Raw genomic sequence first — 110509 nt, forward strand, 5'->3', positions numbered from 1 at the left:
CGCGTCTGGACTGCACGCTCGGCAGTGCGACCAGCATGCGGACCGGGCTGATGCGCGCCACCCACCACGCCCAGCATCGAATGGCCTTCGGCGCCTACCTGATCGACCAGCCGTTGATGCGCAACGTGATCGCCGACCTCGCCGTCGAAGCGGAGGCCGCGACCATGCTGGCCCTGCGGATGGCCGGTGCCACCGATCACGCAGTCCGCGGGGACGAGCGCGAAACCCTGCTGCGCAGAATCGGTTTGGCGGCTGCCAAGTACTGGGTCTGCAAGCGGGCCACACCGCACGCCGCCGAGGCGATGGAATGCCTGGGCGGTAACGGATACGTCGAGGACTCCGGGATGCCACGGCTGTACCGCGAGGCCCCGCTGATGGGGATCTGGGAGGGCTCGGGCAACGTCAGCGCCCTGGACACGTTGCGCGCCATGGCCACACGCCCCGAATGCATCGACGTCCTGTTCGACGAGCTGAGTGTCACGCAGGGCCACGATCCCCGCCTGGACGCCCACGTGGACACGCTGCGTCCCCAGCTCGCGGATCTGGAGACGATCCAGTACCGGGCCCGCCAGGTCGCCGAGAACATCTCGCTCGCGCTGCAGGGTTCGCTGCTGGTGCGCCACGGCCACCCCGCGGTCGCCGAGGCGTTCCTGGCCAGCCGCCTCGGTGGGCAGTGGGGTGGCGCGTTCGGCACGCTGCCGACGGGCCTGGACCTCGCGCCGATCATCGAGCGTGCGATGGTCAAGGCATGACTTTCCAGCCAGAAGCGAAGCGGGATCGCGCATGACTTTCCAGCGAGAAGCGAAGCGGGATCGCGCATGACACACGCGATCAGGCCCGTCGACTTCGACGACCTCAAGACGATGACCTACGAGGTGACCGACCGCGTCGCCCGGATCACGTTCAACCGCCCCGAGAAGGGCAACGCGATCGTCGCCGACACTCCGCTGGAGCTCTCGGCGCTCGTCGAACGCGCCGACCTCGACCCGAACGTCCACGTGATTCTGGTGTCCGGCCGGGGCCAGGGCTTCTGCGCGGGATTCGACCTGTCGGCCTACGCCGAGGGTTCGTCGTCGGCGGGCGGCGGGAATCCCTACCGCGACACGGTGCTGTCCGGGAAAACCCAGGCGGTCAACCATCTTCCGGATCAGCCGTGGGATCCGATGATCGACTACCAGATGATGAGTCGCTTCGTGCGGGGGTTCTCCAGCCTGATGCGGTGCGACAAGCCGACCGTGGTGAAGATCCACGGCTACTGCGTGGCCGGCGGAACCGACATCGCGCTGCACGCCGACCAGGTCATCGCGGCGTCGGACGCCAAGATCGGCTATCCGCCGACCCGGGTGTGGGGTGTGCCCGCGGCGGGCATGTGGGCGCACCGTCTCGGCGATCAGCGCGCCAAACGCCTTCTGCTGACCGGTGATTGCCTCACCGGGGCGCAGGCCGCCGAATGGGGTCTGGCCGTCGAGGCGCCCGACCCCGAGGATCTCGACGAGCGCACCGAGCGACTCGTCGAACGCATCGCCGCGGTCCCGGTCAACCAGCTGATCATGGTGAAGCTCGCGATGAACAGTGCGCTCTACAACCAGGGTGTCGCCAACAGCGCGATGATCTCGACGGTCTTCGACGGCATCGCCCGGCACACCCCCGAGGGGCACGACTTCGTGGCGCAGTCCAGGGAACACGGCTTCCGGGACGCGGTGCGCCGGCGCGACGAACCGTTCGGCGACCACGGGCGCAGGGCCTCCGGGGTCTGACGGTGTCACCGACGGTGTCGCGGATGACCGCCCGCTCGGTCGTGCTGAGCGTGCTGCTCGGAGCGCACCCGGCCTGGGCCACCGCCGCCGACCTGATCCGTCTGACGAGCGACTTCGGCATCCGGGAGTCGACGATCCGGGTTGCACTGACCCGCATGGTCGGGGCCGGCGACCTCGTGCGCTCCGAGGACGGCTATCGGCTCTCCGACCGGCTGCTGGCCCGCCAGCGGCGTCAGGACGAGGCGATCGGCACCGAACCCCGGCCCTGGGGCGGCGGCTGGACCATGCTGGTCGTCACCAGCGTCGGCACCGACGCCAGGACGCGTGCCGCGCTCCGAACGGCGTTGCAGCAGATGCGTTTCGCCGAACTGCGCGAAGGCGTGTGGATGCGCCCGGACAACGTGGCGGTCGACGTCGACGACGACATCGCGGCCCGGGTGCGAATCCTCTCGGCACGTGATGACGAGCCGGGGGAGCTGGCGGCGCGGCTGTGGGACCTGGTGGGCTGGGCGGAGACCGGCCGGCGACTGCTGGCCGAGATGGCGCACGCGTGCGAGATGCCCGAGCGGTTCGTCGTCGCGGCCGCCATCGTGCGCCACCTGCTGACCGATCCGGTGCTGCCCGACGAGCTGCTGCCCCCACATTGGCCGGGCGCGGCGTTGCGCGCGGCCTATAAGGATTTCGCCGCCGAACTCGTCGCGCGGCGCGACAACGTCGAATTGATGGAGGCCACATGACCGCCGGAGGCGTCAGAGTCGAGAAGAACGGCCCGGTGACGACCGTCGTCATGGACCGGCCGCACGCCCGCAACGCCGTGAACGGTCCTGCGGCCCATGAGCTCCACGCCGCGTTCGACGAATTCGACAAAGACGACTCCGCCGCGGTGGCGGTGCTGTGGGGCGACAACGGAACGTTCTGCGCGGGAGCCGACCTCAAGGCGATGGGCACAGCGGAGTCGAACCCGGTGCACCGCACCGGACCGGGCCCGATGGGTCCGAGCCGGATGGTGCTGTCCAAACCGGTCATCGCCGCGATCAGCGGATTCGCCGTCGCCGGGGGACTGGAGCTCGCGCTGTGGTGCGACCTGCGCGTCGTCGAGCAGGACGCGGTGCTGGGCGTCTTCTGCCGACGCTGGGGCGTGCCGTTGATCGACGGCGGCACGGTGCGGTTGCCGCGGCTGATCGGGCACAGCCGCGCCATGGATCTGATCCTCACCGGCCGCGCCGTCGACGCCGACGAGGCGCTGGCGATCGGACTCGCCAACCGCGTCGTCCCGACCGGAGAGGCCCGCCGCAGAGCCGAGGAGCTGGCTGCCGAGCTGGCCGCGCTGCCGCAACAGTGTCTGCGCTCGGACCGGATGTCGGCGCTGAACCAGTGGGGCATGTCGGAGGCCGAGGCGATGGACGTCGAGTTCGGCAGCCTGTCGCGGGTGGCTTCGGAATCGCTGGAGGGGGCGGCGCGCTTCAGCGCCGGAGCAGGCCGGCACGGCACCAAGGCCTAGCCGCACCGACTGGCCGGCCGGGTGGGCACCCAGCCCCTGATCAGCCCTTGCTGACGGTGTTGTTCGAACCGGTGTCGTTGATCGTGGGTTCGCCGTCGCGGTAGGTCACGGTGTTGTTCAGCCCGACCACCGACAGTTCGGCGTCGACCCGCTCGACGTTGATCTTGTTGTCGGCGCCGCCGATGTTCACGTTGGCGCAGGTGCCCGTCACGGTCAGCGTGTTGTTCGAGCCGCCGACGTTGAGCGACTTGCCGTCGGCGCAGTCGATCTCGGCCGTCGTACCGAACGAGCCGTAGTTGATGGTGTTGCCGATCTCGACCTGCGCTCCCGAGGTGCCGGCGGTCCCCGTCGGATCGTTGGTGTCGCTGCTGGTGGACCCGCAGGCGGACAGACCGAGGGCCACCACCGCGGCACCGAGACCACCGACGACACGGAGACCACCGACGACACGGGGGCGAACCAGATGCATGCCTAGGCGGGTACCCGATTGATCTGGTTGGTCATCCCCAATTCGCGGCCCCGATCCCACACGAACGGCGAACCGTTCTTGTAGAACACCTTCTGGTCGAAGCCGTAGACGGTGATGTCGTTGACCACGTTGTCGGCGATGACCACGTTCGACGAGCCCTGCACCGTCACCGCCCAGCAGTTGCCGAGGGCGAAGACCTGGTTGCCGGTGCCCATGACGAACAGCGTCGAATCATTGCAATCCAAAGTCCGCACGACGCCCTGGCCGGTGATGTGGGTGTCACCGTTTTTCGCCTGCGCCACCGGAGACATCGACGTCAGCGTGGCCGACACCGCCAGCACACCCACAGCCAGCACTCGCCCAACAGCCGTTGCAGTCACCCCGGAAGCGTACGACGTCCTCCGCTCGCGCTGTCGGGGTTCGCCGAGACGAGTAGCGTGAGCAGCGATGTTCCAGGGTGCGGGCCGCGTGGCACTTTTCTTCATGGTGGCAGTCACAACGACGGCGACCGCTGCGGGCTGCGCGCAGACCGTCACCGGGACGGCGCAGCGCGCCGATGCCGGAGTGCCCGATCCGGACCGCAGCTACGGCTACGTCGACAACCGGTGCGGGCTGCTCGACGACGACTCCGTCAAGGAGACGCTCGCCGGGAACGGGGTCACGCGCCCGTTCAGCGGAGCCGTCTGCCAGTACATCGTGACCCAGCCCGCCGGCACCGGTTCGGCCACCGTCGACGTCGTGTTCTCGTGGTTCGACACCGGGACCCTGCAGCGCGAGCGTGACCTGGCGACGGCGCGCGGCGCTGCCGTGACCGACGTCGTCGTGGAGCGGCACAAGGCGTTCCTCGCCCGCCGAGACACCACCGGCGCGGCGTGCTCGGCCACCGCGGCGGCGGGGACCGGGGTGCTGAGCTGGTGGGTCCAGCACCGCGGACAGGCCACCGGGGACCCCTGCCCCGAGGCCGAGAAGCTGCTCACGGCGACACTGCGCTCGGACCTGTGACATGGGCGCGAAGACCACTGCCCGCCTCGGCGCGGCGCTGATCCTGGGCACGGTGCTCGCGGGCTGCGGCGGCTCGGAGCGGGCCGAGGAACCCGCTGCGGCTCCGGTCGCGCCGCCGTCCGGGGAAGGTTTCCAGAGCGAGGACTGCAACGGCATCACCGACGCCGACGTCGCCGCCGCGGCCGGCTCCGAACTGTTCTCGCCCGCCGTCGTGAGCGACGCCGGCTGCTTCTGGCAGGAGAACTCGATGATCGACAACTTCGGCGCAGGCATGGGCATCTCGACGTGGTGGTACCGCGGCAGCGACATGGCCACCGAGCGCGAGCTCGAACAACTCGCCGGCCGCACGCTCACCGAGCTGTCGATGGACGACAACACCGGATTCAAGGCCTACGACGACAGCGCCTGCAGCATCTACGTCGCCAAGGGCGGCGACGTGATCACGTGGTCGATCCAGACCATGAACTCCCAGACCATGCCCGATCTGTGCTCGATCATCGAACAACTGGCGGAGCTGAGCCAACAGCGGGTGAACTAGAGTGCTCGCTGATCCCGCGCGCCGCTGACCGGCGGGGCCGAGGGTGACCCGATCGATCGAGGGGGATGGCGACATGGCAGCTCGGCCGCCGCGCACGGCGAAGCTGAGCCGCGACTCCATCGTCAACGCCGCCCTGACGTTCCTCGACCGTGAGGGCTGGGACGCGTTGACGATCAACGCCCTGGCCAACCAGCTCGGCACCAAGGGACCGTCGCTGTACAACCACGTGCACAGCCTCGACGATCTGCGCCGCACGGTGCGGATGCGGGTCGTCGGCGACATCATCGACATGCTGAACACCGTCGGCCAGGGCCGCACCCCCGACGACGCGATCATGGTGATGGCCGCCGCGTACCGCAGTTATGCCCACCACCATCCCGGTCGCTACTCGGCGTTCACCCGGATGCCCCTGGGCGGCGACGACCCCGAGTTCACCGCGGCCACCCACGCCGCGGCCGCGCCGGTCATCTCGGTGCTGGCCTCCTACGGCCTGGACGACGAGGCGGGGTTCTTCGCCGCCCTGGAGTTCTGGTCGGCGATGCACGGCTTCGTCCTGCTCGAGATGACCGGGGTGATGGCCGGCATCGATACCGACGCGGTCTTCACCGACATGGTCATGCGGCTGGCCGCCGGAATGCAGTACCGCTGAGCTCTTCGCAGCGGATCTGCAGGTCAGCGGGTTTTGTCGAGGTATGGACCCCTGGTATTGTGGACGTTCGTGCCTGGCAGATAAGGCGCTTGCCGTCCTCTGAGGGCTCAAGCATGCCTGCACGCCGGGCCAATTTGCATGTCCAGCCCTCGTAGGGTGCCTTGGAAATTATCCGAGAATCCGCGGCGGCAGTGTGCGACACGCCCGGACGCGGGGGAACCAGCGCGGGCATAACAGCAGTACAGAGAACTTAAGAAGTCAAGACGTCACCAGACAGCTAGAAGCACAAACGAGCATCACAGAAAGCCGGTACATGCCAACCATCAACCAGCTGGTCCGTAAGGGTCGCCGCGACAAGATCGCCAAGGTGAAGACCGCGGCCCTCAAAGGCAGCCCGCAGCGCCGCGGCGTGTGCACTCGCGTGTACACCACGACCCCGAAGAAGCCGAACTCGGCGCTTCGCAAGGTCGCGCGCGTGCGCCTGACCAGCGCGGTCGAGGTCACCGCCTACATCCCGGGCGAGGGGCACAACCTGCAGGAGCACTCGATGGTGCTGGTGCGCGGCGGTCGTGTGAAGGACCTCCCCGGTGTGCGCTACAAGATCATCCGCGGATCGCTGGACACCCAGGGCGTCAAGAACCGCAAGCAAGCCCGCAGCCGCTACGGCGCGAAGAAGGAGAAGAGCTGATGCCGCGCAAGGGCCCCGCACCCAAGCGTCCGCTGGTCAACGATCCGGTGTACGGATCCCAGCTGGTTACCCAGCTGGTCAACAAAGTCCTGCTGGACGGGAAGAAATCGCTGGCCGAACGCATTGTTTATGGTGCGCTCGAGCAGGCTCGCGACAAGACCGGCACCGATCCGGTCGTCACCCTCAAGCGCGCTCTCGACAACGTCAAGCCGGCCCTCGAAGTCCGCAGCCGCCGCGTCGGTGGCGCGACCTACCAGGTGCCCGTCGAGGTTCGTCCGGACCGTTCCGTCACGCTGGCCCTGCGCTGGCTGGTGAGCTTCTCGAAGGCCCGCCGCGAAAAGACCATGGTCGAGCGCCTGGCCAACGAGATCCTCGATGCCAGCAATGGTCTGGGTGCGGCCGTCAAGCGACGCGAAGACACCCACAAGATGGCTGAGGCGAACCGCGCCTTCGCGCACTACCGCTGGTGATCGCACGCCGCCGCGGACACGCGAAGAGGCGGTGCGCGGCGGCCAATAGAAACACCCGACAAGCAAGCGAAAGAGTGGGAATTTAGCCGTGGCACAGGACGTGCTGACCGACCTCACGAAGGTCCGCAACATCGGCATCATGGCGCACATCGATGCCGGCAAGACGACAACGACCGAGCGCATCCTCTTCTACACCGGTATCAGCTACAAGATCGGTGAGGTGCACGACGGCGCCGCCACGATGGACTGGATGGAGCAGGAGCAGGAGCGGGGTATCACGATCACCTCGGCTGCCACCACCTGCTTCTGGAACGACAACCAGATCAACATCATCGACACCCCGGGCCACGTCGACTTCACCGTCGAGGTGGAACGCTCGCTGCGCGTGCTCGACGGTGCCGTGGCCGTGTTCGACGGCAAAGAGGGTGTCGAGCCCCAGTCCGAGCAGGTGTGGCGCCAGGCCGACAAGTACGACGTCCCGCGCATCTGCTTCGTCAACAAGATGGACAAGCTGGGCGCCGACTTCTACTTCTCGGTGCAGACGATGAAGGACCGCCTCGGCGCCAACGTCGTCCCGATTCAGCTGCCGATCGGCTCCGAAGGTGACTTCGAAGGCGTCGTCGACCTGGTCGAGATGAAGGCCAAGGTGTGGCGCGGCGAGACCAAGCTCGGCGAAAAGTACGACGTCGTCGACATCCCGGCCGACCTTCAGGAGAAGGCCGAGGAGTACCGCACCGCCATGATCGAGGCCATCGCCGAGACCGACGACGACCTCATGGAGAAGTACCTGGGCGGCGAAGAGCTGACGATCGACGAGATCAAGGCCGGTCTGCGCAAGCTGACGATCTCCAGCCAGGGCTACCCGGTGCTGTGCGGATCCGCGTTCAAGAACAAGGGCGTGCAGCCCATGCTCGACGCGGTCATCGACTACCTGCCGAACCCGCTGGACGTCCCGGCCGCCGAAGGCCACGTCCCGGGCAAGGAGGACGAGGTCATCTCGCGCAAGCCGTCGGCCGACGAGCCGTTCTCGGGTCTCGCGTTCAAGGTGGCGACGCACCCCTTCTTCGGCAAGCTGACCTACGTCCGGGTCTACTCCGGCAAGGTCGACTCCGGCTCGCAGGTCGTCAACTCGACCAAGGGCAAGAAGGAGCGGCTGGGCAAGCTGTTCCAGATGCACTCCAACAAGGAGAATCCGGTCGAGACGGCGTCCGCCGGTCACATCTACGCGGTGATCGGGCTCAAGGACACCACCACCGGTGACACGCTGAGCGACCCGAGCAACCAGATCGTCTTGGAGTCCATGACGTTCCCGGACCCGGTCATCGAGGTCGCCATCGAGCCGAAGACCAAGTCCGACCAGGAGAAGCTGGGCACCGCGATCCAGAAGCTCGCCGAAGAGGACCCGACCTTCAAGGTGCACCTGGACCAGGAGACCGGCCAGACCGTCATCGGCGGCATGGGCGAGCTACACCTGGACATCCTCGTGGACCGCATGCGTCGCGAGTTCAAGGTGGAGGCGAACGTCGGCAAGCCGCAGGTGGCTTACCGCGAGACGATCCGCCGCAAGGTCGAGAAGGTCGAGTTCACCCACAAGAAGCAGACGGGTGGCTCCGGCCAGTTCGCGAAGGTCCTCATCGACCTCGAGCCGTTCATCGGCGAGGACGGTGCGACCTACGAGTTCGAGAACAAGGTCACCGGTGGCCGCATCCCGCGCGAGTACATCCCGTCGGTGGATGCCGGTGCGCAGGACGCGATGCAGTACGGCGTGCTCGCCGGCTACCCGCTGGTGAACGTCAAGGTCACCCTGCTCGACGGCGCATTCCACGAGGTCGACTCGTCGGAAATGGCGTTCAAGGTGGCCGGCTCCCAGGTGCTGAAGAAGGCCGCGCAGTCCGCGCAGCCGGTCATCCTGGAGCCCATCATGGCCGTCGAGGTCACCACACCCGAGGACTACATGGGTGACGTGATCGGCGACCTGAACTCCCGCCGTGGTCAGATCCAGGCCATGGAAGAGCGCAGTGGTGCCCGTGTCGTCAAGGCGCAGGTGCCGCTGTCGGAGATGTTCGGCTACGTCGGAGACCTTCGGTCGAAGACCCAGGGCCGGGCCAACTACTCCATGGTGTTCGACTCGTACGCCGAAGTTCCGGCGAACGTGTCGAAGGAGATCATCGCGAAGGCCACGGGTCAGTAATCTGGCCCGGGTCTTCGGACCACAACTGAAGAAACCAATCACTGCTCTACAGACCTGCTGTACCAGAGCACCAACAAGTCCAGGAGGACACAGAAGTGGCGAAGGCGAAGTTCGAGCGGACGAAGCCGCACGTCAACATCGGGACCATCGGTCACGTTGACCACGGCAAGACCACGCTGACTGCAGCAATCACCAAGGTTCTGCACGACAAGTACCCCGATTTGAACGAGTCGCGCGCATTCGACCAGATCGACAATGCGCCCGAGGAGCGTCAGCGCGGTATCACGATCAACATCTCCCACGTGGAGTACCAGACCGACAAGCGTCACTACGCACACGTCGACGCCCCCGGTCACGCTGACTACATCAAGAACATGATCACCGGTGCCGCCCAGATGGACGGCGCGATCCTGGTGGTTGCCGCCACTGACGGTCCGATGCCGCAGACGCGTGAGCACGTGCTGCTGGCCCGCCAGGTCGGCGTGCCCTACATCCTGGTCGCGCTGAACAAGGCCGACATGGTCGACGACGAAGAGCTCATCGAGCTCGTCGAGATGGAGGTCCGCGAACTGCTGGCCGCCCAGGACTTCGACGAGGAAGCGCCGGTCATCAAGGTGTCCGCGCTGAAGGCCCTCGAGGGTGACCCGGAGTGGGTCAAGTCCGTCGAGGAGCTCATGGAGGCCGTGGACGCGTCCATCCCGGACCCGGTTCGCGAGACCGACAAGCCGTTCCTGATGCCCGTCGAGGACGTCTTCACGATCACCGGCCGCGGCACCGTGGTCACCGGTCGTGTCGAGCGTGGCGTGATCAACGTGAACGAGGAAGTCGAGATCGTCGGCATCCGCCCGACCGTCACCAAGACCACCGTGACCGGTGTCGAGATGTTCCGCAAGCTGCTCGATCAGGGCATGGCGGGCGACAACGTCGGTCTGCTGGTCCGTGGCATCAAGCGCGAGGACGTCGAGCGTGGCCAGGTCGTGGTCAAGCCCGGCACCACCACCCCGCACACCGAGTTCGACGGCAGCGTCTACATCCTGTCGAAGGACGAGGGCGGCCGCCACACGCCGTTCTTCAACAACTACCGTCCGCAGTTCTACTTCCGTACCACGGACGTGACCGGCGTGGTGACCCTGCCCGAGGGCACCGAGATGGTGATGCCCGGTGACAACACCGACATCTCCGTCAAGCTGATCCAGCCCGTCGCCATGGACGAGGGCCTGCGCTTCGCGATCCGCGAGGGCGGCCGTACCGTTGGCGCCGGCCGCGTGACCAAGATCCACAAGTAGGCTCCGCCTACGTGATCCACAAGTGATCTGAGTTTCGGCCAACGAGAGTGGCGCTCGCCCGAAAGGGTGGGCGCCACTTTTGTTTTCCGTCGGCAGCACCGCGAGCGCGCGTGTCTGCACAGGGGCGCGCCGCGCACGTTGGCATTTCGCGCGCGCTCACCGGGCCACCAGCGCGCCCGCCAGCCCGGCATCACGAAGATCTCGCCACCGCCTCCGCGCTGGGATACGATCTCGCCCCGCTTGTCACCTGTAACGCCCGCACCGAAGCCGCCGATGTATGTGTCGACGGCTGTCGAGGGGTCGGCCGGGGTGAGGTAAGGATTCCGTTGTTCAAGAGCATTTCTTCGTTCGTGGGCGCCGCCGTGATCGGCGGCGCTGCCATGGTCGGGCTGTCGGCCGGGGTTGCGTCCGCGCAACCCGCGTGCCCGGACGTCCACTGGATCGGTGCGGCCGGATCGGGTGAGCGCACCCCCGCCGACATCGCCGCTGACGGCGGCATGGGCCGCGTGGTCTCCAAGTCCTACCGCGACTTCTCCGCCATGGTCGAGCAGAGCGGCCGCACCATCACCGCCGAAGCCGTCAACTACCCGGCGACCGCAGTGCCCGAAGATGGCGGCGCGCTCGACTGGCTCGGCTTCATCGGCAGCGTCGACACCGGTGCGGCGGCTCTCGGTCAGCAGTACCAGGCCTTCGTCGCCCAGTGCCCGACATCCCAGGTGGTGCTCGCCGGCTACTCCCAGGGCGCGATGGTCGTCCACCGCAATCTGCACGCGCTCGACGCGAGCCCGAACCTGGCCGCCGCGTTGCTCATCGCCGACGGGGACCGCCTGCCCGAGGATCCGACGATCAACATCGGCTCGGTCGTGTCCGTGCCCGGCGCCGGCAAGGGCGTCGCTCAGGACTGGCCGATCCTGGCCCACGCCCCGGCGCTGCTGCCGCCGACCGTCGGTGCCCGGACCATCAGCGTCTGCAACATCGGCGACGCGGTGTGCGACTACGACCCCGACGCCGAGGACGAGATGAACCCGGCCGCGGTGGCGGTGCACACCAGCTACGCGCGCAGTTCTGCCTCGATGGACGCGTGGACCATGCCGCTGTACCAGCTCGTCGCGCAGCGCCCCGCACCTCTGCCGAATCCCGCCGCGCTGCCTCTGCAGGTAACAGCAGGATCCTGAGCCGTTTTCCGGCCATAATCTTCGCATGTCGACTTTCTGGCGATATGTGAAGATCCAGCTCTTCGTGCTGCTCTGCGGCATCGTCGGCCCCATTTTCCTCGTCATCTACTTCGCGACGGGGGCCGATCCGATGCTGAAGTGGATGTTCTGGACAGGCCTGCTGATCACTGCCGCCGACGTGCTCATCGCGTTGGTGGTCACCAATGTCGGGGCACGGTCGGCGGCCAAGACGAAGGCGCTCGAAGCAACCGGAGTCCTGGCGCTGGCCCAGATCACCGGTATCCACGAGACGAACACCCGCATCAACGAGCAGCCGCTGGTGAAGCTCGACCTGCAGGTTTCCGGGCCGGGGCTCACACCGTTCTCGACGCAGGATCAGGTCGTGGCCTCGGTGAGCCGGCTGCCGATGATCACCAGCCGCAAGCTCGTGGCGCTGGTCGACCCGACGACGAACGACTACCAGATCGACTGGGAGCGTAGCGCTTTGGTCGGCGGCCTGATGCCCGCCACGTTCAGCGTGGCCGAGGACAACAGGACCTACGACCTGACGGGCCAGACGGAGCCGCTGATGGAGATCCTGCAGGTGCTCAAGTCCCACGGGATCAGCATGAACAACATGATCGACCTTCGCTCCAACCCGTCCGCGCGCCAGCAGGTGCAGGCCATCGTCCGGCAGGCCGCGGCACGCCAGGCCGTTCCGCCACCGGTGCCCGCCGCACCGTCCTATGCCGCACCTGCTCCCGAACCCACCACGGCGCAACGTCTTCAGCAGCTCGAGACGTTGCGCGCCACCGGGTCGATCACCGACGCCGAGTACACGGCTAAGCGCCAGGAGATCATCGCCGACCTGTGACCGCCAGACTCTAGAACGCGTTCTAGTTCTGCTGTTAGCCTGATGCCCATGTCTGCAGGTGCACCACTCGAAGGCCGCGTCGCGTTGATCACCGGGGCCGCCCGGGGGCAGGGGCGCGCGCACGCGATCAGGCTGGCCAACGACGGCGCCGACATCGTGGCGATCGACGTCTGCAAACCCGTCTCCGAGTCGGTCACGTACCCGATGCCGACCTCCGAGGATCTGGCCGAGACGGTGCGATTGGTCGAGGAGACGGGCCGCAAGGTGCTCTCCCGGGAGGTCGACATCCGCGACCTCGCCGCGCAGCAGCAGCTGGTGGCCGACGCCGTCGAGCAATTCGGCCGGCTCGACATCGTCGTCGCCAACGCCGGTGTGCTGAGCTGGGGCCGCATCTGGGAGATGTCCGAGGAGCAGTGGGACACGGTCATCGACGTGAACCTCAACGGCACGTGGCGCACGATCCGGGCGGCAGTCCCGGCGATGATCGAGGCGGGCAACGGCGGCTCGATCATCATCGTCAGTTCGTCGGCCGGAACCAAGGCGACCCCCGGCAATGCCCACTATGCGGCGTCGAAGCACGGCCTCGTCGCGCTGACGAACGCACTCGCCATCGAGGCGGGGGAGTTCGGCATCAGGGTCAACTCGATCCACCCGTACTCCATCGACACCCCGATGGTGGAGCCCGAGGCCATGATGGAGATCTTCTCCAAGTACCCGGCGTTCCTGCACAGTTTCTCGCCGATGCCGTACAAACCCGTTGCGCACGACGGGAAGCCGGGCCTCAAGGAGTTCATGACGCCCGAGGAGGTCTCGGACGTGGTGGCGTGGCTGGCCTGCGACGGGTCGGCGACGATCTCCGGGTCGCAGATCGCGGTCGACCGCGGCACCGCAAAGTACTAGGCGGTTTCGGACAGTACGTCGGTGAATCGAGCGATCGCCCAGTCGATTTCGTCGGCGGTGATGACCAGCGGAGGCGCGAACCGCAGGGTCGAACCGTGGGTGTCCTTGACCAGCACGCCCCGCTGGGCGAGCCGCAGGGACACCTGCTTGCCGGTCCCGTGCACCGGGTCGATGTCGACCCCGGCCCAGAGCCCCTTACCGCGGACTGCGATCACCCCGCGCCCGATCAGACTGCGCAGCCGCGCGTGCAGGTGGTCGCCCAGATCCGTGGCACGCCTCTGATAGTCGCCGCGCCGCAGGATGTCGACGACCGTGCTGCCGACCGCCGCCGCCAACGGGTTTCCGCCGAAGGTCGAGCCGTGCTCGCCGGGGTGCAGCACGTCGAGGACGTCGCGGTCGGCGACCACCGCGGACAGCGGTACGACTCCGCCGCCGAGAGCCTTGCCGAGCAGGTAGATGTCGGGGACGACGTCCCAGTGGTCGCAGGCGAATGTCGCACCGGTCCGCGCGAGCCCCGACTGGATCTCGTCGGCAATCATCAGGATTCCGCGCGCGGTGCACAGCGCGCGGACCCGCGGCAGGTAGTCGTCGGGCGGGACGATGATCCCGGCCTCACCCTGGATCGGTTCGAGCAACACGGCGACGGTCCGGTCGTCCACGGCCCGCGCGAGCGCGTCGGCGTCACCGAACGGGACAGACCGGAAACCCGGTGTGTACGGACCGAAACCGCGGCGGGCCGTCTCGTCGTCGGAGAAGCTGATGATCGTCGTCGTTCGTCCGTGGAAGTTGTTCTGTGCGACAACGATGTTCGAGTCCTCGATGCCCCTGACGTCGAGGCCCCATTTCCGTGCCACCTTGATGCCACTCTCGACGGCTTCGGCGCCGCTGTTCATCGGCAGCACCATGTCCTTGCCGCAGAGGTCGGCCAGGGCCGCGCAGAACGGGGCGAGTCGGTCCGAGTGGAACGCGCGGCTCACCAGCGTCACGGCATCCAACTGCGCATGCGCCGCGGCGATGATCTCGGGATGGCGGTGGCCGAAGTTCACCGCGGAGTACGCGGCGAGGCAGTCGAGGTAGCGCCGACTCTCGACGTCGGTGATCCACGCGCCGTCGGCACTGGCGGCCACCACGGGCAGCGGCGAGTAGTTGTGCGCGACGTGCCGGCTGTCGAGGTCGATCAGCGACTCGGACCGGGAGACCATGGTCGTCACGAAAACACCTCCAGCGTGCAGCATTTGACCGATCCGCCTCCTTTGAGCAGCTCGGACAGGTCGACGCCGACCGGCCGGAACCCGGCATGCCGTAGCTGGTCGGCGAAGCCGGTGGCCGCTTCGGGAAGGACCACGTTGAGCCCGTCGGAGACGACGTTCAAGCCCAGGACGTAGGCATCGGCACTCGCGACCTCGATGGCGCCGGGGAACATCTGCGTCAACGTCGCGCGGGAGTGCGCGTCGAACGCGGGCGGGTAGTAGGCGATCGTGCGGTCGTCGAGCACCGCGAGCGCCGTGTCGAGGTGGTAGAAGCGGGGATCGACGAGCGCCAGGCTGACGACCGGTACCCCGAGGTGTTCGGCGACCTCGTCGTGGGCGCGACGGTCGGTGCGGAAACCATGGCCCGCGAGTACGACGGAACCCACCGTGAGGAAGTCGCCCTGTCCCTCGTTGGCGTGCCGGGTCTCGAACGCGTCGTACCCGTTGCGGGACATCCAGTCCGCGTACGCGGCGGCCTCGCCCGCGCGCTCGGGGTACGCGAAGCGGGCCACCACGGCTCTGTTGCCGATGACGGTGCCGCCGTTGGCGGCGTAGACCATGTCCGGCAGGCCGGCCAACGGTTCGACCAGCTCGACGCGGTGCCCCAGGTCCAGGTAGGTCCGGCGCAGGCCCTCCCACTGGGCCAGGGCGCGTGCGGGGTCGACGGCAGAGGACGTGTCCATCCACGGGTTGATGACGTACTCGACGGCGAAGTGGGTCGGCGCGGTCATGAGGTAGTGGCGCGGGCGGGCCGTGCGCTCGGCCGCGCTCTCGGCGACCGGAGCAACGGCGATGTCCATCGTCATAGCCCAACGATAGGAACGCCACCGGGTGCAATCAATCGTCGAATCTTGCGTGTCTACAATCGATCTGTTGCGCTAGAAGCGCGAAATCGGTGATTTGTTGCGCGAGAAGTCGGAGGAGGGGCAGTGGAACGACTGGACGAGTGCGACGAGCAGATCCTGGCCGAGCTCGCCGACAATGCGCGTGCCACGTTCGCCGAGATCGGAGCCCGCGTGAACCTGTCGGCGCCCGCTGTGAAGAGGCGGGTGGACAGGATGGTCGACAGCGGCGTGATCAGGGGTTTCACCACCGTCATCGACCGCAACGCGCTCGGCTGGACCACCGAGGCGTTCGTCCAGGTCTTCTGCCACGGCACCATTGCGCCGGCGGAACTGCGCGCGGCGTGGAAGGACATCCCCGAGGTGGTCAGCGCCGCCACCGTCACCGGGACGGCCGACGCGATGCTGCGGGTGTTGGCCCGGGACATGCAGCACCTGGAGGAGGCGCTGGAGCGCATCCGGGCCAGTGCGGACATCGAGCGCAGCGAGAGCATCGTCGTGCTGTCGAACCTCATCGAGCGGACGCCCGGGTAGGTCGGTGCTGAGCGCGCGGCTGTGGGGTGGCGCACAACGAGGCCGGGGTCATCATGTAAAAAACCCAAGTGAGCACATCTGAGGTTTCCGGCGGAGTCGTGATCGTCGGTGGCGGACTCGCCGCCGCGCGCACCGCAGAGCAGTTGCGCCGTTCCGAGTACGCCGGCGCCATCACCATCGTCAGCGACGAGGACCACCTTCCCTACGACCGGCCGCCGCTGTCGAAGGAAGTGCTGCGCGCCGAGACCGACGACGTCACGCTGAAGCCGGCGGAGTTCTACGCCGAGAACAACATCACCGTCCTGTTGGGCAACGGCGCGAAGACCCTCGACACCGCGGCCCAGACGGTGACGCTGACCGATGGTTCCGAGGTCCGCTACGACGAGCTGATCATCGCGACGGGTCTGGTTCCGAAGCGGATTCCGTCGTTCCCCGACCTGCCGGGCATTCACGTTCTGCGCAACTTCGACGAGAGCATGGCGCTGCGCCGGGAGGCGGGTTCGGCCGGCCGCGCGGTGGTCATCGGCGCCGGCTTCATCGGGTGCGAGGTCGCCGCGAGCCTGCGCAAGATGGGCGTCGAGGTCACCCTCGTCGAGCCGCAGCCCGCGCCGCTGGCGTCGATCCTCGGTCAGCAGATCGGCGATCTGGTGACACGGCTGCATCGCGCCGAAGGAGTCGACGTCCGTTGTGGCGTCGGCGTTTCCGATGTCAGCGGCGACGACCGGGTCCGCACGGTGACGCTGAGTGACGGCAGCGAGCTCGACGCCGACGTCGTGATCGTCGGCATCGGATCGCACCCGGCCACCGGCTGGCTGGAAGGCAGCGGTCTGGAGATCGACAACGGCGTGGTATGCGACGAGGCGGGCCGCACGAGCGCGCCTCACGTGTGGGCGATCGGCGATGTGGCGTCCTGGCGCGACACCGTCGGAGGTCAGGTACGCGTCGAGCACTGGAGCAACGTCGCCGACCAGGCCCGGGTACTCGTTCCGTCCATGCTCGGACACGAGCCGCCGGCGGCGGTCTCCGTGCCGTATTTCTGGAGCGACCAGTACGACGTGAAGATCCAGGCGCTCGGTGAGCCGGAGGCGACCGACACCGTGCACATCGTCGAGGACGACGGCCGGAAGTTCCTGGCGTACTACGAGCGCGACGGCGCGGTGGTCGCCGTCGTCGGTGGCGGGTTCCCGGGCAAGGTGATGAAGACCCGCGCGAAAATCGCTGCCGGAGCACCCATCTCAGAACTCCTCAGCTGAGAGTCGGTACGTGACAGGGCCACCTCCGCGGAGGTGGCCCTGTTGTCGTCGAGGGTCGTGAACCCCGCGAGATCTACGCAATACATCCCTATCATTACCTTGATATAGCGCTTTAGGGTAATTTGCGGTAGTTTAGGACCGTGAGTGGGGCGATGTACTCGGCCGAACAGGTGGCGGACATTCTCGGACTGCACGTGCGCACCGTGCGCGGATATGTCCGCGACGGTCGCCTGCCGGCCGTGCGGGTGGGGAAGCAGTACCGGATCGCCGAACACGACCTGCGGGCCTTTACCGGCATGCCCGCAGAGCCGGCAGGCAGCCCGAGTGCACATGGGTCGACGGTCGTGCACATCGAGGACGTCGATCGTCTCACCATGGACCGCATCACCACCCACCTGACCGCGGCTGCGGTCGGCCACTCACGCCAGCCGGGACGGCTCGACGTGCACTCGACCTATGACGAATCTGCCCGGCGCCTCACCGTCTTCGTGGTCGGTGATCTGGAGTCCACGGTGGCCGCCCTCGGATTGATCGGCGCTCTGACACGACCGGACAAGAAGTGACAGCCGACGTCTACCGCTCCCCATCGGGCCGGCAGGCGATCGCGCGTGACTACTGCGAGCACCTCCGGCGCTGGACAGTACCGTTGCGGCAGCGCACGGTTGCCACGCGCGAGGGCCCGACGTTCGTCGTGGACTGCGGCCCTTCGGACGCGCCACCGGTGGTCCTGCTGCACGGCGCGGGGAGCAATGGCGCTGTCTGGCAGGCTGACGCGACGCGGTGGTCGGTCACCCACCGGCTGTACATGGTCGACCTTATCGGTGAGCCCGGGTTGAGCGCGCCGTATCGACCCCCGCTGATCTCCAACGCTCATGCGTTGTGGCTCAACGATGTCCTCGACGGGCTCGGTGTGCGCGCCGCGGCTTTCGTGGGAGTGTCGTTGGGTGGTTGGCTGGCCACCGATTACGCGATCCGTCGACCGGGTCGTGTCGAACGGCTCGCCCTGCGCGCCCCCGGAGGTATCGGCCGTCAGCGCTATGGCGCCATAGTGGCGGCCTCGGTTCTGATGCAGTTCGGAAGCCGCGGCACACGGGCGGGCCTGCGATGCGCACTCGGACCCGGCAGCATTCCCGACCCTGTGATCGACTACATGCTCCTGATCCAGCGCAATTACCGCCCGCGCCGTGATGCGCTGCCCGTGTTCTCCGACAGTCAGCTGAGGGCCATCGGCGCACCGCTTTTCGTCGTGCTGGGTGCACGCGACCGCATGCTCGACTCCCACGACACTGCCGAGCGTCTGGCACGTGTGCAGCCTTCGGCATCGGTCACGCTGCTGCCCGGCAGGGGGCACGGTAGCTTCGACGACGGCGCCGACCTGCATGCTTTTCTCTGCCGAGGTGCGAGAACGTGATTCACGCCGACGACCCGGACGCCTTCCGTGACGCAGTGCGCCGAGACCTTCGTGCCGCGGTGAAATCCCGTCAATCGGACGTGATCTCGACCCTGCGAACGGTGATCGCCGCGATCGACAACGCCGAAGCCGCCCCACCGAGCGCGCAGACACCGCGTTACGTCGGCGGCGCTGTTGCCCATTCCTCACCCGGCGTGGGATCCACCGAGGTGCCGCGGCGCACCCTGACGATGCCGGACGTCCACGCCATCGTCGGAGAGCTCATCCGCGAGTACGAGGCGCACCGCGATCACTACCGTTCGTTGGGCCGACACGATGCGGCTGAACGGCTGCAGCGCCACGTGGAGATCCTGCGCGCCTACGTCCCGCAATGGTGAGCGTGCACGGCTAGGACGTCATGTTCGCCAGCGCATGGAGGCGGCCGAGCGCCTCCTCGGCGAGCGCTGACACGTTGTAGCCGTTGCGATCTCCACACGCGGTGATCTCGATGGCAGCGTTGTACGCGGCGACATAGGCGTTGTCGCACGAGCGCTTCGTGCCGGTCAGCGACCACAGCACGATCTCAGCGCTGGGGGACTCGGCGGCGGGCAGTGAGCGGAAGGACAACTCGTTGTCCTCGGTGGTGATGACCGTGAGCTGCTTGTCCCGGCAGTCGTCGATCGTCCGCCTCGCATCACCGGCAGAACGCCGGGCATCGAAATTCGCCGGATAGACCGCGGCCATCTCCTGGATCGAGAAATTGTCCTCGGCGAACCACTGGCCACCTCCGCGGGCGGCGGGCGTGACGCCGACGCCGAACAGGAACGGTGGATCCACCTCCCGCGCCATCCCGGCGCATTCCTCCGGCTCGACGGTGAGGAACAGGTTCGATTCGGCCTCCGGTCGCGCCCTGGCGCTCAACACGTCCGTCACCTGCCCCGCAGTGATCGGCGCGACGGGCCATGCCCGTACCGGGCGGGGGTCGTCGACCACCCGCGTGCAGCCCGCAAGCACCACCATTGCCAGGACCCCGGCGGCCACGCGAGGCATGGAGTCAGGTCTCGATCTCGGCCAGGCCGGAAGCCAGCATGTCGAACGCGTCGCCCAGCGACACCGACAGCACCGCCGATTCGTCGGCCAGCCAGTGCTCGTACGCCGACAACGACACCGCCAGCATGGTCCACGCCACGGTCTGGGGAAGCAGCGCCGAGACCGGCACGCCGAGCCGTCCCGCCACGAACGTCGCGACCACTGCGCGCCATCCCGCGTACATCGTCATCGAATACGCTTGCAGTGCTTCGGTTTCCAGAATGACCCGCATCCGCTGCCGGTGCCGCTCCGCGTCATCGAAGTCGTTGAAGGCCAGGAGCGCCGTCCGCAGCGCGTCGCGGATCGGCACCTGGGGGTCCAGGTCGGCCAGCAGCGCCCGCATGTGGTCGAGGTGGGCGTCGAAATCTCCCCACGGCAGCGCGCTCTTGGACGGGTAGTAGCGGAACAGCGTCCTGCGGGCGATCCCGGCCGCAGCCGCGACGTCGTCCACGCTGACATCGTCGAAGCCCCGCGCCATGAACAGATCGATGGCGACGTCGCTGATGTGGTTCCAGCTCGTCGACCGGCGGCGGCCCACGCGCGCCTTGGCGGCGCTCATCGGATCCCCCCTTCCGTTTAGGCACTCGATGCCATATTGTGAGCGATCTACGTCACAAATGTCGAGACCCTATCCGGGGTCCACACAGCAGAAAGGCGAGATCATGGATCACAATCAGCAGGCCGAGACCGACGAGCTGGTGACCGAGAGCCTGGTCGAGGAAGTGTCCATCGACGGGATGTGCGGGGTCTACTGACCATGACTGCGCCGACGAGCGCTCGCGCGAGGAGCGTGACCCCGACGAGCGCTCGCGCGAGGAGCGTGACCCCGACGGACACGACCTTCGACGCCGACCGGCACTGGCGGTTACACCCGCAGGTGGCGGTGCGGCCCGAGCCCTTCGGCGCGCTGCTCTACCACTTCGGAACCCGCAAGCTGTCGTTCCTGAAGAACCGGACGATCGTCGAGGTGATCAACCTGCTCTCCGATCACCCCGACGCTCGATCCGCTTGTCGCGCCGCAGGAATCGACGATTCCGAGCAGGCGCCCTACCTCCACGCACTGGGCGTGCTCGTCCAGTCGAAGATGCTCGTCGCCGACTCGGGAGACAATTCATGACCCTCGCCGCACCGGTACCCCGGCTGGTCGACCAGTTCGAGCGCGGCCTGGACGCGCCGATCTGTCTGACCTGGGAGCTGACCTACGCCTGCAACCTGTCCTGTGTGCACTGCCTGTCGTCCTCGGGCAAGCGCGATCCGCGCGAGCTGTCGACCCAGCAGTGCAAGGACATCATCGACGAGCTGGAACGCATGCAGGTGTTCTACGTGAACATCGGCGGCGGCGAACCGACGGTGCGCAGCGACTTCTGGGAGCTCGTCGACTACGCGACCGAACACCACGTCGGGGTCAAGTTCTCCACCAACGGTGTGCGGATCACCAAAGAGGTCGCCGAGAAGCTCGCCGCCAGCGACTACGTCGACGTGCAGATCTCCCTCGACGGCGCGACCGCCGAGGTCAACGACGCCGTGCGTGGGCCCGGCTCGTTCGCGATGGCCGTGCGCGCCCTGGAGAACCTCCGGGACGCCGGCTTCTCCGACGCCAAGATCTCGGTCGTGGTGACGCGCCACAACATCGACCAGCTCGACGAGTTCAAGGCGCTGGCCGACACCTACGGCGCGACGCTGCGCATCACCCGCCTGCGTCCCTCCGGCCGCGGCGCCGACGTGTGGGACGAACTGCACCCCACCCCCGCCCAGCAGGTGCAGCTCTACGACTGGCTCGTCGCCCACGGAGAGCGGGTGCTCACCGGGGATTCGTTCTTCCACCTGTCCGGGCTCGGCGCCCCCGGCGCGCTCGCCGGCCTGAACCTCTGCGGGGCGGGCCGCGTGGTGTGCCTGATCGATCCGGTCGGCGACGTCTACGCCTGTCCGTTCGCCATCCACGACAAGTTCCTGGCGGGAAACATCCTGACGGGCACGGGTTCCGGCGCGCCGGGATTCCAGGACGTGTGGCAGAACTCCGAGCTGTTCCGCGAGCTGCGTGAACCGCAGTCGGCGGGCGCCTGCAGCGGATGCAACCACTACGACGCCTGCCGCGGGGGCTGCATGGCCGCCAAGTTCTTCACGGGCCTGCCGTTGGACGGCCCCGATCCCGAATGCGTGCAGGGGTACGGCGAGCCGGCCCTGGCCATGGAACGCGACAAACCCAAGTCGAGCGTGGACCACTCCCGTTCCGGCGGCCGCAACAAGCCCCAGGGGCCCATCCCGCTGACCCTGCTGACCACCCGTCCCCGGCCCCCGGTCGGCGCCGGAGCGCCTCCGAAGAAGTTCTGCAATGAAAGTCCCGTCTAGACATGGCACGTGATACCTGGTTCGAAACAGTCGCCATCGCCCAGCAGCGGGCGAAGAAGCGGCTCCCCAAGTCCGCCTACTCCTCGCTGATCTCGGCGAGCGAGAAGGGCGTCACCGTCTCCGACAACGTCGAGTCGTTCGCCGAACTCGGCTTCGCGCCGCACGTCATCGGCGCCACCGAGAAGCGCGATCAGGCGACAACCGTGATGGGACAGGACATTTCGCTTCCCGTCATCATCTCGCCGACGGGTGTGCAGGCCGTGCACCCGGAGGGTGAGGTGGCGGTGGCCCGCGCCGCCGCCGCGCGGGGCACCGCGATGGGTCTGTCGTCGTTCGCGAGCAAGCCGATGGAAGACGTCACCGCGGTCAACGACAAGATCTTCTTCCAGATCTACTGGCTCGGCAGCAGGGACGACATCCTGGCCCGCATGGAGCGCGCCAGGGCCGCCGGCGCCAAGGGCCTGATCCTGACCACCGACTGGAGCTTCTCCCACGGTCGCGACTGGGGCAGCCCGAAGATCCCCGAGCAGATGGACCTCAAGACGATCCTCAAGATGTCGCCCGAGGTCATCACCAAACCGCGCTGGTTCTTCAGCTTCGCCAAGCAATTGCGCCCGCCGGACCTGCGGGTTCCGAACCAGGGCCGGCGCGGCGAGGCCGGTCCGACGTTCTTCCAGGCCTACGGCGAATGGATGGGCACCCCGCCTCCCACCTGGGAAGACGTCGCGTGGTTGCGCGAACAGTGGGGTGGCCCGTTCCTGCTCAAGGGCACGGTCCGGGTCGACGACGCCAAACGTGCTGTGGATGCCGGTGTTTCGGCGATCACGGTGTCCAATCACGGTGGCAACAACATCGACGGCACCCCGGCGGCGATCCGCTGCCTGCCGGCCATCGCCGACGCCGTCGGTGATCAGGTCGAGGTTTTGCTGGACGGCGGGATCCGGCGCGGCAGCGACGTCGTGAAGGCCGTTGCTCTGGGGGCACGTGCGGTCATGATCGGACGCGCCTACCTGTGGGGTCTGGCCGCCGAGGGGCAGGCCGGCGTGGAGAACGTCCTGGACATTCTGCGCGGCGGTATCGACTCGGCACTGATGGGTCTCGGCAAATCGTCGATCCACGAGTTGACCCGCGACGACATCCTGGTCCCGGAGGGCTTCACCCGCACGCTCGGCGCCTGATACGGACGTGGCTGAGGGGGCGGACGGGAATCGCCGGTCCGCATCCCCCCAGCACACGGAAATCAATTGCCACGCATGCGCGAACAACTGGCGCACGCCAGGTGAATTGGGCCTACCATCGTCGCGTGGTCTTCCCCCGTGAGCTCGGGAACGCGACGTCGAGGCAGCTGCATGACGCATCTCCCACGCTGGTCGTCCCGGTCGGTTCTACCGAGCAGCACGGACCCCACCTGCCGCTGGACACCGACACCCGCATCGCGAGCGCCGTCGCCGACGCCCTCGTCGGGAGGCTGGGAGGCCGCCCCACCGACTCACCGTGGCTGCTCGCCCCGGCCATCGCCTACGGTGCGAGCGGCGAACACGAGGGTTTTGCCGGGACAATCTCAATCGGCACACCGGCACTGGCGAAACTTCTCGTCGAATTCGCCCGATCCGCGTGCCGATGGGCGCCCCGTGTGCTGTACGTGAACGGGCACGGGGGCAACGTCGCAGCACTGCGCGACGCGGTGGCGCTGCTGCGCCACGAGGGCCGCGACGCCGCGTGGTGTCCCTGCGTCTCCAGCAACGCCGACGCCCACGCCGGGCACACCGAAACATCTGTATTGCTACATCTTTCACCGGGTGTGGTCAGGCAGAATGAGACAGTAGCGGGAAATCGGGCTCCGCTGGCGGAGTTGATGCCGGACATGCTTCGCGGGGGAGTCGCGGCCGTGAGTTCGCTGGGGGTCTTGGGGGACCCCACCACAGCGACCGCGGACGAGGGGAGGAAGATCTTTGCCGAAATGGTCGACGCGTGTGCGCTCCGTGTCATCCGGTGGACGCCTGACCGCGAGGGGATGCTGAGATGACCGGGCCGCGGCTTCCGGACGGTTTCGCCGTCCAAGTGGACCGGCGTGTGCGCGTCCTCGGCGAGGGTGCCGCGCTGCTCGGCGGTTCACCCACCCGGCTGCTCCGGTTGGCTCCGGCCGCCCAGACCATGCTCAACGGGGGCAGGCTCGAGGTGCACGACGCGGTCAGCGCGCAACTCGCCCGCACCCTGCTCGACGCGACCGTCGCGCACCCGCGTCCGCTCAGCGGCCCGTCCCACCGGGATGTCACGGTGGTAATCCCCGTGCGCGACAATTCTTCTGGACTGGAGCGCCTGTTGACCGCGCTCCGCGGCCTGAAGGTGGTCATCGTCGACGACGGTTCGTCGAAGCCGGTCGACGAGTCCGATTTCTCCTCGGCGCGCTGTGATGTCCGCGTGCTGCGCAACCCGAGGAGCAAGGGGCCGGCGGCCGCGCGTAATGCCGGCCTGGCGGTGTGCAACACCGACTTCGTCGCGTTTCTCGACTCGGACGTGGTGCCGCGTAAAGGCTGGCTGGAAGCACTTCTCGGGCACTTCTGCGATCCGGCCGTCGCCCTGGTCGCACCCCGGATCGTGGCGCTGGAACAGTCGGCCGGCGTCGTGGCCCGCTACGAGGCGGTGCGCTCGTCACTGGACCTCGGCCTGCGGGAGGCGCCCGTGATCCCGTTCGGCACGGTGTCCTACGTGCCCAGCGCAGCGATCATCTGCCGGCGCAGCGCCCTGCTGGAGGTCGGTGGCTTCGACGAGTCCCTGGTCTCCGGGGAGGACGTCGACCTGTGCTGGCGCCTCAACGAGGCGGGGGCGCGGCTGCGCTACGAACCGATCGCCACGGTCGCCCACGACCACCGCACCGAACTGCGAAAGTGGTTCGCCCGCAAGTCCTTCTATGGTAGCTCTGCGGCACCGCTGACGATCCGGCATCCCGGCAAGACCGCGCCGCTGGTGATCTCGGGCTGGACGCTGGTGGTGTGGATGCTGGTCGCGATCGGCTCGGGCATCGGCTACGTCGCCTCGGTCGCGGTGGCGGCGCTGACCGGCCGGCGGATCGCGAAGTCGCTGTCGAGCGTGCAGACCGAACCGATGGAGGTCGCGGTCGTCGCCGCACACGGGCTCTGGTCGGCCGCGCTGCAACTGGCGTCGGCGATCTGCAGGCACTACTGGCCCATCGCGATGCTCGCGGCGCTGTGTTCGCGCCGGTGCCGGCGGGTGGTCGTGGTAGCGGCCGTGCTCGACGGGGTGTTCGATTGGGTGACCCGTAACGGCAACGCCGACGAGGACACCAAACGCGTCGGGCCGATCGCTTACATCCTGCTCAAGCGCCTCGACGACATCGCTTACGGCCTCGGTCTGTGGACCGGTGTGGTCCGCGAACGCCATGCCGGCGCCCTCAAGCCGCAGATCCGGACTTGACCGACGTCCTGATCGTCGGGGCCGGTAGCGCGGGTTCGGTGCTGGCAGAACGGCTTTCCGTCGACCCCGACTGCCGTGTGACGGTCGTGGAGGCCGGTCCGGGTCCGACGGACGCACGGGTGGGAACGCAGATCAGCGACGGGTTGCGTCTGCCGATCGGCGTCGCCAGCTCGGTGGTCCGGCGCTACCGGGCCGTGCTGACCGAGGAGCCCGTGCGCCATGCGGAGATCATGCGCGGGGCCGTGGTCGGCGGCTCGGGAGCGGTGAACGGCGGCTATTTCTGCCGGGCCCTGCCGTCGGACATCGCGGGCTGGGCGCTCGAGGGGTGGAGCTGGGAGGACGTGCTGCCCCACTTCACGGCCATCGAGAACGACCTCGACTTCGACGGCCCGCTGCACGGCTCCGACGGGCCGATCACCGTACGCCGGGTCACCGAATTCAACGGCTGTACCGCGTCATTCGTCGATGCGGCCCGCGACGCCGGTTTCGGCTGGATCGACGACCTCAACGGTGCGACGCCGCAGCGCCCGCTGGCCGACGGGGTCGGCGCGGTGCCGCTGAACATCGACGGCGGTACCCGGGTGGGTCCCGGCGGCGCGTTCCTGCAGCCCGCGCTGGGACGTCCCAACCTGGCGGTGCTGACCGACACCCGGGTGACCCGGATCCGGTTCGCCGGCGGCCGCGCCACCGGGGTGGACTGCGCTGATGCGAACGGACGCCGGACACTGACAGCCGATCGCGTGGTGCTGTGCGGCGGCGCGATCGCCACCGCCCAGCTGCTGATGCTGTCGGGCGTCGGGCCGCAGGCAGTCTTGCGCGCGGCCGGCGTCGAGGTCGGCGTCGATCTCCCGGTCGGCGTCGACACCGTGGACCATCCCGAATGGGTGCTGCCCGTGACGTGGCCGGCGACCCATGACATGCCGCCGCTGGAGGCCGTGCTGACCACCCCGGACGGCCTGGAGATCCGGCCCTACACCGCCGGGTTCGGCGCGATGACGAGCGGCCGCCGGGACGACCCCACCGACCGTCCGCACCTCGGAGTCACGCTCATGCGGCCGCAGTCACGCGGACGGGTCGTCATCACCTCGCCGGATCCCGACACCGACCCCGTGATCGAGCACCGCTACGACACCGCTCCCGCCGACGTAGACCTGCTCCGCGACGGCACCCGCCTCGCACGCGAAATCGCCGGGAACACCGCCGGATCCGAGGCGTACTGGTCGACCTCGCAGCACCTGTGCGGCACCGCGAAGATGGGTGCGGTCGTCGATGCGCGCTGCCGGGTCTTCGGGGTGGACAATCTCTGGGTGGTGGACGGCTCGATACTGCCCCACATCCCCGGCCGCGGCCCGCACGTGACCATCGTGATGGCCGGCCATCGCGCCGCCGAATTCATCTGCTGAGCCGAACGAGTGCCTCGGCCGGCACCGTCTGACCGCGATGTCACACGCATGGACATCGAAACACGCTCCCGGCGGCCAGGATTCGGCGACTGCGGGATGCACGAAACACGCGATCAGGTAGGCCGCAGTACCTCAGAAGAGCTGAGAGGCAACGACGTTCGTCCTCGTCATCGTCGATGGCGGCCGGGCCCGGGGGCGGGTTGATCGGGAGCAGGCGCACGGTCCGCGAGGTTGGGCTCACGGCGCAGGAATTCCCACTGGCGACCGTCGCGGCCGGGGGCCCATACGGCCAGCAGCACGGCACCGATGAGCATCGTGACCGACAGCACGCCGAGGGCCAGCCCGGCGGCATCCACGAACGCCGTCTGTGCGAGCCGGGCCAGGACGTCGCCGTCGGGGCCCATCTCGCGAGACGCGGTCAATGCGGCCGCGAGCGAATCGGTGGCGGCGTCACGGACCGGACCGGGGAAAGCGTCGAGTTTCGAGGCCAGCGCGCTGTGATACGTCCCGGCCAGGACGGATCCGGCCACGGCGATGCCGATGGCGGCACCGACTTCCCGGGTGGCGTCGTTCACCGCGGAGGCGACACCTTGCTTCTCCTCGGGGGCGGCCGTCATGATCGCCGCGGTGGCCGGCGAGGTCACGAAGCCGAGACCCAACGAACTGACGATCAAGGGGCCGACCAGATCCAGAAACCGCGCTTCGGGCCCTAAAGACCCCATCCACAGCAGCCCCGCGGCGAGCAGCAGGAGACCGAACGTCACGGCGAACCGCAGGCCGATCTTCGGCAAGAACAGGTGAATGGTGGTGCTGACGATCAGCATCGGCACTGCCAGCGGTGACAGGGCGAACGCGGTCTGCAGCGCCGAGTAGCCCATGACCAACTGGACGAATTGCATGACGATGTAGAAGAACCCGAACATCGCGAAGAACAGCAGGGTGATCGCGGCCGCCCCTGTGCCGAATTTCGGCACCGCGAACAGACGGACGTCGAGCAGGGGGTGGCGTGCGCGGAGCTGCGTCCAGGTGAACAGGCCGGCCAGGCCCACGCCGCAGACCAGAAGTCCGAGGACGACGACGTCGGTCCACCCTCGTGCGGGTGCCTCGACGATGCCCAGCACGAACACCCCGATGGCCGTCCCGATGAGCGCGGCCCCGGTCCAGTCGATCGGTGTGGCGGCCTCGTCACGAGAGGAGCCGACCGTGAACGTCAGCGCGAGCATCAGCAGGCCTGCGGTGGCGAATCCGTAGAAGATGGATTCCCAGGCGAAGAAATGCAGCAGCCCGCCGGCACCCAGGAACCCGACGATCGCCGCCGAGCCTGTGGCGCCGGCCCAGATGCCGACGGCCTTGTTCCGTTCGTCGTCCGGGAAGGCCGAGGTGAGCAGCGACAGTGTGGCCGGCATGATCAGCGCGGCGCCGATTCCGGCGGCTGCGCGGGCGACGATGATGTGCGCCGGGTCGTGCCAGAGGATCGGGGCAGCCGACGCCACGGTGAAGATGACCAGGCCGACGAGCAGGGCGCCGCGCCGTCCGTAGCGGTCGCCGAGTGCGCCGGCGGGCAGGAGGAGGCATGCCAGCGCGAGGGCGTAGCTGTCCACGATCCAGGTCAGCTGCGTCTGGGTGGCTGAGGTCTCCACGGCGATGTCGGGCAGTGCAGCATTCAGGGCGACCATCGAGCTGACCACGAGGAGAACGTCGATGCTGGCCACGGCGAGCAGCCAGCGCCGACGCCCCGGGGACACCTCGCTGGACACGGCGATCGCGTCCTGGGTGATCACGCGTCGACCGCCTCGGGCGCCGGCCGCCGGTCCCGTAGCCGGCGAACGAATCCCCATTGCCGTCCATCACGTCCGGGTGACCAGATCGCCACGAACACCGCAGAGACGGTGAGCACCGCAGACAGCACGAGCAGTGCCTGGTCAGCGGCATGCAGAAAGGCCGACTGCGCCAGCTCGGCAAGCCTGTCGCCCTGGGGCCCCATCTGCTCGGACAGCGACAGCGCGTGTGCCAGCGAGTCGGTGGCCGCATCGCGGATCTGTTCGGGAAACGCGGTCAGCTTCGGTCCGAGCGCACTGTGGTAGGCGGCGGCGAGAATCGAGCCGGCCACCGCGATGCCGATTGCGGCGCCGATCTCGCGGGTGGCGTCGTTGACGGCGGACGCGACGCCCTGCTTCTCGTCCGGGACCGCCCCCATGATCGCTGATGTCGTTGGCGCCGTACACAACCCGATCCCAGTCGCGGTGAGCAGCAGCGGCCACATCAAATCGAGGAAGGTGGCGTCCACGTCCAGGAACCGCATGGTGAACAGCCCGATCGCCATGAAGGCCAACCCGAGGCTGACGGCGACCCGCAGCCCGATGCGGGGCAGGTACAGGTGCATCGTGGCGCTGAAGGCCAGCACGGGAAGAGCCAACGGAGACAAGGCGAATGCGGTTTGCAGCGCGCTGTAGCCCATCACCAGTTGCATGAACTGCATCTCGATGAAGAAGAAGCCGAAGTTCGCGAGGAACAGGAACGTGATGCCGAGGGCGCCGGTGGCGAAATCCGCTCGGCGGAAAAGTCGCACATCGAGCAACGGGTGGCTGCGGCGCACCTCGACGACAGCGAACAGCACGGCCAGCACGACTCCGGCGAGCAGGCACCCCAGTACCCACACGTCAGTCCACCCGCGAGCCGGTGCCTCGACGATGCCGAGGACGAAGATCGCGATCGACAGGGCGATCAAGGCGCCGCCCACCCAGTCGATCGGCGTCCCCGATTCGTCGCGGGACGAACCGATGGTGCAGGTCAGCGCGAACATCACCAGCGCACCCGCGGCGAACCCGTAGAAGATCGACTGCCAGGAGAAGAAGTGCAGCAGGATGCCGGTGCCCAGGAACCCGAAGATCGCGCCCGAGCCGGCGACGCCCGCCCAGATCCCCACGGCCTTGTTGCGTTCGGACTTCGGGAAAGCCGACGTGAGCAACGACAGCGTCGCGGGCATGACGAATGCCGCGCCGACGCCGGCGACGGCCCGCGCGATGATGATCTGCAACGGGCTGTCCAGCCACACCGGTGCGAGCGAGGCCGCGGCGAAGATCGCGAGCCCCAGCAGCAGTGCGCCTCGTCTGCCGTACCGATCACCGAGGGCGCCGGCGGGAAGCAGCAGGCACGCCAGGGCCAGGGTGTACCCGTCGACGACCCACGTCAGCTGGGCCTGAGTCGCTGACGTCTGCACCGCGATGTCGGGCAACGCCGCGTTCAACGCCACCATCGACGCGATCACCATCAGGACGTCGACGCTGGCCACCGCGAGCAGCCAGACCCGGGCCCGGGGTGACAGGTCCGCCGCCTCGCCACGGATATCCTGGTCGGACTGCGCAGACGCGTCGACCATGTCGTCTCTCTCTGCCGCGGGAAGTTTTGAGACTAGCAGTCTCAAAACTGGATGCTCTCCTGTTCCCCAACCGGAAGTGAAAGAAACGCATGGCCGCCGCCAGTGGCGATCCGAGGCCGGCCCGATCCCGGGCCCGCCTTCTCGACGCCGCCACGGCACTGCTGCGCACCGGCGGGCCGGGTGCGGTCACCGTCGATGCCGTGACACGGCACGCCAATGTGGCGCGTGCGACGCTCTACCGCCATTTCCCCAGTGCGAACGACCTGCTGGCCGCCTCCTTCGCGACGCTCATCTCCCCGCCGCCGATGCCCCCGGACGAGGGCAGCCTGCGGGACCGCCTGCTCGCCGTTGTCGTCGGGTGGGCCGACGCGATCGCCGAGGCCTCGATCACCCTCACCGCGATGGCCTGGGTGTCGCTCGGGCCGGAGATGCCGCGGATCCCCGACTCGGGGGGCAGCCCGGGTGTGCAGACGTTGCGGCAGCGCATCGCCGAGGAATACTCGGCGCCGTTCACCCGGCTCCTTGAGAGTCCGCAGGCCGTCGCGGAGTTGGAGCCGGTGGATCTCAACACCGCGCTCGCGTTGCTGATCGGGCCGCTGGCGTTCGGGCGTGTCAGCACCTTGGCCGATTTCGACTACCAGGCAGTGGCCGTCGCCGCGGTCGATGCCTTCCTGACCACCTACACGCGGCGTCCGCCGCTCAGCGCAGGGAGTACCGAACCGGCAGGTGCTTGAGGCCGCCGACGAACGTCGTGGCCGCCAGCTCCGCCTCGCCCGCCAGCTCGATGGAGTCCAGCCGGGGGAGCAGCTCGCTGAACAGGCTGTTCATCTCCATACGGGCCAGCGCCGCGCCCAGGCAGAAGTGCACGCCGTAGCCGAACGACAGGTGCTTGTTGGGCTCGCGGCCGACGTCGAAGCGGAACGGCTCGTCGAAGATCTCCTCGTCGCGGTTGCCCGAGACATAGGCGAGGTAGACCGATTCGCCCTTGGCGATCCGCACTCCGCGCACCTCGGTGTCCTCGGCGGCGGTCCGCATGAACTCCTTGACCGGTGTCGTCCAGCGGATCATTTCCTCGACGGCCGTCGGCATCAGGCCCGGATTCTCCTTGAGGCGGGCCAGCTCGCCGGGATTCTCGATGAGGGCGTGCAGGCCACCGGAGATCGCGTCCTTGGTGGTGTCGTGGCCGGCGCTGGCGACGATCACGTAGTAGGACGCCGTGTCGACGTCGGACATCGGCTCGCCGTCGACCTTCCCGTTGGCGATCGCCGAGGCCAGGTCGCTCGTCGGGTTCTCCCGCCGCGATGCGGTGAGCTTCGAGAAGTAGGCGAAGAAGTCGAGCAGCACCGCCATCTGCTCCTCGGGGCTGACGCCCCGCTTGTACTCGTCGTCGTCGCCGCCGAACATCTCCTGGGTCAGCGAGTGCATCCGGCCGTAGTCCTCTTCGGGCAGGCCGAGCAGCGACATGATCACGTAGAGCGGGAACTGCACCGCGATGTCGGTGACGAAATCGCACTCGGGCCCGATGTCCCGCATTCGGTCCACGTAGCGCTTGGCGAGCTCGTCGACCCGGATCTTCAAGTCGCGCATGGCTTTCGGGCGGAACCAGTCGGCGCCGATGGCGCGCACCTTGCGGTGGTGCGGGTCGTCCATGTGGATCAGCGTGCGCAGGCCCGTGCCCGCTTCGAGCTGGGCGTTCATGTAGTCGTCGGCCTGGGCGGTGGCGAGCAGCGAGCGCGGCGCCGACAGGAAGAGGTCGTTGGCCCGCTCGATCGCCATGATGTCGGCATGCTTGGTGATCGCCCAGAACGGCCGGTACGGCTTGTAATCCACCCACGTCACGGGCTCGGTGGCCCGCAGATGAGTCAGCGCCGTATGCAACCGATCGTTGTCGGCATAGGCCGTCGGATCGGCCAGCACCTTGGCCGCGTCGTCGATGGTGGGTGTGCTCATGCGGTCTCCTCGCCGGGCTGACGAAACTTGACGGGTGTCAACTGGGCTAGTCTATGTGACCGCCGCCACTTCGCGAAAGGGGTGTGGCCCGCGACGCCTATAAGCTCGGTCCGTGGCCCGCAGATCGGTACTCCGCGGCATCGTGGGCGTGCTGACCGCGGTCGCCGCGATCGCTGCGTGCAGTACGGGGTCCGGAGAGTCGGCTGCGCCGGCCCCGGCAGACCCCGCCCTCGTCGAGACGGTGTCGGGCACCGTCCGTGGGATCGTCGCGCCTGACCACCGCCTGTTCGCCGGGATCCCTTATGCCGCACCACCTGTCGGGCCGCTGCGCTGGCAGAATCCGCAGCCCGCCGCACCGTGGGACGGCATCCGCAAGGCCACCGCGTCCGGACCGCGCTGCATGCAGGACCTCAACGGGGACATCGAGCTCGGCAGGCAGACCGACGAGGACTGTCTCAACCTGTCGGTGTGGACACCGGCCGGCGAATCACCGGACCCCCGCCCGGTCATGGTGTGGATCCACGGCGGGTCCTTTGCCGCGGGCAGCGGGGGCATGTACGACTCGCGCCGGCTCGCCTCGCGCGGGGACGTGATCGTGGTGAGCATCAACTACCGGCTCGGCGCCCTCGGCTTCCTGGCCCACCCGTCGTTCGGCCCCGCCGGTGCCGTCGGCAACTACGGCCTGGCCGACCAGCAGGCGGCGTTGCGGTGGGTCCGCGACAACATCGCGAACTTCGGGGGAGACCCCGCCCGGGTCACGATCGCCGGCGAGTCCGCCGGCGGCATGTCGGTGTGCGATCACCTGGTGGCCCCCGGCTCCCGAGGACTGTTCGCCGGCGCCATCATCCAGAGCGGGCCGTGCCAGGCCCAGGTCGGACTGCCCGTCGCCGAGCAGCGCAGCCTCGCCTACGCGGCCGATGCCGGCTGCCCGGATCCGAAGACCGCCGCCGAGTGCCTGCGCGCGTTGCCGGCCGACCGGCTGCGCACTCCCATCTGGTACTACGGCATCGGCGAAGACCAGCTCAGTGGACCGGTGACCGGCACGGCCGCGCTTCCCGACGATCCCGTCGCCGTGTTCGGGCAGGGCGGCGCCGCCGAGGTTCCGGTGATGATGGGGACCACCCGCGACGAGTGGACGCTGTTCGTCGCGTTGCAGCACATCCGCACCGGCCGGGACTTCGTCCCTGCGGAGTATCCACAGCTCCTGGCCGGAACCTTCGGTCCGAATGCGCACGCGGTCGCCGTGCGCTATCCGCTCGCCGCGTACCCCAATACCGCGCTGGCTTACGCCGCGACCGTCACCGACGGGTTCTTCGCGTGCGCAGGGCACCGGTGGGCCCGGGAGCTCGACGGCGCCGCAGAGACGCCGGACGTCTACTTCTACGAGTTCAACGACCGCAACGCCCCGGCGCCCGAACCGCTGCGCGAGCTGCCGTACCCGGTCGGGGCCAGCCACTCGCTGGAGCTGCGCTACCTGTTCGACGTCGGCGGGGCGTCCCCGCCGGATCCCGGACAGGTCGCCCTCGGCGAGCAGATGGTCGACTACTGGTCGGCCTTCGTGAAAAACGGCGATCCACAGGTCGACGGGCAGCCGGCGTGGGCCGCGGTCGCCGACGGTGTGATGTCGCTGCAGCCCGACGGCAGCCGCATGACCGGGGACTTCGCCCGCGAACACCAGTGCGGGTTCTGGGACGGTCTACGGTAGGTCCCGGGTGCCCGGGTTGTGCACGTCACGGCCTTGAACAGGGATTTGGACCAGGCCCGGATCTGAGGCATACTGTTCGGGTTGCCTTGAGCCGGGTTCGCCTGGCCGGGCATGACCAGCGGCCCTCGCGGGCCGCATCCGGTCTCCAACCTCGATCGCGACGAAAATTCGGTGCGGACGAGCGTGCGTACGGGCGACACACCCGACCGCGGGGACCGGTGAACCACAGACAGGTAAACAGCGGCGGCACAGCCAGGCCCGAGTGAATCGGGCCCGTTAGTAGTGAGGTAGGAGAAGCGTGGCGGGACAAAAGATCCGCATCAGGCTCAAGGCCTACGACCATGAGGCGATCGATGCCTCTGCGCGCAAGATCGTCGAGACGGTCACCCGGACGGGCGCGAGCGTGGTCGGCCCGGTGCCGCTGCCGACCGAGAAGAACGTGTATTGCGTCATCCGGTCCCCGCACAAGTACAAGGACTCGCGGGAACACTTCGAGATGCGTACGCACAAGCGGCTGATCGACATCCTCGACCCCACGCCGAAGACGGTGGACGCACTCATGCGCATCGATCTTCCGGCGAGCGTCGACGTCAACATCCAATAGCTCGGTAGGAGATCGGCGAAAGAAATGGCTAGAAAAGGCATTCTGGGCACCAAGCTGGGCATGACGCAGGTGTTCGACGAGAACAACAAGGTCGTGCCGGTGACGGTCGTCAAGGCCGGGCCCAATGTTGTGACGCGCATCCGGACCACGGAGCGCGACGGGTACAGCGCAGTGCAGCTCGCCTACGGCGAGATCAGCCCGCGCAAGGTGACCAAGCCGGTGACGGGGCAGTTCGCCGCCGCCGGTGTGAACCCGCGCCGCCACCTCGCCGAGTTGAGGCTCGCCGACAACGAGGATGCGGGCGCTCTCTACGAGGTCGGCCAGGAGCTGACGGCGGAGATCTTCGCCGACGGCGCCTACGTCGACGTGACCGGCACCAGCAAGGGCAAGGGCTTCGCGGGCACCATGAAGCGTCACGGCTTCCGCGGCCAGGGCGCCAGCCACGGTGCGCAGGCAGTGCACCGCCGGCCGGGCTCGATCGGCGGCTGCGCGACCCCGGGCCGTGTCTTCAAGGGCACGCGCATGTCGGGCCGCATGGGTAGCGACCGCGTCACGACCCAGAATCTGAAGGTGCACAAGGTCGACGCCGAGAACGGCGTGCTGTTGATCAAGGGCGCCATCCCCGGACGCAACGGTGGACTGGTGGTTGTCCGCAGCGCAGTTAAGCGAGGCGAGAAGTAATGGCTGACAAGACTATTGACGTATTGACGCCGGCAGGCGCGAAGGACGGCAGCGTCGAGCTGCCGGCCGCCCTGTTCGACGTCGAGCCCAACATCGCGCTGATGCACCAGGTGGTGACGGCCCAGCTGGCCGCCAAGCGCCAGGGCACCCACGCGACCAAGACCCGCGGCGAGGTCTCCGGCGGCGGCAAGAAGCCGTACCGGCAGAAGGGCACCGGCCGCGCGCGTCAGGGTTCGACCCGTGCGCCGCAGTTCACCGGTGGTGGCGTCGTCCACGGCCCGCAGCCGCGCGACTACAGCCAGCGCACCCCGAAGAAGATGATCGCCGCCGCCCTGCGCGGGGCGCTCTCGGACCGGGCCCGCAACGACCGGATCCACGCGGTCACCGAGCTCGTCGAAGGGCAGGCCCCGTCGACCAAGAGCGCGAAGTCGTTCCTGGCGACACTGCTGTCCGACCGGGCCGCCGTCGCGAGCACGAAGGTGCTGGTCGTCATCGGCCGCACCGACGAGACCAGCGCGCTGAGCGTGCGCAATCTCCCTGACGTGCATGTGATCTCGCCGGATCAGCTGAACACCTACGACGTGCTCAAGGCTGACGACGTGGTGTTCAGCGTCGAGGCACTCAACGCATACATCGCTGCCGCTACGAAGACCACCGAGGAGGTGTCGGCCTGATGGCAAACGTGGTTGATCCCCGCGACATCATCCTGTCCCCGGTGATCTCGGAGAAGTCCTACGGCCTGATCGAGGACAACGTCTACACGTTCATCGTCCACCCGGACTCGAACAAGACCCAGATCAAGATCGCCATCGAGAAGATCTTCAAGGTCAAGGTCGACTCGGTGAACACGGCCAACCGCCCGGGCAAGCGCAAGCGCACCCGCACCGGTTACGGCCAGCGCAAGGCCACGAAGCGCGCGATCGTGACGCTGGCCGCCGGAAGCAAGCCCATCGATCTGTTCGGAGCGCCGGCGTAGTCCGGCAGGGAGATTTAGAAGATGGCTATTCGCAAGTACAAGCCGACGACCCCGGGCCGTCGCGGTTCGAGCGTGTCCGACTTCGCCGAGATCACCCGTGATCACCCGGAGAAGTCGCTGGTTCGCCCGCTGCACGGCCGCGGTGGCCGTAACGCCCACGGCCGCATCACGACCCGTCACAAGGGTGGTGGCCACAAGCGCGCCTACCGGGTGATCGACTTCCGTCGCCACGACAAGGACGGCGTCGACGCCAAGGTCGCGCACATCGAGTACGACCCGAACCGCACCGCGAACATCGCGCTGCTGCACTACGTCGACGGCGAGAAGCGCTACATCATCGCGCCGCAGGGCCTCAAGCAGGGCGCGGTCGTGGAGTCGGGCGCCAACGCCGACATCAAGCCGGGCAACAACCTGCCGCTGCGCAACATCCCCGCCGGCACGCTGGTCCACGCTGTGGAGCTGCGCCCCGGTGGCGGTGCGAAGATGGCGCGCTCGGCCGGTGCCTCGATCCAGCTGCTCGGCAAGGAGGGCACCTACGCCTCCCTGCGTATGCCCAGCGGTGAGATCCGCCGCGTCGACGTGCGCTGCCGCGCCACCGTCGGCGAGGTCGGCAACGCCGAGCAGGCGAACATCAACTGGGGTAAGGCCGGACGTATGCGGTGGAAGGGCAAGCGCCCCACCGTCCGCGGTGTCGTGATGAACCCGGTCGATCACCCGCACGGCGGTGGTGAGGGTAAGACCTCCGGTGGCCGTCACCCGGTGAGCCCGTGGGGCAAGCCCGAGGGCCGCACCCGCAAGCCGAACAAGGCGAGCGACAAGCTCATCGTCCGTCGCCGGCGCACCGGCAAGAAGCGCTAGGGAGTAAAGCGATGCCACGCAGCCTGAAGAAGGGCCCGTTCGTCGACGATCACCTGCTCAAGAAGGTCGACGTCCAGAACGAGAAGAACACCAAGCAGGTCATCAAGACCTGGTCCCGTCGGTCCACCATCATCCCCGACTTCATCGGGCACACCTTCGCCGTCCACGACGGCCGCAAGCACGTGCCGGTGTTCGTCACCGAGGCGATGGTCGGTCACAAGCTCGGCGAGTTCGCCCCCACCCGCACCTTCAAGGGTCATATCAAGGATGACCGGAAGAGCAAGAGGCGCTGATGACTACAGCGATTGAATACCCGTCCGCGACCGCCAAGGCGCGCTTCGTGCGCATCTCGGCCACCAAGGCGCGCCGTGTGATCGATCTGGTCCGCGGAAAGAGCGTCGAGGAAGCCCTCGACATCCTCCGGTGGGCACCGCAGTCGGCCAGCGAGCCGGTTGCCAAGGTGATCGCCAGCGCTGCGGCCAACGCGCAGAACAACGGCGGCCTGGACCCGACCACCCTGGTGGTCGCCACCGTCTTCGCCGACGAGGGCCCCACCGCCAAGCGCATCCGTCCGCGCGCGCAGGGTCGCGCGTACCGGATCCGCAAGCGCACCAGCCACATCACGGTCATCGTCGAGAGCCGTCCTCCCAAAAAGGGTGGGCAGCAGGGCGCTTCGGCGTCCGCAGCCCGGGCGCGTCGTGCCCAGGGCAGCAAGGCATCCACCAAGAAGGCCGGAGCTGCGGAGTCGGCGACATCGAAGGCCGGAGCCGCGGAGTCGGCGACATCGAAGGGAGGCTCGGAGTAGTGGGCCAGAAGATCAACCCGCACGGCTTCCGCCTCGGCATCACCACCGACTGGAAGTCCCGCTGGTACGCCGACAAGCAGTACGCGGACTACATCAAGGAAGACGTGGCCATCCGCAAGCTGCTGGCCACCGGCCTTGAGCGCGCCGGCATCGCCGACGTCGAGATCGAGCGCACGCGTGACCGCGTCCGGGTGGACATCCACACCGCGCGTCCCGGCATCGTGATCGGTCGCCGCGGCACCGAGGCCGACCGCATCCGCGCCGACCTGGAGAAGCTGACCAAGAAGCAGGTGCAGCTCAACATTCTCGAGGTCAAGAACCCCGAGAGCCAGGCGCAGCTCGTGGCGCAGGGCGTCGCCGAGCAGCTGAGCAACCGTGTGGCGTTCCGCCGCGCGATGCGCAAGGCGATCCAGTCGGCCATGCGTCAGCCCAACGTCAAGGGGATCCGGGTGCAGTGCTCGGGCCGCCTCGGCGGAGCTGAGATGAGCCGCTCGGAGTTCTACCGCGAAGGTCGCGTCCCGCTGCACACGCTGCGCGCCGACATCGACTACGGCCTCTACGAGGCGAAGACCACCTTCGGCCGCATCGGTGTGAAGGTCTGGATCTACAAGGGCGACATCGTCGGTGGCAAGCGTGAGCTCGCCGCCGTCGCACCCGCAGGCGCCGACCGCCCGCGTCGTGAGCGTCCGTCGGGCACCCGGCCGCGCCGCAGCGGTGCCTCGGGCACCACGGCGACGAGCACCGACGCCGGCCGGGCCGCCACCGAAGGAAACGCGGAGGCCCCCGCTGCAGCTGAGGCCGCCGTCGGCACGGAAGCCGCAGCCGCGGCCGGCGCGCCGGAGAATACGGAGAACTAGTCATGTTGATTCCCCGCAAGGTCAAGCACCGCAAGCAGCACCACCCCAAGCAGCGTGGCATCGCCAGCGGCGGGACGTCGGTGAGCTTCGGCGACTATGGCATCCAGGCCCTGGGCCATGCCTACATCACCAACCGGCAGATCGAGTCCGCTCGTATCGCCATCAACCGGCACATCAAGCGTGGCGGCAAGGTGTGGATCAACATCTTCCCGGACCGCCCGCTGACCAAGAAGCCCGCCGAGACCCGCATGGGTTCCGGTAAGGGTTCGCCCGAGTGGTGGGTCGCCAACGTCAAGCCCGGCCGGGTTCTGTTCGAGCTCAGCTACCCCGACGAGAAGACCGCCAGGGAAGCCCTGACCCGCGCCATGCACAAGCTGCCGATCAAGGCACGCATCGTCACGAGAGAGGAGCAGTTCTGATGGCAGTCGGAACCACGACCGGTGAACTGCGCGAGCTCAGCGACGACGAACTGACCGACAAGCTCCGCGAGTCGAAGGAAGAGCTGTTCAACCTGCGCTTCCAGATGGCGACCGGCCAGCTTGCCAACAATCGCCGGCTCCGCGTGGTCCGGCAGGAGATCGCACGCGTCTACACCGTGCTGCGCGAACGTGAGTTGGGTCTGGCCGCCGGACCCGGAGGTGAGGATTCGTAATGGCTGACACGCAAGCTGGATCGAAGGGTGCGAAGCACACGCCCCGCACCGAGACGCCCCGCGGCCGTCGCAAGACCGCCATCGGGTACGTCGTGTCGGACAAGATGCAGAAGACGATCGTGGTCGAACTCGAATCGCGTAAGTCGCATCCGTTGTACGGCAAGATCATCCGGACCACGACCAAGGTCAAGGCCCACGACGAGAACGAGGATGCCGGTGTCGGCGACCGCGTGTCGTTGATGGAGACCCGCCCGACGTCGGCGACCAAGCGCTGGCGCCTCGTCGAGGTTCTCGAGAAGGCCAAGTAGGACACGCGTTCCGCACGCGACGAGTCGCCCCCGTATGCCTTTGCCGGCGGCGGGGGCTTTCTCGTCGGCGGGCACGAGTGCGCGGCGCTGCGCAATCGCCACGCCATCTGCACTTTCGCGGTGTAATCTCCGGGCGTGGCGACGGAGTTCAACGGCAAGATCGAGCTCGATGTCCGGGATTCCGAACCGGACTGGGGGCCGTTCGCGGCGCCGACCGCACAACCCGATGCGCCCAATGTGCTTTACCTCGTCTGGGATGACATCGGCATCGCCACCTGGGACTGCTTCGGCGGACTCGTCGACATGCCCGCGATGAGCCGCATCGCCGAACGGGGCGTGCGGCTTTCACAGTTCCACACCACCGCTCTCTGCTCGCCGACGCGGGCGTCGCTGCTCACCGGACGCAACCCGACGACGGTCGGTATGGCCACGATCGAAGAGTTCACCGACGGTTTCCCGAACAGCAACGGACGCATCCCGTTCGACACGGCGCTGCTGTCGGAGGTGCTCGCCGAGAACGGCTACAACACCTACTGCGTGGGCAAATGGCATCTCACGCCGCTGGAGGAGTCCAACCTCGCCTCGACGAAACGGCACTGGCCGTTGTCGCGCGGCTTCGAACGGTTCTACGGATTCCTGGGCGGTGAGACCGACCAGTGGTATCCCGATCTCGTCTACGACAACCACCCCGTCGTGCCGCCGGCCACGCCCGAAGAGGGCTATCACCTGTCGAAGGACCTCGCGGACAGGACAATTGAATTCATCCGCGACGCCAAGGTGATCGCCCCCGACAAGCCGTGGTTCTCGTATGTGTGCCCCGGTGCGGGGCACGCGCCGCACCACGTCTTCAAGGAATGGGCGGACCGGTATGCCGGGCGCTTCGACATGGGCTACGAGGTCTACCGGGAGATCGTGCTGGAGAACCAGAAACGCCTCGGCATCGTTCCCCCCGACACCGAGCTCTCACCGGTCAACCCGTATGCGGACGTTCAGGGCCCCAACGGTGAGGCCTGGCCGATGCAGGACACGGTGCGCCCGTGGGAGTCGCTGAGCGATCAGGAGAAGCGTCTCTTCTGTCGTATGGCCGAGGTCTTCGCCGGCTTCCTGTCCTACACCGACGCCCAGATCGGCAGGGTGCTCGATTATCTCGAGGAGTCCGGGCAGCTCGACAACACCCTCATCGTGGTCATCTCCGACAACGGCGCCAGCGGCGAGGGCGGACCCAACGGCTCGGTCAACGAGGTCAAGTTCTTCAACGGGTACATCGACGCCGTCGAGGAGAGCCTCAAGGCGTTCGACGAGCTCGGCGGCACGGAGACGTACAACCATTACCCGATCGGCTGGGCGATGGCCTTCAACACCCCGTACAAGCTGTTCAAGCGATACGCCTCCCACGAAGGTGGCATCGCCGACAACGCGATCATCTCCTGGCCCGCCGGGATCGCCGCCCACGGCGAGGTGCGCGACAACTACGTCAACGTCGCCGACATCACCCCCACGGTGTACGACCTGCTCGACATCACCCCGCCGGCGACGGTCCGCGGCGTCGCGCAGAAACCCCTCGACGGGGTGAGTTTCAAGGTAGCACTGGAGAATCCGACGGCGCCGACCGGTAAGGAGACCCAGTTCTACACGATGCTCGGCACCCGCGGGATCTGGCACAAGGGGTGGTTCGCCAACACCGTGCACGCGGCGTCTCCGGCAGGGTGGTCGCACTTCGAGGACGACCGGTGGGAACTGTTCCACATCGAGAGTGACCGCAGTCAATGCCACGACCTGGCCGCGGAGCACCCCGAGAAGCTGGACGAACTAAAGTCGCTGTGGTTCGCCGAAGCCGAGAAGTACCACGGACTTCCGTTGGCGGACTTGAACATTCTGGAAACCATGTCGCGGTGGCGGCCGTATCTGGCCGGCGAGCGCACGTCCTACGTCTACTATCCGGGGACCGCGGACGTCGGGATGGGCGCCGTCGTGGAACTGCGCGGCCGGTCGTTCGCCGTCCTGGCCGAAGTCACCGTGGGACCCGAGGGTGCCGACGGTGTGGTGGTCAAACACGGTGGCGCGCACGGTGGTTACGTCATGTACCTGCAGGGCGGCCGACTGCACTTCTGCTACAACTTCCTCGGCGAGTACGACCAGACGCTCTCCTCGCCGGATCCGCTGACCGCGGGGGCGCACACGTTGGGCTTCACGTTCACCCTGACCGGGACGGCCGAGGGCAGCCACACACCGATCGGGGACGCCGTCCTGTTCGTCGACACCAAGCAGGTGGCCTCGCTGGCGGAGATGCGGGTCCACCCCGGCACCTTCGGGCTCGCCGGCGCGACGCTGTCGGTCGGCCGCAACACGGGCTCGCCGGTATCCAGTGCCTTCCGCGCGCCCTTCCCCTTCACCGGCGGCACCATCGCGCGCGTGAACGTCGACGTGTCCGGCGCCCCGTACGCCGACCTGGAGCGGGACTTCGCGCTGGCCTTCGCGAAGGACTGACGGCCGGGCAGCGGGGATGTCGAGCGTGGATGCGGCGGCGCTGGGGGCCGAGGAGTTCGTGTCGTTGACGACGTTCAAGCGCAGCGGTGAGGCGGTCGCCACCCCGATGTGGGTCGTCGCGGACGGCGAGCGGTTGGCGTTCTGGACGCCGGCGGAGAGCTGGAAGGTCAAGCGCGCCCGGCGCGATCCGCGGGTCACGGTCGTGCCGTGCAGCCGCCTGGGCAAGGTCGCGCCGGGTGCCGAACCGGTTGGTGGTCGCGCGACGGTCGTCGAGGACGACGCCGAGGTGCGTCGCGTCCGCGCTGTGGTGAAGGCCAAATACGGCCTCGGGTTCACGGTGATCACGCTGGTCGAGCGGTTACTGCGTCGGGGCGCGGCGCAACGTACGGTGCTGCTGGTCGACCTGGACTGACGCCGCTGCGGCGGCCTGTCCGGCGATTTGGAGCATTCTGCGAGCTCACCTAGTATGTAGGGGTTGCCTAGGGCAGACCTCGGTTCTCTCGTGCGAAACGCAAGTTCGGTGAGAAAACCCCGCGTGCTCTTTAGGTGACAAAGACCGCGCACGTCAGGGTCGGTAATCCTGCGTGCACACAATAACCAGGTCGAGGAGATCGAGTGATTCAGCAGGAATCGCGGCTCAAGGTCGCCGACAACACGGGTGCCAAGGAGATCCTCTGCATCCGCGTGCTCGGCGGCTCGTCGCGGCGCTACGCCGGCATCGGTGATGTCATCGTGGCGACGGTCAAGGACGCCATCCCCGGCGGCAACGTCAAGCGCGGCGACGTCGTCAAGGCCGTCGTCGTGCGCACCGTCAAGGAGCGCCGCCGCGCCGACGGCAGCTACATCAAGTTCGACGAGAACGCCGCCGTCATCATCAAGAACGACAACGACCCGCGCGGTACCCGCATCTTCGGGCCGGTCGGTCGCGAACTGCGCGAGAAGCGCTTCATGAAGATCGTCTCGCTCGCCCCGGAGGTGTTGTAGATGAAGGTCCGTAAGGGCGACACCGTGCTCGTCATCTCGGGCAAGGACAAGGGCGCCAAGGGCAAGGTCCTGGTGGCCTACCCCGAGCGCAACAAGATCCTGGTCGAGGGCGTCAACCGGATCAAGAAGCACACCCCCGAGTCGCGCACCGAGCGTGGCGCGTCCTCGGGCGGCATCGTCACGCAGGAAGCGCCGATCCCGGTGTCCAACGTGATGCTGCTCGACTCCGACGGAAAGCCGACCCGCGTCAGCTTCCGCGTCGACGACGAGACCGGTAAGAGGGTCCGCATCGCCAAGACCAACGGCAAGGACGTCTGACTGAAATGACCACCGTGGAAAACACCGAGAAGACCCTTCCTCGCCTCAAGCAGCGCTACCGCGAAGAGATCCGCGACGCCCTGCTCAAAGAGTTCGGCTATGCGAACGTGATGCAGATCCCCGGCGTCACCAAGGTCGTCGTCAACATGGGCGTCGGTGACGCCGCCCGCGACGCCAAGCTGATCAACGGCGCGGTCAACGACCTCGCGCTGATCACCGGCCAGAAGCCCGAGATCCGCCGGGCCCGCAAGTCCATCGCCCAGTTCAAGCTGCGCGAAGGCATGCCGATCGGCGCGCGCGTCACGCTGCGCGGCGACCGCATGTGGGAGTTCCTGGATCGGCTGATCTCGATCTCCCTGCCCCGTATCCGCGACTTCCGTGGCCTGAGCCCCAAGCAGTTCGACGGCACGGGCAACTACACCTTCGGGCTGACCGAGCAGTCGGTGTTCCACGAGATCGACGTGGACAGCATCGACCGCCCGCGCGGCATGGACATCACCGTCGTCACCTCGGCGACGAACGACGACGAGGGGCGTGCGCTGCTGCGGGCGCTCGGCTTCCCGTTCAAGGAGAACTGAGCAGATGGCAAAGAAGGCTCTGGTCAACAAGGCCAACAAGAAGCCCAAGTTCAAGGTGCGGGGTTACACCCGCTGCAACAGGTGCGGCCGTCCGCACGCGGTGTTCCGCAAGTTCGGCCTGTGCCGCATCTGCCTTCGCGAGATGGCACACGCCGGCGAACTGCCCGGTGTGCAGAAGTCCAGCTGGTAAGCCAGCCAACCACTACTAAAACAGTTGCGGCAGGCCCTGGCCCGGAGTGTTCGGGAATGGGAACCGCCGCGAGAAAGGTGAACCGGCTGTCATGACCATGACGGATCCGATCGCAGACTTCTTGACACGTCTGCGCAACGCCAACTCGGCGTACCACGACGAAGTGACCTTGCCGCACAGCAAGATCAAGGCGAACATCGCCGAAATCCTGAAGTCCGAGGGTTACATCTCCGACTACCGCACCGAGGACGCCCGCGTGGGCAAGTCCCTGGTGGTGCAGCTCAAGTACGGCCCCAGCCGCGAGCGGAGCATCGCCGGCCTGCGCCGCGTGAGCAAGCCCGGTCTGCGGGTGTACGCCAAGTCCACCAACCTGCCCCGCGTTCTCGGTGGGCTCGGTGTGGCCATCATTTCCACGTCGTCCGGATTGCGGACCGACCGTCAGGCGTCCCGTGAGGGCGTCGGCGGCGAAGTCCTCGCATACGTGTGGTGAGGGAGGGCTAGACAAATGTCTCGTATTGGAAAGCAGCCGGTCCCGGTTCCCGCCGGGGTCGACGTGACGATCGACGGACAGAACGTGTCCGTCAAGGGGCCCAAGGGCACCCTGACCGTGGACGTGGCCGAGCCCATCGAGGTCTCGCGTGACGACGAGGGCGCCATCGTGGTGAGCCGCCCGAACGACGAGCGGCGCAACCGTTCGCTGCACGGGCTGTCCCGCACGCTGATCGCCAACCTGGTGGAAGGCGTGACGCAGGGCTACACCACCAAGATGGAGATCTTCGGCGTCGGTTACCGCGTCGTGGCCAAGGGCACGAACCTCGAGTTCGCGCTCGGATACAGCCACCCGGTGCTGATCACCGCTCCCGAAGGCGTGACCTTCGCAGTGGAGACGCCCACGAAGTTCTCGATCTCGGGCATCGACAAGCAGGCCGTCGGCCAGATCGCGGCGAACATCCGCCGTCTCCGTAAGAGCGATCCCTATAAGGGCAAGGGAATCCGCTACGAAGGCGAGCAGATCCGCCGCAAGGTCGGAAAGACAGGTAAGTAGTAGATGGCTACCAAGACCAAGACAGAGGCCGCCGGCCACACGCCGGTCGGTAAGAACATCTCCGAGACGCGCCGCAACTCGCGGCTGCGCCGGCACGCCCGCCTGCGCAAGAAGGTCTCCGGCACCGCAGACCGTCCGCGCCTGGTGGTCAACCGGTCGGCTCGGCACATCCACGTGCAGCTGGTCGACGACCTCGAAGGCGTCACGCTGGCCGCGGCGTCCTCGATCGAGGCCGACGTGCGTGCCACCGAAGGCGACAAGAAGGCCGCCAGCAGCCGGGTCGGTCAGCTGATCGCCGAGCGCGCCAAGGCCGCAGGCATCGAAGAGGTCGTGTTCGACCGCGGTGGGTACACCTACGGCGGACGCATCGCGGCCCTGGCCGACGCCGCTCGCGAAGGCGGGTTGAAGTTCTAGATGACTGATCTCACTAACTCCGAGAGGACTGCATGATGGCCGACCAGGCTGGCGCCGGTTCGGCGCAGGACAATCGCGGTGGTGGCCGCGACGACCGCGGTGGCCGAGGTCGCCGCGACGATCGCGGTGGCCGCGGCGGACGCGATGACCGGGAGAAGAGCAACTACCTGGAGCGCGTGGTCGCGATCAACCGTGTCTCCAAGGTGGTCAAGGGTGGTCGGCGCTTCAGCTTCACCGCGCTCGTGATCGTCGGCGACGGCAACGGCATGGTCGGTGTCGGCTACGGCAAGGCCAAAGAGGTTCCCGCCGCCATCGCCAAGGGTGTCGAGGAAGCTCGCAAGAACTTCTTCCGCGTGCCGCTCATCGGCGGCACCGTGACCCACCCGGTTCAGGGTGAGGCCGCTGCGGGCGTCGTCATGCTGCGTCCGGCCAGCCCCGGTACCGGTGTCATCGCCGGTGGCGCGTGCCGCGCGGTGCTGGAATGCGCCGGCGTGCACGACGTCCTGGCCAAGTCGCTGGGCAGCGACAACGCGATCAACGTGGTGCACGCCACCGTTGCCGCGCTGAAGCTGCTGCAGCGTCCCGAAGAGGTCGCGGCCCGCCGCGGCCTGCCGATCGAGGATGTAGCGCCTGCGGGCATGCTCAGGGCTCGCCGCGAGGCCGACGCCCTGGCCGCCAGCGCAGCGCGTGGTGAAGGAACGGCGTAACCATGGCAGAGCTCAAGATCACCCAGGTGCGCAGCACCATCGGTGCGCGCTGGAAGCAGCGCGAATCGCTGCGGACCCTCGGGCTGCGCAAGATCCGCCAGTCGGTGGTCCGCGAGGACAACCCGCAGACGCGCGGTCTGATCAAGACCGTGCACCATCTCGTCACGGTCGAGGAGGTATAAGACCATGGCTCCGATCAAGCTTCACGATCTGCGGCCCGCCCCCGGAGAGAAGACCAAGAAGACCCGCGTGGGTCGTGGTGAAGGCTCCAAGGGCAAGACCGCCGGTCGCGGTACCAAGGGCACCAAGGCCCGCAAGAACGTCCCGGCGACGTTCGAGGGTGGCCAGATGCCGATCCACATGCGGCTCCCGAAGCTCAAGGGCTTCCGTAACCGCTTCCGCACCGAGTACGGCGTGGTCAACCTCGGCGACATCACCAGGGCGTTCCCCGAGGGCGGCACCATCGGTGTGGACGAGCTGGTGGCCAAGGGCCTGGTCCGCAAGAACGTTCTCGTCAAGGTTCTCGGCGACGGGAAGCTGGGCGCGAAGGTCGATGTGACCGCTCACAAGTTCAGCGGCAGCGCCCGCGAGGCGATCACCGCCGCAGGCGGCACCGCCACCGAACTCTGACACGACTGTCGGACAAGAACCCCCGCCACGGCGGGGGTTCTTGCGTTCGCGGGCCGCTCCGCCGTAACGGCGTGAATACCGAGGACGATCTAGAATTCGCATGCCGACCCCCGAGGAGCACCCCATGATCCGCCACCGTCGCACCGTCGCCGCCGCGATGGCGACCGCCGGTCTCGCCCTGTTCGCGGGCGGCGCCGTCGCGCATGCCGAGACTCCCGACGAGAAGTTCGCCACCGCTGTCACCGCGATGGGGATCCCGATCGGGCCGAACGAAGATCTGCCGCTTCTGGGCCAGCGGGTCTGCGGCATGCTCGACACCGGCCTGACCGGCAACCCGAACCCGGTTCCGGCCGTGCGTGGCGTGGTGAGCACGCTGGCCGGCAACATGACCCGCGAACAGGCCGTCGGCCTCATGCGCGCGTCCGTCGCCGTCTACTGCCCCCAGTGGGGCCGCTATATGGGTCGCTGACGCACGAAGCGTCCGGGGTCGAACCCCGTCGGTAGGCTTTAACTCATGTTCTCGCTGCTGTCCGGCGTCCCCGGGTTCGACGAAGTCCGTCAGTTCGCCCGCAAGGTCGACACCGCCCGCCATCAGGGGGTGCCCGACGGGTGCATCCTCGAACTCGACCTGCAGAGCGCGCCCCCGGAGTCCGCGGGTTTCGACCCGATGGCTTTCATCAACGGTGCCGGACGCCCGCTGCTGCTGCGCGAGGCGGTGGCGGCGCTGCACCGCGCCGCCGAGGACCCCCGGGTGGCAGGCCTGATCGCAAGGGTCCAGATCGACGCCGCGCCGCCGGGACCCGTCCAGGAGTTGCGGGAGGCGATCGTGGCGTTCACCGCCGAGAAGCCGTCGCTGGCGTGGGCGGAGACCTACCCCGGCACGCTGTCCTACTACCTCGCGTCGGCCTTCGGCGAGGTCTGGATGCAGCCGTCGGGCACCGTCGGGCTGGTCGGCTTCGCCACCAGCGCGCTGTTCCTGCGCGACGCCCTGCACAAACTGGGCGTCGAGGCGCAGTTCGTCGCCAAGGGTGAATACAAGTCGGCGGCAAACCTTTTCACCCAGGACAGCTACACCGAGGCGCACCGGGAAGCCGACACGGCACTCGTCAACGGTCTGCGGACTCAGGTGTGGGCGGGGGTGGCGGCTTCGCGCGGCATCGAGGTCGCGGCGCTGGACGCACTGGCCGACCGGGCCCCGCTCCTGCGTGACGACGCGGTGACCGCGGGGCTCGTCGACCGCATCGGCTTCCGGGACGAGGCCTACGCGCGCATCGCCGAAAAGGCCGGCGCGGAGGGCATCTCGCCCGAGACCGGCGACGCCGACGGTGACGACGCCCCGCCGCGGCTGTACCTGACGCGGTACGCCCGCGCGAAGAAGGCGACCATGCCGGGCATCAACAACCGTCCACGCATCGCCGTCGTCACCGTGGCCGGCCCGATCGTCAGCGGCCGGGGCGGACGGCAGATGTCCCCGATGGGCACGTCGAGCTCCGGCGGCGACACCGTCGCCGCCGCGCTGCGGGAGGCCGCGGCCGACGACGACATCGCCGCGATCGTGCTGCGGGTCGACAGCCCCGGCGGGTCGGTCACCGGCTCGGAGACCATCTGGCGCGAGGTCGTCCGCACCCGCGAGCGGGGCAAGCCCGTCGTCGCATCGATGGGCGCGGTGGCAGCCTCCGGTGGCTACTACGTGTCGATGGCCGCCGACGCCATCGTCGCGAACCCGGGAACCATCACCGGCTCCATCGGAGTGGTCACCGGCAAGCTGGTCGCGCGTGACCTCAAGGATCGCCTAGGTGTCGGTTCGGATGCGGTGCGCACCAACGCCAACGCCGACGCGTGGTCGATCAACGCGCCGTTCACCGAGGAACAACACGCGCACGTGGTCGCCGAGGCGGACCTGTTCTACACCGACTTCGTCGAACGAGTGGCCCAGGGCCGCAACATGAGCGCCGACGCTGTCGAGCAGGTGGCCAGGGGTCGCGTCTGGACCGGCGCCGATGCTCTTGAGCGTGGACTGGTCGACGAGCTCGGCGGGCTGCGCACCGCGGTGCGCCGCGCGAAAGCCCTCGCCGGGATCGACGAGGACGCCAAGGTCGAGCTGCACAGTCTGCCGGGTTCGTCGTTGCGGGATGTGTTGCGCTCCAAGCCGTCTTCTCAGCCGGCCGCGGCATCGCTTCCCGACCTGTTCGGCGCGTTGGCGATTCGCTCGCTCCACAGCGTGGTCGACCAGACGCAGAAATCGATCAGCGGCGTGAATGTGCTGTGGCTGGGGGAGAGCCGCTACTGACGCGGACATCCTTGCGAGGGGCCGACGTGTCGGACCCTGCTGCCAGAATGGCGGCATGTCCTCGACCGCAACACCTTTGGCCGCTCGCCCGGCCGAGCGGTTGGAGGTGCTGTTCGAGGAGATCGCGGAGATCACCGGCCAGCGCAACGCGATCGATGCCCGGCTCGTCGAGATCGTGGCCGAAATCGAGCGTGACCAGCTCTGCGGGATGACCGGTGCGCGTTCGGTCGAAGCGCTGGTGGCCTGGAAGGCGGGCACCACGCCGCGCAACGCGCAGACCGTCGTCGCGGTCGCCCGCCGTCTGGAGGAGTTCCCTCGCTGCGCCGAGGTGATGCGGGAGGGTCGCCTGTCGTTGGATCAGGTCGGGGTCATCGCCGAGCGGGCCGCCGACGGGTCCGACGCGCACTACGCCCAGTTCGCGGCGAGCGCGACGGTCAGCCAGTTGCGGACTGCGGTGAAGCTCGAACCCCGACCCAACCCCGATCCGCGGCCTGAACGGAAGCGGTCGTTGTCGAAGACCGGTGATGAGGAGTCCACGACGTGGCGGATCACGCTGCCCCACGACGAGGCTGCGGTGTTCCATGCTGCGCTGCAGTCCCATCACGACGCGCTGGTCGCACGATGGAAGGCCGAGCACGCCGACTGCCCCGGTAACGCCGGTGAGGAGGTGCCGCCGTTCCCGACCGCGGTCGACGGGTTCCTGAGCTTGGTCACTGCCGGGTGGGATGCCGAGGTGGCGCGGCGGCCGCACGGGCAGCGCACCACGGTGGTCGTGCATGTCGATGTCGAGAAGAAGGTCGCCGCTTATCATCTGGGGCCGCTGCTCTCTGACGCCGAGCGCCAACTGCAGCTCTGCGATGCCACGTGTGAGGTCTGGTTCGAACGCCGCGGCGAGGTGATCGGGTCAGGCCGGGAAACCCGCACGATCAGTCGTAGGCTGCGGCGCGCGCTGGAGCATCGTGATCGCTGCTGTGTGGTGCCCGGCTGCGGGGCCACCCGCGGACTCCACGCCCACCACATCCGGCACTGGGAGGACGGCGGACCCACCGAACTGTGGAACCTGGTGCTGGTCTGCCCCTACCACCACCGGCTCCACCACCGCGGCGGCATCACGATCGCCGGAACCGCCCACGATCTCCGGGTCACCGACAGCGACGACGACCCTTTACCGCCAGGCCCGCTGGCCCGGCCACCCACCACAGCCCCACCCGCGGTGGCACCCTGCCCCGGGCCGACCGGTGAGCGGGCCGACTGGTGGTGGTACGAGCCGTTCCGACCACCGCCGCCGAACGGGAACTAGGCGCGGACCTCGTCGGGTTGCAACCATTCGGTGGGCCGTAACAGGACGACCTCGGGGACGATGCACGCCGTCGACAGCCGGGTGGTCATGCGCACGACCTCCGCGACGTCGCGGGGGCTGATCATCGTCGGCGCCGCGATCTGGTCGCGGTAGGCGTCGGCCATGGGGGTGTCGACCAGGCCGGGACACAGCGCGGTGGCCTTGATTCCGGAGGTGGCCAGTTCGTCGTGCAACGCCTGGGTGAAGCCGACGACGGCGAACTTGGTGGCCGAGTATGTCGACAACGTCGCCTCGCCGCGTTTTCCGGCGTTGGACGCCGTGTTGACGACCTGCGCCGAACCCCGCAGTCGGACCGCCTCTTTCAGCAACGGCAGGCATTTCGCGGTCAGCAGGACCACCGCTCGCACGTTCACCGACAGCTGGGCGTCGAGGAGTTCGGCGGTGATGTCGCCGACGGCGCTGTTGCCCGCGATGCCGGCGTTGTTGACCAGGAGGTCGAGGGAACCGAACTCCGTCTGGTGACCGGCGGCGATCTGGTCGAGAAAGGCCTCTTCGGACACCGAGCCGACGACGGTGCGGATCCGCGCGGGTTCGTCCGTGACGGATTCGGCTGCGGCGGACAGCTTTTCGCGATCGCGGCCGACCATGGTCACCGCGAAGCCCTCTTCGAGCAGGGCGCGGGTCACGGCGAGGCCGATGCCGCCGGAGGCGCCGGTGACGATCGCGCTGCGTGGTGTGTCGGTCACCCGACGATTAGACACGCCCCGCGCGGGAGCTGCCGCCCAGGGTCGCTCTGACGTAGACGATCTCGCCGAGGGGATCGGTGTCCTCGGCATCCTGGGGGAGGGGACGGCCGTACCGGGAGAACAGGTCGGCGCGCGCGGTGCCTTCGACCTCCCAGCCCTTCTCGCGCAGATAGTCCGGCACGGGGGTGCGGGCCCCGGTGTACACCAGGGACGGCATGTCGATGTCGAGGCCCTGGTCGCGCAGCGGTGCCGACAGGGCACGCGCCTTGTCGCCGTCGAAATCCACGATGCCCGGCACGTATTCGGTTGCCACTGTGCTGCCCGGTGCCGACAGCGCCGTGATCGCGTCGAACAAGGCGTCCTGGGCCTGCGGCGGCAGATAGATCAGCAGCCCTTCGGCCAGCCACGCCGTGGGCTGCGACGGGTCGAAGCCCGCCGCCCGCAGAGCCGACGGCCAATCCTCCCGTAGGTCCACCGGCACCGGCCGGTGCAGTGCTGTCGGCCCGGCCCCGAGGTCGGCGAGCGTGCGGGTCTTGAACGCGCACGTCGGGTTGATCGAGCTCGTAGACGACCGTGCCCGTCGGCCACCGCAGCCGGTACGCCCGCGCATCCAGGCCGGAGGCGAGGATGACGATCTGGTCGATGCGTGCCGACACCGACGCCAGGCAGTCATCGAAGAACCTGGTGCGCACCGCCATTCCGTCGATCATCGCCTGCGCCCGCTCCGGTGAGGTGTCCGGGAACTGCGACAGATCGATCTCGCCGTCGACCAGCTTGGTGAAGAACTCCAGGCCGACGGCGCGCACCAGCGGCGCGGCGTACGGGTCGTCGATCAGCGGGTCGGGATCGACGGTCGCCGCAGCCCGCGCGGCGGCCACCATCGTCGCCGTCGCGCCCACGCTGGAGGCCAGGTCCCACGAGTCGTCCGAGGTGCGCGCCATGGCTCAGGCGAGCTCGGCGGACAGATAACCGGAATCCCCGACCATCGCCAACAGGTCGTCGGTGACCGGCTCGAGGCCGTTGAGGGTGTAGGCCTCGTTGCTGGTCAACACCGTGGTGCGCCACCCCTGGGCACTCAGGTGCTCGGTGGCCGACCGGCGATCCCCGCTGTAGAACAGCTCCGAGAGGTCGATGTCGCTGCCGTGCCTGCGGGCCCGCTCGGTCATCGCCTTCGCCCAGTCGCCGGTCAGCGCCTTGGCGTCCATGTGCTCGGTCGCCAGTCGGCTCCCCGGCGCGCTGAGCGCAGTGATGTTGTCCAGCAACCGATCCTGGGCCTCGGGCGGCAGATAGATCAGCAGCCCTTCGGCGATCCACGCCGTCGGCTGCCCGGGGTCGAACCCGGCCTCGCGCAGCGCTGCCGGCCAGTCCTCCCGCAGGTCGATACCGACCGTCCTGCGGTCGGCGGCGGGCGCGGCGCCCGCGTCGGACAGGACGCGGGTCTTGAACTCGATCACGGCGGGCTGGTCGATCTCGTAGACGACGGTGCCTGCCGGCCATTCCAGGCGGTACGCCCGGGTGTCCAGACCCGAGGCCAGGATGACGGCCTGGCGGATACCGGCGGCAGCCGCATCGGTGAAGAAGTGGTCGAAGAAGCGGGTGCGGACGGCGATGTGGCTTTTCATCTGCTCGGCGCCGAAGAGCGGATCGTCCTCGGAACCGACGCGGAAGTCGATCTCGCCCTTGGCCACCTGGACGAAATGCGGTACTCCGACGGCCTCGACGAGCAGTTCGGCGTACGGATCGTCGATCAACGAATCGGGGCCCCGGCTGGCGAAGGCCCGCGTCGCCGCGACCGACGTCGCGGTGGCGCCCACGCTGGAGGCCAGGTCCCAGGTGTCACCCTCGGTGCGTGCCATGGTCTTCCTCTCCTCGTGCTGGTGTGATCATGCCGGTGTGACCGCCGTCAGCGCCATCGAATCACGCAGCGCGGCAAGCTCTTCGGTGACCCGGAACTCGCGGCCGTAACGCGCGAACACGTCCGGCCGGGGCTCGGCGCTGACCTGCCAGCCGAGCGCGGCCAGGTAGTCCGCCGGGGGTGTGCGCGCTCCGGTGTGGAACAGGTCGGCGACGTCGGGGATGCCGGCACCGAAGCCGTGGCCCTGCCACTGGTCCCGCAGCGCGCGGGTGCGCTCGCCGATGCTCGCCCCGGCGTCCGGGTGGTACTCGGTGGCCAGCCGGCTGCCCGGCGCACTGAGCGCGGTGATCGCGTCGAACAGCCGGTCCTGAGCCTCGGGCGGCAGGTACACCAGCAGTCCCTCGGCGATCCACGCCGTCGGCGCCGATGTGTCGAAGCCGGCCTCCTTCAGTGCCGCCGGCCAGTCCTCGCGCAGATCCACCGCGACGGTGTGCAACGACGCCGTCGGCGTCGCGCCGAGGGCTGCGAGGGTCCCGGTCTTGAACTCGATCACCGCGGGCTGGTCGATCTCGAACACCGTCGTACCCGCGGGCCAGTCCAGCCGGTACGCGCGGGAGTCCAGGCCGGAGGCCAGGATGACGGCCTGCCTGATCTGCGGCGGCCCGGCGGCCATGGCATCGGCGAAGAAGTCGTCGAAGAACCGGGTCCGGACGGCCATCACGTCGGTCATCAACCGGGCGGCACCGGAATCGTCACCGCTGTCGAACGTGATCTCCCCGTCGACGATCTTGGTGAAGAACTCGACGCCGACCGCACGCACCAGCGGTGCGGCGAACGGATCGTCGATCAACGGCTCGGGTTCGCGGCCGGCCACCGCGCGAGCGGCGGCGACCATCGTCGCCGTCGCCCCGACGCTGGAGGCGAGATCCCAGGTGTCACCCTCGGTGCGCGCCATGGCGTCGGCCGACTACTTGGCCGCGCTGACGTACACGACCTCGGCGAAGCCCTCGTCGCTGTCCAGCGGGACGAGGCCGTAGCGCTCCAGCAGGTCGTTGGTCGGAGTGCCTTCGACGGTCCAGCCCTGACCGCGCAGGTACTCGGTGACGTCGTTGCGGTCACCGAGGAAGACGAGCTCGGAGAAGTCGAGATCGAATCCGTGACTGCGCCAGGCGTCGGTCGACTGCTGCATCTTCTCGCGCAGTTCCTCCTGATCGGCGTCGTGATGCGACGGCACCGATTCGACGGCCAGCCGGCTGCCGGGCGCGCTGAGTTCACCGATCGTGTCCAGCAGCCGGTCCTGTGCGTCCGGGGGCAGGTAGCCCAGCAGGCCCTCGGCGATCCAGGCTGTCGGCGCGGCGGAGTCGAAGCCCGCCTCGGCCAGCGCGGCGGGCCAGTCGTTGCGCAGGTCGACCGCGACCGTCTTGAGATCTGTCGACGGGTGGGCGCCGAGCCCGGCCAGCGTGGTCGCTTTGAACTCGATGACCTCGGGCTGGTCGATCTCGAAGAGCGTCATGTCGGACGGCCACGTCAACCGGTAGCCCCGCGCGTCCAGGCCGGAGGCGAGGATGACCGCCTGACGGACCCCCGCGTCGACGGCATCGGCGAAGAAGTCGTCGAAGAACCGGGTGCGCGCGGCCATGCCGTCGGCGAACCGGCTCATGCCGACAGGGGATTGGCCGGAGTCCTGGGTGTCGAGATCTTCGGTCGTCAGTTCGCCGGAGGCCAGGCGCGTGAAGAAGTCGACGCCGACGGCCCGCACGAGCGGCTCGGCGTACGGATCGTCGATCACCGGCTGGTCGGCGCGGGAGGCCACCGCACGGGCGGCGGCGACCATCGTGGCCGTGGCCCCGACGCTGGAGGCGAGGTCCCAGGTGTCGTTCTCGGTGCGTGGCATCGTCACCCCTTATTAATTAGACGAGTTAACAACCTGGCCGACTGTACGCCCCGAATCTGGAAGGTGACTGAGACGCACGATTCGGGCGGGGGAACATGCAACTGTTAGTCTCGTAGACTGTTCGAACGCGCGACGTGCGCAGGCTGTTTTGCCTGCTCGTGCCGTCGCGCACACGACTTAACCACGACGCTGGCACGCCAGCCACACGAGCACGCCGCGATCGACACCCCGGCCGTGCAGGAGGAAAGAGTGCTCTCGGCTTTCATCTCGTCCCTGCGGACAGTCGATCTACGGCGAAAGATCCTGTTCACCCTGGGCATCGTGGTCCTCTACCGGGTCGGTGCGTCCATCCCGTCCCCGGGCGTGAACTACCCCAACGTGCAGCAGTGCATCGCACAGGTCAGCGGCGGTGAGTCGGGGCAGATCTACTCGCTCATCAACCTGTTCTCCGGCGGCGCGCTGCTGCAGCTCTCCGTGTTCGCGGTCGGCATCATGCCCTACATCACCGCGAGCATCATCGTGCAGCTGCTCGGCGTGGTGATCCCGCGCTTCGAGCAGCTCCGCAAGGAGGGCCAGGCGGGTCAGACCAAGCTCACGCAGTACACCCGCTACCTGGCGATCGCATTGGCGGTCCTGCAGGCCACCAGCATCGTGGCGCTCGCGGCCAACGGCGGCCTGCTGCAGGGCTGCTCGCTGGACATCATCCAGGGCCAGAGCGAAGGCCTGAACATTTGGACGCTGGCCGTCATCGTCATCGTCATGACCGCGGGCGCCGCCCTGGTCATGTGGATGGGCGAGATGGTCACCGAGCGTGGCGTCGGCAACGGTATGTCGCTGATCATCTTCGCCAGCATCGCCTCCGCGATCCCCGGTGAAGGCAAGAACATCCTCGACAGCCGCGGCGGCATGGTCTTCGCGCTGGTCTGCCTGGCCGCACTGCTGATCGTCATCGGCGTGGTCTTCGTCGAGCAGGGCCAGCGCCGCATCCCGGTCCAGTACGCCAAGCGCATGGTCGGCCGCAAGATGTACGGCGGCACCTCGACCTACCTGCCCCTGAAGGTCAACCAGGCGGGCGTCATCCCGGTGATCTTCGCGTCGTCGCTGATCTACATCCCGCACCTGATCACGCAGCTCATCACCAGCGGCAGTTCGACGCCGAGCACCGGCTGGTGGCAGACGTTCGTCGCGGACTATCTGACCGACCCGAGCAGCCCGGTCTACATCGCGATCTACTTCGGCCTGATCATCTTCTTCACCTACTTCTACGTCTCGATCACGTTCAACCCCGAAGAGCGTGCCGACGAGATGAAGAAATACGGCGGCTTCATCCCCGGTATCCGCCCGGGCAAGCCGACCGCCGAATACCTGAGCTTCGTCCTGTCGAGGATCACCCTGCCGGGCTCGATCTACCTGGGCGTCATCGCCGTCCTGCCGAACCTGTTCCTGGAGATCGGCAACACCGGGTCCGTGCAGAACCTGCCGTTCGGCGGCACCGCGGTCCTGATCGCCGTCGGCGTCGGCCTCGACACCGTCAAGCAGATCGAAAGCCAGCTGATGCAGCGCAACTACGAGGGTTTCCTGAAGTGAGAGAGGGTTCTTAAGTTGAGAATCGTGTTGTTGGGACCGCCGGGCGCGGGCAAGGGAACACAGGCCCAGAAGCTGGCCGACAAGCTCGGCGTCCCCCACGTCTCCACCGGCGACCTGTTTCGCTACAACATCAGCAACAACACCGAGCTGGGTGTCGAGGCCAAGAAGTACCTCGACGCCGGCGACCTCGTCCCGGCGACGCTCACCAACGCGCTGGTCGACGACCGTCTCGATGACGACGACGCCAAAGAGGGATTCATCCTCGACGGGTTCCCGCGCTCGGTCGAGCAGGCCAAGGCGCTGGCCGACATGCTCGACAAGCGCGGTCTGACGCTCGACGCAGTCCTGGAGTTCCGGGTGCCCGAAGAGGAGCTGGTGGACCGGTTGAAGGGCCGCGGCCGCGCCGACGACACCGAAGACGTGATCCGTAACCGGTTCAAGGTCTACCGCGACGAGACCGCCCCACTGCTGGACTTCTACTCCGACGACCTCAAGACGGTCGACGCCGTCGGTGAGCTCGACGAGGTGTTCGAGCGTGCGCTGAAGGCCCTCGGCCGCTAGATGGTCTCACTGCCCGGACTGCGCAGCCGCAAGGTCGTTCCCCAACGCACCGCGGGTGAGCTGGACGCGATGGCGGCCGCCGGCGCCCTGGTGGCGGCGGCGCTCAAGGCGGTCCAGGCTGCTGCGGCGCCCGGGGTGTCCACGCTGGACCTCGACAGGGTCGCCGAATCCGTGATCCGCGACGGCGGCGGGGTGCCGTCGTTCCTCGGCTACCACGGCTTCCCGGCCACGATCTGCTCGTCGGTCAACGACCGCGTCGTGCACGGCATCCCCGACGCCGACGAGAAACTCGTCGCCGGGGACCTCGTGTCGATCGACTGCGGCGCGATCCTCGACGGCTGGCACGGCGACTCGGCGTTCACGTTCGGCGTCGGCGCGCTCATCCCCGCCGACGACGCACTGTCCGCGGCGACGCGCGAGTCGATGGAGGCCGGGATCGCGGCCATGGTGCCCGGCAACCGGCTGACCGACGTCTCGCACGCCATCGAGAACGGCACGAAGGCGGCCGAGACCCGCCACGGACGCAGGTTCGGCATCGTCGCGGGCTACGGCGGCCACGGCATCGGTCGCGAGATGCACATGGACCCGTTCCTGCCCAACGAGGGTTCGCCCGGCCGCGGGCCCTACCTCGCCCCCGGATCGGTGCTGGCGATCGAACCGATGCTGACGCTCGGAACCAGGAAGACAGCCGTCCTCGACGACGGGTGGACCGTCGTCACGACCGACGGGTCGCGCGCCGCGCACTGGGAGCACACCGTCGCGGTGACCGACGACGGGCCCCGCATCCTGACCGCGCGCACCGACTGAGCTGATTCGCGGCTGCTGAAAAAGCGGCTATAAAGGGGCGTGCCCTCACACCAGCGTGCCGACAAGCGCGACCCGATCGCGGTCGCCCGGGACAACTGGGACCGGTCGGGTTGGGGCGATGTCGCCGACGGCATGGTGGCGGTGACCTCGGTGATGCGGGCCCACCAGATACTGCTGGCCCGCGTCGAGACCGCGTTGCGGCCCTACGATCTGAGCTTCTCGCGCTACGAGCTGCTGCGGCTGCTGGCATTCAGCCGCACCGGTGCGCTGCCGATCACCAAGGCCTCCGACCGCCTGCAGGTGCACGTCACGAGCGTCACCCACGCCATCCGGCGGCTGGAGGCCGACGGTCTGGTGGAACGCCTGCCCCACCCCACCGACGGCCGCACCACGCTGGTCCAGATCACCGAGCTGGGGCGCTCGACGGTCGAGGACGCGACGGTGACCCTGAACAAGGATGTCTTCGGCGACATCGGGATCTCCGACGCCCAGTCGCGCACCCTGGCCGAGGCGATCGAGACCCTGCGCCGCAGCGCGGGCGACTTCTAACGGTCCGCGCCCGAGGGCAGCGGGATCGTCGCCGTCACCGCGGTGCCGTTGCCCGGACGCGACCGGATGTTGAGTCTGCCGCCGACGATCTCGGCGCGCTCGGCCATCGACAGCAGCCCGTAGCCGCCCATCTCGTCGCTGCCGAGCGGGTGTTCCAGCGTGTCGAATCCGACCCCGTCGTCGACGATCTCCAGCCGCGCGACCCCGCCGTTGTCGGACCTGTCGACTGCGAAGGTCAGCCGGGCATGGTCGGCCCTGGCGTGTTTGACCACGTTCTGCAGGCATTCCTGCGCGATGCGGTAGAGCGCGAGTTCGATGTGGTCGGGCACGCGGTCCTCGGCGAGCTCGACGTCGATGGCGATCTGGGGGATCGACCTGGCCAGGCTGGCGAGTCCGCCCGACAGGCCGAGGTCGTCGAGCACCGGGGGCCGCAGGCCGCTGATGGCGGCACGGGCCTCCTGCAGCGTCAGATCGATGAGTTCGCGCGCACGGTCCAGTTGTTCGGTCAGCGCGGCACGGTCGTCGGGGGACTTCGCCGCCTGCGCGGCGGCATCGAGCCGGTAGGACAGCGTGACCAGGCGCTGGGAGATGCCGTCGTGGATGTCGCCGGCGAGCCGTCGGCGTTCCAGCTCCTGGGCTTCGATCACCTGCTCGACGAAGTTCTCGTGCGCGCGTTCGCGGGCCACGAGCTGGCGGTGCAGACGGGCCTGGTGCATCGAGCCCGCGATCAGCCGCCCGATCACCAGCAGCAGTTCGACATCGCGGTCACCGAAGTCGCGCTCGGCCACGGTGTGCACGTTGAGCACCCCGACCAGCCCGCCCGGGTCGGTCTGCATCGGCACCGACACCATCGACGTGAAATCGCGGCCGCGCAGCGACCGGAACGGCAGGTAGCGCGGGTCGGACTCCTTGTCCTTGCGGATCACCACCGGTTCCTGGTGGCTGGCCACCCAGCCCGAAATGCCCTGTCCCAGCGGCAGTCTGATCTTGCCGACCTCGGAGTCGAACGGCGGGGTCGCACCCGCGAGGGTCAGCGAGCGCTCGGTGTCGTCGAGCACGTGCACGAAGCACACGTCGCTGTCGGTGGCCGCGGTGATCATCCGGGCGGCTGCGGCGGCCAGTGGCTCGACGCCGGGTCCGCTGGAGGCGGCCTCGATGAGTTCACGCAGCAGCGCGAGCTCTCGGTCGGCGGTCAGCACGGGGCGCGTCACTGGTAGATGCCTTCGCGCAGGGCGGTGGCGACCGCACCGGTGCGGTCGCTGACGCTGAGCTTGCGGTAGATCGAGCTGAGGTGGGTCTTGACGGTCTCGTCGCCGATCACGAGTTTGGCGGCGATGGCCCGGTTCGACAGCCCGTTGACCACGAGCGCGAGGATCTCGCTCTCGCGCTGGGTCAGTCCCCGGCGGGCGCCGGGCCAGAACTCGTCGCGCTGCATGCGCGCGGCGGTGTCGGCCGCCCTGGCCGCCATGCTCGGGTCGATCGCGGTCTGGCCGGCGTGGACCAGCTCGAGCTGCTTGACCAGTTCCTCGCTGCTGATGCTCTTGAGCAGGTACCCGGAGGCGCCGACCCGGAGCGCCTGGAAGAGATACTGCTCGTCGTCGTAGACCGAGAGCATCACGACTTTGCGGTCGGGTTCGCGCTGCCGCAGCTGCGCGCAGACGTCCAGTCCGCTGGACCCCTGCATCCGCACATCGCACAGCACGATGTCGGGATCCAGATCGGCGACCACACTCATCACCCGGTCGGCGCCGACCGCCTGCCCCACCACCGTCACCCGGCTGCCGAAGGCCGCGAGCATCGCCTTGAGCCCCTCGATGACCATCTCGTGGTCGTCGACCAGCACGATGCGCACCGGGTCGGCAGCCATGGCCCCACCATAGGGCCGCAGCGGCCGGTCTCCCCCCAACTTGGCCCGGAGAATCCCCCGCACGGGGGAAGCGACGCCGCTGTGACGTGGGACACCATTTGATCCGTGCAACCCACACAGCAGAAAGCATGGCGCGCCGGTCGGTTCTGGTGGGATTGGCCGTCCGGAGCCTCACAGCCCGGTGACGCGCAGGCCAAGCCCCTGACCAAGCTCGGCGCCGTGATCTTCGATCTCGACGCGCTCGCCGACATCGAGAACGCGGGCCACCGGCCTGCTTTCAACGCGGCGTTCGCCGAACTCGGGCTCGACATCGAGTGGTCGCCGGCCCGGTACCGGCAACTGCTGGCGCTCCCGGACGAGCGTCGCCGCGTCGCCGCCGAACTGCGCAAGCGCGGGGTCAGCAGCGAGTGCGACGTGCTCGCCGAGCTGCTCGTCGACGAGATCTGTGCGACGAAGGCGATGATCCTCGACGAGACGATCCTGGACTCCGACATCAGCGCGCGGCCCGGGATGGTCGACCTGATCGCCGAGGCCTACGGCGCCGGCGTCGGGGTCGGGGTCGTGAGCTGCGGCCACCACACCTGGGTGGAACCCCTGGTACGCCAACTGATCGGTGAGGGCGTGGCGGGTGCGGTGGTCACCGCCGACGACGTCCCGCGCGGTGCGCTCTACCGGACCGCGCTGGCCGAACTCGGTGCACGGGCCCACGATTCGCTTGTGTTCGCGGGGTCGCAGGCGAGTCAGCGCATGGCCACGGCCGCCGGACTGCCGACGATTCTCGTCGACGGCGCGGAGGCGACCCCGCTGCGCGTCGCCGACTGTCAGCGCATGCACGACAGCTGGCACGAGACGCACCCGCGCCCCACCGCCGCCTGACGTCTCCGTCGTGCGCGGGGGCATATCCTTGCGCGAATGACAACGGGCCGGTCGCGCAATGCGCCGCAGACGCGCGCCGACATCCTGACGGCGGCCCGCCTGCGGTTCGGATCCGAGGGGTATCAGGGGACCACCCTGCGGGCCGTCGCCTCCGACGTCGGGGTGGATCCCGCGCTGATCATCCGGTACTTCGGCAGTAAGCAGGAGTTGTTCGCCGAGGCCGCGGAGTTCCGGCTCGACCTGCCCGACCTGAGCACGGTCGCCACCGATGACGTCGCCGACGTCCTGCTGTCGCGGTTCTTCGCCGTATGGGAGCAGGACACCACCTTCGTCGCGCTGCTGCGCGCGGCGATGACGAGCGAGTCCGCGGTGGAGCGCCTGCGGGTGGTCTTCGCGACCCAGGTGGCTCCCGCGCTGGCTGCGGTGACCCCGGATCATCCGGCGCAACGGGCCGGTTTGATGGGCGCCTTCGTGCTCGGCTTGGCGACCACGCGGTACGTCCTCGCCAACCCCGCGGTGGCCACTCTCAGCCACGACGAGCTGATCCGCTTCGCCCGCCCCGTGATTCAGCAGATCCTGCTGGGCCCCATCGGTGAATGACGCAGCTGAATGATGCAGCTGAATGATGCAGGGGGAGTGATGCAGGCGAGCCGACGAGGCCTCAGCCGCGCAGGGCTTCGATGATCGCGCTGAAGTCCAGCGTCGCGTGGGTCGGATCGGACTCTGCGAACCTGGCGTAGATCTCGGCGGCATGGGTGCCCAGCGGCGCCGACGATCCCGTGGAGTTCACAGCGTCCATCGCCAGCCCGAGGTCCTTGTTCATCAGCGCCGTCGCGAAGCCCGGCTTGAAGTCGTTGTTGGCAGGTGACGTCGGGACAGGGCCCGGCACAGGACAATTCGTGTGCACTGACCAGCAGTTGCCGGTCGCACCGGTGATGACGTCGAACAGCGACTGTGCGGGCAGCCCGAGCTTCTCGGCGAGCACGAACGCCTCACCGATGGCGATCTGCTGCACCGCGAGCACCATGTTGTTGCACAGCTTCGCGGCCTGGCCGGCCCCGGATGCGCCGCAGTGGATGATCTTGCCCGCCATGGGTTCCAGGACCGGCTTGGCGCGTTCCACCGCCTCGTCCTCGCCGCCGACCATGAACGCCAGCGTGCCTGCGGTCGCGCCCTTGATGCCGCCGGAGACCGGGGCGTCGAGCTGGGCGAGCCCGCGCTCGATCGCCTGGGCGTGGATGCTGCGTGCGTCGTCGACGGAGATCGTCGACGTATCGATCAGCAGCGCACCGTCTTTGGCGGCAGGCAGGACCTCGGCGTAGGCGGCCTTCACGATGGCGCCGTTGGGCAGGGACGTGATGACGACGTCGGCGTCGGCCACCGCGGCGGCGCCACTGTCGTGCACGCCGATACCGTTGGCCTGCGCGGCGTCCTTCAGTGCGGCCACCGGGTCGAAGCCCTGCACGGTGTGGCCGGCCGACACCAGGTTGGCCGCCATCGGCCCGCCCATGTTGCCCAGGCCCAGGAACGCGATCGTCGTCATCTCACATCTCTCTGGTCAGATTGCGCGGGCGCGGGACGCCGCGGCGCGCCCGATGACCACCCGCATGATTTCGTTGGTTCCCTCAAGGATGCGGTGCACCCGCAGATCGCGCACGATCTTCTCCAGCCCGTACTCCCGCAGATAGCCGTAGCCGCCGTGCAACTGCAGCGCCTGGTCGGCGACCTCGAAACACGCGTCGGTGACGTGGCGCTTGGCCATCGCGCAGAGCTCCACCCGGTCGGGGTGGTCGTCGTCGAGAGCCGTTGCGGCGCGCCACAACAGGGTGCGGGACGTCTGCAGTGCGGTGGCCATGTCGGCCAGGGTGAAGCGGATGGTGGGCTCGTCGAGTAGCGAACCCCCGAACGCCTGCCGGTCGGCCAGGTACGACAGGGCCTTGTCGTAGGCGGCCTGGGCGCCGCCGAGCGAACACGCCGCGATGTTGATGCGCCCGCCGTTGAGCCCCTTCATCGCGATGCCGAAGCCGCTGCCCTCGCCCTCGGCGCCACCGAGGATGGCGTCAGCGGGGACCCGCGCCCCGTCGAAGACGACCTGCGCGGTGGGCTGAGCGTTCCAGCCCATCTTCTCCTCGTTGGCCCCGAAGCTCAGCCCCGGTGTGTCCTTCGGTACGACGAACGCCGAGATGCCTTTCGGCCCTTCGCTTCCCGTGCGTGCCATCACGACGTACACGTCCGAGGATCCGGCACCGGAGATGAACTGCTTGACTCCGTCGAGCACCCATTCGTCACCGGAACGCACCGCCTTGGTCCGCAGCGCGGCCGCATCGGAACCGGCCCCGGGTTCGGTCAGGCAGTAGCTCGCGATGGCGTCCATCGAGGCCAGCTTCGGCACCCAGGTCTTGCGCTGCTCCTCGGTGCCGAAGCTGTCGACCATCCACGCGCACATGTTGTGGATCGACAGGAACGCCGCCATCGTCGGGTCGGCGGTGGCGAGCTGCTCGAAGATGCGCACGGCGTCGATGCGGCGCAGTCCGCTGCCGCCGACGTCGTCGCGGCAGTAGATCGCCGCCATCCCGAGTTCGGCGGCCTCCCGCAGCACGTCGGTCGGGAAGTGGTGCGTCTGGTCCCACTCGAGAGCGTGTGGCGCCAGCCGCTTCTCGGCGAACGCGGCCGCCGTCTCGGCGATGACCCGCTCGTCGTCGTCCAGCCCGAAGAGATCCATGCTCGCAGTGTTCTCGGCCGGTTATTTCATCGTGGGGATGACGAACTCCGCGCCATCCTTGATGCCCGACGGCCAGCGCTCGGTGACGGTCTTTACCTTGGTGTAGAACTGGATCGACGCCGGCCCGTGCTGGTTGAGGTCACCGAAACCGGAACGCTTCCAGCCGCCGAAGGTGTGGTAGGCCACCGGAACCGGGATCGGCACGTTGACACCCACCATGCCGACCTGCACGCGGGAGACGAAGTCGCGGGCCGCGTCGCCGTCGCGGGTGAAGATCGCCACCCCGTTGCCGTACTCGTGCTCCGAAGGGAGCTTCAGCGCCTCTTCGTAATCGGTGGCGCGCACGATGCACAGCACCGGGCCGAAGATCTCGTCGGTGTAGATCGACATGTCGGTGGTGACATGGTCGAACAGGGTGGGGCCGATGAAGTAGCCGCCCTCCAGGCTGTTGTCGTCGAAGGTCATCTCGTCGCTGGCGCGTTCACGTCCGTCGACGACCAGTTCGGCGCCGGCCTCGACACCCTGACCGATGTAGTCGCGGACCCGCTCCAGGGCCGCGCCGGTGACCAGCGGCCCGTAGTCGGCCTTCGGGTCCAGGCTGTGGCCCACCCGCAGCTGATTCACCCTCTCCACCAAGCGGTTACGCAGACGGTTGGCCGTCTCCTCCCCGACGGGGACCGCGACGCTGATCGCCATGCACCGCTCACCGGCGCTGCCGTAGCCCGCGCCGATCAGGGCGTCGACGGCCTGGTCGAGGTCGGCGTCGGGCAGCACGATCATGTGGTTCTTGGCGCCGCCGAAGCACTGGGACCGCTTGCCGTTGGCCGCGGCCGTCGAATAGATGTACTGCGCGATGTCCGAGCTGCCGACGAAGCCGACGGCCTGGATGTCGGGATGGTGCAGGATCGCGTCGACCGCCTCCTTGTCGCCCTGCACGACCTGGAAGACACCGGCGGGCAGGCCGGCCTCGAGGAACAGCTCGGCCAGGCGCACCGGAACCGACGGGTCGCGCTCGGAAGGCTTGAGGATGAACGCGTTTCCGCACGCGAGCGCGGGACCGGCCTTCCACAGCGGGATCATGGCGGGGAAGTTGAACGGGGTGATGCCCGCGACCACACCGAGCGGCTGGCGGATGGAGTACACGTCGATGCCGCCGCCGGCGCCCTCGGTGAATTCACCCTTGAGCAGATGCGGGATGCCGATCGCGAACTCGATGACCTCGACGCCGCGCTGAATGTCGCCCTTGGAGTCGGCGATCGTCTTACCGTGCTCCAGGCTCAGCAGCTCGGCCAGCTCGTCGACGTTCTGGTTGACCAGGTCGATGAACTTCATCATCACGCGGGCGCGGCGCTGCGGGTTCCACGCGGCCCACTCCTTCTGCGCCTCGACGGCCGTGGCCACCGCGGTGTCGACGTCGGCGGTGCTGGCCAGCAGCACCTGGGCCTGCACCTCGCCGGTGCTCGGGTTGAGGACATCGGCGGTGCGTGTGGACGCCAGCTCGCTGCGCTTGCCGTCGATGAAGTGGGGGATCCGTGTGGACATGCTCAAGCCTTCCAGAGAGTCCGAGCTGAGATACTTGGACATCCTAGTAATGCACCTCACGGCTCCGCAAGACTCCGGCGGTGAACCCGCTCTCGATTCCCGTGTCAGCGATGGCGTCGGCGCAGCTCGTCGGCGAAGGCCTGCGTCTGGTCCCAGGTCGGGAGCAGTCCGCGGTCCTGCACCTGCGCGAGGGAGGGGGCGTCGCGGTCGCGATCGGACAGGATCGGCTCGGCGTCCCACGGCCAGTCGATGGCCAGGTCGGGGTCCAGGGGATTGATGGTGTGTTCGCGCGCGGGGTCGTAGCCGGCCGAACACAAATAGTTCACCACGCTGTCGTCCTGCAGTGCCAGGAACGCGTGTCCGAGGCCCTCGGACAGGTAGACCGCGCGATGCGACCCGTCGTCCAGCGTCACCGCGTCCCACCTGCCGAACGTCGGTGACCCCACACGAATGTCGACCACGACGTCGACGACCGCCCCGCGCATACACGTCACGTACTTCGCCTGGCTCGGCGGCAGCTGCGCGAAGTGCACGCCGCGCAGCACGCCGGCCTGGGACACCGAACAGTTCGCCTGCCGCAGATCGAGCCGGTGCCCGGTCATCGAGGTGAACCCGTCGTCGGTGAACCACTCGAAGAACGCCCCCCGCGGGTCGGCGTGGACGACGGGCGTGACCTCCCACGCCCCGGGAACCGCGAGCTCGCGGACGTTCACTGCCGCCGGCCCTCATACGTCGACTCCACGGCGTCTTTGAGCGGCGCCCACCAGGATTCGTTGTCGCGATACCACGCGATCGTCTCGCGCAACCCCGCCTCGAAGTCGGTGTGCACCGGCCGCCAGCCCAGCTCGTCGCGCAGCGGCCCGGGGTCGATGGCGTAGCGCAGGTCGTGTCCGACCCGGTCGGTGACATGGTCGAAATCGTCGGGCGAGCGGTCCATCAGCCGCAGGATCGTCTGCATCACCGACAGGTTGTCGCGTTCGCCGTCGGCACCGATCAGGTAGGTGCGGCCGACCGCCCCGTCGGCCAGGATCCGCCAGACCGCGCTGTTGTGGTCGTCGACGTGGATCCAGTCGCGCACATTCGCGCCGGTGCCGTACAGCTTGGGGCGCCGCCCCGTCAGCACGTTGGTGATCTGGCGTGGGATGAACTTCTCCACGTGCTGGAACGGCCCGTAGTTGTTCGAGCAGTTCGACAACGTGGCCGCGACCCCGTAGGACCGCACCCACGCCCGCACCAGCATGTCCGAGGCGGCTTTGGTCGCCGAGTACGGGCTCGACGGGTTGTACGGCGTCGACTCGGTGAACCGCGCGGGATCGTCGAGGCTCAGGTCGCCGTACACCTCATCGGTCGAGACATGGTGCAGCCGAATCGGTTTCGAGGCACTCGCCTGCCGCACCGCTTCCAGCACGGTGAATGTTCCGAGCACGTTCGAGCGGACGAACGGCTCCGGATCGGCCAGGGCGTTGTCGACGTGAGTCTCGGCCGCGAAGTGCACGACCGCGTCGGAGTCGGCGACGAGCCTGGTCACGACGCCGGCGTCGGTGAGGTCGGCCTGTTCGAGACGGATGTCGGAATCCACCCCGGCCAGCGCCTCGCGGCTCCCCGCGTACGTCAGCGAGTCCAGCACCGTGACGCGCACCTCGGGGCGCTCCCGCACCGTCGCGCGGACGAAGTTGGCGCCGATGAACCCCGCCCCGCCGGTGACCAGCAACCGCATGCCACCGACCCTATCTAGTCCAATCGATCGTGAAATCCGCGTCCGTGTGTTTCTCTCGAACTCGTCCGTCGACGCGAAGGGGACGACATGCGCTCTCCCGCATCACCGAGTGCCCTCGCGGCGGCCGGCCTCGCCGTCGCCCTCGTCGTCGCAGGCTGTGGGTCCGGCGGGGAGGACGCCGCGTCCTCGGCCCCGCCGGAAACGTCGGCGGCGGAATCGTCGGCGGCCGGATCGCCGCCCGCTGCCGCGGCCGATGGTCAGACGGTCGCGGAGTATTTGACCGCCAACGGCGTCACGCAGACCCTGGTCACGCGCGGCGACGCGGAAGCCCCCGAGCTCGGCCTACCCATGCCCGAGGGCTGGGCCGACGTGGGCGGCGACATCCCGAAAGACGCCTACGGAGCCATCTACCTCGCCGCGGCGAAGGGCACCCCGAACCCGCCGGCGATCATCGCCCGCATGGCACGGCTGGAGGGCGGCACTTTCGACCCCGCAGAGATCCTCGACCTCGCGCCCAACGCGCTGACGCGGCTGCCCGGCTGGTCCGGGCCCGACGCCGGGAACGCCGGCACCCTGGACGGGTTCGACGCGACGGCGATCGCCGGGCGGGCCCAGATCGACGGGGCGCCCACCTTCGTGGCCCGCAAGACCGTGGTGATCCCCGGCCGGGAACACACCTATCTGCTGGCCCTGGACGCCCAGGGACCCATTAATCAACAGCAGGCGCTGACCGACGCGATGGCGGTCATCGATGAGGAGACGACGATCAAACCCTGACCGGGTCAGCCGGTGATGCCCAGCGGGCCTGCCAGCTCTTCGAGCGTCGACAGCAGCTCGTCTTCCCCGCCGAGCACCTGGATCGCCACATGGTCCGCGCCGGCCGCGAGATGCTCGGACAGCCGCGCCGCGATCTGGTCGGGGGACCCGTAGGCCACGACGGAGTCGATGAAGCGGTCGCTACCGGGTCGGACGAGGTCCTCCTCGGTGAATCCGAGCCGCTTCCAGTTGTTCAGGTAATTCGACAGGCCGAGGTAGAAGTCGACCGTCTCGCGGCCGATCTCGCGGGCCCGGTCCGCGTCGTTGGTCAGCACCACCTTGTGTTCGGGCGCCAGGAACACCGTCGGACCGAGCTGCTCGCGGGCCTGGCCGGTGTGCACGGGCGTCGTCAGGTACGGATGGGCACCGGCGCTGCGCTGCGCCGCGAGCTTGAGGACCTGAGGACCCAGTGCGGCCACCACGCGGCGGCTGGTCGGCACCTTCGCGGTGTCCAGCTTGTCGAGGTACTGCACCAGCGCGTCGTACGGCTTGGTGTACTCCTGGGTGTGCTCGGGATGGCCGACGCCGACGCCGAGCAGGAACCGGCCGGGGAACGCGTCCTCGATGCGGTGGTAGGACTCCGCCACCTCACCGGCCTCGGCGGTCCAGATGTTCACGATCCCGGTCGCCACCTGCAGCGTCTCGGTCTTCTCCAGGATGGGTTCGACGAACGCGAGGTCAGCGGCCGGAGACGCGCCCACCCAGACGGTGCCGTAGCCCAGCTTCTCGATCTCCACCGCTTGCTCGGGAGACACCGGCGCACCGGTCCACACCCCGTAGCGGCCCTGTGCGGGCTTCAGCGAAGGACCGTCGGAGTTGTCGTCAGCCTCGGTCATCGTTCCCCATTTCGTCAGGTCCCCTTCAGTCCCAGAGGTCCGGCCAGTTCGGCCAGCGCAGGCACCAGCTTCTCGGAACCGGTCAGCACCTGCACGGGCACGTGGTCGGCGCCGGCGTCGAGGTGCTCCCTGAGCCGGGCCGCGATGGCGTCGACGGTGCCGTAGGCGACGACGGCGTCCACCAGACGGTCACTACCCGGTTTCGCGACGTCCTGATCACTGAATCCCAACCGCTTCCAACTGTTGAGATAGTTGGCCAGGTTCAGGTACACCTCCAGGGCCCTGCGCCCGACCTCGCGGGCCTTGTCCGCGTCCGCCGGATCCGGAGCACTCAGGATCACCTTGTGCTCGGGGGCCAGGAACGCCTCGGGCCCTATCAGCTCCCGCGCCCTGGCGGTGTGTTCGGGGGTGGTCAGATACGGGTGCGCTCCGGCCGAGCGGGCGGCCGACAGTTGCAGAACTCTGGGTCCGAGCGCGGCCACCACGCGGCGTCCCTTCGGCACCCTGTGTCGGTCGAGGGCGTCCAGGTACTCGACCAGCGCGTCGATCGGCTTGCGGTACTGCTGGTGCGCCTCGGGGTGGCCGACGCCGATACCGAGCAGGAACCGGCCGGGGTGGGCGGCCTCGATGCGGTGGAACGACTCGGCGACGGGACCGGCCTCGGCGGTCCAGATGTTGACGATGCCGGTGGCCACCTTCAGCGTGGTGGTGGCGTCGAGCAGTGGTTCGACCCAGTCGAGTTCGGCAGGCGGCGACCCGCCGACCCACACGGCGCCGTACCCGAGCGCCTCGATCTCAGCGGCCTGCTGGGGGGTCACCCCGCGGCCGAAGGACCCGAAGGAGCCGAGGTCGGGCTTCGCGTCGGTCATCGGGTCAGTCCTCGTCGCGGCCGACGGCGGTGTAGTTCTCCGGAGCAGGAGCCTGCAGCGGCAGGCACACGCTGAACGTCGTGTCACCCGGCTGCGACTGCACCGACAGGTTGCCCTTGTGCTTCTCCACGACGATGCGCCACGCCAGATCCAGGCCGAGCCCGGTGCCTTCCCCGAACGGCTTCGTGGTGAAGAACGGTGTGAAGATGCGCTCGATGATGTCCTCGGCGATGCCGGGGCCGTCGTCGTTGATCTCGACCCGGATCATGTCCTCGTTCTCCCGCATCGTGCGGATCGTCAACGTGCCCTGGCCGTTCATCGCCTGGATCGCGTTGTCGATGAGGTTCGTCCACACCTGGTTGAGATCGCCCGGGTAGCAGAGCAATTCGGGCAGCGTCTTGTCCTTATCCCAGACCAGGTTCACCTTGTCCTTGCCGAGCTTGTCCCCGAAGATCGTCTTGACCGTGCTGAACAGCAGCTCGTGGATGTTGATCTTCTGGTACTCGGCGCGATCCATCTGCGAGTACTGCTTCGCGCCGGCCAGCAGCGCCGAGATGCGCTTGCTCGCCTCGGCGATCTGATTCATCAGCAGTTCGTTGTCGATGGTGTACTTCAGCCAGCCGATCGCGCCGGGCAGTGTCGCCGAGCAGTCGACGTCGTCGATCGAGGCCTCGACACGTTCGAGCCAGTCCACGTCGAGGCCGGCCTCGACGAAGGTCGGGGCGTAGTCCCAGGCCGACGAGATTCCGTGGGATTCGAGCCAGTCGCCGATCTGGTCCTCCCGGTCGGCGGTCTCCAGTGCGGTGAGCTCCTGGGCCTTCGACTTGGCCACCTGCTCGGCGACCTCGTCCTGGATGCTGATCAGCACCCGCAGCGCCTCAGGGGTGAATTTGCCGTCGGCGAGCATGGCAAGTTTGTGCCGCATCTTGCCCACGCCCTCGCGCAGGTCGGCCACGGCGCGGGCGGTAGCGCCGGCCGGGTTGTTGAGCTGGTGGGTCAGCCCCGCCGACAGCTGGCCGAGAGCCAGCAGCTTCTCCCGGGTGTCGATGATCTGACGTTGGCGCATCCCGCCGACCATGTGCCCCTCCAACAGGTGCACGGCCATCGGGAACTCCCGCTGCATGAACGACGCGAAGGCCGACGCGTCCAGCACGAAGAAGCGCGATGGGCGGGTGACCCGTACGGAGGCCTGATAGACCGGGTCCTCGCCGGGGATGTAGGCCGACCACGCGCCGCAGTACACACCGCGCTGCGAGGTCCGGTTCGTCTCGATGTCCACCCCGCCGGAGCGCTTCGACATCACCAACTCGCCGTCGATCAGCACGTAGAAGCAGGTCGCCGGATCACCCTCGGTGTGGATGGGCCCCGGCTCGAACGTGGCGATGTGCCCGTTCTCGCACAGGGTCTGCAACTGTTCGTCGTTGAGCTTCTCGAACAGGAACAGGCTGCGGAGCTCGTCGGGCAGACACTTCTCGCCCATGGCTGGGTCCTTCCTATGCCTCGGCAGCAGGAGTGAGGGGCAGTGACGTAATGAAACGCGTATCGCCCGGGTTTGATTCCGCCCACAGACTGCCGCGATGGCGATCCACGATGCGAGCGGCGATGTCCAGGCCCAGACCGGTGCCCTCACCGAACGGCTTGGTGGTGAAGAACGGGTCGAAGATGCGGGCCAGGAGATCGTCGGGGATCCCCGCGCCGGAGTCGCACACCTCGACGCGGACCATGTCCTGTTCGCGGCGGGTGCGCAGGGCCAGCACCCCGGGTGCGTCGCCGAGCGCATCCAGTGCGTTCGCGATCAGATGCGTCCACACCTGGTTCAACTCGGCCGGATAGCAGGGCAGCGCGGGCAGCGCCGGATCGAAGTCGCGGACCACCTCGACGCCGTCGAGACGGTGCGAGAACATCGCCAGCGTCGCCTCCAGCAGTTCGTGGACGTCGGAGGTGTCCCACGGCGCGCGGTCGAGCTGGGTGTACTGCTTGGCCTGGCCGACGAGGGTGTTGATGCGCCGGGTCGCATCGGTGATCTCGGTCAGCAGCAGCTCGGTCTCGGCGGTGCCGGCCAGCCAGCGGATGACGGGGGTGAGCCGGTTGGGGGTGGCGCAGCACGGCGAGGCCGAGATGCGTTCCATCCAGTCGATGTCGAGGCCGGCCTCGGCGAAGGTGGCCGCGTGCTCCCACGCGTCGGCCACACCGCGGTCCTCCAGCCACTGGCCCAGCGCCTCTTCTAGATCGGACTTCTGCACCGAGGTCAGATCGCTCGGCTTGCCCGCGAGTTCGGCGACACGATCCTGCAGTTCGACCAGGGATGTCATCGCCTCGGCGGACAGCGCCGCCTCGGGGACCTCGGCGCGGCGGTGGCGCAGACCGGCGATCTGCGTGCGCAGCCCGTTGGCCGCGCGCACCGCGGCCGCGGCCGGGTTGTTCAGCTCGTGGGTCAGCCCGGCCGTCAGCTGGCCCAGCTGGACGAGCCGGTCGTGCGGGCCGAGGATGCGGCGCTGGTGGAACCGGCCGTGGGAGTGCCCCACCAGCAGATGGGTCGCCATCGGGAACTCCCGGACGAGGAAGTTGCCCAGCACGGTCGCGTCGAGGATCAGCAGCCGGGACGGCCGGGTCAGCGTCGCGGTGTTCTCGTAGGTGGTCTCCTCGTCGAGCAGGAACGCCGACCACGCACCGCAATACGACCCCGGCGTGGACGCCCGCCAGATGTCGATGTCGCGGGCGCCGGATCGCTTCGACAACGCGATCTCGCCGTCGAGCAGCACGTAGAAGGACGCCGCGGGCTCACCTTCGCGGCACAGCTGCCCGGCCGGGAACGTCTCGACGCGGCCGTTGGTGCACAGCGACATCAGCTGGGCATCGGTGAGCCCCTCGAAGAGGAACAGGTCGCGAAGCTCGTCGATGTTGCACGTGGTCATGCGGGACGGCTTACGTCTCGGCCAGATACCGGTGCACGAGCATCACCGCCATGGAGCCCTCGCCGACGGCGGCCGCCACCCGCTTGGCGGACTCCGCCCGGACGTCGCCGGCGACGAACACGCCCGGCACGCTCGACTCCAGGTGGTGCGGCGGGCGTTCCAGCGTCCAGCCGCTCACGTCGCGCAGATCGGGCCCGGACAGGATGAAGCCGTGGTCGTCGCGCACGACCACGCCGTCGAGCCAGTCCGTGCGGGGCTCGGCGCCGATGAAGATGAACATCCGCCCGCACTTGTGCTCTTCGCGCTCACCGGTCTGGGTGTTCTCCAGGCAGATGCCCTCGAGGTGGCCGTCGCCCTTGACCGCGTGCACGACGGTGTTCGGCATCTCCCGGATGTTGTCCTGCGCCCGGATCTGCTGAATCAGGTAGTGCGACATGGAATCTTCGAGCGTGCGCCGGATGACGATGTTCACCGTCTTGGCGGTGCGGGCCAGGAACATCGCGGCCTGCCCGGCCGAGTTGGCGCCTCCGATGACGAAGACCTCGTCGTCGTCGCATTCGGCCGCCACCGACGCCGTCGCGCCGTAGTACACGCCCGCACCGGTCAGTCCGTCGCACCCGTCGGCGGCCAGCTGCCGGTACTCGACGCCCATCGCCAGGATGACCGCACGGGTGCCGATCGTGCGGCCGTCCGAGAGATGGATGGTGCGCGCGTTGCCGTCGACCTCCAGCTTGGTCACCTCGGCGGCGGTGATCAGCTCGGCCTCGAACTTCTCGGCCTGGCGCCGTGCGCGTTCGGCCAGCTGCGCGCCGGACAGGCCGTCGGGGAAACCGAGGTAGTTCTCGATGCGTGAGCTCTGCCCGGCCTGCCCGCCGGTCGCGGTGCGCTCGATGAGGACGGTCTTGAGGCCCTCCGAGGCGCCGTACACCGCGGCGGCCAGGCCCGCGGGCCCGCCACCGATGACGACCAGATCGTAGAAGTCGCCCGACGGTGTGGTCGTCAGGCCCAGCGTCGCGGCCAGCTCGGCGTCGCTCGGGTCGACCAGCGTCTCGCCCTGTTCGGTGATGACCACCGGCAGCGTCAGACCGTCCTGGCCCGCAGCCTCCAACAGTGCGGCGCCCTTGGGTTCGTCGGACCGGAACCACGTGTAGTACAGGCGGTTTCGGGCCAGGAACTCTCGCACCTCCGAGGAGCGTGCGCTCCACGGGTGGCCGATGATCTTCGTGTGCGGAATGGCCCGGTCGCCGGTGGACCGCCACGCATCGATCAGGGCGTCGATCACCGGGTAGAGCTTCTCCTCCGGCGGATCCCACGGCTTGAGCAGGTAGTGGTCGAGGTCGACGACGTTGATCGCGTCGATGGCGGCGTGGGTGTCGGCGTAGGCGGTCAGCAGCACGCGGCGGGCCATCGGGAAGATGTCCATCGCGGCTTCCAGGAACTCGATGCCACTCATCTGCGGCATCCGGTAGTCGGCGACGAAGACCGCCACCGTCTCCCCGCGCAGCTTCAGTTCGTTCAGCGTCTCCAGCGCATCGGGTCCCGACTCCGCACGCACGATGCGGAACTTCTCGCCGTAGTGCCGACGGAGGTCGCGCGCCACGGCACGCGACACCGCGGGATCGTCGTCGACGGTCAGGATCACGGGTTTTCGGGGCTGGTGCTCAGGTCCAGTCATCACGATAAGTATGCGCCCGTTGTCCAGCCGAAATCGGGGTGGCGACGTTCAGGGACTTTGGTCCCTATTGCGCTGCCGGGCGTGCCGATAACGTCGTGGCTGACGGATTGATGGCCGCGCCGGTAGTACCGGGGAGGTCGGGGAGATTCGGGGGGACCAGTGCCGGCGCGGCCATCAATTCCGCTGCGGAGGCACCACGATGACGGGCGCGCCGGCGGCCTGGACGACCGCATTCGCGACCGAACCGAGCAACGCGCCCGCGAGGGCGCCGTATCCACGGCTGCCGACGACCAGCAACTGCGCCGTCGCTGACTTCTCCACGAGCCGGTCGGCAGGCTGATCGACGACCACGACCCGTTCGACGCCCACATCCGGGAAGCGCCTCTGCCACCCGGCCAACTGACGCGCGACCTCGTCCTCGACGTCGCCGCGGATCGACTCCCACTCGAAGCCGGGCATCTCGAAAGCCCCCGGCGACCACCACGCATGCAGAGCCGTGAGGCCCACTCCGCGCCGCGCCGCCTCCTGGAACGCGAGCTCGGTGGCCCGGGCGCCGTTCTCGGAGCCGTCGAAGCCCAGCAGCACGGGTGCGGCCGGGTCGGCCGGGGCGCCGGCCTCCCGGACGACCGCGACGGGGCAGTGCGCCCGCTGGACGACCCCCGCGCTGGTGGAGCCGAGAACGCGGGCCGCGACCGCACCGCGTCCCCGGGAGCCGACGACCACCAGCTCGGCCGTGCGCGATGCCTCCACCAGGGCCTGGGCGGGCGCCGTGACGGCGAGCTCGGTCGCCACCGCCACCCGGCCGCCGGTCATTCGGTCCACGGCCCCGGCGGCCTCGGTCAACAGGTCTCGGCCGGTCTGCTGCTGCCAGTCCAGGTAGCCCACGGGCACCGGGGCGACCGGCCACGGACCCGCGGGCGGCGCCGTGGCGTACAAGGCGGTCAGCGGCGCGCCACGCAGGTCGGCCGCTGCGGCGGCCCACTGCAACGCGGCGTGCGCGGCCGGCGAATCATCAACGCCGACAACGACTCTGCCGGTCACTGCGGAACAGCCGTGCCGTCGACCTGGTGGGTGGCGGGGGCCGGCTCGGGGGAGCGGTTCAGCATGGCCGCCAGGTCGATGCCCGAGGACTTCAGCGACTCGACGATCTTGGCGACCGCCAGCGGGCTGACGCCGAGCAGCCCGCCGACGGCGTCCTGGGCGTCGGAGGCGCCGCCGATGATCGACAGCCGCTCGATCTCCGCGAGCGGCATGGCCGCCGCCTCGGTGGCCTTGACGACCGACTGCAACACATCGGGCAGGGTCTGGAGCCGGGCGGCCTCCGGCGAATAGGTGTTCAGCGCCGCGGCGATCTCCCTCTTACCCGCCGCCTCGGCGACCAGCCTGGCCTTGATGCCGTCGGCCTCGGCCTGCCGTTCGACGCGCAGGGCGTCCGCGGCAGCCTTGCGCGCATCGGCCTCGGCCTGCCCGGCGAGGATGGTGGCCTGCCGCTGACCTTCGGCGCGGGCGATGTCGGCCTGGCGCTGTGCCTCGGCGGGGGCGATCACGTCGGCCTGCAGCGCGGCCTGCGACTGCTCGGCGCGGCGCTGCTCGACCTCGATACGGGCCTGCACCCGGGCGGCCTCGGCCTGTTCGATCGCGATGCCGACGTCCTTCTGCGCACGCGCGTTGGCCAGCGGCCCGGCCTGGTCGGCCTGGGCGTTCTCGGCCTCGGTCTGCGCTCTCAGCCGGGCCAGCTCCACGTCGCGCTTCTGATTGGCGGCCGCGATCGCGGTGTCGGCCTCGGCCTGGGCGACCGAGCCGGCCTGGCGGGCCTTGGCCGACTGGATCTGCGAATCGCGTTCGGCTTCGGCGGTGCCGACCGCGGCATCACGCTTGACCTCGGCGATCCGGCGCTGGCCGAGCGACTCCAGGTATCCGTTGCGGTCGGAGATGCCCGCGATCTTGAGCACGTCGACCTCCATGCCGATGCGGGCCAGGTCGCCGCCGGCCTCGTCGACCACGCTGCGGGCCAGGGTGTCGCGGTTGGAGTTGAGGTCCTCCACCGTCATCGTCGCGGTGATGCCGCGCAGGCTGCCCGCGAGGATCTCGTTGATCTGACGCTGCAGTTCGTTCAGGTCGGAGGTCAGGAAGCGCTGCACCGCGGTCTGGACCGCCTCGTCGGCCGAACCGATCCGCACGAGCCCGACGGCCTCGACGTTGACCGGGACGCCGTTGTTGGACAGCGCGTTCTGCAGGTTGATGCTGACGTTGAACGGTTCCAGGCTCATGATGTCGACGCGTTCGATACCCGGCACTCGGAACCGTGCGCCGCCGCGCACCACTTTGGGCTGGCCGCGGCCGGTGAACACCGCGACCTCGTTGGGTGGCACCTTGATGTAGTTCTTCACGTAGACCAGCGGCAGTGCCACGAACAGCAGCAGCGCGGCCACGACGATGACGATGATCAGCATCAGGGACATCGGTCAGTTCCTCTCGGAGGTGGGGAGTTCGGGGTCGGCGCCGGGGATCGTCACCACGTGGACGTAGTCGGCGTCGACATCGGCGATGTAGACGGGCGTGGACTTGGGCAGGGTGTCCGGCTCCGCGGTGATCGCCCGGGCGCGGACGCGGTTGCCGTCGGTGTCGACGAACGCGACCTCACCCCAGCCGTCGGTCGGGACGGCCAGCGTGACCGTGCCGAGCAGGCCGATGTAGGACGCCCGGCCCCGCTGCGAGTTCGACTGTTGACGGCGCAGGAACGGCAGCAGCAGGCCCTGCAGTGCCCCGACGACGACCAGACCGACCACGACCGCCACGACGGCCGAGGCGACCGTGCCCGCGCCGAGCCACGTGGCGACCAACCCACCGGTGCCCGCGCCGAGGACGCCGGCCGACAGGCTGGTCAGGCTCAGGAAGGGCAGTCCGTCGTGACCCAGCTCGACGTCGGTCAGCAGCAGGGCGGCCAGTACGGCGACGCCGCCGACGGCGAAGGCGGCGAGGTAGGCAGCCGTCACGAGAGTGCGAATCGGGAAGAGGTCACGGGAGTGCGAATCGGGAAGAGGTCACGGGAGTGCGAATCGGCAGGAGGTCACGGGAATGCGAGCGGGGAGGAGGTCACGAGTCGATCTTCGCACTCGCGAGGTGACCCTGTTCGCGCAGATTTTGGGCATGGGCTGCGGGCGAGTAACATAGATCAACGGTGCGGCTTCCGCGCCGACTTTTTGCGTGCCCCATCAGGAGCCTTCTGTCGAGAGGGAATTCCTCAGATCCGGCCCACGTTCTCAAGTCGGATCGAAGGCTGTCCCGAGCAGGCCAGCAGGTTGGTACGAAACGAAAGCAAGGATCGTTACAGAGTATGGCCAAAAAAGACGGTGCCATAGAGGTCGAGGGGCGTGTCGTCGAACCCCTGCCCAATGCGATGTTCCGCATTGAGCTGGAGAACGGACACAAGGTCCTCGCCCACATCAGCGGCAAGATGCGGCAGCACTACATCCGCATCCTCCCCGAGGACCGCGTCGTGGTGGAGCTTTCCCCCTACGACCTGTCCCGTGGCCGCATCGTCTACCGCTACAAGTAGCGGCGCAGTACCCGAACAACCCGAACAATTCCGAGAAGAAGGATCGACACAGCCGTGAAGGTGAACCCGAGCGTCAAGCCGATCTGCGACAAGTGCAGGGTGATCCGCCGGCATGGGCGGGTCATGGTGATCTGCTCCGATCCCCGCCACAAGCAGCGGCAGGGCTAGCAGCACAGCCGCAGTACCCACAACTGAATGATGACCTCCCAGCACCACTGAGCGGGTACGCCGCTCGAAACGCCCGGCACGGAGGCCGGGCCCCGGCAAGAGCCCGGGAACGGACTGGGATCAGACCTCCGCAGAACACAAGGAATGGCACATATGGCTCGCCTTATGGGCGTCGACCTCCCGCGCGACAAGCGCATGGAGATCGCGCTGACCTACATCTACGGCATCGGCCGTACCCGCTCCCAGGAGATCCTGGAAGCGACCGGCATCAGCCGGGAGATGCGCACCAAGGACCTCACCGACGACCAGGTGACGCAGCTGCGCGACTACATCGAGGGCAACCTCAAGGTGGAAGGTGATCTGCGCCGCGAGGTCCAGGCCGACATCCGCCGCAAGATCGAGATCGGCTGCTACCAGGGTCTGCGGCACCGCCGCGGCCTGCCGGTGCGTGGCCAGCGGACCAAGACCAATGCGCGCACCCGCAAGGGCCCCAAGCGCACCATCGCCGGCAAGAAGAAGGCCAGGTAACCCCGGATGGCACAGGCAAAGAAGGGCGGCGCCCCCAAGAAGGGGCAGAAGACCCGTCGCAGGGAGAAGAAGAACGTCCCGCACGGCGCCGCTCACATCAAGAGCACGTTCAACAACACGATCGTGTCCATCACCGATCCCCAGGGCAACGTCATCGCCTGGGCTTCGTCGGGACATGTCGGCTTCAAGGGGTCGCGTAAGTCCACCCCGTTCGCCGCGCAGCTGGCCGCCGAGAACGCCGCCCGCAAGGCGCAGGAGCACGGCGTCAAGAAGGTCGACGTCTTCGTGAAGGGCCCGGGTTCGGGTCGCGAGACCGCCATCCGTTCGCTGCAGGCCGCCGGCCTCGAAGTGGGCGCGATCGCCGATGTCACGCCGCAGCCGCACAACGGCTGCCGTCCGCCCAAGCGGCGCCGGGTCTAGGGAGGACTAGAGAAATGGCACGTTATACCGGACCCGTCACCCGCAAGTCGCGCCGTCTCGGCGTCGACCTCGTCGGTGGAGATCAGTCCTTCGAGAAGCGCCCCTACCCGCCCGGCCAGCACGGCCGCGCGCGGATCAAGGAGAGCGAGTACCGCACCCAGCTGCAGGAGAAGCAGAAGGCCCGCTTCACCTACGGCGTCATGGAGAAGCAGTTCCGCCGCTACTACGAGGAGGCCAACCGCCTCCCCGGCAAGACCGGTGACAACCTGCTCCGCATCCTGGAGAGCCGCCTCGACAACGTCGTGTACCGGGCCGGCCTGGCCCGCACCCGTCGTATGGCGCGCCAGCTGGTCAGCCACGGCCACTTCACCGTCAACGGTGTGAAGGTCGACGTCCCCAGCTACCGGGTGGCGCAGTACGACATCATCGACATCAAGGACAAGTCGATCAACACGCTGCCCTTCGAGGTCTCCCGGCAGACTGCCGGCGAGCGCCCCATCCCGGGCTGGCTGCAGGTCGTCGGCGAGCGTCAGCGCATCCTCGTGCACCAGCTGCCCGAGCGCGCGCAGATCGACGTGCCGCTGACCGAGCAGCTCATCGTCGAGCTCTACTCGAAGTAGTAATCCTGACCCCGGAATCCACCGGGGCTCAGGCCACCTAACGGCATCAAATAGCGGTTGCCGAGAAGGAGAAAAGAAACACCATGCTGATTTCTCAGCGCCCCACCCTGAGCGAAGAGGTCCTCGCCGAGGACCGCTCCCAGTTCGTCATCGAACCGCTGGAGCCGGGATTCGGTTACACCCTGGGCAATTCGCTGCGTCGCACGCTGCTCTCGTCGATCCCCGGCGCGGCCGTCACCAGCATCCGCATCGACGGCGTACTGCACGAGTTCACCACCGTTCCCGGGGTGAAGGAAGACGTCACCGACATCATCCTGAACCTCAAGAGCCTGGTCGTGTCGTCCGAGGAGGACGAGCCGGTCACCATGTACCTGCGCAAGCAGGGACCCGGTGAGGTCACCGCGGGCGACATCGTGCCGCCCGCCGGTGTCACCGTGCACAACCCCGACATGCACATCGCGACGCTGAACGACAAGGGCAAGCTCGAGGTCGAGCTCGTCGTCGAGCGGGGCCGCGGCTATGTGCCGGCCGTGCAGAACAAGGCCTCCGGCGCCGAGATCGGCCGCATCCCGGTCGATTCCATCTACTCGCCGGTCCTCAAGGTCACCTACAAGGTGGAGGCCACGCGTGTCGAGCAGCGCACCGACTTCGACAAGCTGATCCTCGACGTCGAGACCAAGAACTCGATCAGCCCGCGCGACGCACTCGCGTCGGCCGGTAAGACCCTGGTCGAATTGTTCGGTCTGGCAAGGGAACTCAACGTCGAGGCCGAGGGCATCGAGATCGGCCCGTCGCCGGCCGAGGCGGATCAGGCCGCGCACTTCGCGCTGCCGATCGACGACCTGGACCTGACGGTGCGGTCGTACAACTGCCTCAAGCGCGAGGGTGTGCACACCGTGGGCGAGCTCGTGGCCCGTACGGAGTCCGATCTGCTGGACATCCGCAACTTCGGCCAGAAGTCCATCGACGAGGTCAAGATCAAGCTGCATCAGCTCGGTCTCTCGCTGAAGGACAGCCCGGCCAGCTTCGACCCGTCCGAGGTTGCCGGCTACGACGTCGCCACCGGCACCTGGAACAGCGATGCCGGCTACGACCTGGACGACAACCAGGACTACGCCGAGACCGAACAGCTCTAGGCGCGAAACCGAACAGCTCTAGGCGCGAAACCGAACAGCTCTCACCCGATCTCGCAAGAGAACCGTCCCGGCCCTACCTGACACGGGGGTCGGCCCCACCTAGGAGATAGTCGCAATGCCCAAACCCACCAAGGGTCCTCGCCTCGGCGGGTCGTCCTCGCACCAGAAGGCGCTGCTGGCCAACCTGGCCACGTCGCTGTTCGAGCACGGCCGGATCAAGACGACCGAGCCGAAGGCACGGGCGCTGCGTCCGTACGCGGAGAAGCTCATCACGCACGCCAAGAAGGGCACGCTGCACAACCGGCGTGAGGTGATGAAGAAGATCCGCGACAAGGACATCGTCCACGTCCTGTTCGCCGAGATCGGGCCGTTCTTCGCCGACCGCAACGGCGGCTACACCCGCATCATCAAGGTCGAGAACCGCAAGGGCGACAACGCCCCCATGGCGGTCATCGAGCTGGTGCGGGAGAAGACCGTGACGTCCGAGGCCAACCGTGCCCGTCGCGCCGCCGGCAACCAGAAGGTCGCCGCTGCGGCGGCGCCGCAGGCTGCGGTCGAGCCGGAGGCCGCCGAAGGCCCCACGGCCGACGAGGCCGTGGAGCCGACTGCTGCGGAGGCCGAGGCCGTCACCGAGACCCCGATCGCCGACGAGGCGCAGGTCGAGGTCGAGGGCACCGAGTCCGTCTCGGAGGCCGAGGCCGACGAGGCCAAGGCCGACGAGGCGAAGGCTGACGACGCCAAGTAGTCACTTCATGAACATGCCCGCCACCGACACCGGTGGCGGGCATGTTCGTTTACGTCTCGACATCGCTTACGACGGCACCGATTTCGCCGGCTGGGCGACACAGGCCGGGCATCGCACGGTGGCAGGTGTCGTCGACGACGCGCTGACGACGATCTTCCGGACGCCGGTGGTCACCCGCGCGGCCGGACGGACTGATTCAGGGGTGCACGCCACGGGTCAGGTCGCCCACGTCGACGTCCCGGCGGGCGCCCTCCACCACGCCTACCCCAGGACGCCGCGTCCCGCCGAGCCAGAATTCGGGCCGCTCGTCCGCCGCCTCGGCCGGATGCTTACCGAGGATGTGCGCGTTCGCGGGATCACACGCGCCCCAGAAGGATTCGATGCCCGATTCTCGGCGCTGCGCCGCCACTACGTCTACCGCCTGTCGACCGCGCCCTACGGTGTGGAGCCGGCGCAGGCGCGGTTCGTCACGGCCTGGCCCCGGCCTCTCGACGTCGGGGCGATGACTGCGGCGGCGCAGACCCTGCTGGGCCTGCGCGACTTCGCCGCATTCTGCCGCCACCGGGAGGGCGCGACGACCATCCGGGAACTGCAACGCCTCGACTGTGTCCGTGACGGTCATCGGATCGAGGTCCTCGTCAGCGCCGATGCGTTCTGCTGGAACATGGTCCGCTCACTGGTCGGTGCGCTTCTGGCCGTCGGCGAGCACCGGCGGGACGCCGCGTGGTGCGCCGCGCTCCTGAAATCCACTCGTCGCTCCAGCGACTTCGCGGCCGCACCGGCGCGCGGGCTGACGCTGGTCGGCGTCGACTACCCGCCCGACGACGAGCTGCTCGCCCGCAACCTCGTGACCCGGGACCTTCGGACCGCCGACCCGAAAGCTCCGGACGCCGGCTGAGTCAGATGCGGGGCGCGACGAAGTCCGCGGCCTGGTTGACCATCCCCGCGTCGATGTAAGCGGGCGCGAGGTGGTCGGCCCAGTAGTCCTGCCAGTTCTCCGGATCGGTCGGATTGCAGATCGGGTCGTCGCCGTGGCACAACTCGATGGTGCGTTCGCGGTAGAGCGGGTTGAAGTTGGAGATCGGACCGACCCACGCGATGCCGTTGCCGAACAGGGCGACCGCGGCGATGTTCCGGTCGGCTCCGGCGGGCAGTGGGCGTTTGAAACCGAACGCCGCGATCGGCACGGCCAGCACCACGTCGGTGACGGCTGCGCCGAGGGAGTAGCCGCCGAGCACCAGGCGCGTGTTGGGGCAGTTGTCCATCATGTACTGGACGCGCCCGCTCATGTCGTTGGCGCCGATGTCGATCTCGGTGTCGGCCGGGTACTTGACCGCGTAGAGGTCGATGTCCTTGCCGGTCTTGTTCCGCAGTGCGCTGATCAACGCGTTACCGATCTGGCCGGGACCGCTGGGTTCGATGCGGCCGCGAGCGAAGATCAGCTCTGCGTCGGGGCAGGACTGGGCCGACGCGGACGGCGGCACCACGAGCGCGGCGGCGCCGAGGACGAGCGCAGCCGCCAGCGAGAAGACCCGGAATTTTCGCTGCTGTCGAATCACTTCGCCGATCTTAATAGTCTTCCGGCGTTCAGACCCGGCCTGCGGCAAACCCGGCCGCCTGGCCGATGAACGGAGACCGTTCGTAGCTCGTGTGGGCGAAGGGGTTGCGACCGTCGGAGCAGATCGGGTCGCCGTCGGCACACAGGTCGATCGCCTTGCCGGCGAAGGACCCGCTCGCCGAGACGGGGTTGCCGAACTTGGTGGCCGGATTGCCGAAGACCGCGACCGCGGCGACGTTGCCGTTGAGCCCACCCGGCAGCGGCGGCGCCGACCCGATGTTGCCGATCCGGTTGCCCAGGGGCGGCACGCCCGCGAGCATGTCCACCACCGCGGCGCCCTGCGAGTAACCGCCGAGGACGATGCGGGTGCCGGGGCACTGGGCCGCCATCGTGGCGATACGGCCGGTAGCGTCGGTCGCACCGACCGCGGTGTTGAGGAAGTCGTAGCTGGCGGGGTAGTTCACACCGTAGACGCCGACGGTGCGGCCGCCGAGTTGGTTCCTGAGCTGGTCGGCGAGGGCCTGGCCGACGCGTCCGACGCCGGCGGGCTCGCTGGTACCGCGGGCGAACACCACCTCCACGTCCGGGCAGGGCTGGGCGGAAGCCGTGGTCACGGGCAGGACGGTGGCCGTCACGGTGAGGCCCAACGGCACCATCACGGCAGCGGCGGCCGCGGCGATCCGGCGGCTCAGTCGATCGAAAAGCACAAGACACCGTAACGCATAGCTGGACTAAACGATACCGGCGACGAACGCCGCGGCCCGGTCGGTGAAGCCCGCGGGCCCGTAGTTGCTGTGGGCGGCGATGTCGTCACCGGACGAACACACCGGATCGGCGCCGTTGCACAGATCGATCGACCGTGAACCCCAGACCGGGCTCGCCGTGATGGGTAGTCCCACCTTCGTGGTGGGGTTGCCGAACAGCGCGATGGCGGCGACGAAATCCGGTGCGTTCGGGGGCAGGGGATTGGTGAATCCGACCGCCGGGAACGGCACCGCAGCGATGACGTCGATGACCGCGGCCCCCTGCGAATAGCCGCCGAGGACCAAACGGGTCTGCGGGCAGTTGGCCATCATCCACTGGACGTGGGCGCTGGCGTCGTTGGCGCCGCCGGCCGCGGCAAGGAAGTCGAAGGTCGCGGGATACACGACGGCGTAGGACCCGACGGACCGGCCGCCGACGCGTCCTCGCAGCGAGTCCACGAACGCCGCCCCGACACGACCGAGGCCCACAGGCTCGTCGGTGCCGCGCGCGAAGACGACCTCGATGTCGGGGCAGCCCTGGGCGGCGGCGACCGGAGCCGTCGCGGTCGGCACGATCAGCAGGGCGGCCGCGGTGGCGACTGCGGCGATCAGCGCCGCGATCCGGCGTGACCCGGTTTCAAGATCGATCTTCACGCCTCGATGTTAGCCGCCGTGGTGACCTGCGACGGTGCATCCGGCCACGTGACCGCCGGTGTCTCGGCCGGCTCGCTCCGGTCGCCCTGCCGGGCCAGTGCCAGCCCGGCCAGGACGATCGCGCCGCCGACGGCCTGGGTCACCGTCATGGCCTCACCGAGCAGCACCCATGCCGCCAGGACGGCGAACATGACCTCCGAGAGTCCGACCAGGGACGCGAACCGGGGCCGCAGGCGCGCGATCCCGACGATCCCCAGGGTGTAGGCGATCGCGGTCGGGATCAACGCCAGCGCGATGACGGGCACCAGCCACGACGTGCTCCACCCGGCGACCACGGTGTTGTTCGCCGTGAACGTCAACGGCATCGCCCCGGTCAGGCCCAGGGCGGCCACGGTCACGGCGCCGAAGATCAGGCCGGCGGTGGCCAGGGTGATCGGATGCAGGGCCGGGGTGTCGTCGGAGGTCTCGCCGCCGACCTTGTCCGACATGAGGAAGTAGCACGCCGCGCAGACGGCGGCCGCCAGGCCCCAGCCGACCCCGACGAGATTGATGTGCGATGCCGCCAGCCCGTCGGATCCGACGATGCCCAGCACCAGCATGATCCCGGCCACGGCGAGCCCGACACCGGCGAGTGTGAGAGTGGTCGGCCGCCGGCGCGTGGTCGCCCACAACCAGCCCACCACGAGAATCGGGGAGGTGTACTCCAGGAGCAGCGCGACGCCCACGGACAGGTGGGAGACGGCGTTGTAGTAGAAGAGCTGCGCGCCGGCGATCGGTACGAGACCGTAGAGCACGACGGTGCGCGCGTGGTGGCGCGCCTCGCGCAGCCAGCCGGGGCGCACCACGGTCGCGAACACGGCCATGGCGAGCGCCCCTCCGGCCAGGCGGGCGGTGACGGCCGCGGTGGGGCTCCACCCGGCTTCCATCAGCGCCTTGGCGAAAGGTCCGGAGCAACCGAACGCGAGGGCGGAGCCGATGGCGAAGAGCAAGCCGGACCGGAAGCGGGTCTCGATAGCAGCCATGAAGGGGTACCTCCGGGTCCTGACAAGGGAAGACATGAGTAAAATCAGCTTTGGTCATGACGCTACCGCCGAAAGGAGTCATGAGTCAAATGCTTTTCACCCATGACACCGAGCTCACACTGCGCGCCGCCAGCATCCTGATCAACACCGACCGCGTGGACGGGGAGCAGCTGGCGGACATGTCGGCGCTGGACCGGTACCTGGATTCCTTCGGCTGGACCGGACGACGTGACCACGACGACGCCGAACTCGAGGCGGTGCGTCAACTACGCGCCCGACTGGGCCGCATCTGGGAGAGCGCCGGCGACGAGGTCCGTGCCGTCGATCAGGTCAACGCGCTGCTCTCCGACACCAAGGCGTCGCCGTGGCTCACCCGCCACCCCGAGATGCCCGACTGGCACCTGCACCTGGCCTCGATCCACGATCCGCTGTCTCAGCGGATGGGCGCCGAGATGGCGATGGCGCTGGCCGACCTCATCCGCTCCGGGGAGCTCCGCAGGCTCAAGATCTGTGCCGCTCCCGACTGCGAGGCCACATTGGTCGACCTCTCCCGCAACCGGTCGGGAAAGTTCTGCGACACCGGCAACTGCGGTAACCGGCAGCACGTCGCCGCCTACCGGGAGCGCCGCTCCAACAAGTGATCCGACCCTCCGCGCGGCGTCGATAGGCTGGCCGCGGGGGAGATGATGGGGCAACCGACGACACGGCTGCAGATCAGCGGACACCGCTTTCTGGCCCGCCGTATGGAACATGCACTGGTACGCGGCGACACCCGCATGCTCGATGATCCGCTTCGCGGACAGTCGCTTTCGCTCTGCGCCGGTGCAGTCCTCGCGGTCATCGTGGTGGCCGTGTGCGCAGTCCTGGCATTCGTGCGGCCCGGCGGCGCGCTCGGTGACGCGCCGGTGGTCGTCGTGCGTGAGACCGGCGCGACGTACGTGCGCATCGACGGTGTTCTCCACCCCGTCGCCAACCTCGCTTCTGCGCGCCTGATCGTCGGCGCCCCCGCCGAACCGGCGATGGTGTCGAAGAAGGCCGTCGACCGGGCCGCCCGCGGCCCCCAGGTCGGCATCCTCGGTGCCCCGGAGGACATCTCGCCGCCGCTGCGCGCCGAGGAGGCCGGGTGGACCGTCTGCGACGACGACCGGGGAGCGACGACCGTGATCGGCGGGCGGCTCCCGGATGCGGTCGGCGTCGCCGGGCGCAGCGTGCTCGTGACCCCGCGAGACGGGCCCGCCGCGGTGACGTACCTGCTCCACGGAGCCTGGCGCTCGCGGGTCGACCTCAGGCACCCGGCGGTGGTGCGGGCGCTGCGGCTCGACGGCGTTGTACCCAGGGAGGTTTCGCAGGTCCTGCTCGCGGCGATCCCCGAGGCGCCGGCCATCGCACCGCCGCGGATCCCCGGGCTCGGCGCGCCCGGTCCGGGCCGGCTGAATGATCATCCGGTGGGGACGGTGGTGACCGTGGCGCGTGCAGACCGCGCGACCGACGATCTCTTCGTGGTCCTTCCCGACGGTCTGCAGCGCATCGGGGAGGTCGCCGCCGACCTCATCCGGTACACCGATGCCCGTGCCGGAGCGCAGATCCCGGCAGTGCCGGCCGAGGTCGTCGGCTCGGTACCGGTGGTGACCTCGCTTCCGGTCGCGACGTTTCCCCCACGCGGTGGGGTCGTCGATGAGCCCGTCGTGTGCGCGGTATGGCGGCAGGATCGCGGCGGAACCGGTTCGCGCACGGCGCTTCTCGTGGACACGTCACTCCCGCGTACCGCTGCGGCCCTCACCCTCGCCCAGCAGGACGGCGGGGGCCCCGCCGTCGACGCGGTGGCCGTGCCGCCGGGTCGGAGCATGTTCGTCCGGTCGGTGGGGCTCACCGGCGACGGGGCCAGTGCGGGCTCGCTGTTCCTGGTGACGGTCAGCGGCGTGCGCCACGGTGTGCGAGACGGTAGCAGCGCTGCGGCTCTGGGCCTCGGAGAACCTGCGGTGCCGGCGCCGTGGCCGGTTCTGGCCGCACTCCCGCGCGGGCCCGAACTCAGCCGCGAGGCCGCCTCAGCGATCAGAGACGGTGTCGCTGCGGCGCCGTAACCGCCCGGCCACGGTCGACGCGACAGCGACTCCGACGGTCAGCAGCACACAGACGGCTGCCCCCCGCAGCGCTGTCCTCGCCTGCCCCGGTGCGTTGCGGGTTCCCGCCGCACTCATCGGTACGGCCGGTCGCGGTGGTGACGGCGTCGCACCCGGACCGGTGACGGCTGCCAGGGGATCGATCACACCATGGCCGACAACGGGACTCCAGCCTGAGGACGGGGGGTGGGCGGTGTCTTCGATGCGCTGCATCACCTGTCGTGCCGTAAGTTCGGGGGACCGGGCCCGCACGAGTGCGACGACCGCGGTGACGACCGGAACCGCATAGCTGGTGCCCGACAACGGATGACCGGACGGCGACATGTCGACCAGGCCGTCGCCGGTCGAGGCCAACGACACCACTTCCTCGCCCGGTGCCGCGACATCCACCCACGGACCGGCCAGGGTGAACGGAGATGCCGCACCGTCGGGCCCCACCGAGCCGACCGTCAGCACCAGGTCGTCGTACCAGGCCGGGCTCGCGACGGTCGACAGCCGACCGCCGCGCGTGGCTTCGCGGGGGTTCTGCTCCTGGCACTGACCTGGGCCGCCGACGTTGCCCGCGGCAGTGACGACGACGGCGTTCTTCACGTCCACCGCGTAGGACAGCGCCGCGCCGAGGGCCTGGTCGCCGACGTCGGTTCCGGCAGGCACGCAGGCCACGGTGGAGATGTTGACGACCGTCGCACCGAGATCGGCGGCGGTGCGCACTGCGGCGGCGAGGGTCGCGACATCGCCCGCCCCGGTCCCGCCAGGGTCGTCGATCGCGTGGAACTTGTTGCTGGACTGCCGGATCGACAGAAGCGAAACTTCCGGAGCGATACCGCGGAACCCGTCCGGATCGGCTGAATCCGGCGTGGCTCCGATGATGCCGGCGACGATGGTGCCGTGTCCGTCGCAGTCGTTGGTCCCGTCGTGACGCGACACGTAGTCCCCGCCGGGGATGAGGTGCGGCAACCGGCGGTGCCGGGACACCCCCGTATCGATCACGGCCACGGTCTGGCCCGCGCCGCGTGTCAGCGCCCACACCGTCGTCAGGTCGAGCCCACTGAGCTGGCCCGGCCGCCCGGTCGCCGGTGGTGGCGCGGCCTCGCACTCGTCGTACTGCGCGGTCGGCTCGGGCGGGATCGCCGGGGCGGCGCCCGGAAGCAGGCGCTCATCTACCGGTGGCGGGGTCTCCGCAGCCGCCGGGGCCGCGCTCTGAAGCGCCAGCAGCACCGCGACCGCAAGGAGCGGCCCCGCCCGCGACGTCACGACAAGCTCAGATCTCGGACGAATCCGTACAACCCGGTCGTCCAGAACGCCAACGGGAACACGGCGACGAGCACGGCATACTCCGCGAGCTGAAAGGTGTTGGCGGCCATCGGCCCCGGGGTGCGGGCCCGATGTCCCCACCACGCAGCGGCGATCGAAACCGCGGCCGCTACCGTGCAGATCCAGTACCCTTGCGCCGGTGCCGCCGCCACCCCAGCGACCAGTGCTGCGCCGAGCGCGACGGAACCTGCTGCGGCCAAAAGGGTTCGGCGGCGCGCATCGGCGTGGCATCTCAGCCGCAGCATCAACAGCGCGCCGAGGTCTGCGCACAGGGCGGCGTCCAGGAGTGCCGGGTGCCGCTGACCGACCGCCGCCGCAGCGACCACGACGGTGCCGAGCGCGGTCGAGGCGCACCAACCCGCCATCAATGCGGTCAACGTGTTGTGCGCCAATTCCGCTCGGCTCCCGTCGACCTCAGGCTGCGCTGGACCCAACCGGGTGAGCAGGATCGTGAGCCGCGGCGCCGCAGACAGGGCCGCGACCGACAGCACGGCCAACACCACTGCGGCCGCGCCGACGTCGACGGCGACGGCGACCGACAACGCAGCTGCGGCGGCCACGGCCGCGGCGGCCGCCGCGGAAGCGGTCAGCGCCGCGTTGCCCACGCCGAGCTTGGTCAGCACGGTGCATGTCGCCAGCGCCGAGCATGCGGCGAGCAGCGTCGCGGCGGGCCACGGGGCCCCGGCGGTCGCGAGGATCGCGGCCGCGGTGCCGAAGACCAGCGCCGCCGCGCTCAGCACGAGCGACAGGTCGCGGTCGGTCCGGCCGGCGGACACCGAAGCCGCCGCCGCGGCCGCGCCCAGGACGGCGGCCGACCAGAGATGCCGGCTTCCTTCCTCGGTCAGGCCCGACCACGCCATGATCACGGCCGACGCCGCGCAGCCTGCCGTGGCGACTGCGGCGACGATACGGCGACTCGCGGCATCGTCGGGGCCTGCGCACTGCGCAGCGACGACCCCGGACGGGTCCGCCGGGGTCAGGCGTGGCCGAGGCACCGGCCGGGATGCCAGCACCACCACATCACCGTCCCGGATCGCATTGTCACGCAACGACAGTGCGGAATTCAGCGGCGAGCCGGCAAGCCGGGTCAGGAACCACCACTGCTGCCCGGCTGTGTCACCGAAGATCGTGTCGACGAGCGACGGCATCAGCTCGCCCACCGGCCGGTCGGCCGGCAGAACCAGATCGACCGTCGCGCACTGATCGGCACCGGTCACGTCCACCGACACCCTGCACATCGTATGTGGCACCGCCTCAACGTAACTCGGGTCACGCCGGGGTCGCTGCGCAAGTTCGTCGGCCTGTGGATGGAACGGGAGCGGCGTCCCGTGCGTCTACTCAGATGTGCAGACCGGACGCGTTGTCATCGAGGCGCCACCCGACCCGCCCGCCCCGGTCCAGGTGAGCCCGCTGGCCCGGCTCATGCCGGTGGCGATGATCGTCGCGATGGGTGGGATGACGGCGCTGTACCTGACATCGACGGACTCGGCGGGCCGCAGTCCGATGTTCCTGTTCTTCCCCGTGATGATGCTCATGTCGCTGGTCGGCACACTCGCCTACGGTGCCCGCGGGCAGGGCAGGCCCGGCGAACTCGCCACCCAGCGCGCCGAGTACCTGCGCTATCTCGACGAGGTCGACGACGCACTCGGCCGGGCCGCGCAACAGCAACATCGCCAGGCACATGAGACCCATCCGGCACCCGAATCCCTGTGGACGCTGGCAGGCAGCACGCGAATGTGGGAACGCGACGACAACCATCCCGACTTCTGCCGCGTGCGCGTCGGCGTCGGGACACAGCCGGCGGCGACCGCCGTGGTCCCACCGCCGGTCGGGCGCGCCTCGGCCGACGACGACCCGGTCACCTCGACGGCGCTGCAGCGGCTCGTGGAGGTCCGCGCGACCGTCGACGACGTCCCAGTGGTCCTGCCGCTGCGAGAGATCCGGACTGTCACCGTGACTCGGGCGACGGCCCGGGCGCTGGTATGTCAGGCCGCGATGATGCACCACCCCGACGTTCTGACCCTTGACGCCGACGACGGCCCCGACTGGGACTGGATCAAATGGCTTCCACATCAGGACTCTTCCCGGGACGCCCGTCATCGCATCGTCCTCACCGAGAGTGCGCCGCCCCCGCCGTCCGACTCGACCACAATCGTCGCGGTCCGTCCGGACGACGACGGGGACACCGTCGACGTCGACGGTCAGATCCTCGACATCCACTGCGATCGACTCTCCACCGCCGACGCCACCGCGTGCGCACGCCGGATCGCAGGACGCGTGCACGACCCGCAGTCCCCGACCGGGCGCAGCCGCAGCGTGGAGTGGCCGGCGCTGATGGGGGTCGACGATCCGGAGGCTCTGGACCCCGGGCTGCTGTGGTCGCGAGAGCGTGACTCGGCGATGCTGCGCGCGCCGATCGGGGTGGCCGAGGACGGTACGGTACTGGAGCTGGACATCAAGGAGGCAGCGGCGAAGGGCATGGGCCCGCACGGATTATGCGTCGGCGCAACGGGTTCCGGTAAGTCCGAGTTTCTGCGCACCCTGGTGCTGGGCATGGTCGCGGCACATCCCCCGGAGCTGCTGAACCTGGTGCTCGTCGACTTCAAGGGCGGCGCCACGTTCCTGGGCTTGGAGAAGCTCCATCATGTGTCGGCGGTGATCACCAACCTCGCCGACGAAGCCCCGCTGGTGTCACGGATGCGTGAGGCTCTCGCCGGCGAGATCACCCGCAGGCAGGAGATGCTGCGCGCGGCGGGCAACCTGACCAACATCGCCGAATACGCCGCCGCACGCAGCCGCGCGGGCGGGTTCCCGCCGCTGCCGGCCCTGTTCGTCCTCGTCGACGAATTCTCCGAACTGCTCAGCCAGCACCCCGAATTCGTGGACTTGTTCGTCGCGATCGGACGCCTCGGCCGGTCGCTGGGCATTCACCTGCTGCTGGCCAGCCAGCGTCTCGACGAGGGCAGGCTCCGCGGTCTGGAGACGCATCTGTCCTACCGCATCTGCCTGAAGACGTTCTCGGCCAGCGACTCCCGGGCGGTCCTCGGTGTGCCCGACGCCTATCACCTGCCGTCGCAGCCGGGTGCGGCCTACCTGAAGACGGCGTCGGGTGAGCTGACCCGCTTTCAGGCGTCGTTCGTATCCGGCGCCTTTACCCCGCGCCGCCGGGGATCTGGGGCCGCCGCCGTGCGGCGTTTCGCCCGTGCAGATCAGACAGTCGCGCCGGCCGCCGAGAGTGCGACGTCGGCGCGGCCGCTGCTGGAGACCGTCCTCGCGCAGCTCGCCGGACACGGCGAGCCGGCGCACCGGGTCTGGCTCGCGCCCCTCGGGGAGTCCCCGAGACTCGCAGACCTCCTGCCCGCCGAGCCCAGCCGACACCTCACGGTCCCCGTCGGAGTGGTGGACTGTCCGTTCGAGCAGCGTCGCGAGCTGCTGACCCTCGACCTGTCCGGCGCGGCAGGCAATGTCGCGGTCGTCGGCGCACCGCGCACCGGGAAGTCGACGGCCCTGCGGACGATCCTGTGCGCGCTGGCAGCCACCCATGGTGCCGCCGCCGTGCAGTTCTACTGTCTGGACTTCGGTGGCGGTGAGCTGGCGGCTCTGCGAGATCTGCCGCACGTCGGCGCCGTGGCCGGCCGGCGCGACGCCGATCTGTGCCGCCGCGTGGTGGCCCAGATCGAGAACGTGCTGCGGGCCCGGGAGGCGGCCCCGGCCACCGCGGACCGGTACGGCGAGGTGTTCCTGGTGGTCGACGGGTGGGCCACGCTGCGGCAGGAATTCGACGGCCTCGAACCGAAGATCACCGCCCTCGCAGCACAGGGGCTCTCCTATGGCATTCACGTGATGATCGCGGCGTCCCGGTGGGCGGACCTGCGTCCGGCCCTGAAGGACCAGATCGGGACGCGGATCGAACTGCGCCTCGGCGACCCCGCCGATTCCGACATGGATCGCCGGCGGGCGCGTGAACTCGCCGACCGCCCGGCCGGGCGGGGGCTGACCCGCGACGGGCGGGAGACGGCCATCGCGATGCCCGACGAGCGGCTGGTGCGGCGGCGCGACGACGCCGCCGCGCCGCGCGTCGAGTTACTGCCCACGCGGATCGACCGGCGTGCGATCGCAGGCGCCCCGACGCAGAGCGGGGAGGTCGTGCTCGGTGTGGGGGAGCGGGACCTCAGCGCCGTCGCCGTCGACTTCGCCGAGCACCCCCACCTGCTGATCCTCGGTGAAAGCGGGTGCGGCAAAACCGCACTGCTACGGCTGCTGTGCACCGAACTGGTCGCATCCCGGCCTTCCGTTCGGCTGGAGATCGTGGATTTCCGCCGCACTCTGCTCGGCGTCGTCGAGACGTCCGAAGTCACCGGCTACTCGGTATCGGCCGCGGCGGTCACGGCACGGCTGGCTGCCCTCACCGAGATCCTCGACGACCGGATGCCCGGCGAGCACGTCACCCAGCGGCAGCTGCGGGACCGCTCGTGGTGGAGCGGACCCGACATCTATGTCGTCGTCGACGACTACGACCTGGTCGCCGGGGGATCCGGAAACCCCTTGACCCCGCTGACCGACTTCCTGCCTCACGCCAAGGATCTCGGACTCCACGTGATCGTGGCACGTCGATCCGGCGGAGCGGCCCGGGCGATGTTCGACCCACTGCCGGCCAGGATGCGGGACATGGGATGCGCGGGGCTGATGATGAGCGCATCCCCCGATGACGGCGTGCTGCTGGGCGCCGTACGCCCCCGCGCGCTTCCGCCCGGTCGCGGAACGCTGGTGATGCGGGGAAGACCTGACGAGCTCATCCAGGTGGGCTGGGTGGATCCGCCGCCGTGACCGCGGTGATCGTCGAGGTCGGACCGCACACCGTCCGCGGGCCGGGCGCGGTCGATCGTGAGATCTGCCGAGCGGCTGTGGAATTCATCGACGATCCCCTGATCCTCGTGGACGAACAACCCGTCGTGGCCGACGTGCTGTGGCGAGGGGTGCTCCGTGCGGCGGTGGGGGCGGGGGCGGGGCCGCTGGCGCTCGTCCTGCCCACCTGGTGGCCTTCAGGGCGGGTCGGTGTGGTCACCCGTGCCGCGGAGCAGGAATTCCCCGATGTCGTCGTGCTGCGCCGGTCGCTGCTGGTCCCCGGTTCTGGTACGGCTGTTCTCGAGCTGTCCGCCGACCACGTCGTCGTCACCGCCGCGGGGTCGGACCCGGCGGTGCTGTCCCGGGACGGTCCCGGCGTGCTCGCGCGGCTGCAGAATGCGTCCGCTGTGCTCGTGGACGTCCCAGCCGGGGTCGCGCCGCCACCCCACGACATCGTGGCACGGTTGCGTCAACTCGGTATCCCGTTCACCTACAGCTCATCTCGCGAACTGCGCGAGGCGGTCGCCGCTCTGGTCGAGGACATTTCACCCGGCGATGCCGGTGCGCGGTGGCCGCGACCGGGCCGACGTGGGGTGGCTGTGCTCGGCGGCGTCGCGGTGACGGCGGCCGCTGTCGGCGGGGGATGGGCCGCGCACCCCGTCCCGTCGCAGAACGGCGAGGCCGTCACCCGCGAACTGGTCGAGGGGCGGGTCGCGCTGCAGGTGCCGGCGGACTGGGCTGTGGAGCGTGTCACCGGCGGGACCGGCTCCGAACGTGTGCGGGTGTCCGCCGCAGGCGGGCTGCCGGCGCTGAACATCACGCAGTCCGTCGGTGCCGCCGAGATGACGCTGGGCACCATCGCTGAAACGCTGCGCCGGTCACTGCAGTTCGAGCGCCCCGGGATCTTCACCGACCTGAATGCCACGGCCGACGTCGGAGGCAGGCCCGCCGTCACTTACGTCGAGCGCCGAACCGACAGCGAGACACACTGGGCCGTCCTCGTCGACGGCCCGGTCCGCATCGCGATCGGCTGCCAGTACCCGCCGCACCGGCGGGACACTGCCACGGTGGTGTGCGCCGACGCGGTGCGCTCAGCGCGCGTGATGCAGTGAAATACCAGACAAGGGAACCGAATTGGGTGCCGGTGCGTCCTATGAACAGACACACCGCAGAAACCGTGAACTTCAGGAAGGACCCGCTCATGCCACCACCGCCGACCCCCGGTCCGGCACTGGCCACCGACTTCGACCTCATGGTGTCGGTGGCCGGCAGGACAGACCACCGCAACGACGAGGTCAGGGCGATGCTGCAGTCGTTCATCGGCGCGATGAGCAACGTGCCACCGTCGGTGTGGGGTGGTGTCGCCGCCGTACGCTTCCGCGAGGTGGTGGAGCGCTGGAACACCGAATCGCTGAAGCTGCATGCCGCACTGTCGCGCATCGCCGACACGATCCGCGACAACGAGCGGGTGCTGCGGGAGGTCGCCGAGGGGCATTCGCAGCGCATCGACTCCGTCGCGGCGAACCTGTAGGGGCCTCGCGATGACCGACACGCTGTCCTATGACTTCGGCGAGATCGAGTACACGGTCCGCCAGGAGATCCAGTCCACCTCGAACAGGTTCAATGCGGCGCTGGAGGATCTGCGCGCGCAGATCGCCCCGCTGCAGGCGACATGGACCCGCGACGCCGCGGAGGCCTACCGCATCGAGCAGGCCCGCTGGGAACAGTCCGCGGCAGCACTCAACGAGATACTCGTCAGTCTCGGCAACGCGGTTCGGGACGGCTCCGACGACGTCGCGGCCACCGACCGCAGAGCCGCCAACGCCTGGGGCGCCTGACCGCCCCGTCCCGAGTCTGTGCGGCCCCCGCGAGGAGGGGAGCCGAGCGGGGGCCGCACAGTACTCTCGGCACGCCACCTCGGTATTCGGCTAGGGTGGCAGCAAGTGTGATGGCGGACACAAAGGAACGCCGGGTGGCAGGTTCGAAGACATCGGCCGGAAAGACATCGGCAGAACGGGTGGCGGCCGGACGGGTGGCGACCCGCCCGTCGCCGTCGCAACTGCGCGCCGTCCACGAGCTGTTCATCGCCGGCGAAGTCGACGCGACCTACCTGAACTCCACCGAGGTGCGGCCGGTGGTCGCGCAGAGCTGGCAGCGCAGCCTCGCCGTCGGCGTGGATCCCGACCTCGACGGCGCCCGGGCCGCGGTGACGGCCATCGAGCGGCTCCGCGAGACGCATCCACTCGCACCGGCGCTGCCGGTGATCCGCAGGCTCCTGGTCGACGACGCGATCGACTCGGGCGTTGTCGTGGCGGTCAGCGCCGCCGACGGCACGCTGCTCTGGGTCGAAGGAGACCCGACCGCCTGCCGCAAGGCCGAGGCGATGAACTTCGTACCGGGCGCCGACTGGAGCGAGCGCAGCGCGGGCACCAACGCCCCTGGCACCGCGCTGGCCTTGGACCGCGAACTGCAGATCCATGGCTCCGAACACTTCTCCCGGGTGGTCCAGCCGTGGAGCTGCACCGCCGCACCCGTCCACGACCCCGCCACGGGTGCCCTGCTCGGTGCGATCGACCTGACCGGCGGCACCCAGGTCGCGACGTCGCAGACGCTCGCACTCGTGCGCGCCACCGCGGTCGCCGTCGAGAACCACCTCGCCCTACTACGTGTCGCCGGCATCGGCGCCGAGCCCGCCGCGCGCAAGCCGCACCTCGTCGTGCTCGGCGGTGACCGGCCCCGCTGGGTCACCACCGACGGGTACGGGCACCTTCAGGCCACCCACCTGACCGGCCGGCACGCCGACATCCTGGTGTTGCTCAGCCGCCATCCCGAAGGGCTCTCGGCCGATCATCTCGCCGTGCTGCTCGACGACAAGGACCTCGACGTCGTGACCGTGCGTGCCGAGATGTCGCGCCTGCGCAAGGTGATCGGCGCCGAGAACCTCGGATCCCGGCCCTACCGTCTGCTGACCACCATCACCAGCGACGTCGCCGAGGTGTTCGAGGCCCTCGACGCCGGCGACGTCGACGCCGCGCTGAACCGGTACGCCGGGCCGCTGCTGACACAGTCGGTGTCGCCCGCGATCGCGCGGCTGCGCACCCAGCTGTCGACCACGTTGCGCGACGCGGTGCTGGCCGAGAGCAAGCAGGGCCGCACCGACCTGCTGCGCCGCTGGCTCGACCTCCCCGAGGGCCGCGACGACCGTGACGGATGGCAGGCGCTGCGCGACAGCGCCGGTCTCACCCCGGTCGCACGGGCGCAGGCCCGCGGCCATCTGGCCGGCCTGGACTACGAACTCGGCTGAAAACCTGAGCAGAGCACCAACAGCCCAGCTCAGAGCCGCGCAGAACGCGAGTTGTCAACGTGGGCATCGCAATTCGATGATCACTGCATGGACATCCGAACCTATGCGCAGTTCCTGCCCGGCGCCTACGCCTGCGGTGTCACCTCCCCGGTGAGCACCTGGTGGCCATGGCGGGGCCGCAGCGTGCACATCGCCCGCTCGGCCGTCCCGGACGCCCCGGTGCGTGTGATGGTGATCCACGGTGGCGGTGGCTACAGTGGCGCGCTCTGGCCCGTCTCGGCGTCCGCCCTGGGTCGCGCCGTCGACGTCCTCGCCCCCGACCTGCCGCTGTACGGCGACACCGTCGAGCCGCACCCGTCGCAGGTCCGCTACGACGACTGGGTGGAGTTGCTCTGCGATCTCGTCGCCGCGGAACGCGCCACCGACCCGCGCCCCCTGGTGCTGTTCGGGGCCAGCATGGGCGGCATGCTCGCCTACGAGGTCACGGCCCGCGGCGGGGTCGAGGCGGTGGTCGCGACGTGCCTGCTCGACATGGCCGACCCGGCCGCCCGCGCCGCCGCCACCCGCTTCCCGTGGCTGGGTCGCCCGGCGCCGGCGCTGCTGCGCGCCACCGAACCGGTCCTGGGCCGGGTGCGGTTGCCGATCCGCTGGGCGGCCGACATGGGCGAGATGAGCACCGACCGGCGGTTGTCGCAGCTGTGCGCCTCCGACCCGCGCGGTGGCGGTGTCAGCGTTCCGCTGGGCTTCCTGTCGAGCTGGATGAACTACCGCCACACCGCACCGGAATCGTTCCTCGCCGCTCCCGTCACCCTCGTCGCGCCGGCGGCCGACACCTGGACACCACCCGCACTGAGCGTGCGCTTCCTCCAACGTGTTTCGGCGCCCACACAGCTCGTCATGCTCGAAGATTGCGGGCACTTCCCGGTCGAGGAGCCCGGACTGACCCAGCTACGCACGGCGCTGCGCGGTGTGCTCACCCGGGTGGCGGAGCAAGCCGGTCGATCGTGACCATCAGGGCGTCCACGTCGAAGCCCCGGCGGGTCATCACCCGGTGCAGCTGCGCGTCGACGGTGTGCACGAGCGTCTGCGCCGTCAGCTCGACATCCTCACCGCCGCGGTCGCACCGCTTCAGGTGAAACGCCACTTCGTCACAGATCCGGTCCTCGAAGCCGCGCAGCGCCTCCAGCCGATCCGCATCGGCGGGCACCATCCGGTGCAGCAGGGCGTGCAGCCGCGGCTGGTCGCCGTGCAGGGTGAGCAGCGCGTCGAGCACCGCACGCATCGTCGCGTCGAACGGTGGGGCGGTGTCCCGCAGCTCGGCGAAGACCTCGGTGAGGTGCCGGTCGGCGTCGCGGACATGGCGCTCCGCGACAGCGTGCAACAGCGCCAGCTTGTCGGGAAAGTACTGGTAGAGGGTACCGATCGACAGGCCGGCGCGTTCGGCGATGCGGTTGGTCGTCGCCGCGATCCCCTCCCGCGAGAACACCTGGGCGGCGGCTTCCACCAGCGTGTTCACCGTCTCACGGGAGCGCTGCTGGCGGGGTCGGCGGCGGGGCTGGTCGATGGGCAGAAGTCTTCCCGACGATGCAACCGTGGTGCAACGGTCCCGCGCGTAAGTTCAGTGACGCACACCACACGAGCAGGAGACTCCCCACATGACTGTGTACGCCCGCCCCGGGGCTGACGGCTCCCTGATGTCCTTCAAGCCCCGCTACGACAACTTCATCGGCGGTGAATGGGTCGCGCCGAACGCCGGCCGCTACTTCGAGAACCCCACGCCCGTGACCGGCCAGCCGTTCACCGAGGTGGCCCGCTCCGACGAGAGCGACATCGACAAGGCTCTGGACGCCGCCCACGCCGCCGCGCCCGCCTGGGGCAAGACCTCGGCCGCCGAGCGCGCTGTGATCCTCAACAAGATCGCCGACCGCATCGAGGAGAACCTCGAGTCCATCGCGCTGGCCGAGTCCTGGGACAACGGCAAGCCGATCCGCGAGACGCTGAACGCCGACATCCCGCTGGCGGTGGACCACTTCCGCTATTTCGCCGGCGCGATCCGCGCCCAGGAGGGCTCGCTGTCGGAGATCGATGACGACACCGTCGCCTACCACTTCCACGAGCCGCTCGGCGTCGTCGGCCAGATCATCCCGTGGAACTTCCCGATCCTGATGGCCGTCTGGAAGCTGGCGCCCGCGCTGGCCGCCGGAAACGCCGTGGTGCTCAAGCCTGCTGAGCAGACCCCCGTGTCGATCCTCTACTTGATGGAGGTCATCGGCGATCTACTGCCCGCCGGTGTGGTCAACGTGGTCAACGGCTTCGGTGTCGAGGCGGGCAAACCGCTCGCATCGAGCAACCGCATCGCCAAGATCGCGTTCACCGGCGAGACGACCACCGGCCGTCTGATCATGCAGTACGCCTCGCAGAACCTGATCCCGGTGACCCTGGAGCTCGGCGGCAAGAGCCCGAACATCTTCTTCAACGACGTGCTCGCCGCCAACGACAACTACCAGGACAAGGCCCTCGAAGGCTTCACGATGTTCGCGCTGAACCAGGGCGAGGTGTGCACGTGCCCGTCGCGCTCGCTGGTCCAGGCCGACATCTACGACGAGTTCCTGGCGCTGGCGGCGATCCGCACCAAGGCTGTGCGGCAGGGGGATCCGCTCGACACCGAGACGATGATCGGTGCGCAGGCATCCAACGACCAGCTCGAGAAGATCCTGTCCTACATCGAGATCGGCAAGAGCGAGGGCGCACAGGTCGTCACCGGCGGCGAGCGTGCGCAGCTCGGCGGCGACCTCAACGGCGGCTACTACGTCGCGCCGACGATCTTCACCGGCAACAACAAGATGCGCGTGTTCCAGGAGGAGATCTTCGGACCCGTCGTGGCGGTCACGTCCTTCACCGACTACGACGACGCCATCTCGATCGCCAACGACACGCTCTACGGTCTGGGCGCCGGTGTGTGGAGCCGCAACGGCAACACCGCCTACCGCGCCGGTCGCGACATCAAGGCCGGGCGGGTGTGGACGAACTGCTACCACCAGTACCCGGCGCATGCCGCGTTCGGTGGTTACAAGCAGTCCGGCATCGGCCGCGAGAACCACAAGATGATGCTCGACCACTACCAGCAGACGAAGAATCTGTTGGTGAGCTACAGCGATCAGGCGCAGGGCTTTTTCTGACGAGCGCTTGCGCGAGGAAACGACAGGCACTGACGAGCGCTTGCGCGAGGAAACGACAGGCACTGACGAGCGCTTGCGCGAGGAAACGACAGGCACTGATCGACCAGCAGACTCGGACTCGCACGGACTCCTCCCGGTCCGTGCGAGTTCGTCTCTTCGTGTGACACCAAAGGAGTAGATACGTGGGCGATTTCGTTGCGGCGATCGACCAGGGCACGACCAGCACCCGAGCCATGGTGTTCGACCACTCCGGTCGCGAGGTGGCACGCCATCAGCTCGAGCACGAGCAGATCCTGCCGAAAGCCGGTTGGGTGGAACACAATCCGGTCGAGATCTGGGAGCGCACCGGGTCGGTGCTGCAGACCGCGCTGAACAAGGGCAAGCTGTCGGCGGACGACATCGTGGCCCTCGGCATCACCAATCAGCGTGAAACCGCCCTGGTGTGGGACCGCCGTACCGGGCGCCCGTACTACAACGCCATCGTCTGGCAGGACACCCGCACCGACCGCATCGCCTCGGCGCTCGACCGCGACGGCCGCGGCGACGTCATCCGGCAGAAGGCGGGATTGCCACCGGCGACCTACTTCTCGGCCGGCAAGGTGCAGTGGATCCTGGAGAACGTCGACGGGGTTCGCGAGGCCGCCGAGCGCGGCGACGCGATCTTCGGCACGTGTGACACCTGGGTGCTGTGGAACCTGACCGGCGGGCCGCGCGGCGGCGTGCACGTCACCGACGTCACCAATGCCAGCCGCACCATGCTGATGGACCTGGAGACCCTGGACTGGGACGACGAGCTGCTGTCGTTCTTCGGGATTCCGCGCCAGATGCTGCCCACCATCGCGTCGTCGTCGGCACCTGACGCCTACGGTGCGACACTGAAGGACGGCCCGTTGGGCGCCGAGATTCCGCTGACGGGCATCCTCGGCGATCAACAGGCCGCGATGGTCGGTCAGGTGTGTCTGTCGGCCGGCGAGGCCAAGAACACCTACGGGACCGGAAACTTTCTGCTGCTCAACACCGGTGAGAAGATCGTACGTTCCGAACACGGCCTGCTCACCACGGTCTGCTACCGCTTCGGCGACGCCAAACCGGTGTATGCCCTGGAGGGTTCGATCGCGGTGACCGGTTCGGCCGTCCAGTGGCTACGCGACCAGCTCGGCATCATCAGCGGCGCCGCGCAGAGCGAGGCGCTGGCCCGGCAGGTCGACGACAACGGTGGGGTCTACTTCGTGCCCGCGTTCTCCGGGCTGTTCGCGCCGTACTGGCGTTCGGATGCCCGCGGCGCGATCGTCGGGCTCTCCCGGTACAACACCAACGCGCACCTGGCCCGGGCGACGCTGGAATCCATCTGCTACCAGACCCGCGATGTGGTCGACGCGATGGAGGCGGACAGCGGCGTTCACCTGGAGGTGCTCAAAGTCGACGGCGGCATCACCGCCAACGAGCTGTGCATGCAGATCCAGGCCGATGTCATCGGTGTCGATGTCGTCAAACCCGTTGTCGCAGAGACGACTGCGTTGGGCGCAGCCTACGCGGCGGGGTTGGCCGTCGGTTTCTGGAAGGACGCCGACGAGCTGCGCGCCAACTGGCAGGAAGACAAGCGGTGGTCTCCGGACTGGAGCGAGGAGCAACGGGCCCAGGGTTACGCCGGTTGGCAGAAGGCGGTGCAGCGAACCCTGGACTGGGTGGACGTCGAGTAGCGGGGGCTCAGAGCGCGGCGACGCCGGCTTCGGCGACGGCGACGTCCTGGGCCACGCTTCCCGCGCTCACCCCGATCGCACCGACGACGGCGCCGTCGACCTCCAGTGGGATGCCCCCTCCGAAGATCACGAGGCCGCCGGAAAGCTGTTCGAGGCCATACAGTTCCGCGCCCGGTTGAACCAGGTCGGAGAGCGCGGCGGTCGGCGCGTTCATCAGGATCGACGTGCGGGCCTTGCGCGTCGAGATGTCGATGCTGGCCTTGATCGCACCGTCCATCCGTGCGAATGCGATGAGGTGCCCGCCGTCGTCGACCACCGCGATGTTCATCGGCTGACCGATCTCCTCCGCCTTCGCGATCGCAGCGGCGATGATGTTCTGGGCCTTGGTCAGCGGCAAAGAGGTCATCTGCCAATGGTATTCCCTGGGTGACAACGACCACAACCTATCCGAACGCCCAGTATGCAGGTCGGTAACAGATTGGGAGATATTAGCGCACAACCAATTTCGTCTGATCGGCGAGAACACTGAACCCGTGTCGTACACCGATATCTTCATGTGGGAGTTCCTGGGCACCGCGGTGCTCATCCTCATCGGCAGCGGTTCGGTGGCGGCGGTGGTCCTGCCGAATTCGTTCTCGCACGGGGGCGGAGGCAACTGGCTGGTCATCGTGCTGGGCTGGGGATTCGGCGTGTTCACCGCCGCAAGCATCGCCAGTCCCTCAGGGGCGCACATCAATCCGGCCGTCACCCTGGCCGTCGCGATCAGCGGTGGGGTGCCGTGGGGGAGTGTGCCGTTCTACTGGGCGGGCCAGCTGCTCGGTGCGATCGTCGGCGCCGCGCTGGCGTGGGTGGTCTTCAAGCTCCAGTTCGACCAGAACGAGGACAACTCCGGCACCAGGGGCATCTTCTGCACGGCGCCGGCGATCAAGGGCACCGGGTGGAACCTCGCCACCGAGGTGATCGCCACGTTCGTGCTCATCCTGTGGGTGCTCACGAACCCGGAGGTGAACACCACGCTGGGCTACGCCGGGGTCACCTTCGTGATCATGGCGATCGGCTTCGGGCTGGGGGGACCCACCGGCTACGCGATCAACCCGGCCCGTGATCTCGGACCGCGAATCGCCTACGCGCTGCTGCCGATCAAGGGCAAAGGTGACGCGCTGTGGTCCTACTCCTGGGTGCCGGTCGCGGGTCCGCTCGCCGGTGCGGCGCTGGCCGCACTGCTCGCCGGCGCGCTGAGCTGACCGGGCGCGAATCCCACCACGGCGCCGATGACCGTCGTTGCGGGCGGGCGGATCCCGGCCGCGCGCGCCGCAGCGGCGATGGTGGCGACGGTCCCGCGGACGGCGCGTTGCGAGGGCAGGCAGCCGTCGGCGACGACGGCGGCCGGCGTGGTGGGATCCATGCCGGCGGCGATCAGGGCGGACGAGATCGCCCCCAGGTTGGCCACGGCCATCATCAGCACCAGCGTGGTGTTGGCACGCGCGAGCGCGGCGTAGTCGATGGCCGATTCCGGGTGACCGGGCGGCACATGCCCCGTGACCACCGTGAAGCCCTGGGTGAGACCGCGGTGCGTCACCGGGATTCCCGCGGCGGCCGGTGCGGCGATCGACGAGCTGACACCCGGGATGACCTCGACGGGTATGCCTGCGCCCACGCAGTGCTCGACTTCCTCACCGCCCCTGCCGAACACGAAGCCGTCGCCACCCTTGAAGCGGACGACGGTGCGCCCGGCGGCGGCGTGTGCGACGAGCAGGTCGTTGATCACGTGCTGTTCGGTGCGGGGGCCACCGGGGATCTTCGAGACGTCGATGACGGTGGCGCGCGGTGCGACGGTGGTCAGGAGGGCGACCGGCGCCAACCGGTCGGTGACGATGACGTCGGCGGCGGCCAGCGCCTCGCGCCCCGCGACGGTCAGCAGGCCGGGGTCGCCCGGTCCGCCGCCGACGAGGACGACCCTGCCGGCCGCGGGGGTGCCCGCTGCGGCGTCGGGTTCGCCGGGTTCGACGACGCAGGGCCGACGCCGGCAGTGCGCGAGTTTGCGGATCAGTCTGTTCTGGGCCGGGTCGCCGGTGTAGGCGAAGACCATTGCGGCCGCGTCGATGTCGCTCTCGGAGAGGTCGCGGCGATGCCATGTCACGACGGCACCGGCCTCCACCAGCGAGGCCGTCATCTCGACGGCCTGCGGGGATGCGCCGGCGACAGCCACCCTCATCACGGGGTGCCGCTCCAGTTGCCGCGCAATGCCGTCGCCACCAGCGCCGCACGTTTGTGCACCCCGAACTTGGCCATGATGTTGTGCAGGTGGAACTTCACCGTCGCCTCGCTGATGAACAGGGTGCGCGCGATGGTCCGGTTGTCCTGCCCGTCGGTCACATGCCGCAGGACCTCGTGCTCACGCCGCGTCAGGGCCGGCATGTCCGCGGGGTCGGGTCGAGGGTCGGCGGCGCGCAGGCCCGCGATGACGGCGTCGGTGCTCGCGGAGTCGAGGGCGGAATGGCCGCCCGCCACCCGCAGCATCGTGACGAGCAGTTCCCCGGATGGGGACCGCCGGTCGATGAGGCCGTCGGCGCCGGCGCGGATCAGGGCCACCGGATCGACTCGCGGATCCTGGGTGTCGACGACCACGATCACACTCGGGCGGGGGTGCAGTTCGGCGAGCAGGTCGGGCAGGCGCATGCCGTCCTCGGCGCCGAGCACCAGCAGTTCGGGCCGCAGGTGGCGCAGTCGGGCCAGGGCATCAGGCCCCGGTCGCATGTCGGCGACGAGTTGCACCGCATCGGTTCGCGCCATCATGTGCACGACACCGTGGCGCAGCAGTTCGTCGTCCATCACCACCGCGGTGCGACGTCGCCGGACACCGGCCAAACCGACTCTGGGAGAGGCGATCTTGCCACCCGCGTGAGATCGTGGGTGGCGATCGAGTTCGGCTTGCGCTGCATATCCCGGAGGGGACAGGCTCATGATCTGACTCCGTCGGTCGGTCGGCGGGCCGAATGCTAGCCACCCCCGCGTTGCATCGACGTTGCAATGAGACGGATTCCACCCCGGCTGTTCAGTGTGACCCGGGCGCGTCGTGGAGCACGCAGTCCCCGCAAAGACCGCCGTTCGGAGCGAGATAGAACAGGCAGCAGGTGCGGCGCCGGAAGCCCGACGCGGACATCGTCGCCGTGCCGCGCAAGCGTGGACGCAGCGCCATGGACCGGACCAGATCTGTTCCTGCAGGGACCAATCCGGTATCGGCCAGACCCATCACGGTGACGGCGCCGTGGGCGGCGGAGATCACGTTGCCCCACATCACCGTGCGCGAGAGCGCCGTGGCCGAATGAAGCTTGTCGATAAGGGGCTCCAGCACGGTCGACAGCAGCGAGACGTCGATGGCCTCCGCCGCGACAGCGCTGTCCAGGGTGTCGGCCCAGTCGCCGGCATCGACAGCGAAATGCACGGTGTGGGCCACCCGGCGCCACCGCAGGACGTCAGCCGTCAGCAGCGGCACCCCGGCCCCCGTGGCGAAGCAGCCGACGAGTGGAGAGAGCAGCCGGGAGGCGATCGACAGCTGCAGCGAGGAGGTGGCCACCCGCGCCGGGACGTCGGCCACCGCGGTCCCCGCGTAGCCGGCCATCGCACACCGGGTCGCCTCGGCGACGTCGGCCAGCGCGTCGTCGTCGAGCAGCTCCGTGAGCGGCCGCCACCCGCAGCCCACGGGCTCGGCCGGCGAGAAGTACTCGCCCAGCCGCGCGACACGCTCGGGAAACGGGCGGCCCTCCATGGGTGCAGAACGTTAGACGAAAACTGCAACGTCGGTGCAACGTGACCGGAGCCACACTGGGTCCATGCAAGAACCGAACCTCGATCCTGCGGTGGACTATCCGCTGAGCGTGAACCGCAGCGACCTGCTGCACACGCCGACCGGTAAACCGATCGACGCCATCACGATCTCGGCCGTCGTGGCCGGTGACATCGAGGCCGCCGACCTCCGGATCAGCCCGGACACCCTGCGGCTGCAGGCGCAGATCTCCGAGAAGTCCGGCCGCGTGCAGCTGGGCGCGAACCTGCGTAGGGCCGCGGAAATGACGAAGATCTCCGACGAGCGGGTGCTGCAGATCTACAACGCGTTGCGTCCCAACGCGTCGACGAAGGAGGAGCTGGAGGCGATCGCCGAAGAGCTCTCGTCGCAGTACCAGGCCGAGCTCCTGGCCGACCTGGTGCGCGAGGCTGCCGACGTCTACGAGCGCCGCGACATCCTGGCCACGAGCGAATAGGAGACGGGTATGACTGCCGCAGAAGCTCCCCAGCGGTCCTCGGTGGAGAACTCCCGCAGGTCCCTGCGCACCGAGGCCCTTGAGGCCCGCCCGGTCAACCTCGACGGGTTCGTCGAGGAATGGCCCGAGGTGGGCATGGTCGCCCTGGACAGCGAGTTCGACCCCAGGCCCAGCGTCCGGGTACAGGACGGCGTGATCGTCGAGATGGACGGGGTGGCCCGCGCCGACTTCGACTTCATCGACCAGTTCATCGCCGACAAGGCGATCGACATCCAGACCACCGAAGCATCCATGGCCATCCCGGCCGTGCAGATCGCGCGCATGCTCGTCGACCCCAATGTGTCTCGCGCCGAGGTCATCTCGGTCACCCGGGGCCTGACCGCAGCGAAGCTGCTCGAGGTCGCCAAGACGATGAACATCGTCGAGATCATGATGGGCATGCAGAAGATGCGGGCCCGGCGCACCCCCGCCAACCAGGCGCACTGCACCAGCGCCCGCGACAATCCGCTGCAGGTGGTGTGCGATGCCGCCGAGGCTGCGATCCGCGGCTTCGCCGAGGTCGAGACGACCCTGGGTGTGGTGCGGTATGCGCCCCTGGTGGCGATGGCACTGCAGATCGGCGGTCAGGTCAACCCAGGCGGGCCGATGACGCAGTGCGCGCTGGAGGAGGCCACCGAGCTCGAGCTCGGTATGCGGGGCATCACCGGCTACGCCGAGACGATCTCGGTGTACGGCACCGAACCGGTCTTCGTCGACGGCGACGACACCCCCTGGTCGAAAGCGTTCCTGGCGGCGGCCTACGCGTCCCGCGGCATCAAGATGCGGTTCACCTCCGGGACCGGTTCGGAGGTCCAGATGGGCAACGCGCAGGGAAAGTCCATGCTGTACCTGGAGATCCGCTGCATCATGGTCACCAAGGGCGCGGGTGTCCAGGGGCTGCAGAACGGATCCATCTCGTGCATCGGCGTGCCGGGAGCGGTGCCGGCCGGCATCCGTGCCGTCGCGGCGGAGAACATGATCGCCTCGGCGCTCGACCTCGAATGCGCCTCCGGTAACGACCAGTCGTTCTCACACTCACCCATGCGGCGCACCGCGCGACTGATGCCGCAGATGATGCCCGGTACGGACTTCGTCTGTTCGGGGTACTCGGCGACACCCAACTACGACAACATGTTCGCCGGCTCCAACGTCGACAGCGACGACTTCGACGACTTCAACACCATCCAGCGTGATCTGCAGATCGACGGCGGACTCCGGCACGTCCGCGAGTCGGAGATCCTCGCCGTGCGGACACGCGCCGCCAAGGCCCTGCAGGCGGTGTTCGCCTACCTGGACCTGCCGGCGATCACCGACGCCGAGATCGACGCCGCGGTGTACGCCAACGGTTCTCAGGACCTCATCCCGCGCGACGTCCTTGAGGACCTCAAGGGCGCCCAGCAGGTCATGGATCGCGGGATCACGGGTCTAGACCTGGTGAAGGCGCTCGATGCCACCGGCTTCTCCGACATGGCGGCCAACCTGCTGTCGGTGCTGCGCCAGCGTGTCTCGGGCGACATGCTCCAGACCTCGGCGATCATGACCCCGGACTTCACCCCGCTGTCGGCCATCAACGACGACAACGACTATCTGGGTCCCGGCACGGGTTACCGGCCCTCGGGTCAGCGCTGGGAAGAGATGAAACGGCTGCGCCATGTGACCAGCGCGGCCAATCCGGAAGAAGAGGTGCAGTGATCGTGGCGACCGTCGAGTCCGAGAAGCAGCGTTCGGTCACGTTCTCCGAAGTCGGCCCCGCCGAACGGGGTTCGCGATCCGACGAAGTCGTGATCGGGGTGTCACCGGCGTTCGCCGACTTCTTCAGCCAGACCATCGTGAACGTGTCCCACGGCGAGGTGCTGCGGCAGATCCTGGCCGGTATCGAGGAACAGGAGGTGGCGGCCCGCATCGTGCGGGTGCGGCACAGTTCGGACCTCGCGGTGATCGCGCACACGGCGGCCAAGCTCTCGGGTTCCGGGATCGGCATCGGCATCCTGTCCCGCGGGACGTCGATGATCCACCAGCGTGACCTACCCCGGCTGTCGAGCCTGGAGCTGTTCCCGCAGTGCCCGCTGCTGACGTTGGAGACCTACCGCAGCATCGGATCCAACGCCGCTCAGTACGCCAAAGGCGAGTCGCCGCAGCCTGTTCCGACCCTCAACGACCAGATGGCGCGGCCCCGGTGGCAGGCCAAGGCGGCGCTGCTGCACCTGAAGGAGACCGAGCAGATCGTCAAGGGGGCCAAGCCGGTCGAGGTCGCGGCCGCGTTCTCCTGACGCACATGCGGGCAGGGCAGGGGGCTGTCGTCGTCGGGGTCGACATCGGCAACTCGACGACGGAGGCCAGCGTCGCGCGTGTCGGCGACGACGGCACGGTCGACTACATCGGCGTCGCACTGACCTACACCACCGGCGTCAAGGGCACCGTCAAGAACGTCGACGGGGTGCTCAAGGCGGTGACGTGGGCCGCCCACGACGCCGGGGTGACGCTCGGTGGCCTCGATGTGGTGCTGCTGAACGAGGCCACGCCGGTCATCAGCGGTCTGGCGATGGAGACGATCACCGAGACCATCATCACCGAGTCGACGATGATCGGACACGACCCGCGCACCCCCGGCGGACGCGGTCTCGGTGTCGGCGTCATCGTGGAGTTCGCCGAGCTTTCGGAGACCACGGGGGGTGAGCCCGTGATCGCGTTGGTGCCCAGGGGAATCGACTTCGAGGTCGCCGCCGCCGGGATCGAAGAGGCCGTGGCGGCGGGCGTCGAGGTCGTCGCGGCGATCCTGGGCAACGACGACGCCGTTCTGGTGGCCAACCGGTTGAGCAGACGGATCCCGATCATCGACGAGGTGTCGCGTGTCGACGCCGTCCCCGTCGGGATGCTTGCCGCCGTGGAGGTGGCCGCACCCGGGCAGTCCATCCGCACGCTGTCCAACGCCTACGGTCTGGCCACGATCTTCGGCCTGGACGCCGATCAGACCCGGGTGGTGTCTCCGGTGGCGCGGGCGCTGACCGGCAACCGCTCGGCCGTCGTGGTGCGGACCCCCTCCGGCGATGTCGAGGACCGCGCCATCCCGGCCGGGTCGCTGGACCTCGTCGGCCCCCATCGGGTTGCCTCGATCGATGTTTCGCGAGGTGCGGCCGACATCATGGCCGAGGTGGAACGCGTCGGACCGCTCACCGACGTGGCCGGGGAGTCCGGCACGAACGCCGGCGGCATGATCGCCAACGTCCGGCAGAGCATGGCCGACCTGTCCCGACACGATCTCGGTGATGTCAAGATCACCGACCTGCTCGCGATCGACACGCTGGTACCGCAGGAGGTGCGCGGTGGCGTGGCCGGAGAGGTCGCCCTGGAGAACGCCGTCGCCCTCGCGGCGATGGTGCGCACGAGGGAGAGCGGCATGCAGGCGGTCGCCGATGCGATCGCCGAGCGGCTCAGGAGCGGCGGCGCGGAGCGGGTCAGCGCACTCGTCGGCGGTGTCGAGGCCGAGATGGCGGTGCGCGGCGCGCTGACGACACCGGGCACCGACCGTCCGCTCGTCGTCCTGGACATGGGCGGCGGGTCCACCGACGCGGCGGTGATCGGGCGTGACGGCGTGATCGACGCGGTGCACCTGGCCGGGGCGGGCGATCTGGTGACCAAGCTCATCGACACCGAACTCGGGCTGGACAACCTGGAACTCGCCGAGGAGATCAAGCGCTGCCCGCTGGGCAAGGCGGAGAGCTTCTTCCACATCCGCCTGGAGAACGGCACCGCGCAGTTCTTCGACAAGCCGTTGCCCGCCACCGCGTTCGCCCGCGTGGTGACCCTGAGCCACCACGGCACCGATTCCGGGCCCGCGATGAACCCGATCCCGACCCGGCACTCGCTCGACCGGATTCGCGAGGTTCGCCGCACCGCCAAACAGCGGGTGTTCGTCGTCAACGCGCTGCGCGCCCTGCGTCGCATCGCGCCGGCGGCCGATCTGCGCCGGATCGGGTTCGTGGTGCTGCTCGGCGGGTGCGCCCTGGATTTCGAGAT

123 protein-coding genes and 1 pseudogene (2 of these 124 only partly in view) are annotated in these 110509 nt (G+C 68.6%); 84 read left to right on the forward strand and 40 right to left on the reverse strand.

From position 1 onward, the window contains the following. The 4 genes from FHR72_RS06405 to FHR72_RS06420 all read left to right on the forward strand — a co-directional run. Nucleotides 1–752: the end of an acyl-CoA dehydrogenase family protein gene (locus tag FHR72_RS06405; RefSeq protein WP_183467088.1), read on the forward strand. The gene continues 898 nt to the left of window position 1, outside the view; only the last 752 of its 1650 coding nucleotides appear in the window; the start codon falls outside the window, past its left edge; the stop codon is at nucleotides 750–752. Between the two features lie 66 nt (nucleotides 753–818). Further along, nucleotides 819–1757, forward strand: coding sequence for a crotonase/enoyl-CoA hydratase family protein (locus FHR72_RS06410; protein WP_183467089.1), 939 nt, complete (start codon nucleotides 819–821; stop codon nucleotides 1755–1757). A gap of 14 nt (nucleotides 1758–1771) precedes the next feature. Beyond that, nucleotides 1772–2494, forward strand: coding sequence for a PaaX family transcriptional regulator C-terminal domain-containing protein (locus FHR72_RS06415; RefSeq protein ID WP_311736080.1), 723 nt, complete (start codon nucleotides 1772–1774; stop codon nucleotides 2492–2494). Next, the gene (locus FHR72_RS06420) at nucleotides 2491–3258 is read left to right on the forward strand and encodes a crotonase/enoyl-CoA hydratase family protein (protein ID WP_183467091.1); all 768 of its coding nucleotides are present in this window, start codon (nucleotides 2491–2493) and stop codon (nucleotides 3256–3258) included. The genes FHR72_RS06415 and FHR72_RS06420 overlap by 4 nt, the downstream gene beginning before the upstream one ends. Before the next feature lie 40 nt (nucleotides 3259–3298). Here the strand turns inward: FHR72_RS06420 and FHR72_RS06425 are convergent, their stop codons facing one another. Further along, nucleotides 3299–3727 carry a DUF3060 domain-containing protein gene (locus FHR72_RS06425; RefSeq protein WP_183467092.1) on the reverse strand — a complete coding sequence of 143 codons (429 nt, stop codon included), beginning with the start codon at nucleotides 3725–3727 and terminating at the stop codon, nucleotides 3299–3301. Nucleotides 3728–3729: 2 nt separating this feature from the next. Continuing rightward, complete coding sequence (locus tag FHR72_RS06430) at nucleotides 3730–4038, reverse strand: DUF3060 domain-containing protein (RefSeq protein WP_183467251.1); 309 nt, start codon at nucleotides 4036–4038, stop codon at nucleotides 3730–3732. A gap of 136 nt (nucleotides 4039–4174) precedes the next feature. On the opposite strand from FHR72_RS06430, the gene FHR72_RS06435 reads away from it, so the two are divergent. From FHR72_RS06435 to FHR72_RS06480, 10 genes are all read left to right on the forward strand, one after another. Then, nucleotides 4175–4729: a DUF3558 domain-containing protein gene (locus FHR72_RS06435; protein ID WP_183467093.1), complete on the forward strand. Its 555-nt coding sequence runs from the start codon at nucleotides 4175–4177 to the stop codon at nucleotides 4727–4729. A gap of 1 nt (nucleotide 4730) precedes the next feature. Next, on the forward strand, nucleotides 4731–5267 hold the full coding sequence (locus FHR72_RS06440) for a DUF3558 domain-containing protein (RefSeq protein WP_183467094.1): 537 nt from the start codon (nucleotides 4731–4733) through the stop codon (nucleotides 5265–5267). Nucleotides 5268–5340: 73 nt separating this feature from the next. Further along, on the forward strand, nucleotides 5341–5916 hold the full coding sequence (locus FHR72_RS06445) for a TetR/AcrR family transcriptional regulator (RefSeq protein ID WP_183467095.1): 576 nt from the start codon (nucleotides 5341–5343) through the stop codon (nucleotides 5914–5916). Nucleotides 5917–6229: 313 nt separating this feature from the next. Further along, nucleotides 6230–6604, forward strand: coding sequence for a 30S ribosomal protein S12 (gene rpsL, locus FHR72_RS06450; RefSeq protein WP_003929602.1), 375 nt, complete (start codon nucleotides 6230–6232; stop codon nucleotides 6602–6604). Beyond that, nucleotides 6604–7074 (forward strand): 30S ribosomal protein S7, encoded by a 471-nt coding sequence (gene rpsG, locus FHR72_RS06455; protein ID WP_011558402.1) that lies wholly within the window; start codon nucleotides 6604–6606, stop codon nucleotides 7072–7074. The genes rpsL and rpsG overlap by 1 nt, the downstream gene beginning before the upstream one ends. An 88-nt stretch (nucleotides 7075–7162) precedes the next feature. Further along, complete coding sequence (fusA, locus tag FHR72_RS06460) at nucleotides 7163–9265, forward strand: elongation factor G (RefSeq protein WP_183467096.1); 2103 nt, start codon at nucleotides 7163–7165, stop codon at nucleotides 9263–9265. 95 nt (nucleotides 9266–9360) lie between these two features. Further along, nucleotides 9361–10551: an elongation factor Tu gene (gene tuf, locus FHR72_RS06465; RefSeq protein WP_183467097.1), complete on the forward strand. Its 1191-nt coding sequence runs from the start codon at nucleotides 9361–9363 to the stop codon at nucleotides 10549–10551. A gap of 380 nt (nucleotides 10552–10931) precedes the next feature. Then, entirely contained in the window at nucleotides 10932–11726 is a 795-nt protein-coding gene (locus FHR72_RS06470; protein ID WP_183467252.1) for a cutinase family protein, read from the forward strand. A 25-nt stretch (nucleotides 11727–11751) separates the two neighbouring features. After that, complete coding sequence (locus FHR72_RS06475) at nucleotides 11752–12579, forward strand: SHOCT domain-containing protein (RefSeq protein WP_183467098.1); 828 nt, start codon at nucleotides 11752–11754, stop codon at nucleotides 12577–12579. Nucleotides 12580–12621: 42 nt separating this feature from the next. Beyond that, on the forward strand, nucleotides 12622–13479 hold the full coding sequence (locus FHR72_RS06480) for a mycofactocin-coupled SDR family oxidoreductase (protein WP_311736072.1): 858 nt from the start codon (nucleotides 12622–12624) through the stop codon (nucleotides 13477–13479). Here FHR72_RS06480 and rocD read toward each other — a convergent pair. Then, nucleotides 13476–14681 (reverse strand): ornithine--oxo-acid transaminase, encoded by a 1206-nt coding sequence (gene rocD, locus FHR72_RS06485; RefSeq protein WP_183467253.1) that lies wholly within the window; start codon nucleotides 14679–14681, stop codon nucleotides 13476–13478. The two genes, FHR72_RS06480 and rocD, sit on opposite strands and share 4 nt — an antisense overlap. Nucleotides 14682–14686: 5 nt before the next feature. Then, nucleotides 14687–15529, reverse strand: a complete 843-nt coding sequence (gene ddaH, locus FHR72_RS06490) for a dimethylargininase (RefSeq protein ID WP_183467254.1) — start codon at nucleotides 15527–15529, stop codon at nucleotides 14687–14689. Between the two features lie 129 nt (nucleotides 15530–15658). Between ddaH and FHR72_RS06495 the strand changes: the two genes are divergently transcribed. From FHR72_RS06495 to FHR72_RS06515, 5 genes are all read left to right on the forward strand, one after another. Further along, a complete protein-coding gene (locus tag FHR72_RS06495; RefSeq protein ID WP_183467100.1) occupies nucleotides 15659–16105 on the forward strand; it encodes an Rv2324 family transcriptional regulator in 447 nt (148 codons plus the stop codon). Between the two features lie 68 nt (nucleotides 16106–16173). Next, nucleotides 16174–17358 carry an NAD(P)/FAD-dependent oxidoreductase gene (locus FHR72_RS06500; RefSeq protein ID WP_183467101.1) on the forward strand — a complete coding sequence of 395 codons (1185 nt, stop codon included), beginning with the start codon at nucleotides 16174–16176 and terminating at the stop codon, nucleotides 17356–17358. Between the two features lie 140 nt (nucleotides 17359–17498). Next, entirely contained in the window at nucleotides 17499–17921 is a 423-nt protein-coding gene (locus FHR72_RS06505; protein WP_183467102.1) for a helix-turn-helix domain-containing protein, read from the forward strand. Then, nucleotides 17918–18769, forward strand: coding sequence for an alpha/beta fold hydrolase (locus FHR72_RS06510; RefSeq protein WP_183467103.1), 852 nt, complete (start codon nucleotides 17918–17920; stop codon nucleotides 18767–18769). The genes FHR72_RS06505 and FHR72_RS06510 overlap by 4 nt, the downstream gene beginning before the upstream one ends. Next, nucleotides 18766–19146 (forward strand): GatB/YqeY domain-containing protein, encoded by a 381-nt coding sequence (locus FHR72_RS06515; protein ID WP_183467104.1) that lies wholly within the window; start codon nucleotides 18766–18768, stop codon nucleotides 19144–19146. The genes FHR72_RS06510 and FHR72_RS06515 overlap by 4 nt, the downstream gene beginning before the upstream one ends. A gap of 10 nt (nucleotides 19147–19156) precedes the next feature. Here FHR72_RS06515 and FHR72_RS06520 read toward each other — a convergent pair whose 3' ends face one another. Both FHR72_RS06520 and mftR read right to left on the reverse strand, forming a co-directional pair. Then, a complete protein-coding gene (locus FHR72_RS06520; protein WP_183467105.1) occupies nucleotides 19157–19798 on the reverse strand; it encodes a sensor domain-containing protein in 642 nt (213 codons plus the stop codon). Between the two features lie 4 nt (nucleotides 19799–19802). Next, on the reverse strand, nucleotides 19803–20396 hold the full coding sequence (mftR, locus tag FHR72_RS06525) for a mycofactocin system transcriptional regulator MftR (protein WP_183467106.1): 594 nt from the start codon (nucleotides 20394–20396) through the stop codon (nucleotides 19803–19805). Between the two features lie 103 nt (nucleotides 20397–20499). On the opposite strand from mftR, the gene mftA reads away from it, so the two are divergent. From mftA to mftG, 7 genes are all read left to right on the forward strand, one after another. Continuing rightward, the gene (gene mftA, locus FHR72_RS06530; protein WP_183467107.1) at nucleotides 20500–20592 is read left to right on the forward strand and encodes a mycofactocin precursor MftA; all 93 of its coding nucleotides are present in this window, start codon (nucleotides 20500–20502) and stop codon (nucleotides 20590–20592) included. 2 nt (nucleotides 20593–20594) lie between these two features. After that, entirely contained in the window at nucleotides 20595–20954 is a 360-nt protein-coding gene (gene mftB, locus FHR72_RS06535; RefSeq protein ID WP_221193072.1) for a mycofactocin biosynthesis chaperone MftB, read from the forward strand. Continuing rightward, entirely contained in the window at nucleotides 20951–22186 is a 1236-nt protein-coding gene (mftC, locus tag FHR72_RS06540) for a mycofactocin radical SAM maturase (RefSeq protein ID WP_183467109.1), read from the forward strand. Before mftB ends, mftC begins: the two co-directional genes overlap by 4 nt. Nucleotides 22187–22188: 2 nt before the next feature. Next, nucleotides 22189–23364, forward strand: coding sequence for a pre-mycofactocin synthase MftD (gene mftD / locus FHR72_RS06545; protein WP_183467110.1), 1176 nt, complete (start codon nucleotides 22189–22191; stop codon nucleotides 23362–23364). Nucleotides 23365–23465: 101 nt separating this feature from the next. Then, nucleotides 23466–24212 carry a mycofactocin biosynthesis peptidyl-dipeptidase MftE gene (gene mftE, locus FHR72_RS06550; protein WP_183467111.1) on the forward strand — a complete coding sequence of 249 codons (747 nt, stop codon included), beginning with the start codon at nucleotides 23466–23468 and terminating at the stop codon, nucleotides 24210–24212. Next, nucleotides 24209–25621, forward strand: a complete 1413-nt coding sequence (gene mftF / locus FHR72_RS06555) for a mycofactocin biosynthesis glycosyltransferase MftF (protein ID WP_183467112.1) — start codon at nucleotides 24209–24211, stop codon at nucleotides 25619–25621. The genes mftE and mftF overlap by 4 nt, the downstream gene beginning before the upstream one ends. Then, nucleotides 25618–27024, forward strand: a complete 1407-nt coding sequence (gene mftG / locus FHR72_RS06560) for a mycofactocin dehydrogenase MftG (RefSeq protein ID WP_183467113.1) — start codon at nucleotides 25618–25620, stop codon at nucleotides 27022–27024. The genes mftF and mftG overlap by 4 nt, the downstream gene beginning before the upstream one ends. A gap of 167 nt (nucleotides 27025–27191) precedes the next feature. Here mftG and FHR72_RS06565 read toward each other — a convergent pair whose 3' ends face one another. After that, the gene (locus FHR72_RS06565; RefSeq protein ID WP_311736073.1) at nucleotides 27192–28805 is read right to left on the reverse strand and encodes an MFS transporter; all 1614 of its coding nucleotides are present in this window, start codon (nucleotides 28803–28805) and stop codon (nucleotides 27192–27194) included. Then, on the reverse strand, nucleotides 28802–30403 hold the full coding sequence (locus FHR72_RS06570; RefSeq protein ID WP_183467115.1) for an MFS transporter: 1602 nt from the start codon (nucleotides 30401–30403) through the stop codon (nucleotides 28802–28804). The genes FHR72_RS06565 and FHR72_RS06570 overlap by 4 nt, the downstream gene beginning before the upstream one ends. An 89-nt stretch (nucleotides 30404–30492) precedes the next feature. Here FHR72_RS06570 and FHR72_RS06575 point away from each other — a divergent pair, with 89 nt between their 5' ends. Further along, nucleotides 30493–31137, forward strand: a complete 645-nt coding sequence (locus tag FHR72_RS06575; protein ID WP_183467116.1) for a TetR/AcrR family transcriptional regulator — start codon at nucleotides 30493–30495, stop codon at nucleotides 31135–31137. Here FHR72_RS06575 and FHR72_RS06580 read toward each other — a convergent pair. Continuing rightward, a complete protein-coding gene (locus FHR72_RS06580; RefSeq protein WP_183467117.1) occupies nucleotides 31103–32353 on the reverse strand; it encodes a cytochrome P450 in 1251 nt (416 codons plus the stop codon). The two genes, FHR72_RS06575 and FHR72_RS06580, sit on opposite strands and share 35 nt — an antisense overlap. Before the next feature lie 112 nt (nucleotides 32354–32465). Between FHR72_RS06580 and FHR72_RS06585 the strand changes: the two genes are divergently transcribed. The 27 genes from FHR72_RS06585 (at nucleotide 32466) to FHR72_RS06715 (ending at nucleotide 50742) form a co-directional block, all read left to right on the forward strand. Next, on the forward strand, nucleotides 32466–34058 hold the full coding sequence (locus FHR72_RS06585; RefSeq protein WP_183467118.1) for a carboxylesterase/lipase family protein: 1593 nt from the start codon (nucleotides 32466–32468) through the stop codon (nucleotides 34056–34058). A gap of 298 nt (nucleotides 34059–34356) precedes the next feature. Further along, nucleotides 34357–34662 (forward strand): 30S ribosomal protein S10, encoded by a 306-nt coding sequence (gene rpsJ / locus FHR72_RS06590; RefSeq protein ID WP_003883485.1) that lies wholly within the window; start codon nucleotides 34357–34359, stop codon nucleotides 34660–34662. A gap of 24 nt (nucleotides 34663–34686) precedes the next feature. Beyond that, on the forward strand, nucleotides 34687–35343 hold the full coding sequence (gene rplC / locus FHR72_RS06595; RefSeq protein WP_183467119.1) for a 50S ribosomal protein L3: 657 nt from the start codon (nucleotides 34687–34689) through the stop codon (nucleotides 35341–35343). Next, nucleotides 35343–36017, forward strand: coding sequence for a 50S ribosomal protein L4 (gene rplD / locus FHR72_RS06600; protein WP_183467120.1), 675 nt, complete (start codon nucleotides 35343–35345; stop codon nucleotides 36015–36017). The genes rplC and rplD overlap by 1 nt, the downstream gene beginning before the upstream one ends. Further along, the gene (gene rplW, locus FHR72_RS06605; RefSeq protein ID WP_011895873.1) at nucleotides 36017–36319 is read left to right on the forward strand and encodes a 50S ribosomal protein L23; all 303 of its coding nucleotides are present in this window, start codon (nucleotides 36017–36019) and stop codon (nucleotides 36317–36319) included. Before rplD ends, rplW begins: the two co-directional genes overlap by 1 nt. A 21-nt stretch (nucleotides 36320–36340) precedes the next feature. Beyond that, nucleotides 36341–37177 carry a 50S ribosomal protein L2 gene (gene rplB, locus FHR72_RS06610; RefSeq protein ID WP_183467121.1) on the forward strand — a complete coding sequence of 279 codons (837 nt, stop codon included), beginning with the start codon at nucleotides 36341–36343 and terminating at the stop codon, nucleotides 37175–37177. Nucleotides 37178–37188: 11 nt separating this feature from the next. Beyond that, nucleotides 37189–37470 carry a 30S ribosomal protein S19 gene (gene rpsS / locus FHR72_RS06615; protein WP_003892827.1) on the forward strand — a complete coding sequence of 94 codons (282 nt, stop codon included), beginning with the start codon at nucleotides 37189–37191 and terminating at the stop codon, nucleotides 37468–37470. Then, nucleotides 37470–37982: a 50S ribosomal protein L22 gene (rplV, locus tag FHR72_RS06620; protein ID WP_183467122.1), complete on the forward strand. Its 513-nt coding sequence runs from the start codon at nucleotides 37470–37472 to the stop codon at nucleotides 37980–37982. The genes rpsS and rplV overlap by 1 nt, the downstream gene beginning before the upstream one ends. Beyond that, nucleotides 37982–38839, forward strand: a complete 858-nt coding sequence (gene rpsC / locus FHR72_RS06625; RefSeq protein WP_183467123.1) for a 30S ribosomal protein S3 — start codon at nucleotides 37982–37984, stop codon at nucleotides 38837–38839. The genes rplV and rpsC overlap by 1 nt, the downstream gene beginning before the upstream one ends. Nucleotides 38840–38841: 2 nt before the next feature. Further along, nucleotides 38842–39258 carry a 50S ribosomal protein L16 gene (gene rplP, locus FHR72_RS06630; RefSeq protein WP_183467124.1) on the forward strand — a complete coding sequence of 139 codons (417 nt, stop codon included), beginning with the start codon at nucleotides 38842–38844 and terminating at the stop codon, nucleotides 39256–39258. Next, nucleotides 39258–39491 (forward strand): 50S ribosomal protein L29, encoded by a 234-nt coding sequence (gene rpmC, locus FHR72_RS06635; protein WP_011895868.1) that lies wholly within the window; start codon nucleotides 39258–39260, stop codon nucleotides 39489–39491. The genes rplP and rpmC overlap by 1 nt, the downstream gene beginning before the upstream one ends. Continuing rightward, nucleotides 39491–39799 (forward strand): 30S ribosomal protein S17, encoded by a 309-nt coding sequence (gene rpsQ, locus FHR72_RS06640; protein ID WP_183467125.1) that lies wholly within the window; start codon nucleotides 39491–39493, stop codon nucleotides 39797–39799. The genes rpmC and rpsQ overlap by 1 nt, the downstream gene beginning before the upstream one ends. A 135-nt stretch (nucleotides 39800–39934) precedes the next feature. Then, on the forward strand, nucleotides 39935–42286 hold the full coding sequence (locus FHR72_RS06645) for an arylsulfatase (RefSeq protein ID WP_183467126.1): 2352 nt from the start codon (nucleotides 39935–39937) through the stop codon (nucleotides 42284–42286). A 16-nt stretch (nucleotides 42287–42302) separates the two neighbouring features. Then, a complete protein-coding gene (locus FHR72_RS06650) occupies nucleotides 42303–42698 on the forward strand; it encodes a PPOX class F420-dependent oxidoreductase (protein ID WP_183467127.1) in 396 nt (131 codons plus the stop codon). 203 nt (nucleotides 42699–42901) lie between these two features. Continuing rightward, a complete protein-coding gene (gene rplN / locus FHR72_RS06655) occupies nucleotides 42902–43270 on the forward strand; it encodes a 50S ribosomal protein L14 (protein WP_014814254.1) in 369 nt (122 codons plus the stop codon). Then, nucleotides 43271–43588, forward strand: a complete 318-nt coding sequence (rplX, locus tag FHR72_RS06660; protein ID WP_183467128.1) for a 50S ribosomal protein L24 — start codon at nucleotides 43271–43273, stop codon at nucleotides 43586–43588. A gap of 5 nt (nucleotides 43589–43593) precedes the next feature. Next, nucleotides 43594–44166: a 50S ribosomal protein L5 gene (rplE, locus tag FHR72_RS06665; RefSeq protein ID WP_183467129.1), complete on the forward strand. Its 573-nt coding sequence runs from the start codon at nucleotides 43594–43596 to the stop codon at nucleotides 44164–44166. Between the two features lie 4 nt (nucleotides 44167–44170). Next, nucleotides 44171–44356, forward strand: coding sequence for a type Z 30S ribosomal protein S14 (locus FHR72_RS06670; protein ID WP_011778599.1), 186 nt, complete (start codon nucleotides 44171–44173; stop codon nucleotides 44354–44356). A 91-nt stretch (nucleotides 44357–44447) separates the two neighbouring features. After that, the gene (gene rpsH, locus FHR72_RS06675; RefSeq protein ID WP_011895861.1) at nucleotides 44448–44846 is read left to right on the forward strand and encodes a 30S ribosomal protein S8; all 399 of its coding nucleotides are present in this window, start codon (nucleotides 44448–44450) and stop codon (nucleotides 44844–44846) included. A gap of 15 nt (nucleotides 44847–44861) precedes the next feature. Next, nucleotides 44862–45401: a 50S ribosomal protein L6 gene (rplF, locus tag FHR72_RS06680; RefSeq protein WP_183467130.1), complete on the forward strand. Its 540-nt coding sequence runs from the start codon at nucleotides 44862–44864 to the stop codon at nucleotides 45399–45401. 3 nt (nucleotides 45402–45404) lie between these two features. Beyond that, a complete protein-coding gene (rplR, locus tag FHR72_RS06685; RefSeq protein ID WP_183467131.1) occupies nucleotides 45405–45815 on the forward strand; it encodes a 50S ribosomal protein L18 in 411 nt (136 codons plus the stop codon). Nucleotides 45816–45850: 35 nt separating this feature from the next. Continuing rightward, nucleotides 45851–46522 carry a 30S ribosomal protein S5 gene (gene rpsE, locus FHR72_RS06690; protein WP_183467132.1) on the forward strand — a complete coding sequence of 224 codons (672 nt, stop codon included), beginning with the start codon at nucleotides 45851–45853 and terminating at the stop codon, nucleotides 46520–46522. A 2-nt stretch (nucleotides 46523–46524) separates the two neighbouring features. Next, entirely contained in the window at nucleotides 46525–46704 is a 180-nt protein-coding gene (gene rpmD, locus FHR72_RS06695; RefSeq protein ID WP_183467133.1) for a 50S ribosomal protein L30, read from the forward strand. A gap of 4 nt (nucleotides 46705–46708) precedes the next feature. Beyond that, entirely contained in the window at nucleotides 46709–47152 is a 444-nt protein-coding gene (gene rplO / locus FHR72_RS06700) for a 50S ribosomal protein L15 (RefSeq protein ID WP_183467134.1), read from the forward strand. Between the two features lie 100 nt (nucleotides 47153–47252). Continuing rightward, on the forward strand, nucleotides 47253–47621 hold the full coding sequence (locus FHR72_RS06705; protein ID WP_396888403.1) for a DUF732 domain-containing protein: 369 nt from the start codon (nucleotides 47253–47255) through the stop codon (nucleotides 47619–47621). A 45-nt stretch (nucleotides 47622–47666) separates the two neighbouring features. Next, on the forward strand, nucleotides 47667–49442 hold the full coding sequence (gene sppA, locus FHR72_RS06710; protein WP_183467135.1) for a signal peptide peptidase SppA: 1776 nt from the start codon (nucleotides 47667–47669) through the stop codon (nucleotides 49440–49442). A 55-nt stretch (nucleotides 49443–49497) separates the two neighbouring features. Next, a complete protein-coding gene (locus FHR72_RS06715) occupies nucleotides 49498–50742 on the forward strand; it encodes an HNH endonuclease signature motif containing protein (protein WP_183467136.1) in 1245 nt (414 codons plus the stop codon). On the opposite strand, the gene FHR72_RS06720 is transcribed toward FHR72_RS06715, so the two are convergent. The 5 genes and pseudogenes from FHR72_RS06720 to FHR72_RS06740 form a co-directional block, all read right to left on the reverse strand. Then, entirely contained in the window at nucleotides 50739–51488 is a 750-nt protein-coding gene (locus FHR72_RS06720; protein ID WP_183467137.1) for an SDR family NAD(P)-dependent oxidoreductase, read from the reverse strand. The genes FHR72_RS06715 and FHR72_RS06720 overlap by 4 nt on opposite strands. Nucleotides 51489–51495: 7 nt before the next feature. Further along, nucleotides 51496–52429: pseudogene (locus tag FHR72_RS06725) on the reverse strand (class I SAM-dependent methyltransferase). A 3-nt stretch (nucleotides 52430–52432) separates the two neighbouring features. Continuing rightward, nucleotides 52433–53344 carry a class I SAM-dependent methyltransferase gene (locus FHR72_RS06730; protein WP_183467138.1) on the reverse strand — a complete coding sequence of 304 codons (912 nt, stop codon included), beginning with the start codon at nucleotides 53342–53344 and terminating at the stop codon, nucleotides 52433–52435. Nucleotides 53345–53371: 27 nt separating this feature from the next. Continuing rightward, nucleotides 53372–54298 carry a class I SAM-dependent methyltransferase gene (locus tag FHR72_RS06735; protein WP_183467139.1) on the reverse strand — a complete coding sequence of 309 codons (927 nt, stop codon included), beginning with the start codon at nucleotides 54296–54298 and terminating at the stop codon, nucleotides 53372–53374. Nucleotides 54299–54310: 12 nt separating this feature from the next. After that, the gene (locus FHR72_RS06740) at nucleotides 54311–55237 is read right to left on the reverse strand and encodes a class I SAM-dependent methyltransferase (protein ID WP_183467140.1); all 927 of its coding nucleotides are present in this window, start codon (nucleotides 55235–55237) and stop codon (nucleotides 54311–54313) included. 249 nt (nucleotides 55238–55486) lie between these two features. On the opposite strand from FHR72_RS06740, the gene secY reads away from it, so the two are divergent. Genes secY through FHR72_RS06760 form a run of 4 tightly spaced genes read left to right on the forward strand, consistent with a single transcriptional unit; the run spans nucleotide 55487 to nucleotide 58741 of the window. Beyond that, nucleotides 55487–56824 carry a preprotein translocase subunit SecY gene (gene secY / locus FHR72_RS06745; RefSeq protein WP_183467141.1) on the forward strand — a complete coding sequence of 446 codons (1338 nt, stop codon included), beginning with the start codon at nucleotides 55487–55489 and terminating at the stop codon, nucleotides 56822–56824. 15 nt (nucleotides 56825–56839) lie between these two features. Next, nucleotides 56840–57385 carry an adenylate kinase gene (locus FHR72_RS06750; protein ID WP_183467142.1) on the forward strand — a complete coding sequence of 182 codons (546 nt, stop codon included), beginning with the start codon at nucleotides 56840–56842 and terminating at the stop codon, nucleotides 57383–57385. Next, nucleotides 57386–58192 (forward strand): type I methionyl aminopeptidase, encoded by an 807-nt coding sequence (gene map, locus FHR72_RS06755; RefSeq protein WP_183467143.1) that lies wholly within the window; start codon nucleotides 57386–57388, stop codon nucleotides 58190–58192. A 39-nt stretch (nucleotides 58193–58231) separates the two neighbouring features. Then, nucleotides 58232–58741, forward strand: a complete 510-nt coding sequence (locus FHR72_RS06760; RefSeq protein WP_183467144.1) for a MarR family transcriptional regulator — start codon at nucleotides 58232–58234, stop codon at nucleotides 58739–58741. On the opposite strand, the gene FHR72_RS06765 is transcribed toward FHR72_RS06760, so the two are convergent. Continuing rightward, complete coding sequence (locus FHR72_RS06765; protein WP_183467145.1) at nucleotides 58738–59952, reverse strand: GAF domain-containing sensor histidine kinase; 1215 nt, start codon at nucleotides 59950–59952, stop codon at nucleotides 58738–58740. The two genes, FHR72_RS06760 and FHR72_RS06765, sit on opposite strands and share 4 nt — an antisense overlap. Continuing rightward, nucleotides 59949–60608, reverse strand: coding sequence for a response regulator (locus tag FHR72_RS06770; RefSeq protein WP_183467146.1), 660 nt, complete (start codon nucleotides 60606–60608; stop codon nucleotides 59949–59951). Before FHR72_RS06770 ends, FHR72_RS06765 begins: the two co-directional genes overlap by 4 nt. A gap of 105 nt (nucleotides 60609–60713) precedes the next feature. Between FHR72_RS06770 and FHR72_RS06775 the strand changes: the two genes are divergently transcribed. Both FHR72_RS06775 and FHR72_RS06780 read left to right on the forward strand, forming a co-directional pair. Next, nucleotides 60714–61484 carry an HAD hydrolase-like protein gene (locus tag FHR72_RS06775; RefSeq protein WP_183467147.1) on the forward strand — a complete coding sequence of 257 codons (771 nt, stop codon included), beginning with the start codon at nucleotides 60714–60716 and terminating at the stop codon, nucleotides 61482–61484. A 36-nt stretch (nucleotides 61485–61520) separates the two neighbouring features. Further along, nucleotides 61521–62084, forward strand: coding sequence for a TetR/AcrR family transcriptional regulator (locus tag FHR72_RS06780; protein WP_183467148.1), 564 nt, complete (start codon nucleotides 61521–61523; stop codon nucleotides 62082–62084). Between the two features lie 61 nt (nucleotides 62085–62145). On the opposite strand, the gene mmsB is transcribed toward FHR72_RS06780, so the two are convergent. The 5 genes from mmsB to rfbB form a co-directional block, all read right to left on the reverse strand. Further along, the gene (mmsB, locus tag FHR72_RS06785; RefSeq protein ID WP_183467149.1) at nucleotides 62146–63027 is read right to left on the reverse strand and encodes a 3-hydroxyisobutyrate dehydrogenase; all 882 of its coding nucleotides are present in this window, start codon (nucleotides 63025–63027) and stop codon (nucleotides 62146–62148) included. 15 nt (nucleotides 63028–63042) lie between these two features. Beyond that, complete coding sequence (locus FHR72_RS06790; RefSeq protein ID WP_183467150.1) at nucleotides 63043–64206, reverse strand: isobutyryl-CoA dehydrogenase; 1164 nt, start codon at nucleotides 64204–64206, stop codon at nucleotides 63043–63045. A gap of 21 nt (nucleotides 64207–64227) precedes the next feature. Further along, nucleotides 64228–65748: a CoA-acylating methylmalonate-semialdehyde dehydrogenase gene (locus tag FHR72_RS06795; protein ID WP_183467151.1), complete on the reverse strand. Its 1521-nt coding sequence runs from the start codon at nucleotides 65746–65748 to the stop codon at nucleotides 64228–64230. 104 nt (nucleotides 65749–65852) lie between these two features. Next, nucleotides 65853–66461, reverse strand: a complete 609-nt coding sequence (locus FHR72_RS06800; RefSeq protein ID WP_183467152.1) for a dTDP-4-dehydrorhamnose 3,5-epimerase family protein — start codon at nucleotides 66459–66461, stop codon at nucleotides 65853–65855. Further along, on the reverse strand, nucleotides 66458–67465 hold the full coding sequence (rfbB, locus tag FHR72_RS06805; RefSeq protein ID WP_183467153.1) for a dTDP-glucose 4,6-dehydratase: 1008 nt from the start codon (nucleotides 67463–67465) through the stop codon (nucleotides 66458–66460). The genes FHR72_RS06800 and rfbB overlap by 4 nt, the downstream gene beginning before the upstream one ends. Before the next feature lie 87 nt (nucleotides 67466–67552). On the opposite strand from rfbB, the gene FHR72_RS06810 reads away from it, so the two are divergent. Next, on the forward strand, nucleotides 67553–68242 hold the full coding sequence (locus FHR72_RS06810) for an LpqN/LpqT family lipoprotein (protein ID WP_183467154.1): 690 nt from the start codon (nucleotides 67553–67555) through the stop codon (nucleotides 68240–68242). Between the two features lie 5 nt (nucleotides 68243–68247). Here the strand turns inward: FHR72_RS06810 and FHR72_RS06815 are convergent, their stop codons facing one another. The 8 genes from FHR72_RS06815 to FHR72_RS06850 form a co-directional block, all read right to left on the reverse strand. Continuing rightward, nucleotides 68248–69117, reverse strand: a complete 870-nt coding sequence (locus FHR72_RS06815) for an LLM class F420-dependent oxidoreductase (protein WP_183467155.1) — start codon at nucleotides 69115–69117, stop codon at nucleotides 68248–68250. Nucleotides 69118–69131: 14 nt separating this feature from the next. After that, complete coding sequence (locus tag FHR72_RS06820) at nucleotides 69132–69986, reverse strand: LLM class F420-dependent oxidoreductase (RefSeq protein WP_183467156.1); 855 nt, start codon at nucleotides 69984–69986, stop codon at nucleotides 69132–69134. 4 nt (nucleotides 69987–69990) lie between these two features. After that, nucleotides 69991–71466 carry an ATP-binding protein gene (locus FHR72_RS06825; protein ID WP_183467157.1) on the reverse strand — a complete coding sequence of 492 codons (1476 nt, stop codon included), beginning with the start codon at nucleotides 71464–71466 and terminating at the stop codon, nucleotides 69991–69993. Between the two features lie 13 nt (nucleotides 71467–71479). Next, complete coding sequence (locus FHR72_RS06830; protein ID WP_183467158.1) at nucleotides 71480–72901, reverse strand: ATP-binding protein; 1422 nt, start codon at nucleotides 72899–72901, stop codon at nucleotides 71480–71482. Between the two features lie 10 nt (nucleotides 72902–72911). Then, nucleotides 72912–74576 (reverse strand): NAD(P)/FAD-dependent oxidoreductase, encoded by a 1665-nt coding sequence (locus tag FHR72_RS06835; RefSeq protein WP_183467159.1) that lies wholly within the window; start codon nucleotides 74574–74576, stop codon nucleotides 72912–72914. Between the two features lie 174 nt (nucleotides 74577–74750). Then, nucleotides 74751–75617 (reverse strand): universal stress protein, encoded by an 867-nt coding sequence (locus tag FHR72_RS06840; protein WP_183467160.1) that lies wholly within the window; start codon nucleotides 75615–75617, stop codon nucleotides 74751–74753. Beyond that, on the reverse strand, nucleotides 75614–77038 hold the full coding sequence (locus FHR72_RS06845; protein WP_183467161.1) for a flotillin family protein: 1425 nt from the start codon (nucleotides 77036–77038) through the stop codon (nucleotides 75614–75616). The genes FHR72_RS06840 and FHR72_RS06845 overlap by 4 nt, the downstream gene beginning before the upstream one ends. Before the next feature lie 3 nt (nucleotides 77039–77041). Next, the gene (locus FHR72_RS06850) at nucleotides 77042–77572 is read right to left on the reverse strand and encodes a hypothetical protein (protein ID WP_183467162.1); all 531 of its coding nucleotides are present in this window, start codon (nucleotides 77570–77572) and stop codon (nucleotides 77042–77044) included. Between the two features lie 341 nt (nucleotides 77573–77913). On the opposite strand from FHR72_RS06850, the gene infA reads away from it, so the two are divergent. The 8 genes from infA to truA all read left to right on the forward strand — a co-directional run bounded on the left by infA (nucleotide 77914) and on the right by truA (nucleotide 82650). Then, nucleotides 77914–78135, forward strand: a complete 222-nt coding sequence (infA, locus tag FHR72_RS06855; RefSeq protein ID WP_003418601.1) for a translation initiation factor IF-1 — start codon at nucleotides 77914–77916, stop codon at nucleotides 78133–78135. A 54-nt stretch (nucleotides 78136–78189) separates the two neighbouring features. Then, complete coding sequence (gene rpmJ / locus FHR72_RS06860; protein ID WP_003879483.1) at nucleotides 78190–78303, forward strand: 50S ribosomal protein L36; 114 nt, start codon at nucleotides 78190–78192, stop codon at nucleotides 78301–78303. A 153-nt stretch (nucleotides 78304–78456) separates the two neighbouring features. Further along, nucleotides 78457–78831, forward strand: coding sequence for a 30S ribosomal protein S13 (gene rpsM, locus FHR72_RS06865; RefSeq protein WP_183467163.1), 375 nt, complete (start codon nucleotides 78457–78459; stop codon nucleotides 78829–78831). A gap of 6 nt (nucleotides 78832–78837) precedes the next feature. Further along, complete coding sequence (gene rpsK / locus FHR72_RS06870; protein WP_183467164.1) at nucleotides 78838–79251, forward strand: 30S ribosomal protein S11; 414 nt, start codon at nucleotides 78838–78840, stop codon at nucleotides 79249–79251. A 14-nt stretch (nucleotides 79252–79265) separates the two neighbouring features. After that, a complete protein-coding gene (gene rpsD / locus FHR72_RS06875; protein WP_183467165.1) occupies nucleotides 79266–79871 on the forward strand; it encodes a 30S ribosomal protein S4 in 606 nt (201 codons plus the stop codon). Between the two features lie 83 nt (nucleotides 79872–79954). Then, complete coding sequence (locus FHR72_RS06880; protein WP_183467166.1) at nucleotides 79955–81007, forward strand: DNA-directed RNA polymerase subunit alpha; 1053 nt, start codon at nucleotides 79955–79957, stop codon at nucleotides 81005–81007. 115 nt (nucleotides 81008–81122) lie between these two features. Then, nucleotides 81123–81752: a 50S ribosomal protein L17 gene (gene rplQ / locus FHR72_RS06885; RefSeq protein ID WP_183467167.1), complete on the forward strand. Its 630-nt coding sequence runs from the start codon at nucleotides 81123–81125 to the stop codon at nucleotides 81750–81752. A gap of 7 nt (nucleotides 81753–81759) precedes the next feature. After that, on the forward strand, nucleotides 81760–82650 hold the full coding sequence (truA, locus tag FHR72_RS06890) for a tRNA pseudouridine(38-40) synthase TruA (RefSeq protein WP_183467168.1): 891 nt from the start codon (nucleotides 81760–81762) through the stop codon (nucleotides 82648–82650). Between the two features lies 1 nt (nucleotide 82651). Here the strand turns inward: truA and FHR72_RS06895 are convergent, their stop codons facing one another. The 4 genes from FHR72_RS06895 to FHR72_RS06910 all read right to left on the reverse strand — a co-directional run bounded on the left by FHR72_RS06895 (nucleotide 82652) and on the right by FHR72_RS06910 (nucleotide 85729). Beyond that, nucleotides 82652–83311 carry a cutinase family protein gene (locus FHR72_RS06895; RefSeq protein WP_183467169.1) on the reverse strand — a complete coding sequence of 220 codons (660 nt, stop codon included), beginning with the start codon at nucleotides 83309–83311 and terminating at the stop codon, nucleotides 82652–82654. 28 nt (nucleotides 83312–83339) lie between these two features. Next, nucleotides 83340–83966, reverse strand: a complete 627-nt coding sequence (locus tag FHR72_RS06900; protein WP_183467256.1) for a cutinase family protein — start codon at nucleotides 83964–83966, stop codon at nucleotides 83340–83342. A 75-nt stretch (nucleotides 83967–84041) separates the two neighbouring features. Further along, entirely contained in the window at nucleotides 84042–84707 is a 666-nt protein-coding gene (locus FHR72_RS06905; protein ID WP_183467170.1) for a cutinase family protein, read from the reverse strand. After that, entirely contained in the window at nucleotides 84704–85729 is a 1026-nt protein-coding gene (locus FHR72_RS06910) for an EamA family transporter (protein ID WP_183467171.1), read from the reverse strand. Before FHR72_RS06910 ends, FHR72_RS06905 begins: the two co-directional genes overlap by 4 nt. Nucleotides 85730–85818: 89 nt before the next feature. Between FHR72_RS06910 and FHR72_RS06915 the strand changes: the two genes are divergently transcribed. Next, the gene (locus tag FHR72_RS06915; RefSeq protein WP_183467257.1) at nucleotides 85819–86370 is read left to right on the forward strand and encodes a CGNR zinc finger domain-containing protein; all 552 of its coding nucleotides are present in this window, start codon (nucleotides 85819–85821) and stop codon (nucleotides 86368–86370) included. 45 nt (nucleotides 86371–86415) lie between these two features. Then, a complete protein-coding gene (eccB, locus tag FHR72_RS06920; RefSeq protein ID WP_183467258.1) occupies nucleotides 86416–87810 on the forward strand; it encodes a type VII secretion protein EccB in 1395 nt (464 codons plus the stop codon). Here the strand turns inward: eccB and mycP are convergent. After that, nucleotides 87775–89103 (reverse strand): type VII secretion-associated serine protease mycosin, encoded by a 1329-nt coding sequence (mycP, locus tag FHR72_RS06925; RefSeq protein ID WP_183467172.1) that lies wholly within the window; start codon nucleotides 89101–89103, stop codon nucleotides 87775–87777. The two genes, eccB and mycP, sit on opposite strands and share 36 nt — an antisense overlap. Continuing rightward, complete coding sequence (gene eccD / locus FHR72_RS06930; RefSeq protein WP_260155906.1) at nucleotides 89100–90401, reverse strand: type VII secretion integral membrane protein EccD; 1302 nt, start codon at nucleotides 90399–90401, stop codon at nucleotides 89100–89102. The genes mycP and eccD overlap by 4 nt, the downstream gene beginning before the upstream one ends. Before the next feature lie 106 nt (nucleotides 90402–90507). Between eccD and eccCa the strand changes: the two genes are divergently transcribed. From eccCa to FHR72_RS06960, 6 genes are all read left to right on the forward strand, one after another. Next, nucleotides 90508–93990: a type VII secretion protein EccCa gene (eccCa, locus tag FHR72_RS06935; protein WP_311736074.1), complete on the forward strand. Its 3483-nt coding sequence runs from the start codon at nucleotides 90508–90510 to the stop codon at nucleotides 93988–93990. Beyond that, nucleotides 93987–95120, forward strand: coding sequence for a type VII secretion-associated protein (locus tag FHR72_RS06940; protein WP_183467174.1), 1134 nt, complete (start codon nucleotides 93987–93989; stop codon nucleotides 95118–95120). The genes eccCa and FHR72_RS06940 overlap by 4 nt, the downstream gene beginning before the upstream one ends. A gap of 89 nt (nucleotides 95121–95209) precedes the next feature. Next, entirely contained in the window at nucleotides 95210–95539 is a 330-nt protein-coding gene (locus FHR72_RS06945) for a WXG100 family type VII secretion target (protein WP_183467175.1), read from the forward strand. A gap of 10 nt (nucleotides 95540–95549) precedes the next feature. Then, on the forward strand, nucleotides 95550–95846 hold the full coding sequence (locus FHR72_RS06950) for a WXG100 family type VII secretion target (RefSeq protein ID WP_183467176.1): 297 nt from the start codon (nucleotides 95550–95552) through the stop codon (nucleotides 95844–95846). Between the two features lie 110 nt (nucleotides 95847–95956). Next, on the forward strand, nucleotides 95957–97312 hold the full coding sequence (locus FHR72_RS06955) for a helix-turn-helix domain-containing protein (protein WP_183467177.1): 1356 nt from the start codon (nucleotides 95957–95959) through the stop codon (nucleotides 97310–97312). A gap of 87 nt (nucleotides 97313–97399) precedes the next feature. After that, a complete protein-coding gene (locus FHR72_RS06960) occupies nucleotides 97400–98320 on the forward strand; it encodes an alpha/beta hydrolase (RefSeq protein ID WP_183467178.1) in 921 nt (306 codons plus the stop codon). Here the strand turns inward: FHR72_RS06960 and FHR72_RS06965 are convergent. Continuing rightward, nucleotides 98286–98828 (reverse strand): TetR/AcrR family transcriptional regulator, encoded by a 543-nt coding sequence (locus tag FHR72_RS06965; RefSeq protein ID WP_183467179.1) that lies wholly within the window; start codon nucleotides 98826–98828, stop codon nucleotides 98286–98288. The two genes, FHR72_RS06960 and FHR72_RS06965, sit on opposite strands and share 35 nt — an antisense overlap. A gap of 139 nt (nucleotides 98829–98967) precedes the next feature. Here FHR72_RS06965 and adh point away from each other — a divergent pair, with 139 nt between their 5' ends. Together adh and glpK are read left to right on the forward strand one after the other, a co-directional pair. Continuing rightward, nucleotides 98968–100491 carry an aldehyde dehydrogenase gene (gene adh, locus FHR72_RS06970; RefSeq protein WP_183467180.1) on the forward strand — a complete coding sequence of 508 codons (1524 nt, stop codon included), beginning with the start codon at nucleotides 98968–98970 and terminating at the stop codon, nucleotides 100489–100491. 182 nt (nucleotides 100492–100673) lie between these two features. Beyond that, nucleotides 100674–102191, forward strand: a complete 1518-nt coding sequence (gene glpK / locus FHR72_RS06975) for a glycerol kinase GlpK (RefSeq protein WP_183467181.1) — start codon at nucleotides 100674–100676, stop codon at nucleotides 102189–102191. 7 nt (nucleotides 102192–102198) lie between these two features. Here the strand turns inward: glpK and FHR72_RS06980 are convergent, their stop codons facing one another. Further along, nucleotides 102199–102597, reverse strand: coding sequence for a GlcG/HbpS family heme-binding protein (locus tag FHR72_RS06980; RefSeq protein ID WP_183467182.1), 399 nt, complete (start codon nucleotides 102595–102597; stop codon nucleotides 102199–102201). Nucleotides 102598–102724: 127 nt separating this feature from the next. On the opposite strand from FHR72_RS06980, the gene FHR72_RS06985 reads away from it, so the two are divergent. Continuing rightward, nucleotides 102725–103435 carry an MIP/aquaporin family protein gene (locus FHR72_RS06985; RefSeq protein ID WP_183467183.1) on the forward strand — a complete coding sequence of 237 codons (711 nt, stop codon included), beginning with the start codon at nucleotides 102725–102727 and terminating at the stop codon, nucleotides 103433–103435. Here FHR72_RS06985 and cobA read toward each other — a convergent pair. From cobA to FHR72_RS07000, 3 genes are all read right to left on the reverse strand, one after another. Beyond that, nucleotides 103360–104406: a uroporphyrinogen-III C-methyltransferase gene (gene cobA, locus FHR72_RS06990; protein ID WP_183467184.1), complete on the reverse strand. Its 1047-nt coding sequence runs from the start codon at nucleotides 104404–104406 to the stop codon at nucleotides 103360–103362. The genes FHR72_RS06985 and cobA overlap by 76 nt on opposite strands. Then, nucleotides 104406–105155 carry a LuxR C-terminal-related transcriptional regulator gene (locus tag FHR72_RS06995; protein WP_183467185.1) on the reverse strand — a complete coding sequence of 250 codons (750 nt, stop codon included), beginning with the start codon at nucleotides 105153–105155 and terminating at the stop codon, nucleotides 104406–104408. Before FHR72_RS06995 ends, cobA begins: the two co-directional genes overlap by 1 nt. Before the next feature lie 91 nt (nucleotides 105156–105246). Continuing rightward, entirely contained in the window at nucleotides 105247–105960 is a 714-nt protein-coding gene (locus FHR72_RS07000) for a (2Fe-2S)-binding protein (protein ID WP_183467186.1), read from the reverse strand. Nucleotides 105961–106024: 64 nt separating this feature from the next. On the opposite strand from FHR72_RS07000, the gene FHR72_RS07005 reads away from it, so the two are divergent. The 4 genes in view from FHR72_RS07005 to FHR72_RS07020 are tightly spaced (at most 9 nt apart) and all read left to right on the forward strand, a layout consistent with a single transcriptional unit that may run on beyond the window. After that, nucleotides 106025–106453 (forward strand): diol dehydratase small subunit, encoded by a 429-nt coding sequence (locus tag FHR72_RS07005; protein WP_183467187.1) that lies wholly within the window; start codon nucleotides 106025–106027, stop codon nucleotides 106451–106453. 9 nt (nucleotides 106454–106462) lie between these two features. Beyond that, entirely contained in the window at nucleotides 106463–108184 is a 1722-nt protein-coding gene (locus FHR72_RS07010; protein WP_183467188.1) for a propanediol/glycerol family dehydratase large subunit, read from the forward strand. A gap of 2 nt (nucleotides 108185–108186) precedes the next feature. After that, entirely contained in the window at nucleotides 108187–108762 is a 576-nt protein-coding gene (locus tag FHR72_RS07015) for a propanediol/glycerol family dehydratase medium subunit (RefSeq protein WP_311736075.1), read from the forward strand. A 5-nt stretch (nucleotides 108763–108767) separates the two neighbouring features. Beyond that, on the forward strand, nucleotides 108768–110509 hold the 5' portion of the coding sequence (locus FHR72_RS07020) for a diol dehydratase reactivase subunit alpha (RefSeq protein ID WP_183467190.1). It continues 142 nt past the right edge of the window; the window shows 1742 of its 1884 coding nt (coding positions 1–1742); it begins with the start codon at nucleotides 108768–108770; its stop codon lies beyond the right edge, outside the window.

Source organism: Mycolicibacterium iranicum, from assembly GCF_014190915.1.
In the GTDB taxonomy this organism is placed as follows: domain Bacteria; phylum Actinomycetota; class Actinomycetes; order Mycobacteriales; family Mycobacteriaceae; genus Mycobacterium; species Mycobacterium iranicum_B.

What these genes read in the sequence shown, in the direction of transcription:
- FHR72_RS06815 (WP_183467155.1), bottom strand. Translation starts at nt 69,117, where the DNA reads ATGACCGAGGCTGACGACAACTCCGACGGTCCTTCGCTGAAGCCCGCA.
- rplW (WP_011895873.1), top strand. Translation starts at nt 36,017, where the DNA reads ATGGCAAACGTGGTTGATCCCCGCGACATCATCCTGTCCCCGGTGATC.
- FHR72_RS06980 (WP_183467182.1), bottom strand. Translation starts at nt 102,597, where the DNA reads ATGACCTCTTTGCCGCTGACCAAGGCCCAGAACATCATCGCCGCTGCG.
- eccB (WP_183467258.1), top strand. Translation starts at nt 86,416, where the DNA reads ATGGGGCAACCGACGACACGGCTGCAGATCAGCGGACACCGCTTTCTG.
- FHR72_RS06950 (WP_183467176.1), top strand. Translation starts at nt 95,550, where the DNA reads ATGACCGACACGCTGTCCTATGACTTCGGCGAGATCGAGTACACGGTC.
- rplB (WP_183467121.1), top strand. Translation starts at nt 36,341, where the DNA reads ATGGCTATTCGCAAGTACAAGCCGACGACCCCGGGCCGTCGCGGTTCG.
- rplP (WP_183467124.1), top strand. Translation starts at nt 38,842, where the DNA reads ATGTTGATTCCCCGCAAGGTCAAGCACCGCAAGCAGCACCACCCCAAG.
- rplO (WP_183467134.1), top strand. Translation starts at nt 46,709, where the DNA reads ATGGCTCCGATCAAGCTTCACGATCTGCGGCCCGCCCCCGGAGAGAAG.
- FHR72_RS06580 (WP_183467117.1), bottom strand. Translation starts at nt 32,353, where the DNA reads ATGAGCACACCCACCATCGACGACGCGGCCAAGGTGCTGGCCGATCCG.
- FHR72_RS06570 (WP_183467115.1), bottom strand. Translation starts at nt 30,403, where the DNA reads ATGGTCGACGCGTCTGCGCAGTCCGACCAGGATATCCGTGGCGAGGCG.
- FHR72_RS06730 (WP_183467138.1), bottom strand. Translation starts at nt 53,344, where the DNA reads ATGGCACGCACCGAGGGTGACACCTGGGACCTGGCCTCCAGCGTGGGC.
- FHR72_RS06520 (WP_183467105.1), bottom strand. Translation starts at nt 19,798, where the DNA reads ATGCCTCGCGTGGCCGCCGGGGTCCTGGCAATGGTGGTGCTTGCGGGC.
- rpsG (WP_011558402.1), top strand. Translation starts at nt 6,604, where the DNA reads ATGCCGCGCAAGGGCCCCGCACCCAAGCGTCCGCTGGTCAACGATCCG.
- rocD (WP_183467253.1), bottom strand. Translation starts at nt 14,681, where the DNA reads ATGGTCTCCCGGTCCGAGTCGCTGATCGACCTCGACAGCCGGCACGTC.
- ddaH (WP_183467254.1), bottom strand. Translation starts at nt 15,529, where the DNA reads ATGGACATCGCCGTTGCTCCGGTCGCCGAGAGCGCGGCCGAGCGCACG.
- FHR72_RS06430 (WP_183467251.1), bottom strand. Translation starts at nt 4,038, where the DNA reads ATGTCTCCGGTGGCGCAGGCGAAAAACGGTGACACCCACATCACCGGC.
- FHR72_RS06825 (WP_183467157.1), bottom strand. Translation starts at nt 71,466, where the DNA reads ATGGGCGAGAAGTGTCTGCCCGACGAGCTCCGCAGCCTGTTCCTGTTC.
- FHR72_RS06445 (WP_183467095.1), top strand. Translation starts at nt 5,341, where the DNA reads ATGGCAGCTCGGCCGCCGCGCACGGCGAAGCTGAGCCGCGACTCCATC.
- FHR72_RS06780 (WP_183467148.1), top strand. Translation starts at nt 61,521, where the DNA reads ATGACAACGGGCCGGTCGCGCAATGCGCCGCAGACGCGCGCCGACATC.
- FHR72_RS06910 (WP_183467171.1), bottom strand. Translation starts at nt 85,729, where the DNA reads ATGGCTGCTATCGAGACCCGCTTCCGGTCCGGCTTGCTCTTCGCCATC.
- FHR72_RS07000 (WP_183467186.1), bottom strand. Translation starts at nt 105,960, where the DNA reads ATGGAGGGCCGCCCGTTTCCCGAGCGTGTCGCGCGGCTGGGCGAGTAC.
- FHR72_RS06795 (WP_183467151.1), bottom strand. Translation starts at nt 65,748, where the DNA reads ATGTCCACACGGATCCCCCACTTCATCGACGGCAAGCGCAGCGAGCTG.
- FHR72_RS07010 (WP_183467188.1), top strand. Translation starts at nt 106,463, where the DNA reads ATGACTGCCGCAGAAGCTCCCCAGCGGTCCTCGGTGGAGAACTCCCGC.
- FHR72_RS06735 (WP_183467139.1), bottom strand. Translation starts at nt 54,298, where the DNA reads ATGGCGCGCACCGAGGGTGACACCTGGGATCTCGCCTCCAGCGTCGGG.
- rplF (WP_183467130.1), top strand. Translation starts at nt 44,862, where the DNA reads ATGTCTCGTATTGGAAAGCAGCCGGTCCCGGTTCCCGCCGGGGTCGAC.
- rpsS (WP_003892827.1), top strand. Translation starts at nt 37,189, where the DNA reads ATGCCACGCAGCCTGAAGAAGGGCCCGTTCGTCGACGATCACCTGCTC.
- FHR72_RS06740 (WP_183467140.1), bottom strand. Translation starts at nt 55,237, where the DNA reads ATGCCACGCACCGAGAACGACACCTGGGACCTCGCCTCCAGCGTCGGG.
- mftF (WP_183467112.1), top strand. Translation starts at nt 24,209, where the DNA reads ATGACCGGGCCGCGGCTTCCGGACGGTTTCGCCGTCCAAGTGGACCGG.
- rplE (WP_183467129.1), top strand. Translation starts at nt 43,594, where the DNA reads ATGACCACCGTGGAAAACACCGAGAAGACCCTTCCTCGCCTCAAGCAG.
- mmsB (WP_183467149.1), bottom strand. Translation starts at nt 63,027, where the DNA reads ATGACGACGATCGCGTTCCTGGGCCTGGGCAACATGGGCGGGCCGATG.
- rplX (WP_183467128.1), top strand. Translation starts at nt 43,271, where the DNA reads ATGAAGGTCCGTAAGGGCGACACCGTGCTCGTCATCTCGGGCAAGGAC.
- rfbB (WP_183467153.1), bottom strand. Translation starts at nt 67,465, where the DNA reads ATGCGGTTGCTGGTCACCGGCGGGGCGGGGTTCATCGGCGCCAACTTC.
- rpsD (WP_183467165.1), top strand. Translation starts at nt 79,266, where the DNA reads ATGGCACGTTATACCGGACCCGTCACCCGCAAGTCGCGCCGTCTCGGC.
- infA (WP_003418601.1), top strand. Translation starts at nt 77,914, where the DNA reads ATGGCCAAAAAAGACGGTGCCATAGAGGTCGAGGGGCGTGTCGTCGAA.
- eccD (WP_260155906.1), bottom strand. Translation starts at nt 90,401, where the DNA reads ATGTGCAGGGTGTCGGTGGACGTGACCGGTGCCGATCAGTGCGCGACG.
- FHR72_RS06435 (WP_183467093.1), top strand. Translation starts at nt 4,175, where the DNA reads ATGTTCCAGGGTGCGGGCCGCGTGGCACTTTTCTTCATGGTGGCAGTC.
- rpmC (WP_011895868.1), top strand. Translation starts at nt 39,258, where the DNA reads ATGGCAGTCGGAACCACGACCGGTGAACTGCGCGAGCTCAGCGACGAC.
- cobA (WP_183467184.1), bottom strand. Translation starts at nt 104,406, where the DNA reads ATGAGGGTGGCTGTCGCCGGCGCATCCCCGCAGGCCGTCGAGATGACG.
- FHR72_RS06960 (WP_183467178.1), top strand. Translation starts at nt 97,400, where the DNA reads ATGGACATCCGAACCTATGCGCAGTTCCTGCCCGGCGCCTACGCCTGC.
- rpsQ (WP_183467125.1), top strand. Translation starts at nt 39,491, where the DNA reads ATGGCTGACACGCAAGCTGGATCGAAGGGTGCGAAGCACACGCCCCGC.
- FHR72_RS06790 (WP_183467150.1), bottom strand. Translation starts at nt 64,206, where the DNA reads ATGGATCTCTTCGGGCTGGACGACGACGAGCGGGTCATCGCCGAGACG.
- FHR72_RS06715 (WP_183467136.1), top strand. Translation starts at nt 49,498, where the DNA reads ATGTCCTCGACCGCAACACCTTTGGCCGCTCGCCCGGCCGAGCGGTTG.
- rpsE (WP_183467132.1), top strand. Translation starts at nt 45,851, where the DNA reads ATGGCCGACCAGGCTGGCGCCGGTTCGGCGCAGGACAATCGCGGTGGT.
- FHR72_RS07005 (WP_183467187.1), top strand. Translation starts at nt 106,025, where the DNA reads ATGCAAGAACCGAACCTCGATCCTGCGGTGGACTATCCGCTGAGCGTG.
- FHR72_RS06420 (WP_183467091.1), top strand. Translation starts at nt 2,491, where the DNA reads ATGACCGCCGGAGGCGTCAGAGTCGAGAAGAACGGCCCGGTGACGACC.
- mftA (WP_183467107.1), top strand. Translation starts at nt 20,500, where the DNA reads ATGGATCACAATCAGCAGGCCGAGACCGACGAGCTGGTGACCGAGAGC.
- FHR72_RS06440 (WP_183467094.1), top strand. Translation starts at nt 4,731, where the DNA reads ATGGGCGCGAAGACCACTGCCCGCCTCGGCGCGGCGCTGATCCTGGGC.
- truA (WP_183467168.1), top strand. Translation starts at nt 81,760, where the DNA reads ATGAACATGCCCGCCACCGACACCGGTGGCGGGCATGTTCGTTTACGT.
- rplD (WP_183467120.1), top strand. Translation starts at nt 35,343, where the DNA reads ATGGCTGACAAGACTATTGACGTATTGACGCCGGCAGGCGCGAAGGAC.
- rplQ (WP_183467167.1), top strand. Translation starts at nt 81,123, where the DNA reads ATGCCCAAACCCACCAAGGGTCCTCGCCTCGGCGGGTCGTCCTCGCAC.
- rpsH (WP_011895861.1), top strand. Translation starts at nt 44,448, where the DNA reads ATGACCATGACGGATCCGATCGCAGACTTCTTGACACGTCTGCGCAAC.
- FHR72_RS06845 (WP_183467161.1), bottom strand. Translation starts at nt 77,038, where the DNA reads ATGTCCCTGATGCTGATCATCGTCATCGTCGTGGCCGCGCTGCTGCTG.
- FHR72_RS06475 (WP_183467098.1), top strand. Translation starts at nt 11,752, where the DNA reads ATGTCGACTTTCTGGCGATATGTGAAGATCCAGCTCTTCGTGCTGCTC.
- FHR72_RS06820 (WP_183467156.1), bottom strand. Translation starts at nt 69,986, where the DNA reads ATGACCGACGCGAAGCCCGACCTCGGCTCCTTCGGGTCCTTCGGCCGC.
- sppA (WP_183467135.1), top strand. Translation starts at nt 47,667, where the DNA reads ATGTTCTCGCTGCTGTCCGGCGTCCCCGGGTTCGACGAAGTCCGTCAG.
- rpmD (WP_183467133.1), top strand. Translation starts at nt 46,525, where the DNA reads ATGGCAGAGCTCAAGATCACCCAGGTGCGCAGCACCATCGGTGCGCGC.
- rpsL (WP_003929602.1), top strand. Translation starts at nt 6,230, where the DNA reads ATGCCAACCATCAACCAGCTGGTCCGTAAGGGTCGCCGCGACAAGATC.
- FHR72_RS06410 (WP_183467089.1), top strand. Translation starts at nt 819, where the DNA reads ATGACACACGCGATCAGGCCCGTCGACTTCGACGACCTCAAGACGATG.
- FHR72_RS06480 (WP_311736072.1), top strand. Translation starts at nt 12,622, where the DNA reads ATGCCCATGTCTGCAGGTGCACCACTCGAAGGCCGCGTCGCGTTGATC.
- FHR72_RS06945 (WP_183467175.1), top strand. Translation starts at nt 95,210, where the DNA reads ATGCCACCACCGCCGACCCCCGGTCCGGCACTGGCCACCGACTTCGAC.
- FHR72_RS06810 (WP_183467154.1), top strand. Translation starts at nt 67,553, where the DNA reads ATGCGCTCTCCCGCATCACCGAGTGCCCTCGCGGCGGCCGGCCTCGCC.
- FHR72_RS06880 (WP_183467166.1), top strand. Translation starts at nt 79,955, where the DNA reads ATGCTGATTTCTCAGCGCCCCACCCTGAGCGAAGAGGTCCTCGCCGAG.
- FHR72_RS06915 (WP_183467257.1), top strand. Translation starts at nt 85,819, where the DNA reads ATGCTTTTCACCCATGACACCGAGCTCACACTGCGCGCCGCCAGCATC.
- rpsK (WP_183467164.1), top strand. Translation starts at nt 78,838, where the DNA reads ATGGCACAGGCAAAGAAGGGCGGCGCCCCCAAGAAGGGGCAGAAGACC.
- rpsM (WP_183467163.1), top strand. Translation starts at nt 78,457, where the DNA reads ATGGCTCGCCTTATGGGCGTCGACCTCCCGCGCGACAAGCGCATGGAG.
- mftD (WP_183467110.1), top strand. Translation starts at nt 22,189, where the DNA reads ATGGCACGTGATACCTGGTTCGAAACAGTCGCCATCGCCCAGCAGCGG.
- FHR72_RS06470 (WP_183467252.1), top strand. Translation starts at nt 10,932, where the DNA reads ATGGTCGGGCTGTCGGCCGGGGTTGCGTCCGCGCAACCCGCGTGCCCG.
- FHR72_RS06995 (WP_183467185.1), bottom strand. Translation starts at nt 105,155, where the DNA reads ATGAGCCTGTCCCCTCCGGGATATGCAGCGCAAGCCGAACTCGATCGC.
- FHR72_RS06575 (WP_183467116.1), top strand. Translation starts at nt 30,493, where the DNA reads ATGGCCGCCGCCAGTGGCGATCCGAGGCCGGCCCGATCCCGGGCCCGC.
- FHR72_RS06425 (WP_183467092.1), bottom strand. Translation starts at nt 3,727, where the DNA reads ATGCATCTGGTTCGCCCCCGTGTCGTCGGTGGTCTCCGTGTCGTCGGT.
- FHR72_RS06900 (WP_183467256.1), bottom strand. Translation starts at nt 83,966, where the DNA reads ATGGTGCCGTTGGGCCTCACCGTGACGGCCACCGTCCTGCCCGTGACC.
- map (WP_183467143.1), top strand. Translation starts at nt 57,386, where the DNA reads ATGGTCTCACTGCCCGGACTGCGCAGCCGCAAGGTCGTTCCCCAACGC.
- FHR72_RS06770 (WP_183467146.1), bottom strand. Translation starts at nt 60,608, where the DNA reads ATGGCTGCCGACCCGGTGCGCATCGTGCTGGTCGACGACCACGAGATG.
- rplC (WP_183467119.1), top strand. Translation starts at nt 34,687, where the DNA reads ATGGCTAGAAAAGGCATTCTGGGCACCAAGCTGGGCATGACGCAGGTG.
- FHR72_RS06670 (WP_011778599.1), top strand. Translation starts at nt 44,171, where the DNA reads ATGGCAAAGAAGGCTCTGGTCAACAAGGCCAACAAGAAGCCCAAGTTC.
- FHR72_RS06830 (WP_183467158.1), bottom strand. Translation starts at nt 72,901, where the DNA reads ATGACCACGTGCAACATCGACGAGCTTCGCGACCTGTTCCTCTTCGAG.
- FHR72_RS06955 (WP_183467177.1), top strand. Translation starts at nt 95,957, where the DNA reads ATGGCGGACACAAAGGAACGCCGGGTGGCAGGTTCGAAGACATCGGCC.
- adh (WP_183467180.1), top strand. Translation starts at nt 98,968, where the DNA reads ATGACTGTGTACGCCCGCCCCGGGGCTGACGGCTCCCTGATGTCCTTC.
- rplV (WP_183467122.1), top strand. Translation starts at nt 37,470, where the DNA reads ATGACTACAGCGATTGAATACCCGTCCGCGACCGCCAAGGCGCGCTTC.
- rplR (WP_183467131.1), top strand. Translation starts at nt 45,405, where the DNA reads ATGGCTACCAAGACCAAGACAGAGGCCGCCGGCCACACGCCGGTCGGT.
- mftR (WP_183467106.1), bottom strand. Translation starts at nt 20,396, where the DNA reads ATGAGCGCCGCCAAGGCGCGCGTGGGCCGCCGCCGGTCGACGAGCTGG.
- mftB (WP_221193072.1), top strand. Translation starts at nt 20,595, where the DNA reads ATGACTGCGCCGACGAGCGCTCGCGCGAGGAGCGTGACCCCGACGAGC.
- FHR72_RS06835 (WP_183467159.1), bottom strand. Translation starts at nt 74,576, where the DNA reads ATGACTGGACCTGAGCACCAGCCCCGAAAACCCGTGATCCTGACCGTC.
- mftC (WP_183467109.1), top strand. Translation starts at nt 20,951, where the DNA reads ATGACCCTCGCCGCACCGGTACCCCGGCTGGTCGACCAGTTCGAGCGC.
- FHR72_RS06650 (WP_183467127.1), top strand. Translation starts at nt 42,303, where the DNA reads ATGTCGAGCGTGGATGCGGCGGCGCTGGGGGCCGAGGAGTTCGTGTCG.
- FHR72_RS06705 (WP_396888403.1), top strand. Translation starts at nt 47,253, where the DNA reads ATGCCGACCCCCGAGGAGCACCCCATGATCCGCCACCGTCGCACCGTC.